We start from the raw sequence: 112,051 nt of genomic DNA, 5'->3' as shown, positions 1-112,051 counted from the left end.
CCGGATGCTGGCTCAGCGCGAGAAGCGAGCCCGACATGGTGTTGCGGGTGGTGTCGTTGCCGCCGACGATCAAAAGGATGAGATTGCCGAGGAAGTTCCGCGCGTCCATGTCGCGGGTCGCGGCGCCGTGCGCCATCATCGAGAGCAGGTCGCTCTTCGGCGGCTGCTCGATGCGCTCCTTCCACAGCCGCGCGAAATAGCCGGCACATTCCGCAAGCTCGGCCTGCCGTTCGTCTTCGGTGGCGACCAGGCCGTCGGGGCCGGGAATGGTGGTGGCGATATCCGACCAGCGCGTCAGCTTGCGGCGGTCTTCCCAGGGGAAGTCGAACAGCACCGCGAGCATCTGCGTGGTGAGCTCGATCGAGACCTGGTCGACCCAGTCGAACACTTCACCGCGCGGCAGATTGTCCAGGCATTCGGCCGAGCGTTTGCGGATGTTGAGCGCGAGATTGTCCAGATGCGTCGGCGTGAACATCGGCGCCACGGTCTTGCGTTGCGCGGCATGGCGCGGCGGATCCATCGAGATGAAGCTCTCGCGGCGCAGGTCGGGATCGATGTCGCGGATGGTGATGCCGCCGAGCGAGGAGGCCGAGGAGAACACCGAATGGTTGGTCTCGATCTCCATGATGTCGTTGTAGCGCGTCACCGACCAGTACGGTCCGAACATCGAGTCCTTGCAATAGTGCACCGGATCTTCGCGGCGCAGCCGGTCGAAATAGGCCCAGAACGTATCCGTCCTGAACAATTCGGGGTCGCCGGGATCGTATTGCTCCAGCGGAAGCGACGACGCGCGCTCGCGCAATGCGTCGATCTTTGTCGCGCTCTCCATGGTCCCGTGCATGACCGCTCTCCCTGGCATGAACCGCGCGATTTTATTGAATTCTGCGCTGCGGTATTTGGCCTGCAATTACAGCGCGTTGTCTGCGCCGGAGCAAGGGAGAGTTTTGCCGCATCCAACTTTTGCGAGAGCGCCGGGATGCCGTTACGTTCGTGCGTGAACGTGACCTCGCGCACGCCTCAGTCAGCGGAATCGTGCGAGAAATCGCCCGAAACGGAGGTAAATCGAACCCGCCCGTCTTGGGGATCGACCAACCTCTGATCTATAGTTTGCCCGGATCAGATCCGCATCCCGAGGTTGCTGCCGTGAACGACATGCAATGGACCCCCGTCGGTCCCTCCGAAGCGGTCCCGCCGCCGCTGCCGCCCTCGCGGGTCGACTTCACCGGCAATCGCACCGAGTTCCGCAAGATGGTCACCAAGGGTGCCATGCTGGAGCTCGTCACCTTCGGCTTCTACCGGTTCTGGCTCGTCACCGACATCCGCCGCCATTTGTGGTCGAACACCGCGATCGACGGCGACGCCGCCGAATATACCGGCCGCGCCAAGGAGCTCCTGGTCGGCTTCCTGTTCGCGCTCGCGATCCTGGTGCCGATCTATCTCGGCTATTTCCTCGTCGGTATCGAGTTCGAGCGCTGGCAGGGCTTTGCCTCGACACCGCTGTTCATTTCCTTCTATGCCTTCGGCCAGTTCGCGATTTTTCGCGCACGACGTTACCGTTTGACCCGCACGGTCTGGCGCGGTGTGCGCTTCTGGATGGACGGCTCCGGCTGGGCCTATTCGTTCCGCGCGATGCTATGGGGACTGCTGGTGTTCCTGACGCTCGGCCTGGCGCTTCCGTGGCGCGAGGCATCGCTGGAGCGCTACAAGATGCGGCACACGTATTTCGGCGATCTGCAGGGCGGCTTCGAAGGCGACGGCTGGACCTTTTTCAAGCGTGGCTGGTGGTTGTGGCTGCTCACGCCGATCGCGGTCATCATCTTTCCGCTCGCGCCGTTCCTCTATGCCGAGTTCAAGGCGCGCGAATGGCGCTGGTGGCTCAACGGCATCCGCATCGGCGGCGTCAGCCTGTCCTCGGATCTGCCGCACAATGCATTCTACGGCCTTTACTGGAAGATGGTCGGATGGTGGCTGCTGCTCTCGACCCTGTTCGGCCTCTACATCGGCGGTGCCACCCTGCTCGTCGTCAAGCTGAGCGGCGTGCCGGCTGAGCAGGTGTTCGGGCCGGACCACGCAGCCAAGAGCATCCCGATGCTTGTGATGATGGTGATCGGCTATTTCGCGCTTGCGCTTGCCATCAACATCATCATGCGCGTCTATCTCCAGCGCGATCTCTGGGCCAAGGTGCTGGAAACCGTCACTGTGCACGACATTGGAGCCGCAGCCGATGTCCGCGCCAGCGGCGAGCTGGCCAGCGCGCTCGGTGAGGGCTTCGCCGATGGGCTCGATGTCGCAGGATTCTAGATCGTGAGTGATGTGACCGCTGAACCCGGCGTCGAGACCAAGCCCGGACAACCGGCGATCTTCTTCGACGGACTATCGAGCCGCCGGCGGCAGGTCATGCTGACACTGGGTGACGCGCTTGACATCGCCGAACTGAGCGACATGCAGGCGGGCACGCCCGTCGTGCACTGGGACTATGACGAAATCCGTCGTGCCGACAGTCCGGCCGGCATCCTGCGCTTGACCGCGACGTCCGCGCCGCCGCTGGCGCGGCTCGAGATCCGTGATGCCGCTTTCTCGGCTGATCTCGTCGCCCGCTGCGTCCGTCTCGACGAGCACCAGACCACCAGCCGTGGTGTCGCAAAAATCGTCGGCTGGTCGGTTGCCGCCGCCGTCTCCATCGTCTGCGTCGTGCTGTTCGGCGTGCCGCTCGCCGCGGATCGCCTGGCGCCGCTGGTGCCGAAACCGATCGAGCGGCGGCTCGGCGATGCGTCCGAGGTTCAGGTGAAGACCATCTTCGGCCGCGAGTCCTGCAGCGATCCGGCTGGCCAGGCGGCCTTCGCCAAGCTCGTCAACCGCCTGCGCGACGCTGCCGGGCTCGACGACGACATGACGGCCGGCGTGCTGCCGAGCTCGGTGCCGAATGCGTTCGCGCTGCCGGGGGGCAAGGTCTTCGTGCTCAACGCCCTGCTCGACAAGGCCGATAGTCCGGACGAGATCGCCGGCATCCTCGCCCACGAGCTCGGCCATCTCAAGCATCACGACAACATGCGCGGCCTGATCTACAACGGCGGCACTTCGTTCCTGATCGGCCTGTTGTTCGGCGACGTTACCGGCTCGTCCGCCGTGATCTTCGCCTCGCGCAGCCTGGTCGAAGCCTCCTATTCGCGCGAGGCCGAGACCAATGCCGACACCTTCGCGATCGACATCATGCACAAGCTCGGCCGCTCGCCCAAGCCCGCGGCCGAGTTGATGTTCCGCATCACCGGCAAGGAAGGCGGATCGGGCTTCACCATCCTAGCGAGCCATCCGCTCACCGAGGACCGCCTCGCGCGCATGACAAAGGAAGACCGCCCCGCCAGCGGCCCGCCGCTGCTCACTGACAAGGAGTGGCAGGCGCTGAAAGGAATCTGCGGCAGCGGGAAGATTTGAGCGGGATGGGGTGAGATTCGAGGCGCGCCTCGACCGAAGTGCGTTCCCTCCCCCCTTGTGGGGGAGGGCTAGGGGGTAGCCCAGGAAAAGGTGCCAATTGTTGATGATGCACTGAGGACGAGTGCGCGAGGGGTAGAATCCCCGTGTGGCACCCCCCTCCCTGCCCCTCCCGCGCAAGGGGGGAGGGAACGGAGAGAGCGATGCGCTTGGCCTCGGCTCAACTTTATTGTGCTCTGGACTATCGCGTCCCATAGGCGCGGTCGCCGGCGTCGCCGAGGCCCGGCAGGATAAAGCCGTTCTCGTCGAGGCCTTCATCCACCGCGGCGGTCCAGATATGCACGTCTGGATGCAAGCCGCGCAGGCGCTCGAGGCCCTCCGGCGCTGCAATCAGGCAGGCGAGGCGAATGTCCTTGGCGCCGCGCTCTTTCAGCCGGTCGATCGCGGCCACGGCCGTGTTGGCGGTCGCGACGACAGGCGTCACCACGATCGCGAGGCGCTCGCTGAGATCGGATGGCGACTTGAAGAAGTACTCGACCGCGGCAAAGCTCTGGGGCTCGCGGTAGAGGCCGATATGGGCGACGCGCGCGGTCGGCACCAGGTCCATCATGCCGTCGACGAAGGTCGTGCCGGCGCGCAGCATCGGCACGAACACCAGCTTCTTGCCGGCGATCTTGGCCGAGTGCATCGTCGCCAGCGGCGTCTCGATCACGGTGTCGGCGAGCGGCAGGTCGCGCGTCACCTCGTAGCAGAGCAACATGCCGATCTCCTTGATCAGCTCGCGGAACGACTTTGTCGAGATCGATTTGTCGCGCACCAAGGTCAGCTTGTGCTGCACCAGCGGATGATCGACGATCGTGACGCCTTCCATGATCGGATGCTCTTGCTTCTTCCCTTCTCCCCCTGTGGGAGAAGGTGGCGCGAAGCGCCGGATGAGGGGTCGTCTCCGCGAACTCAAATGAGAGATGTGCCCGCGGAGACATACCCCTCGCCCGCCTCGCTTGCGCGAGGCACCCTCTCCCACAAGGGGAGAGGGTCTAGAAAACAGTGCCGTCGCTGATGACCTTGAGCGGCGGTGAACCATCGGGACGACGCGAAAACGCGATCTCGCGGCCGGCGGCCCAGGTGCCGCCTTCCAGGATGCTGGCGAGCGGCAGGGACTCCGGCGTGCGGCCGAGCTTGGCGCGAACAAGTTCGGCAACGCGATCCAGCAAGGCGACCGTCAGCGCGCGCCACTCCACCACGAGCAGCGAGTCGACCGCGTGCGCGCGATCGGCATCCGCGGCATCGCGCAGGCGCAGCACCTCGTGATCGACGAACAGGCCGCCATTGCGGTATTCGGCAAGCCCGGTCAGGCCGTCGATGTCGGTGACATCAAATCCGGCGCACTGGAGCGGTTCTATCAGCGAATAGCTCAGCCATTGCGACAGCTTGTGCAGCGGCACGAGGCCGCCGGTCGCATCATCCGCCTTGATCGCAGGATGACGCCAGCAATCGCCGAGCGGCACACCTGCGAGCTCGATCCGCGACGGCCAGATCGGCCCGAGCTGGTTCAGCACCGCGGAGAGGATCACGGGCGCAGGAATGGCGCCGTTCGTTGCCTGCGCGGCGATATGATCGAACAGGCCGCCCGGTCGTGGCGTGTCGTGCATGCCGAAGACATCGGCGCGCGCCGCAACCTGCTTGCCGAGGCGCCGCAGCAGATCGGTACGTCCCTCGAGGCCGAGCAGCGGATTGGCCTCGCCCGCCTGGAAGGCGGAATTGAGCGCAGCTAGCGGCAGTTTTTCGATCACGTCCGCATTGACCCTGAAGGGTGCGCGCGCGTCACGCGAAAAGAGGCCGCCGGCAAACATGTCGAGGCTCGCGATCGCAAGCCCCTCGGATCGGCCGATATCTCGCCCCGTCACAGCGTCGCGATAGCGCCACGCAGCGCCTGCGCCGGCATCGAGCAGCACGCTGACAATGGCGAGGTCGAACTCCGCGCGCGCCCGTGCCGTGCGATCAGGCCACGGCGCCGCGTCAGCCAGCTGCGCCCAGCGGTCGACGCCGCCGAACACAAAATGCCGCCACCGCGCATGGAACGGAATGTCGAGTGTCGGATAGGCTTTTCGCGTGACAGCCAGCACGGCGTCCGCGACGCCATCCATGCGATCGAGATCAATGGTGAAATGTGTGAGCCCGTTGCGCAGGCCGATCTCGAGCATTTGCCCGGCGCGCGCGCGAACCGCCTTTGCGGTGAGCAGCGCGCGTGCCTCTCGTTCCAAAACGTCCGCCATCAATCGATCAGTATTTTTCCAGCGAACGTCCGACCACGCCGTCGACGTCCTTCTCGGGTGCAATGTCGGTCGAGTAGTAGCCGGCGGCCTTCTTCGCGGCGATCTCGACATAGGCGTCGGCCGGGATTAGCTCCGGCGGGATCGGCACGCGCTCGACGATGTCGATGCCTTGCGAGGTCAGCGCGTCGTATTTCATGTCGCTCATCGACAGGAAGCGGTCGATGCGCTTCAGGCCGAGCCAGTGGATGGTGTCGGGCATCAGCTGCTGGAAGCGCGCGTCCTGCACGCCGGCGACGCATTCGGTGCGCTCGAAATAGGCCGCTGCCGCGTCGCCGTCCTCCTGGCGCTTGCGCGCATTGTAGACCAGGAATTTGGTGACCTCGCCGAGCGCGCGGCCTTCCTTGCGGTTGTAGACGACGAGCCCGAGCCCGCCCTCCTGCGCGCCGCGCGCGGATTCCTCGATGCCGTGAATCAGGTAGGGCCGGCAGGTGCAGATATCGGAGCCGAACACGTCGGAGCCGTTGCACTCGTCATGCACGCGGCATGTGATCTTGGTGCGATGGTCCGGCAGTTTTGTCACATCTCCGAACATGTAGACCGTGGTGCCGCCGATCGGCGGCAGGAACACCTTCAGGTCCGGCCGCGTCACGAGCTCGGGGAACATGCCGGCGGTCTGCTCGAACAGGGTGCGGCGCAGCTCGGTCTCGCCGGTCGCAAAGCGTTCGGCAAGGCCGGGCAGATACCAGACCGGATCGATCGCGATCTTCACCACCGAGACGCTGCCATTGGCGTGCACGACCTCGCCGTCGGCGCGCAATCGCTTGGCCGCGAGCGCCTCGCGGATTTCGGGCAGATCGAGCCGCGCGCGCGTCACCGCGATGCTCGGCCGGATATCGACACCCTCGGCGATGTCCTTGCCGAAATTCTCGGCGACCAGATGGCCCCAGGGGTCGAGCGCGACGATTTTGGCGGGATCGCGCCACTGCTCGAACGGTCCGATGGTCGCCGCCGGGAACGTGTTGGTGAGATCGGGACGCCGGATCGGATCGAGCGCGCCCGCGGAGACGGCGAGCGCGCGATACATCGCATAGGAGCCGCCATGGCTGCCGATCACGTTGCGGTCCTGCGCGCGCGACACCGTGCCGATGATCGGCCCGCGAGCGCGTGCATCGGCTGCGCCCCAGTGAATCGGAAAGGCCGCCTTGCGGCCCGGCTCCGGGTGCGAGGTGAGGCGGATGTGGTCGGTACGGTTCGCGCGGCTCATGGCCAAACTCCCAAAAAGCCAACGGCCCGCCGCTCGGACGGGCCTGGCTCTGCGGCGTTGCCGGCAGAGGCCGGCGACGCAATCCAACATATTGTAGCGGCCGGCCACGACAGACAAGTTAATCGTGCGGGTCGGGCAGGGCCGCTTTTCTGCTGATAATATGGGGATTGGCAGGCCCGATGGAAATGGCGGGGTCGCGGCGGTTCGGCGATTTGACGACGGTCGACTTCATTTAAGATATTGATATAATTATATATTTCGAATTAACGGCCGACCGGGCCCGCAAGCCTGCGTCGCGCGCAGGCCAATCGGGACATGACCTCGCCCGTCGGCAGCGACGTCACCTCGGCGATCTCCCGGTAGGACAGCGCGTCGATCTCGCGCAGCACCAGGATTTCGCGCAGGCGCCGCGGCAGGGTCTCGATCGCGCAGCGAATTGCGGTCGCATCGATATCGGCGGCTACCGAAATTTTGTCGGCACGGTCGTCCGTTCGGAGGACGGAAGCGGCGACCGCATCAGGTAACCGCTTGTGTGCGAATACCTCACTTTGCCGATCGCGTCGCCGCCGGGTGGTCAGCCATGTCCGATAGCAATTCCGCACGCCCTTCAACAATCGGGTCCGGCCTCTCCCGCCCGTGTCGACATCCGTTCGGAGAAACGCGGCCTGGACGATGTGCTCGGCGGCCTCCGCGTCGCCGCTCAGGAAGCGCGCAAAATTATAAGCCGAGTCGAGCATAGGCATGCCGTCCCGTCCCGGATTGACACCGTTCTGCATTGTTAGCCCCGTGCGATCCCGTGTTGTTGTGCGCAGCTCTCTTCGCCCGCACGGCAACCGGCCTCAATGGACGGCGCGTGGTCTTTCGCTGGAATCGCAATCCCCAGGGAAACCCTGTGAAATCATCGGCTTCCGATGCCACATCCCCAACGTTTCGAGACGGCCATGCTGCAAGAACCGGAATTGATCGAGAGACCCGCGGCGGCGCAATTCGCCAGGCGTGCGAGGTTCGGCGCGTTCGAGGCCGATCCGCGCAGTGGCGAGCTGGTCAAGAACGGCAGGCGGGTGCGTTTGCAGGAGCAGCCGTTTCAATTGCTCTCGGCGTTGCTGGAACGGCCGGGCGAATTGGTGACGCGCGAAGAGCTCCGCGCGCTGCTCTGGCCGCAGACGGTGGTCGACTACGATCACGGGCTCAACAAGGCCGTGAGCAAGATACGCGAGGCGCTGGGCGATTCCGCGGAGAGCCCGCGTTTCGTCGAAACGGTCGCCCGCCGCGGTTATCGTTTTCTCGCCGACGTTACCGTCATCGTCGATGCGAGCACCACGCGCGAACCCGATCCGTCTCCGCCCGCGCCAGAGGCTGTGCCTGAGACGCCCGTCGTCGGGCGCCGGCACGGCCTGTTCGCCTCGATCGGCCTGATCCTGCTGCTGGCCGCAACGCTTCTGGCCTGGCTCTCGCCCTGGCATCAGGGAGCGCAAGCGATCCATTCGCTCGCGGTGCTGCCGCTCGTCGACACCTCGGAAGATCCGTCGCAGGATTTTTTCGCGGACGGCATGACCGGCGAGCTGATCACAGAGCTCGGCAAGGTCGATGCGCTCAGGGTGATCTCGCGCACCTCGACGATGACGTACAAGGGCGCGCACAAATCGCTCGCGACCATCGCGCGCGAGCTCAATGTCGACGCCGTGATCGAAGGCAGCGTGATGCGCGCGGCCGGGCGCGTGCGGATCACGGCCCAGCTGATTCACGCGAGCGACGACAGCCGCGTCTGGGCCGACAGTTACGAGGGCGATGTCCGCGACGCGCTGACGCTTCAGGTCCGCGTCGCCCGCGCCGTGGCCGGGCAGGTGCGTGCCACGCTGAATCATGGCGAGCGCGCCGCTTTCGACAAGCCGCGCAGCATCGATCCGCTGGCTTACGAAAATTACCTGAAAGGCCGCTACTTCCTGAACAAGCGCACTGGCGACGGCCTCAGGGCCGCCATCAGATATTTCCGCCAGGCCATCGAGATCGACCGCACTTACGCCGAGGCCCATTCCGGCCTTGCGGATGCCTATGCGCTCGCCGGCGATTGGGAGTACGGCGTGCTCTCGACCACGGAAGCTTTCTCCAAGGCGACGGCGGCGGCCAGCAAGGCGCTCGAGCTCGACGGCACGCTGGGTGAGGCGCACACTTCGCTCGCCTTTGCGCTCGATCTGTACGGCTGGGACTGGGATGTCGCTGCTTCCGAATACGAGGCCGCGATCCGCCTCAACCCCAGCTATGCCACGGCGCATCATTGGTACGCCTGGCATCTGATGCTGATCGGCAAGACCAGCGAGGCGCTGCGAGAGTTCGGCCAGGCGCAAAGCCTCGATCCGCTCTCCCTCATCATCGGCGCCGACATCGCCGATGCCCTCTGCATCGTCAGCGATTTCGAAGCGGCGGTCGCGCAGAGCCGCAAGACGCTCGAGCTCGATCCCCGATTTGCTGTCGGCCATTACGAGCTCGGTCAGGCCCTGGTGCAGCTCGGCAGTTTCGACGAGGCGATCGCCGAGTTCCGCAAGGCGATCGAGATCTCCGGCCACAGCAGCGTGTTCGATTCCAATCTCGCCTACGCCTATGCCGTCTCCGGCCGCAAGGACGACGCGGTCAGGATCGCCGCCGACATGGCGGCGCATGGCGACGTTTATCCGTCGGCGCAAGCCAACATCGCGCTGATCTACGCAGGCCTCGGCGATCGCGACGCCGCGCTCGACTGGCTCGACAAGGCCTATGATGCCCGCTTCAATCCCTCGATCCTGCTGCGGCCTGGCTTCGATCCGCTGCGCAGCGATGCGCGGTTCGAGGGCCTCATGCACCGCATCGGACTAGGCAAAACCTAGGCAATCAGACATATCGTACCGCTCCGGCCTCGTTCTCGGAGTTCGCCATGTCTACCACCAGTATGTCTGCCACCAATATGTCTGCCGCCAGCTACATCGATCCCCGCAATGGAAAGCTCTATCCGTTTCATGAGCCGCGCTGGTGCTCTGACGAGCGCACGCCGCTGCTGGTGACGCCGGGCGCGGGAATTTCGCGCGACGACATTGACGGCCGTACGCGATCGCTGTGGCGCTACCGGGCGGCGCTGCCGGTGGAGATCAAGGATCCGATTTCGCTCGGCACCGGCTGCACGCCGCTGGTGCAGCAGGGGTGGGGCGATTTGCGTCCGTTCTTCAAGCTCGAATGGTTCAATCCGACCGGCAGCTTCAAGGACCGCGGCTCGGCGGTGATGCTGTCGTTCCTCCGGCAGATCGGCGTCGACGCCATTTTGGAGGATTCGTCCGGCAATGGTGGCTCATCGATGGCGGGTCTCGGTGCGGCCGGCGGCATGCGTGTGAAGATCTTGGCGCCGGCCTCGACCTCGCCCGCCAAGATCGCGCAGGTGCGCGCCTACGGCGCCGAGGTGCAGCTCGTCGAGGGCCCGCGCGAGGAGTCGGAGGCCGAGGCTATCAGGCAGTCGAGCCAGACTTTCTATGCCAGCCACAACTGGCAGCCCTTCTTCCTCGAGGGCACAAAATCGCTCGCCTATGAAATCTGGGAAGACCTCGGTTTTCGGACGCCCGATAACGTCATCGTTCCCGTCGGTGCCGGCAGCAGCCTGCTCGGCTGCGCCTTCGGCTTTCGCGAGTTGTTGAAAGCGGGGCAGATAGCAAGACTGCCGCGCCTGTTCGCGGCCCAGCCGCTCAACTGCTCGCCGATCGATGCCAGCTTCAAGGCCGGCGTCGATACGCCGGTCGCGCGCGAGGTCAACAAAACCATTGCCGAAGGCACCGCGATCAAAACGCCGCTGCGACTGCGCGAGATCATCGGCGCGTTGCGCGAAAGCGGCGGCGGCACCGTTGCGCTCACCGAGGACGAGATCGTCGCCGCGCTTCGTCGTCTGGCGCGGCAAGGCCTGTTCGCCGAACCCACCAGCGCCAGCGCGGCCGCGGCGCTGGAGAAACTCGCTGCCAGCGGAACCATCAAGGCGAGCGAGACCACGGTCGCGGTCCTCACCGGCACCGGGCTCAAGGCCGCGACCACCGTCGCCGATCTCGTGGGCCGCGACTAGCCTAAGGCTGCTGGTTCTCGGATCACTCTAATGACGGTGCATGCAGGCGTGGACGTAATCCTTAAATGCCGGGTCCTTCTTAGCTTTGGAGAAACCCATCGCACGGGCCTCGTCGCGACACGTCTCCTTTTTCTCGACTATTTCCGGATGTCTCGCCGCCTTGCACTGAAAGCGGAAAGGTCCTGGCGGATATTGCCCGCAGTTCTGCGCTTCGGCAGCGATTACAACGCCGACAAGAAGTATCGAAGCGCCTATCAGTATTCTAATCATGAGGCACCCGGACTGATGTCTCGCGGCATTCACAATTAGCATGATGCCCGGATCGTCGCGTACAGGCGGTAGAGATCTGGCGTCTGCCATTAAGAGGTACTCAAGCGGCGGCGCTTTCGATCCCCAAGGAGCCTCCTCAACGGGTGACCAACCGTTTGGCTGCCGCTAGGAGCGTCTCACTCCCTCAAATCATTCACCCGCTTCACCCACGTCCGCACGTCGGCGAGCACCTCCGGCAGCACCGACCTCACCTCCAGCACGGTCATGCCGGGCTTGATGCGGGGATCGTAGAGCAGGTTGAGGATGTACTGGTCGTAGACGTCGAAATAGCCCATCGACACATTGTCGTTGAACATCGTCCACGGCACGCTCGCGGTGTCGTTGATCGGGCCGAGCGACTGCAGCAGCTCCTCATAGGCGCAATCGAGGAAGGTGAAGTCACCATTGTCGACGGTGAGGATGACGTCGGAATGCTCGATCTCGAAATTGTCGTTCTTGCGGAAGCCGGACAGGCATTGCGGATCGAGCGAGGTGCGGATCTCGCGCGCCTTCTCCGCGCCGTAGAAGCTTGCAATGGTGCGGTAGAGGTCGCGGTCGCGCACCAGCTTGACCCGCACATTCGCCGCCTCGGCCGTGTCGGTCATGGCGATGTCGAGATGCTGCACGCGCGTGCCGATGTCGGCCACGACCTTCGCGAGCTGCGCCTTGCGGTCGGCGCGGTCGCTCTCGGCGAACACGCGCACCGGCCCGTCGAACTTGCGGATACGGTCGACACGGCCGGCGAGGTGATATTCGGCGCCGAAGGCGGTCTTCAGAAAGCCGTCGACGATCTCGGCGTCGGTAAAGCTCTTCTTCTCGGCGTGCTGGCGCGAGGCGATCGCGGGCAGCTCGCCGGCGATGGCCATGGGTGCGGTGTCAGGCGCACATGTGAGCGCGGCAAACGCCAGCAGGGCGAAGCGAAGGACAGCCGAGGGCGGGACCAATGCGCTCATCTCTGCGCAACGCTGCCGTATTCGCAAGCCGCGCACAAGTCCGCAAATTCACGCGCCCCGCGGGTTCCCGCCGCAGCTCCCTGTCGGCCTAGTTGTTGAGCACGACCACGGTGGTGCCGACCCCGACGCGGCCGTAGAGGTCGGTGACGTCGTCATTGGTCATGCGGAAGCAGCCGGAGGACACCGCCTGGCCGATCGTCTCCGGCTCGTTGGAGCCGTGGATGCGGTAGAGCGTCGATCCCAGATACATCGCGCGCGCGCCGAGGGGGTTCTCGATGCCGCCCTTCATATGGCGCGGCAAATCGGGCCGGCGGGCGATCATCTGCGACGGCGGCGTCCATTCCGGCCATTCCTTCTTGGCGGTGATCTTGTGCACGCCGCCCCAGCGGAAGCCGTCGCGGCCGACGCCAATGCCGTAGCGCAGCGCCTGGCCGTTCTGGAGCACCAGATAGAGCCGGCGCTCGGCGGTGTTCACCACGATCGTGCCGGGGGCATAATTGCCGTTGTACATGACCGTGGTGCGGGGGATCGGGCTCGCGCCGCCGCCGCCGAGATAGCCGGTGGAGCTGGTGCCTGTGAAGTCCATCATCCCCGCCGCGGATGCGTCGGCCGCGCCAGCCAGCAAGAGCGCCATTGCGGTCATCGGCACGGCAAAAAACCGGATCATTGTTTCCCCCAGCAAAAAAAATCGATTCAACGAAAACCAGAGGCCATATTTGCGGGCGTTTCGCAAGCCACGGCCCCGTGAGGGAGGCCATGCCGGCGATTGGCGTTACCAAATCGGCAACCACGCCAATTTGCCGGAAAACGTTAGAGCATTTTCAAGCGAAGTGGATGCCGGTTCGCATGAAGAAAACGCGTCAAAACAAGAATCTAATGCCCCGTCCGATTTCATTGGAACGGGGCGTTAGCCAAGCCGGCAGGTCGCCATGCGGGGCAGGGCCGCGATGCCGGCTATTGCTTTGACGGGGCCCGCGAACAATGATTGTTCACGCGGATCACTCGAAATGGCCGGTTGCGGGAGCAGACAGAATGAACGGTGCGGAAAGCCTGGTGCGGACGATGGTCAAGGGCGGGGTGGACGTCTGCTTCACCAACCCGGGCACTTCCGAGATGCATTTTGTCGCGGCGCTCGACCGCGTGCCGGGCATGCGCTGCGTGCTCGGCCTGTTCGAAGGCGTGGTGACGGGCGCGGCCGACGGCTATTTCCGTATGAAGGGCACGCCCGCCTCGACCCTGCTGCATCTCGGCCCCGGCCTCGCCAATGGCCTTGCCAATTTGCACAACGCCAAGAAGGCCAATTCCGGCATCGTCAACATCGTCGGCCAGCACGCCGTCTACCACATCGGCTATAACGCGCCCCTGACCTCCGACATCGAGGGCCTGGCCCGGCCGATGTCGTCCTGGGTCCGCACCTCGCCGGATTCCAAATCGGTCGCCGCTGACGGCGCCGCCGCCATCGCGGCCGCCAGGAGCGCGCCGCCGCAGATCGCGACCCTGATCCTGCCCGCCGACACCGCCTGGAACGAGGCCGACGGCGTCGCCGAGGTGCCGGTTGAGCAGCAGCGCGCCGGCTACTCGCCGCAGGCGGTCGAGCAGGCCGCAAAGATTTTACACGGCGACGGCGAGGGCACGCTGCTGCTGATGACCGGCAGCGCCTTGAGCGAGAAGGGGCTGGCGCTGGCCGAGCGTATCGCCGGCAAGACCGGCTGCACCGTGATGGGCCCGACCTTCCGTCCGAAGATGGCGCGCGGCCGCGGCCGCTTCTCGATCGACCGCATTCACTACGTCATCGAGAACGCGCTGCCGATGCTGGCGAAATTCCGTCACATCGTGCTGGTCGAGTCCGACGATCCGGTGGCGTTCTTCGCCTATCCGAACAAGCCGAGCATGCTCAAGCCCGCGGGCTGCGACGTGCATCGCATGACCTCCTGGGGCGAGAATTCGGTCGCAGCGCTCGAAGCGCTGGCCGGCGCCGTGAAGGCGAGCGCCAAGGACGTCAAGCCGCAGGCTTTGGCCGAGCTGGTCAAGCCGACCGGCGCGCTCACCTTCGCCTCGATCGCGCAGGCGATCGCATGTGCGATCCCCGAGAACGCGATCATGGTCGACGAATCCCTCACCACCGGCCGGGGCTTTTTCCCGCCGACCGCGGCCGCCGCGCCGCACGATTGGCTGCAGAACATGGGCGGCTCGATCGGCTTCTCGACGCCGCTGTCGATCGGTGCCGCGATCGCCTGCCCGGACCGCAAGGTCATCACCATGGTCGGCGACGGCAGCGCGATGTACACGATCCAGTCGCTGTGGACGCAGGCGCGCGAGAATCTCAACATCGTCACCATCGTGTTCGCCAACCGCATCTACCAGATCCTGCGCGGCGAGTTTGACAATGTCGGCGCCGGCGAGCCCGGCCAGCGCGCCAACGACATGCTCCGCCTCGACCGCCCGACGCTCGATTTCGTGGCGCTGGCGAAGGGCATGGGCGTGCCCGGCCGCGCCGTCACCAATGCCGACGAGTTCAACAAGGCGCTGGCCGAGGCCGTCGCCGAGCCGGGGCCGCGGCTGATCGAAGTGCAGATGTAAGGCGCACCATCAGGAGCGCCGACGGCCGGGGGCACGATGCAGACCGAGCTGAACAAGGTGATTGCGGCGCTCCGGGACTTCTACGCCCAGGAAGGATTTTTGTTCGAGAAGGACATCGGCGAGCGCGCGATCACGCACCGCTTCGCCGTCTATCTCGAGCGGCAGTTTTCGGGCTGGTCGGTCGATTGCAATTACGACCGGCTCGGCGAGCGCACGCTCCATCTGCCGCACGGCACCATCATCTCGACCGACGATCATCTCGGCAAGTCGATCTACCCCGATGTCGTCGTGCACCAGCGCGAGATTCCGAACAATCTGCTCACCGTCGAGATCCGCAAGGCGAGCAATCACACCGCGCTCGATCACGACCAGCACAAGCTGAAGGCGATGACCGATCCGCATGTCTGGTTCGCCTATTGGATCGGCGTGCTGCTGGTGCTGGACAAGCCCGGCGTCACGATGTCGGAGGTCTATGTCAGCGGCGTCGTCGATCAGCCGCTGTCGCTCTGGTTCGCGGCGCGGCTTGCGGAAAGTGGTCTCGCGGCGGCGCATTAGGGCGTGTACTTACAAGCGTCAGATTTCGGGTACCAAGCGGAAGGTGCTTCGCGGGCCAGTAACGACTGCTTGTGACCCCGAGCCGGCACCGAATGCACCAGGGTCCCGAGACTAATGGCTTACAATTTCCCGATCTCCGCCACGTCGCGAAATGCTAGACTAAGTGCGATCGCTGGGCAGGCTTATAGGGGGACGTGTGCGGCGGCGCGGTTTTATCAAGCTTCTCGTTGGCAGCGTGGCTTCGTGGCCAATTGTTGCGCGTTCGGAGCAGCCCGCGAAAATGAAGCGAATTGCGCTCGTATCGGCGGGCACCAAAGCCGCCGATATGAACAATGGCAATCGATATTTCCGTGCCTTTTTCGACGAGTTGGCCCGCCTAGGCTATGTTGAGGGCCAAAACCTCTCGGTAGAAAGATACTCGGGGGAAGGGCGTGTCGAGGATTTTTCTCAACTTGCACACGATGTCGTCAGCACCGGGCCCGATCTGATTTATGCGATGTCCGGTCCGCTGGCATCGATGTTTAAAATGTCGACCACAACGATTCCCATCATCGCAATATCCGCTGATCCAATCGCACTTGGACTTGTCCCGAGCATTGCTCGACCCGGAGGTAACATAACGGGCGTTAGTGTAGATGCTGGGATCCAAATCTGGGGAAAGCGTCTCGGACTTCTCGTGGAAGCAAAGCCGAAGCTTTCCAATGCTCGTTTCCTTGCGTCGCAGGCACTATGGGAGAGACCGTCAGGCTCGGGGGCGGCGATCCAGGATGCCGCGCGGCAGGTCGGAATTAAAGTGTCTGGCGCGCTGCTGACGACCATGAGCACGCAAGCATACCAGCCGACTTTTCGTTTGATGGAGCAAGAGCAAGTAGATTCGCTCCTCGTGTCCGACGAGCCCGAGCATCTCCCCTATCTTAAGTTGATTACAGAAATGGCAGCTAGAACGAGAATTTGCGCAGTTTATCCGTATCGAGCCTTTGCCGAGGTTGGCGGTTTAATGGCTTATTCGACCGACCTTCTGGATGTCCAGCAGCGCTGCGCCAACCTCATTTATCGGGTTCTCAAAGGTGACAATCCGGGCGACATCCCATTTTACCAGCAGACCCGCTTCGAATTGGTCATAAATCTCAAGACTGCAAAGGCACTGGACCTGCTAATGCCGGCGACGCTTCTCGCCCGTGCCGACGAGGTGATCGAATAACTGTTAATGTCTGCATTTGGCCGGGTGCTGCCTTAGGCGGTGTTTCCCAAGAGGTCAGCTGTTGAGGGTGAAGCGGGAATGATTTGCATCGGCGGTGACCGGCCCTTTTGACCCGAAGCGATCATTATCTGTCTCAAGTCGACATATCCAAGAGTGCCCTATAGAGCTTGCCTGTGCGAAAAAAATTGACGAGGGCGAATTGTCCGATCATCAGGCGAGTGGCGGCCAAGAACAATCGGCCCTTCCGATGATCCACTTGGATTACCCGGCCCAGTCCATGAAACCGATACATGTCTACTTTTTCAATGTCTGCCTGCGGTATAAGGAACTTTTCGTCAGCCCCTTTTACATTTAGGCCAAAACCATCAATCCACGCCTCGCCCTTCGAAGCGTGCGTTTTCAAGCTAAGTTCGGGCCCGACGTGGAAGAATATCTTACACCGAAACATACGCTCCTCGTTGGTCGCGACTAGCTCGATAGGTGATAGCGAAACCGTGCCACCTAAAGTAGTCGTGAGCAACGACGTTCTTCAGCTGTGGTGAAACGTCCGATATTGCCCCCAAGGCCGACATGATGAATGTCGTTTTCAACGTTGCCTTCGGAGGGCAAACCGGACGCAACGAATTTCTGAATCCACGCACTGAAGCGGAAAGCTTCTTGTTGAATCGATGCGCGCTAAGGACGCGGTTCGCCTCTTCCGTCGGGAAGAGGGGGACTACGGCCGCTCGCGTGGTGCGAGCGGCCTTAAGTGTTATCGGCTATCACCCGCTCAATGCAGCGGCGCGCCCTGGCCCAACGCATAGGCCACAAGATCCCTCAGCGTGAAGTTGGCACCCGTCACCGGCGCCCAGTTCGGGTCGAGCGACAGCAGGGAGGAGGCGTCGCCGAACATCATGCCGAGGAAGACTTCGGCGACGATACGACCGCCGACCGGGCCGAGTTGCGGCGTGTTGATTCCAGTCGCAGGCGCGCCTGTGGCCGGGACCGTGACCGAGGTCGAGAACTGGCGTGCTTCCGCGAGGATGTAGGTCCAGAGCGGGCAGTTGCCTTTGAACACGCCGTTTGCGATCGACGCGATCGGAACCTGCGGATCGCCTGCCGGGTCGGGATTGTCGACGGCCCGGCCGATGACGATCTGCTCGTCGGTCAGCGGCGTCAGGTGCATCGCCTTGGCGACCGCCTGGCCCGAGGGCAGCCCGAGCCGCCAGCCGCGCTCGAGGTTGCGCAGCGCCAGCGACGACGGATTGGAGGCGACCTCCGGCGGCAGCTTGCGCAACGGATCGACCAGCGAGGTGTCGATGCGATAGGCGAACTGGAGCCGCCGCTTGTTGTCCGGATTGCTGCTGTCGTCCTCGACGCCATACGCGCGCGTGTCGATGTCGATGAACCGCCCCCAGTCGATGGCGCGGCCGGGACCCATGGAGCGGAAGCCGGTCAGCGCGTTGTTGTCGGGGTTGTTGGGATCGGGGAAGATCTGCAGCAGCATGTTGTCGGCGTCGTTCAGCCGATAGCCTGGCCGGATCATCGAGTGGCCGAGCCGGTAGGCCGCGACCGAAAACTCGACCGGCATGAACGGGAAATTCTTCCAGTGATAATAGGCGATCCTGCTGCGATCGTATTCTCCGCCGGTTCTGAGATCGTTCAGCACGCCGGCATTGACGATGCGCGGCAGGAAGTCGTTCAGCACGACGTATTGATAGTGGAAGCGCACACGCTGCTGCACGGCCTCGAAGGACAGCCCTTCATTGTCGTCGACCATGCGGTTGTGGAAGCGCAGCATCAGCCCCTGAAACTGCGAGACGATGCTGTTCTCGTCGTTGCGGGGATCGCCGATCAAGGCGCGGCCCTTGAAGCGCGGCAGGTCGCTGGCGTTGGACACGCCGGTGCCGGTCAGGGGATCGCCGAGGAGGAACTTGCCGCTGCTGTCGTACATGTAGGGCTGGTCGTTCGGCCCGCGCCCGTAGACATTGTCCATGTCGAACGAGGGCGTACGGAAATCGACGAGCCCGTCCGGATCCTGCTGCTTGGTCAGCGAGCTGACGGGATCGAACGTGATGTCGTGATCGATGAACTGGCCGAAATATGTGTAGAGCGAGGGAATTCCGCTCTCCTCGGCATCGGGGCCGTCCTTGGGGGCATCGAAATCGCCAACCATGTTGTCGGCGAGCGCCGCGAGATTTGCGATGTTGTCGGCGTCGTTCGGGCCGAATTTCGCCGGCGTCAGATTGCGGAACATGCGGCCGAAGCGGCCTTGAGAAAGCGGCGAACGGGTGGCGTTGAGACCGCGCGGCGTAATGGCGTGACGACTGCTCATAAAGTACCTCCATGAAAAGTTACGACGGCAAGCAACTAAAGTTAAAGTTGTCTGGGAAATAATATGCAGGCGAAGCTAGATCGCGGAATTTGGCGTCGCAATGCGCCGCTTCACACATCGCGCGACGTCGATGCGGTTCCATGAGCTGTTGTTGCGGTCAAGCTGCGGATGCGCTTTGCGAATTTTTCCCGCATCGATGCCGAATAACATTCTCGTCATCGAAAATCCCGGCGCGAAGCCATGTCAGCTTCGCCGACCTATCAGGCCAAGCGATTTATCGCAGCAAACATTGTGCTCGCGTAAAAATTGCAAGCCGCGTGCGCATGCCGCCTCGTCAATCGTCGCGGGCTTGCGAGAAGGTGTCGTGCGGATCGATGTCGCGATAGGCCGGGTATCCGGGGCCGAGCCTCGCGCATGCCGGGACTCGCCTGACGCATTGTCGCGCGCATCCTGGTATCGGCGCGTGCGCCGCGTTCGGCTTGGGCCTATGATGCGCCAAGCCGTCGTGGAGAATGTGATCTCGGCCACAGCTGGCAGCCCGGGTCGCGCCTATCTTCGGCGGACTTGCACGCGTCAATCCCGTGGCACGACGCTTCCGTCATTGGGAATCAGGTATTTTGGAGGTTCTGATGCAAAAATCATACTTGCTGGCTGGGACTGCGGCACTGGCGCTTATCATGCAGACACCGCTCGCGCTGGCGCAGAGCGCGCCCGCCGCAGGTGGCACGCCGCCGGCCACCGCGGCAACCACGACAGCACCTGCTGCCACCGCCACGCCGGCCGCGACCACCGACACGCCGACCTCGCCGGCCGGTTCGAAGAAGCGTGCGGACAAGAAGCCGGCGAAAAAGCTGACGCGGCGGCAGGAGCTCGAACATTCGATCGACACCGGCACCGTGCCAGAGCGCTATCGCAGCTCGGTGCCGAAAGAGTACCAGCAATACGTCCCGTTCGAGAAGCACTGACCGATCGTCCGGCGGCGCGAGTACCCCCGTCTTGCGCCGCGGTGGAACCGGACGGGAGCCATGCAGGAGCATGGCGTGATCTGATCAGCTGACCCTGTGGCGGTCGAGGGTGCCGGTGTTACACTGGGCCAAGCCGGGGGGAAGCCGTGATGAGTGACGACGCGAAGGATGCTGGCCTTGTGGCCATGATCAGCAGCATTCTGGGAGGCAACAGGCGCGCAGAGGCCGCCAGCCCGCCGCCGCTCGCTGACTTCATGCCGGTCGCGCCGACGGCCGCACCGGCAGCAGACGTGGCGGCAGACTTGGCGGAAATCCCGGAAGCGGAGTCTCCGAAGCTCCAGGATGCATCCGATCAGGCGGTGGCGGCTCCGAAGCCGGTCGCGCCCGGTCCGCCCCTGACGCCCGACGGCAAGCGGCTTTTGCCGGCGGAAGTCATTGCCGATCTCGTGCTCGGCGAGTTGCGCAAGATCGAGGATTTTCCGGCGTCCGGCGTCTCGGTGACGGTCTACGGCTATCGGCACTGGAACGCGATGATCACCTTCGCGCCATTCTCGACCACGTTCCAGAACGCGACCCGGTTCCGTCAGGCCCTGCCCGACCTCGTGTTCAAGCTGCGCCGTTTCGTCGAACTTGAGATATAGTGAGGGACGATCGCCGGCGGCCCGGTGCGGTTCATTTCGGTGGGTCGCGGTGTGATGGCGCGGCGGTCGCTCCAAAACTGTTCGACAGGATACTTGAATTGAGCGTCGCCTTTACCAAAGAAGAGAGCGCCGAGACTGCCTCCGAGACATTGTTGCCGGATCGCCCGATCTCGCCGCATCCGAATCTCGTGACGGAAACAGGATTGCAGGCGCTGCAGACGCAGCTCCAGCAAGCGCGCGAGGCCTATGAAGCCGCGCAAGCGATCGATGATGTCAACGAGAAGCGCCGGCAGTCGGCAGTGCCGTTGCGCGACGCGCGCTATCTGACCGAACGGCTGCGCACGGCGCAACTCATCGCCGGTCCGGCGTCGAACGATGTTGTCGCCTTCGGAAGCACGGTGACCTTCAGCCGCGCCGACGGCCGCGTGCAGACATACCGTATCGTCGGGGAAGATGAAGCCGACCCGAAGGCGGGATCGATCTCGTTCGTGTCACCGGTCGCGAAGTCGCTGATGGGCAAGGCGGTCGGCGACGTCGTGGGGGCGGGTGCGCAGGAGATCGAGGTTTTGGCGATTGTGTAGGATGCGATGATTGGCAATCGCGCTCTGGAGCAGTTGTGACACGAGAGGCCACATTGCGAGAACGCCTCGCTGTTTTGCCGACGAGTCAATCTGACTTCGGAAATTTCGCAGCCCATTGATCCGACTGACGTCGGCTACTGTGCATCCGGCGACATGGCGGTCACGAACTTCGCGGCCCCGTCGTAGGTGGTTGGGAACCTGCCGACCCGCTTCTTCCTGGTTCTCGAACGTTCGGGTGCCCTTCGGCTTCTTCGGGGGTATACCCATGTGAAGCGATCCGATCTGGTGGTGTGGCTCGGACGTCGGCCAACCGCAGTACTAATTTCCATGCAAATCAGGACCGAATCGCAGGACAGCGGTCGGCTCAATCTTCTGCTACGAAATCCTTCAGGCGCAGGCGACTGCGGTGGTCCGCTCGCGGCTCTTCGCCCGAAGGATTGAGTCCGCGAAAATATGTCTTCTGCCACCGTTGCTGCGTCGCTTCCGAGCCCGGCTGCTGTAGGTCGGCGTTGAAGGCGCTGCGGCCTTCGGACCAGAGCTTGAACTCGCGTTCGAGGTCCGGCGCCTTCGACAGCGGCATAACTTCCGGCGTGATCTGCTCGAGCGCTCCGCGTTCAACCGGAAAGACATGACAATACGGTTCTCCCCGCTCAAACCGGACCTTTGTATTCTGGCGCGTAAATTGCCAATTCATCGTGAACGTGTACGGCGACCAATCCGTCTCGATCACCCCGCTGAGCGGAGCGATAGCATCCTTCGGCCTGTTGATGGGGCCCGTCACGAAGAGATCGAAACCGGGGTCGGTTCGGAACAGGCAGGGCACATGGAAGGTCAATATCCCATGTCCGAAGTGGCTCGATGCCGGCGCATGTGTGCCGAGATCCGGCTTGATCCGAACTGTTTCCTTGTGGTTGAGCCCGTCCCATCGTGCCGAGAAGCCCGACGGGCAGAGCAGCTCCCAGCCGTGAGCGTTCGCGATGTTAAGCGGCAGGCAGCGATAGGCGAACCGCTGGTCGCTGGCATCCATCCAGTCGCGTTCGAGCGGCGCAGGACGGATGTCTATCTCATGTCCGTCGAGCGTGTAGGCAACAAGCTTGGGCATCGGTCCAGCTACTGTCTCATTGCGAGAACCAGCCGGCAGTTCCATTTGGCGCGCCGGCGAATTTGTAGCTCAATCCTACGCGAATGATGTCCTCGGTCAATTTGGCCGAGTGTGTCCATGCGAACGGGCTTAGCGCACCGACATTCTGTGGTGCCGGGGCGCTGCGATCGCCGAGGTCGACGTGAAGATACTCGAACTTAGCCGTCCATGGGCCGCTCACAACGGTTTCCCAGCCGAGGCCCGCAGTCCAGCCGGGCTTAACGCGCGAATCGGCCCCCGCATATCGAAAACCGGAGAAGCCGGGGAAATCCGTCGCGGTGGCAAAGGCAAACTCCGCGTACGCCAAGCCTGCGGTCACGTAGAGCATGTTCGAGGGGTTGGCCAGGAACCCCAGGCGTCCACGCACGGTGCCGAGATAGTTCGATCGAAAGCTGTTCTCCCAGGTGTCGGCGACTCCCGGCGCCAGAGGAAACGGTCCGCGCAACTCCGATGATTGCAGATCGGTGTAGTTGAAATCCGTTTCGAGCCCGACGACCGTCTTGCCGTACTGCACATTGCAGGAGAGGCCTCCGCCGGCCGTAGCCCCGCCTTTGCGTTGCGCAGCGTTCGAGCTCGCTTGCTGGGCTGTAACTGCAGGGAGAATTCCGTTGTTCTGTGCGAACGCGAGGTTGGCAGCGTTCGGCGCCGAAGAGAATTCGGCTCTGACCGAATCATAGCCGGCATTTACGCCGATGCTACAGCCAGTCCAGCTATACGGTAGAATCGGCTTGGCCTTGACCGGCATGTAGGCAGCAAACGCGGAGCTCGCCTCGTCGAACCGCATGCGGAAATGCGCCTTCGCCTCCCACGCATCGATCCCGGGCGTGAAGAAGGACAGATAGCCGCCCGACAGCCACAACTCGGCCTGGGATCCGAGCCGAGCCCGGACGCCGCCGCGCAATTGTCCGTGCAAGCGCGTGAGTTCGACATCCGTGCCGTCGATCGTTGTGATGGTGTTGACCAGCTGTTGGGTGTCGTACCGCAACGTGGCCTGGACGAACGGCTGCAGCAGAAATCGGGAATCAAGAGCGAAATCCCGGTTGAGCTCCACCGAGCCTTCCACGTGGCCCCAGCTATAGGCCTGCCCGGGGATTGGAAATCCCTGACCGCTCGTGACACCCGAGACATCGTCGTGAGCATGAAAGACCGTGAACCGGGGCAGGACACGCATCCATGGCGTATCGATGATCTCAGTGATGCTCGAGGACAGGAAGGCACGGTTGACGGGCATATTGGCGCCGTGCCCGAACGCGTCGAAGGCACGATCAAGCCGCACGTAGCCGGCCCAGGCATCGAACAGCGTCGTCGGGCTGATGAGCCATCCCAGATAGGGCCCTCCGCCGATTCCCGATTCGTAGAGCGAGGCATTCAACCCGTCATACGTGACCTTGGTGCTTTCCGGATTGAACGCAAAACCCACAAGGAGGTCCGGGTTGACACGGTAGTCGAGGCCGTATGTCAACTCCGACAACGTGCCTTGCGACGTGAGCCCGACGGCGCGGTCGGTGAAGTTGACCTGGCGCGGCGTGACCCATGCGTGCCAGCCGTGCCCCATCGACGCCGAGGTCGGACTGGTGGCGATGCTTGCGTACTGGTTGAACCCGGCAAGAATCGCGTCTGATATGAAGTAGCTGCGCGCAAAGTCCGTTCCCAATGCGCGTGCGAGATTCGCATGCGGCACCGGCATGGGCGGTGGCGAAGGTGGGGGCGGTCCCGGCGGTGGAGGTGGCCCTGGCGGCCCTGGCGGCGGTGGCGACGGGGGCACCGGCGGCGGAGGCGGCCCCGGCGGTGGTGGTGGCCCCGGCGGTGGTGGTGGTGGCGGTGGTGGTGGTGATATGGAACACAACTGATTGGTGAATGCATTCACCTCGTCTGAGACCGACTTCTCGCCGAGCAGCGGCCCCAGGACGCTGCCATAGGCCCTGAACTTCTCGTGGTCGTCGAACGACGGCGGAAACACCTCGATGGCCGTGTCCGTTCGCAGGTCGAGGAAGGTTGGGCCGCCCGTGAGCGTTCCGCTCTTGCTGAAGCGCCACATGAAAGCAGTTTGCGGGTCGCCCTGGACGCTGCTCGCGTTGATGCAGTAGTCGTTGGTTGCAGAGCGATAGCCGTCGAAGCCAAGATGGATCGGATCCGCCGCAACCGCGACGTTCCCGCAGACGAACGTTGCCGCTGTTCCCAGCAGAAGCGAGCGGATCTGCCACAGCCCGGCAGGTGGGCAGGCGCGCTGCGGATCAGATGCGACCGGACTTCTGGTTGGCTTTGCTGATATCATCCAAGCCGGTTGACTTCGTGGCACGCGCATCCGCAACCTCTACAACCTGCCCCCACTTGATCTTATGGTTGTAGAGTAGAATTTTCAGTCACATAATTGCCTCGCGAGGGTTTGCTACTAGAAATAGTTTTTAGATGTTGTCGTAAAGCAACGTGCACTGCAATTGCTGATTGTGTTGCGCCTAGACGCAACGGACCCATCAGTTGCTGGAGGTCGGCTCCGACCCACCAGTTACCTACCGTCGAGCAAGAATTGGGACTCTCCTAGAGGTTGTATGATAAATCATGCGCTATCACAGAGAACGATGAGGAGATTGTCTTGCGTCGTTTTCCTCAGAGCATGCCCAGAACTTCGCGCACATTTTGCACACTACGGCACAGATGTTCGCGCTGTGTCCTGCCTACCGATGCATTAAGGCACCTTCTCTGGTATGCCAGCCTTAAGAAAAATTCTTAAGTAACTTCTGTGGGTTATCTGGTGGGCGCACAAGGGATCGAACCTTGGACCTCTCCCGTGTGAACCACAATCTGTAGACCGCAGCCAACCAAAATCCGCCACAGTAAAATTGCAAAAATCCCTGAAATATAGGGCTAATTGTCCATATGCGCCCATAGCTGGCCATAACAACACACCCCATATTTTGTATGCCCCGACTGTGCCCCTTCGTGAGATTTCCCTGTGGGCACAATGAGCCAGAACATGGGGCGAACGGGTTGCGCCCCGTTTCTCGGGTTTCCTCTGACAGTGTCGCGGGCGACAAGGAGAAAAGGACAGGGACGATGGAAGCAAGCGATAACGGCCTCAGCGCTGGAGTGCCAACGAACTACCTGAGGCTCACTGACGCGGTGATCCGTGCGGCCACGCTGCCGTCAGGCAAGTCGCAGCATTATCTGCACGACACAGAGCAGCCTGGGCTGGCGATCAGGATGCGCGCGACTGGGGGCCGGACCTGGGTCTACCTGTTCACCAAGCCTGGGGCGAGGGGCACGCAACGCAAGACGCTGGGCGCATGGCCCAAGTTCAACGAGAAGGCAGCGCGTCAGGCCGCCACCATCGCCGCTGGCGAGGTGATCAAGGGAGGCGATCCGAACGACGCCAAGCGCGAGGCCAAGCGGCAACAGCTGGCCGAGAGGGAGCGCACCACGCTGGCGAACCTGATCATTGAGGACGGCCCCTACGAAACGTCCCTGACTGGACGCCAAGTCGTCAACTGGAAGCCAGCTATGTCGGCGCTGCGGCGTGGTCTCAAAGTCCATGTGGATCTGGCCATCGGCGACCTGACGCGGCGGCAAATCATGGCGGCGGTGGATAAGATCGCCAAGACCGGCAAGCGCGGCGCAGCCAAGGACTTGCGCAAGCACGTCCACACGTTCCTCGAATGGTGTGTCGGCGAAGGCTATGTCGAGCACAACGTGCTCGCCGGCTATCGCGCGCCCAAGGAAACCCGTGCGCAGAGGGTCGGACGCCGATCCAAGGGCCGAGCGCTGACCGATGAGGAGATCATCAAGGTCTGGCACGCCTCCGGCAATTTCGGGGCCTTTGGTCTCCTGACACGCCTGTGCCTGCTCGGTGGTCCGCGTCGTAGCGAGCCAACAATGATCCAGTGGCAAAAACACATCACGGATGACCGCGTTACCTTCGATGAGGCATGGACCAAGATGGGGCTGCACCACGATGTGCCCCGCACGCACCTCGTCGACGAGGTGCTCGCGGCCGCAAAGCATTTCCAGCGCGCAACCTCCGACTATGTCTTCCCGTCACCGAAGACCGGAGGCCATATGTCCGGCTTCACCAAGATGGTCAGCCGCCTAATCAAGGAAGCGGGCGTCGCCAGATTCACCATGCATGACTTGAGGCGCACCTTGCGAACCATCATGTCACGCTGCGGCTACGACAACGAGATCCAGCGGCTATGTGTCGGGCAAAAGCCGCGGGGGATCGATCAGGTCTACAATCACGACGAACAGTGGATCATCCGCAAGATGGCGTTCGAGGCGGCTCACGACTACATCGCGCAGCTGGTCGGTGCGAAACGGGTCGGCAAGGTCGTGCGCCTGCAGCGGAGGAATCCGCTCGACACGATCAAGGCCGAACTGCTCGGTCGTCTCCGCGAGCACTATGCGGCCCAGGGCGATTAGCGGGCTTATCGCGCCCAGCCAGATAGTGGCGCACTGCATCGGCGCGATAGAGCGGGCGCCCGTCGACGTAACGCCATTTCAGCAGGTGGTTCGGATCGCGCCTCCACTGCTCCAGCGCTTCGGGCGTGCGCCGGATGACCGCGGCCACCTCCAATGCCGTCAAATTGGAGCTGCCCGGCAGCGTATCGCGTCCGGCCAACGCATGAACGACATCAGCTGGTTCGGAGCCAAGTGCTCGAATAGGCGGAAGAGGAGCCGCGGTCACGCCGGAAGAGAAAATTCATTCCCTTCGAAGAGCACGAAGATTTGCAGCGCATCATCAACGCTTGAGTTTACTGCGCAGCGCGCGGGAGACAGTTCGGGATCGAGCCGGTGGTCGGCTCGTCCAGCAGTAGGTTCCATCCTTAAGCCGCTCCTTAAAGATGGAAGGTTCCGTCGTTCGCGTTGTCCTACATCAAAGATCGCCTGGTCTATCGAGATAGAGTTATTCGTCGGGGCTGGTGAGGTGATGATGAGGCCCGACCTTGTACTGGGCCTCGGCTCCGAGAAGGAGGCCCGCATGCTCGCAAGCAACTTCGCTGATGATCTCGGTTCGGCCGTGCACTATGCGCTGGAGACGACGCACGCAATCGCAGTATGTCCCTTCCATCTTGATCTGACGATCCGCATCGGTGACGACGCGGCCGAAAGAGGCCAAGGAAGGCGAAGTGAACACCGATATCTTCGGTTTCCTGACCTGCGAGCCGAATGCGGAGGTGAAACGCGTCCACCCGAAAGCGATGCCCGTGATTCTGACGGCGGCGGAAGAATACGACATCTGGTTCCGAGCCCGCCGGGGACGAAGCCAAGGCGCTGCAAAGGCAGCTTCCTGACGGGGCGCTTAAAATTGTCGCCACTGGCGAGAAGGAAGACCCAGCGCCGGCCACATAGGTTCTGCACAGACCCACGGAACATGTGGACAAGCCCGTGCCCCAGCGATTCGAAATTCCTGCCACGCTAACCGCCGGGAACGACGATCGAACGCAGATAAAGGAAGGTCCGCGCAGCGTTCCGAATTAAACCCTGCCCAACAAGTTGTAGCGCGTTCTTGATCGCCGGGGCGAGTTTTAGTGAACAACGCTGGACGGTCGCCGCAATTTCTCGAATATCATCCGATGAGCCATCGCCCTTTGTGAATATCGAACTTCACCAACCCTTCGTCTCGCATCTTCAACAGGAGGGATTGGCAAGTTTCTTCATTCACGATGTTGGCGCGTCTCACGACTTCGTAGACTTTGAGTGGTTTTTCGCGGAGCGCGCTCAGGATATTTTCGCGATCGTTCAGCATGACTAGAATCCTACCGTCAAAAAGCGCGCCAGATCACTGAGAATAGGAAAGCTGATCTTCCGTAACGACTCGCTCGATCTTCTCCGATTTGCACTTGATGCGGTATCTAATACGTCCATCTGCCTCGATGGGCATATGTTGAACGATGGTGTAAATCATTGGACGCTCAGTAGCAGCACGTCCTTGTGGCCCTTGTGGCTGATGGCGAACGTCTTCATTCAGCTTGTAGGCGTATGACATGGATCTACCTCTAAACCTACAGCTGCTCTAACGCGCGCCTTACTGTGATGCAATGCAATACATCCTGTTGCCGTTCCGCTTCTGAGCCCTTCACGAACATCCGGGTAGCGCCGACGGATGCCGCTTTCTGGAAGCATGACTCTTCTATTTCGAGACCAGATGAGAGCCGCTCCGCCGTTCACGTTGCACCGATCATTTACTCATCCGCGGTTCTCACTTGGCCATTTGCAATCTCTGCTTTTGCAACAAAATATCGTTCATTCCATGGCGTTCATCAGACTGGCGATGTTGATCGTCGCGAAGTTTGAGAATGTATCCGAGACGGCATAGGGGAAAATGATCTTGTCGCGATGTCGCAACGCGCCGCATGTGTACACGACGTTTGGGACATATCCCTCACGTTCGGACGGGTCGGGTCGAAGCAAGGGTTCATGCAGGCGCGCAAGTACTTTCGAGGGATCGTTCTTGTCCAGCAACGCTGCCCCGATCGAATATTTCCGAACCGGCCCGACACCGTGGGTTAGCAGCAGCCAGCCCGCATCCAGTTCGATCGGCGATCCACAATTCCCGATCTGCACGAACTCCCACGGGAATTCGGGTTTCAAAACCGCGTTGCCGCCATCGTCCCATGTACGGAGGTCGTCGGAATAGATGAGATAGAGATTTTCATTGTCTTGCCGGGCGATCATGGCATACCGGCCGCCGATCTTCTTCGGAAACAGCGCCATGCCCTTGTTGCGCGCGGCGCTGCCCTTCAGGGTGGACAGCCTGAACGACACGAAATCGGACGTCTCAATCAGCTCCGATCTGATCGCCCTGCCGCTATAGGCAGTGTAGGTCGCGTAGTAGACCTGTCGTTCGCCATCGCTGAACTGCACGAAGCGTGCATCCTCAATGCCATTCGACTGAGATGCGGTAATGGGAAAGATGACCCGTTCGCTGATATCTTCGCCGCTTTGAAAAGCGACCTCGACATCGTCCCCGGCTGGCCCCTGCGTCTGCGCGAGAATGGTCGGGCTCGAGGCCAGGCGTGTCGTTGGATCGACGCTGACCGCTCCGTCTGCCGCGATCATTCCGGACCGAAAGGTTAGCGAAGAGATGTGGCCTTCTCCGACGGCACGAAGGCTCAGGATGAAGCGTAACGCACCGGGAGGCGCGCCGGACTGATCGGGATGCGCTACGATACTCGGGTTGAACAAGGCAGACGCTTCGAACGAATATTCATTGAGAAAATAGGCGCCGACCAATTGGCGTTGCGCTTGCGTGAACGAGGCGTGGACGGCCAGCGCATCTTCCATTTCGTCGGCACGTGCCTCGAACGCCCGCAGCAAATTGCGGTGCCGGCCGATGAAATTCTCAAGAACATCGTCGAGTTGGCGGGCTGCCGCATCGGGATCGAGTGCCAGAACCCGATCGACGATGTGGTTCGCACGGGTCTTGTCCGTGGGGTTGAGATCGCGCGGCTCGGTCGCCGGCTTGAAAGGGCGCACGATGACCCGCGTTGGATCGGGCCGCAGATAAAGCGCCTGACGGTTCAGGAATGGAGATTGCGACAAAGCGTCCTCGGATTGTTTTCAAGGAGAGGGAAAATCATCGAAGGCCGTCAGGCAACCAGCGGCGCAGGCTGCACGCGGCTTTCACTCAGGCGGGCGAGTTGCCTGATTTCGCAGAGGCCGAGCAGATACGACACGACCGATTCCCCGCCGCGGTTCTCATTCGGACGGTCGGGATGCAGGCCGTCCCGGCAACTCCCGGTTTCCAGATCGACCAGAGAAATCGAAAGGTCGTTGCTGCCGAGGAACCATGCGAACACACGCGCGGCTTCGGCTTTCCACTCGCTATCATGGTCGGCACGCCATGCGGCGAGACAGGCGGCGATGGTGGCCGTAGCCTCGAGCGGCTGTTGATCGAACGGCCTCGGCTTCCGGCGCGTGTCGCCAAAACCTGCGGTGCCGACGGGCCGGAATTGACCGCTCGCGGCAGTCTGCTGCTTCACCAGCCAGCGCAGCGATCTCAAGCCGGCGTCCAGATAGACGGCACACTTGGTCGCCATGCCGGTCAGGATGAGGGCTTGCGGCAAACGGGCGTTATCGTAGGCAAGGCCTTCTTCGAACCAAATCCAGTCCTGCGTCTCGACCGCATTGAAGATCGCGATCAATCGATCCGCCAGGCGAAGCCGGAGATCGGCCGCGCCCGCGTCGCCGGGGGCGGCGGCACAATAGGCGTCGAGCCCCAGCAGCACGAAAGCCCAGGTACGCGGCGAGTGAAAGACTTCCACACTCCGCGCAGCCTCGGCGAACAGCGCCGCAGCCCATTTCCGCCGTGACAGATTCGCGTCGGTCAACGCGCAGACGCCGAGAGCCCATAAGGTCCGGCCATGGCTGTCTTCCGAGCCGCTATCCTCGAGCCAGCAGCGGTTAAAGCCCATGAAATTGCGAAACCGCTTTGTGTCGGGATTCCACGCGTGCTGGACAAAGCCGGCAAACCGGGCCGTCAACACTTCCGGCAATCGCTCCTCGCCGGGAATGTTGAGCGCACACGCCAGCAGCAGCGCGCGAGCGTTGTCGTCGACACAATAGCCATGGGAGCGATCCGGCACGCAATGTACGGCGTGTTGAAACAGTCCGGTGTCGTCGCACATCGACAGGAAATGACCGATGCGCATTTCCGGTGGCGCGCGGCTATCGCGCAGCAGCGTGCTGGTGTCCGAGCGCACGATTGCCTTTAAACGATGCCTGCGACCGGCATTATCGAACGTCGACACATAACGTTCGGCTGTCCGCTCCCACGTCATGGGACGACTGCTGGAATAGGCCCGCTTACGCATGGCCTGCCGCAACACCGTGTTGGTCAGTAGCTTCGCGATTTCATTGCCAATTGCCGCGGTATCTCCAAACGGAACCAGGATACCACGGCCGTCGGCCAGCAGCTCGCACGCATGCCAGTATGGTGTGGAGACGACCGCCTTTCCCAAGCCAAAACTGTAAGCCAGCGTGCCCGACGTCATCTGAGCTTCGTTTAGATACGGCGTAACATAGACATCGCACATCGAAATGAAATCGAGCAGCGTCGGCTGGTCGACGAACTGGTCAAGAAACACGACGTGCCTGTCGATGCCGAGCTTGCGAACACGCGCCACGAGGCTGTCGCGATAGGCCTCGCCCTGGTCGCGTATCAGGTTCGGATGGGTCGCGCCGAGCACGACATAGACCGCATCCGGACGGCTTTTCAGGATCGCGGGCATGGCGTCGATCATGACTTCGATGCCCTTGTTGTGCGACAGAAGGCCGAAAGTAAGAATGACCGCCCGGCCGCTGAAACCTCGCCTGGCTTTGGCCTCGTCCGGTTCAACGAACGCAAATTCCGGAATTCCGTGCGCGATGACCTCGATCTTTTCGTCGACCACCTGATAAACGGTTCTCAGCAGTTCGCGGCCCTTTTCGGCCATCACCACGATCTTCGACGATATATCGGAAATCCGGACGATGACTTCGCGTTGCACCTTCGTCGGCTCGGCGAGCACGGTATGGAGCGTGGTCACCACTGGCATATTCAGGCGCAACAGCAGGGCCAGGATGTGACTGCCGCAGTCGCCGCCGAAAATGCCAAACTCATGCTGAAGCGAAACAACCTCGAACCGGCCGCGGTTCAAGAACTCTGCCGCACGAATATAGTCCTCCGGCCGATCGTCGTTGATCTGAAATCCAACGGTAGAAGGATAGTCATAGGCCTGGCCGTGGTCGGTCATCGCGACGACGACCGTCTCCAGATCAGGCCGCAAGGCAGCGACAGCATGCTGAAGATCGGTAGTGAACGTGGCTATGCCACACCGGCGAGGCAGTGAATTTCCGATAAATGCGACCCGATTTAGCGCGACCACGTTTGCACCTCCTCCGTTTTCGGACGGGAATTCCCGGGCATGTCTGGGTAATGTTCAACGAGTGCAACTGAATCTGCATGTGGGCCGGGATAGGCGAGGAGCGCCGTCAGGCCGTCGGGGCCGGCCTCGATCCTAAGCTGATCCGCCTCGACAAAGACCGCATGACCGGCGGACATTGTCGCTGCTGCGATCTGGCCTTGCCCTTTAATCAAGACAATCCACGCCTCGTTTTTGGCGTTGAGCGTCCAGACCGAGCCGGCGGCAAGATCGATCTTTTCAAGGAAAAAATGGGCACTGGTGACGAGGGCCGTTCGCGTCTCATTCAGTTTTCGCGAAGGCCATTGACGCGGTGCCGGCGCTGCCCTTGCAACGGCAACGGCATTGTCGGGATGCAGTTCACGCTGCCGTCCGTAGTCGAAAAGGCGAAATGTGGCGTCGCTGTGCTGCTGGATTTCGGCGAGAACGATACCCGCGCCGATCGCATGAATAGTGCCGGCGGGAACAAAAATAACATCACCGCAGCGAACCGGACGCCACTGCACGAGGCCACCGATCGAGCCATCAGAAATAGCGGTTCGCAGCTCCGTCGATGAGAGCAAACGCTTCAATCCGATCGCAACCCGGGCATCAGGTACGGCCGAAAGAATGTACCACGCCTCGGTCTTGCCATTGGCCAGACCGATTGATCGGGCGAACGTATCGTCGGGGTGAACTTGAATGGACAGCGGCTCGGTCGTGAAGAGAAGTTTGAGCAGCAGCGCGCTCCTCGGAGAATTCGCGTCCGCGCGCCGAAACCATAATTCGCCGATCGGATCGTCGCTGGCGGCGATGTCGCTCCAGGGAAGCAAATTGCGGCTTCCCCACGGCTTGTGTCGGGCCTCTACAATGGCGCGCTCGATCGACACTCGGTCTCCCTGGCCTCTGCGGCGCAAGCCGTACCACTCGCGATTCAGGCGACGCTCTCTCTTCGAGAGAGCGGCGTGGGCTTGGCCTCGGTGATGTGGTTGCGCGAATGGCGTTCGCTGCCAACACCGCTTACGGCGACACGCATGGCAGCGCAGTTCCGCAAGCCAGTTCTGCCAAGGATGACGTCCAGGTTGGCATCATCGTTCGACGGGCGACGAAATCGTCACCGACTGTGCGCTCTTTCCTGCTGGATAGATATGACTATCTTCGGTCATGCCGCGGTCGACGGTTCGGCATGTTCTGACTAAGAGGTGACCAATACCTTCACATCCATGCTCAGAAAGCTGTCAGTGCTGCCAAAGAAGCTCCCTGATACCGGCGTGCACTGGCTGATATCGCGAGCGACCGCAACGGGGATCAGATTGCGGCCTCCGACACTGCGGTTGGTCGGGTCGAAGGTGATCCAGCCCGCTCCGGGGACAAAAACCTCGGCCCAGGCGTGAGTCGAGCCCGCGTCGACCGAACCCAGCAGATCGTGGTTCGGATCGTGCAGATAACCCGACACAACGCGCGTACCGAAGCCGAGCTTGCGTGCGGCTTCTGCGAACAACACCGCGAAGTCGCGGCACGAGCCCCAGCCACGATCGAGCGTCTCGTTGGGCGATTGGGTGCCCTCGACTTCGCGGCTCTGATACTGGATGCGTTGCGCGACACCGGCATTCAGGTCCTTGAGCAGGGAAAGGGTATCGGTCGGACTGCTGCGGATGAAACCTCTTGCCCAGGTTTGCAATCGCTCGGCTGGATCAGGGTATTGCGCGATCGTCAGTGCTCCGAGGTCGGTCCATTCGTCGGTGGAATAATGGAACGGGTAGGAGATAGCCGAAGCGGCGATGGCAAAAACCGGCCAATTAGCCGCGTTCAGCGAGATATTCACCACGCTATCGATAATGAGCATATCGGTCATGGCCGTGAACGTGGCCACAGCGACTGCATTGCCGAAGACGTCGTGTGCCCATTCCGGCACCGCCACCGGCGTTATCGTCAGGTTCTGCGATGCGAGGCGAAGGTCGCGACTTTCGCGTGGACGAAGCATCAAGCGGTGTGGTGCAAGGCTCACCAACCCGCGGAAACGATAGGTAGTTTTGTGTTGAATTCGAAGCGCAACCAACAGGAGCTCCAATATCCACGCCTACGAGCAGTCCGAGACAGACTAGGCGATCTCGGCGCACGGCGCACTTGTAACTGCGGAACTCAGGCTCATATTGCTGTTATGGCCAAATCCCCAGTTCGCTTGCTTGACGTCGCCGTGTCGCAATCCGGTCAGGGACGTTGGAAGTGGAACGTTTCAGACGGTGCAACGGAGATCGCGTCGGGGTTCGAAATTACGCGGGAGGCTGCTCAGATTCAGGGAGATTCAGCCCTGTTCGCGCTGCTGTCCATCAACCGACGATAAAACGGGCTGAGTATGGCAAACAGCGGTCTCCTGCGCGCGAACTATTGCCTCCCGCCAACGGTCGCGCGGAGGTGCGGTAAGTCTTTCTACCTGCATTGATCGCGCGTAGAAGAAGCTAGCGGAGAGATTTCGGCCGGACCTCGACGGTGCTCCCGCCTCCGGATCGCGCGGCGCCGACGGCTTGGGCGCCGAAGCTCGAAGCCGATTCCGTTCATTAGCGACAATCTACTCTCAAGTTCCGGTGCGCCACGGCGGGCGCATCGATTTCGGAGACCAGCCGACGGCGGCCGCGTTTTAAAGCTCGCTAATCCCAATGGGGAAGCGTAGGGTCGCGGCATCACCGCCCTTCCCGCGGCTTCGACCGGTGACTGAGGGTGACGAGCGCTCCCGCCGAGAAGGAGGAGCGCGTATGTCGCGTTTTCGTCTGGCCGACTGGATCGTACCGCCGGTGATCGTTCCGCTCTTTCTTCTGCTCCTGGTATTCGCAGCGGCCATCCTGCATGGATAGGGCCACACAGCTGCAATTCCTGGTCAGCGGGGACCATCAATCGGGCCGCGTCAATTTTAGCCACGACACAACCGCTGCCGCCTTGAAGAAGGCGAATGAGCTCCTGGATAGGGGTTATTCGGACGTGCGGATTTGCACGCCGCGTGGCCGCATCCTGCTGTCCGACGAGTTCGATCAGCTCGAGGCATGAGGCCGCACGAGTCTCATGAGTGTTGTTCGGAGAGGCATATGATGAAGACGTTTCTTGTGGTGTTTGCGCTCTGCACTTGTGCGCAAGACGCTCTCGCCCGCGAGCTCGACTGCCGCACGATCGAGAACATCAGCGGACGTCTCGCTTGTTATGACGCCGCTTTTCCTCCGAAAATCAAGGTGCCTGTGACGGTCGAGAGCGACGGATCGCGAGCGGCATACAAGGACCCGTTCGCGGCGGAAGAGGCCCTAACTGCAGCGAAGCTGAAGAATATCTGTCGCGGCTGCTGAGATTTGCGACACCGCCGTAGTGGGAGTGCGAGACAGGGAGGGCGGCGAAGCGAGCCGTTGCGGTCGTTGGCATCATCCCGCGTTTGTCAGCAGTCAAAGGAGCCTTTGTGGCCCGCGAAACAATCTATATCGTGCAGGCATTCAACGCCGGCAAGGGCGGACATCTGAAGCCGGACTCTCCGATAGCCTGCAAAACGGAAAGTGCCGCGCTCCGAACGGCGGAGCGGCTCGCGTTGAGCAAGCTTGCTGTCGTTGCGTTCTCGTCGAGTGGCGATCCCGAAATGGGCGACTATGACGATGAGCCTACAGTCATCTTTCGCAAGGGTGAGCTACCGGCGGCCTTCAATTGAGGCTTCGGTTCGGATCAAAGCGACAAGAAGGCGAATATTGATGAGCGCTCGACTTGAGACACTGAAGACAGCCCGTAGTCGCATGATCGAGGATAGGGACGCGCATGCGACCGTACTGGCCGCTCCCTTCGATCGCGACAAGGCCGAGCGTGCACGCAACAAATTCGTCGAGCTACAAACACTCATCGACTCCTTGGACCGCGCGATAAGCGGAGAGATGTCCAGCCCGTCAGGAAGTTAAGCCACGCCCAGGTCTCGTCGCGGGCGTTCGACTCGTCCGCCCTAGAACTGATACCGCCGCAAACCGCCATTCACCGGGTCACCGTGCCCGTTATGTACCGCGCCACCGGTGACGCCAGACACATCGCAAGCGCGGCGAGATCTTCCGGCTCGCCCCAATGATGGGAATGGTTCGCGATCGGAAGTGAAGCGCGTCCATTGCGGTCATTGTCGGCTCATTGGCGCTCAGCCGAACTGACTACGAGGGGCCGCATAGGCCGCTCTCAGAGGAGAACCGGACCTGACAAACAGAACGGCCGGCTGCCGCTTGTGACCGCAAAGCGAACATTCTCGGAGCGGGCACCGATGTCCGCTATCGGAAGCAAGCCGATGGGTCGCCGCCTGCGTAGCCTTCCAGACAAACGAGGCGGCGGATTCACTTGCCGGCGTGGACGTGCCCGTGTGGTTCCCAATGAAAAACCGCGCGAGGCGTCAACGATTGAGTGTCAGGGTCGTGGCCATGGTTGCGGAATTGTCGTTTTGAAAGCCATTAAGCAGCACATAACCGCCGAATAGGATGACGGACAACAAGCCATATACAAGGTAGGAAGGCCGTCCGGACCCGAGAGCGCTCATTTCGCTGGACCCTTTTCTTGGCGAAGCGACCGCTCAGCTCTTTGTGGCCGTCTTTGAGAGTTCAGCTTCTACGCCGACTGCGCACGCCCTGGCGAATGAATAGTCCATACTCGTGGAGGCAACGGTCTTCACAAATTCGCCGATGACGTTGTCCCTTGAATAGGAGCTCGCCGCCTTGAACTTGGCGACGGCACCGTCGGCCGCTGTGAACTGAGCGACGCATATCGGGACCAGGACAGACATCCGACCGTTGGTCTCCGCCATTGTGGTCATGGTTTGGGCGGTACCGCCGGTGACCCAGCCGCCCCAGGAAAATCCGATCGCTATCGCCACAACAGCGCCGAAAGCGATTCCCTGGAGGAAGCGAGTCCGCGCCTCACCTTGCAAAATGTCGGGCATTCTCATGATGGTCTCCTTTTTTTGCGCACAAGCGGGTTCGCAGCCGCAGACGCCGCTTGCGTCCGCGCTTGGCAAAACATCTAGCTGTGTGAGATTGCGCCTTCCGATGGCACGCTAGCTGCCGCTACGACGACGAGCAGCGACTTCGGAAGTCACCGCTTCATGGACAGCTTCAAGGCGAACAACTGCCACCTTGCCATTCAACGATAGTCTGATGGCCTGATGCTGTACAGCACCTTCTTAGATCCAGTCCAAAGGTAGCAGTGCCGTCGTCTCTGAGCGCGGTCTCAAGCCGTGATTACAGCTATCAGCGGCTTGGTCCCGACGACGTTCATGACCGCCTCCAGATTATGGGCCAGGCAGAGAGCTGTATCGGCGATCACCATTGTGGCAGGGTCTTAAGGACTGACTCTGGCGGAGAATAGCTTGTCAGTGGAACGATCGAGCCGCTTATCGGAGCCTTGCGTCCCGTTCAGATGGCCGACCAACTCGCCGGAAAGTCGATAGATATTGATCCCTTTTAGATGATAAAGTTCTTGGCCGTTAAGGCTGAAGATGGTCGCGCCATCCACCACCCCAACGCGGGTGCCATTGCTATTAAAAATATTGCCACTCATGACTGACCTCCCAGAGGCCCCGGAACCAAGCTGCGCTTGTTGTAACCAGATAGCGAGACAATTCGGACACCACGCCGGAAAATCCAGACGACCATCGCCATAGCCAACGAAGGCAATTTAGCTCGGGATGCTAATTCGACGTAAGAAGCTGTGTGACCTCCGGCAATTTAAGGAGACCTGTTACATCGCAATCGACGCAGCGGAATTTTGCGTCCTCCCGTTTTCACGAGCACACATCGCATAGGCCTGCTGCACTTCGGGCAGATGGGAGGCGGGGTATCCTTGGGCACAGGATCTCCCTTTCACCAAGGCGGGAGCTCAACACTGTCAGTCACCGGCAACAGCCGAAAGCGCGAAACGGTGATAAATCACCCTGCGCCTTTTAACGGTCCAGTAACGAGTCAATTCCGAGCAATCGACACGGTATTCAAGCACTCCGCCATTTTTAGATCGGCGCAATCACGGTTTCGATCCGCAGGGTCAGAATTGCGCGGCTGGTGGCTTCTCACTCGAACGATCAACATTGATTGGCATCGACAGTAGCGCAGCGATATTCGATCTCATCTTTACCGATATCCATCATTGGCACCAAAGCGGACACGGCGGTTATGGTGATGCTGCTGATAGCGTTCGTCGAAGATTGGCATCTGTATCGGCTAACCACGCTTTACGGACCTTCTTGGCGCGCTCGGGCAACGTCCCTTGTCTCAAATAATAGCAAGAGGCGATCAACGGCCTTTCACTTCCCTGGCGCCGTTCAGCATAAAAAACAGCAGGCCCATCTGTTCGTCCTTCATATCACCGGATGTTGCCGCGCGCGAGCATCAAACCTTTCTCCCGAAACAGAGCGGACTTAGGTCTTCTTTTTCGCTGTCGGCGGATTGATTTCAGCGATCCTGCGCAAGCAGTCGGCTTCGGAAGAATGCGGGCCCGAGACGAAGGTTCCGCTGACTTTGGTCGAGTACCAGCCGGATTCCACACCGAGACGAAGCGATTCTTCTGTCATGACGTGACGAGGCGAGAGATTTTGCATCATGGTGCTTTCGGTTAGGCCGTTCCATCGTGGCACGAACGGGCAGGATGAAGTGTTCACTTGAGCCAAACACTGGTTTGATCAGGTCTCTTCCCCGAAAATCGGGTAAGGTCCGCAAGCACCGCGGACACCAGGTCGCGGTGATGGGTGTCGGCCGTCGGCAGGCCGGCGGAATACAGGTTGAGCACGTAACGCGCCTTGGCCACCGCCTCGGGCCACGAAGTGGCCGGTGCGGCGAGGATCTCGATTTGACAACGCCCTGCTTGTCACGCAGCAGCTTCGCATTGGCCTCGACTTCGGCGATTACGCGACGGATATCGGTGGCTTTCTGCGCCGCCATGCCGCGATGTTTGTCGAACTCGATCGGGGTCTCAGTCACGCGGCGCACTCGCATCGATGCGTTGCGCGTCGGACAGATCGATCGAACTGATCGAGATCATCTCCATCGCGGATCGTTGCGGCGGCGCGCCGGGCACCATGATCATGGTGGCGACCCGCCGGAAGCACGGAAACGAAAGGCCTTCGATCATCTCCTCGTCGGTGATGATTTCGTAAGCTCCCGATGCGAGTTCCCGGTCGATACCCTTTATGCGGAAGGGATGCCTGAAATGAACCGTTTCTCGTCGCGTGCGCGTGGTCATGCCGGCAGCCCGGCGAATCTGCGCGCGAAGTCATGAGGTTTTGCGGACATCGTCGCAGCGTGCGCGCTTTTGCGGCAATTAGCTATCGTTTTTTCCGCTGCCGGCCGCATTTGACCGAATAACCCGGCCGAAGCCTTGTACTGGTTCGTTTCGTAGCCATTTCAATTATAAGGAGGCTGAAAGGCATTTCGAATGAAGATTCGCGTCGGATTCGAAATGCTCTACGATTTTCCGCAACCGACGCCGATGATCGTGGTGCTGGGCACACACTTCACGCGCGCGTCCGATGTGATCGTGCCGGACTTCCTCACTACCGACCCCGCCATCGAAATCGGACCCTATCGCGACATGTTCGGCAATTGGTGCAGCCGCATGGTTGCGCCCGCCGGTCGTGTGCGTCTTGCGGCCGATGGCGTCGTTCGCGACAGCGGCCTGCCCGATCCGGTGTTTGCTTCCGCAGTTCAGCATGCGGTCGAGGACCTGCCCGCGGATACCCTGGTCTATCTGCTCGGCAGCCGCTATTGCGAGACCGAGCGGCTTTCGGAAATCGCCTGGCAATTGTTCGAGAAAACACCGCCGGGCTGGGCACGGGTCCAGGCGATCTGCGATTTCGTGCACCGTCACGTCGCGTTCGGATACGAGCATGCGCGCGCCAGCAAGACGGCGTGGGAGGCTTACGCGGAAGGCAAGGGCGTCTGCCGCGATTACGCCCATCTCGCCGTCGCGTTCTGCCGCTGCATGAACATTCCCGCGCGCTATTGCACGGGCTATCTCAGCGACATCGGCACGCCAAAGCCTTGGGCCGCGGGCGATTTCGCCGGCTGGTTCGAAGCCTATCTCGGCGGCCACTGGCGCACCTTCGATCCGCGCAACAACGTGCCGAGGATCGGCCGCATCCTGATCGCGCAGGGCCGCGACGCCTCCGATGTGCCGATCACCCAGACGTTCGGGCCAAACACACTGGTCAGCTTCAAGGTCTGGACCGAAGAGATCGTGTGACGAAGGATGATCTCAGTTCCGAGATTGGCCCATCAGCGAAGTGACGCCCCGTGTGGTCCAGGTCTGCTTATTGGGGCATCGCGGACCAGATTTGCTCACGCTGAGTTCTTCGCATTTTGACCCTAAACGGGAATCGGGCATCGCCTGATCGGAGTTACAAAATCCCGCTCAATGTGGTTTGCGACAAGGAGCATGGTTTGCTCCCTAAATCGCGCGGGCCGTTCGCCACATGGGGTCAAGCTGAAGAACCCGGTGTCGCCTTCGAAGGATGTGCAGAGGACTCAGTCGTTCAGAGATGAGCACGCGGCAATAGCCATCCCATGATCTTCTGATACGGATCGCGACGACTGCGGACGAATGCGTTCTCGTTCTGCTGAGCGGCGGTCCTGGCGAATTCAGAAATCCCCTCCATAGACTGCCGTTTATCCTTCGGAAGCTTCGCCCATTGGCGAATGATCTTCCGGCGGGCTTCGCGTTGCTTTTCCCTTACGTCAGGCATCGCGACGCTCCTTGAAGAGGATCATTCCGGTCGACCTGGTATTATTTGGGCCCACTAGAACTTCAACGTCCAATCAAGAACTCTTAGCCCCTCTTATCAAGAACAATTTTGATTGCTTCTCAAAGGCCGTATCCTGCGCAGACTAAACCTGAACCAAACCGATGATTAGGTGCCCAAACCAAGATTGGTACAGCTTGGTACACCCCAACTTGGTGTCCGCCTATACACGGGAGCGAGTCTCATATTGGCTTTGCAGGCCCGCCGCCCTAGAATTGCGTCGATCGCAGGACGGGCGAAATGCAGTATGTTTGCGACGCGCCGAAGGGCAAGACGTAGTTCCGTATCGAGACGGAAGGTGAAGCGGTGCATGAGTCGCGCCTGATGGGCCACACAGTTGAGAAATATTTCCGCCGCGAGCGGGAGAAGGCAGTCCAGTCCTGGCGTCCGGAGCGGCCCAACGCGATCGAGCGCGACATCGGCCTCGAGGCCCATGTACAGCGAGAGATGCCGCTTTTCCTCACGCTGCGCGACAGGGAGGGCAATGCACTGACTACAGCGATGCTGCCACCGGGTGGCAAGGATCGCGGCGGGTTCCGGATCATCATCGTTGCCGCATCCAATGCCGATCCTTATCCTCAGCAGGACGCGGCCATCGCTGCACTGGGAGCGTATTTCGGTCTCACACTCGATCGCAACCGCTGCTTCCCCTACGGCCGCTAAGGAGCCTGACAAGTATCGCCGCTTGATTGGAGCGATGTCGGCTCATGTGAAGGGTTTCGGATGCCGGCCTCATGAAGGTGGTGCCGCGCACGGCGGGGCCGGCGTCCGAAAGCCTCCAAGGGAGGAAACCGCGCTTAAGGGAACGGAAGGCCGTGCGGCAGGCGCTATGGGGATTTGAGCGCCGCGGGTGAGCACGTTGATTGAGATCGAGCTGGTGCAACGATTTGTGCGACGGCGAATCCGCTGACGAATGCGCGGCGGATGGCACCGAACTCCATAAGCTGTCCGACGATTTGCGACGGCTGGCGGATATCTGAGCGCACTCTGCCGTGGCCGGTCGAGAGCCGGCGATCACGACGAGCAGATTTGCAGGATTGTGACGCGGTCATGAGGTGTCGATCCTGATGCGGTTCGTTGGAGGCGTCGGCCGATGCCGTGGCGTTGCACCGCGCGCGAAGACCTCGATGATGATCATGTGACCGCCGCAGCATGGACAAGTGGGCCTGCTGGGATCGACGGCGGCAGCGGCAGGCTGATCTTCAGGTTTTGCCATGGCAAGCAGTTCACGGGCGTGAGCGACGTTGTTGGCGCAAGGGCCTTTAGCGAACAGGCCGTAGTGACGGATGCGGTGCAAGCCCTTGGGTAACACGTGGATGAGGAAGCGGCGGATGAATTCGAAGGTCCCGAGCGTCATGCACTTGTATCGATCGCGGCCCTCGATGCGGTAGTCCTTCCATTTGAAGGTGACGCCATGTTGATCGAAGGCGATCAAGCGGCTGTTGGCCATGGCGACGCGATGGGTATAGCGCGACAGATAGGCCAGCACCGCCTCGGGTCCGCCGAACGGGCGCTTGCTGTAGACCACCCATTCGCTTCTGCGCAGCGGCGCCAGATGGGCCGCGAAGGCTTGCGTGTCGGCAAGCAGGGCATGATTGCCGAAGAAGTTAAGGCGGCCGGCTGCGTGCGCCGCCATGAGCTTCTCCAGGAACAGCCGGCGGAACAGCCGCGAGAGCACGCGCACCGGGAGGAAAAAGCCGGGTCGACACGATACCCACTTGCTGCCATCAAGCGAGATGCCGCCGCCCGGCACGATCATGTGCACGTGCGGATGATGGGTGAGCGCCGAGCCCCAGGTGTGCAGCACGGAGGTAATGCCGACGCGAGCCCGGAGATGCTTGGGGTCAGCGGCGATGGTGATCAGGGTCTCGGCAGAAGGGCTGCAGGGGGAAGCGCCCGGTGCCAAGCAATGCTCAACATCGGCGCGGCCGTTGCTAAAGGCGGAGAAGGACGAAACATGGATGCGATGCTCTCGTTTCTGATATCGGCAGGAATAATGGCCTTTGGTGTTTGGATTGTCGTGGGCACCGTCATTGCTGGATCGCCATTGGCTTGGACGTTCACGGGGTTAGTGCCCATGGTCGTAGGCTCGATCAGCCTTTATCAGGTAGTCAGCGGCCTAAAATCTGCGTAGCGGGTTCGCTAATCGGTTCGCTTTATTGACACGATAGTGGTCCGCCGGTTCCATGCCGGCCGGATTTTCAGGCCTCAATCGAACGCGATGCCGAACCGACGTGCCTTTCGCCAGACACCGTGACAATGGTGATTGCTGCGCTCTGTGCCGATAACCAAGTCGAAAGAGTCGGGAATGCCGATTTGGCTTTCGACCTCGAGATTTGCGCCATAGCCTGACATTTTGCGGACCAGGCAGTCGATTCCAGAGCCATCAAACGAGATCGTTCCAGCCGTTAGGGTCTGCTGGCGCTGGGTGCCTCGCTTTTCGTCTAGACCGGGCATGCTTCTCTCCCGTGAAATTTTGTTCTTGAAGGCAGCATTTGCCCAATCGTGCAAGCTGGCAACTACTGTTCTCCTATCGAATCGTATCTGTGCCATGCAGTGCGAGCCGCTAGCAGCATCAAACATCTGGAAGGTTCGGGTCGCGTCATCAGACGCGGCCCTTGAGATGGCATTATTTCTCATGAGCCCTTGTGCGCCTGCAACGCACGCTTATGTGCGAAAGATGGTAGCACTCGCCAGTCCTGAGTGCCAATTTCAAACAAAAACCAAACCCAGGAGGACCGCCATGAAATTCCGTCCGCTTCACGACCGCGTTGTGGTCAAGCGTGTCGACGCCGAAGAGAGGACTACCGGCGGCATCATCATTCCGGACACTGCCAAGGAGAAGCCCTCGCAGGGCGAGATCACAGCGGTCGGCCCAGGCGGCCGCGACGAAGCCGGCAAGCTGATCCCGATCGATCTCAAGGTTGGCGACCGCGTGCTGTTCGGCAAGTGGTCCGGCACCGAGGTCAAGCTCGATGGTGAAGAGCTGCTGATCATGAAGGAGAGCGACATCATGGGTGTCCTCACCGATCTGCCCGCCGCCAAGAAAAAGGCCGCTTAAGCGCCAGCCAGATTTCCTTATCCTGAGGAGTCGGCGCAGCCGGCGTCTCGAAGGATAAGATCAGCAATTCAAATCTCATTCCTCAAGAAACTCGCCTAGTCGCGAGGCCTTTTGCGGTCTGACCAGTTGAAAACGGAGATGATTATGTCAGCTAAGGAAGTCAAATTCGGCGTCGATGCCCGCGACAGGATGCTACGCGGCGTCGACATACTCAACAATGCGGTCAAGGTGACGCTCGGCCCCAAGGGCCGCAACGTCGTGCTCGACAAGTCGTTCGGCGCGCCCCGCATCACCAAGGACGGCGTCACCGTCGCCAAGGAAATCGAGCTTGAGGACAAGTTCGAAAACATGGGCGCCCAGATGGTGCGCGAAGTCGCCTCCAAGGCCGCCGACGCTGCCGGCGACGGCACCACTACCGCGACCGTGCTCGCGGCCGCAATCGTCCGCGAAGGCGCCAAGTCAGTTGCCGCCGGCATGAACCCAATGGATCTGAAGCGCGGTATCGACCTGGCGGTGGACGCCGTGGTCGCCGACCTCGTCAAGAACTCCAAGAAGGTCACCTCGAACGACGAGATCGCCCAGGTCGGCACCATTTCCTCCAATGGAGACGCCGAGATCGGCAAGTTCCTCGCCGATGCCATGAAGAAGGTCGGCAACGAGGGCGTGATCACGGTCGAAGAAGCCAAGTCGCTCGAAACCGAGCTCGAGGTCGTCGAAGGTATGCAGTTCGACCGCGGCTATATCTCTCCCTACTTCGTCACCAACGCCGACAAGATGCGCGTCGAAATGGACGATGCCTATGTCCTGATCAACGAAAAGAAGCTTTCCCAGTTGAATGAACTGCTTCCGCTACTCGAAGCCGTAGTGCAGAGCGGCAAGCCGCTGGTCATCATCGCTGAAGACGTCGAAGGCGAGGCTCTCGCCACCCTCGTCGTCAACCGCCTGCGGGGCGGTCTCAAGGTCGCGGCCGTCAAGGCTCCGGGCTTCGGCGATCGCCGCAAGGCCATGCTGCAGGACATCGCGATCCTGACCGGCGGACAGGCGATCTCAGAAGATCTCGGCATCAAGATGGAGAATGTCACGCTCGCCATGCTCGGCCGCGCCAAGAAGGTGATGATCGACAAGGAGAACACCACCATCGTGAGCGGCGCCGGCAAGAAGGCCGACATCGAGGCGCGTGTCAACCAGATCAAGGCGCAGATCGAGGAGACCACCTCGGACTACGACCGTGAGAAGCTGCAGGAGCGTCTGGCCAAGCTCGCGGGCGGCGTCGCGGTGATCCGCGTCGGCGGCGCGACCGAAACCGAAGTGAAGGAGCGCAAGGATCGCGTGGATGACGCGATGCATGCGACCCGCGCTGCAGTCGAGGAAGGCATCGTACCGGGCGGCGGCGTCGCACTGTTGCGCGCCTCCGAACATCTCAAGGGGCTGCGCACCAAGAATGACGACCAGAAGACCGGCGTCGAGATCGTGCGCAAGGCGCTCTCCTGGCCCGCGCGTCAGATCGCGATCAATGCGGGCGAGGACGGCTCCGTCATCGTCGGCAAGATACTGGAGAAGGACCAGTACTCCTACGGCTTCGACAGCCAGACCGGCGAATACGTCAACCTGATCTCCAAGGGCATCATCGATCCTACCAAGGTCGTTCGTGTGGCGATCCAGAACGCGGCTTCTGTGGCAGCGCTGCTGATCACCACCGAAGCGATGGTGGCAGAAGTGCCGAAGAAGAACGCTGGGGGCGGCGGCATGCCTCCGGGTGGCGGAATGGGCGGCATGGGCGGTATGGACTTCTAAGTCCCAGCTTTGAGGCGATCAAAACGAGAAAGGCCTGGCAACAATGCCGGGCCTTTGCGTTGCGTTCTGGGACCTCGATCCGCTACTGTTGATATGCTTTCATCCAATGGTGCTTGCTGACCTTTTCCGCCAAAAGTAGGCGAGGCACTGCGTCCCGTCCGCGAGCGTGACACCAGAGCAGGTCTGAACTAGCTCCGCGCCAGGGACAAGCAAGGAAAGCCAATGCCTCGACCAAGTCGCTCCGTCGGTGGTTTCTCAGAAGGCGACTTTGCCAGTGGTTTTCTCGGCGACTGATGCCGCTAATAACTAACAAGGTGATCGCTATCTGCGCGGCCTGTTCGTCGCCGGCGCGTTCGCCGTCATCCGCTATGCCAAGATCCATGTCGATCATGACGCGCTCGATGTAGCCGACCTTTTTCCCCGCCGGTCCCGTACACGTTCGTGCCCTCGACATTGTCGCTTCCGATCAGACTGAATGTCTCGCGATCTCCCATGGCCATGTTGACCTCCTGGATGTTGTCTTCTGGAGTCAACGGGACCACGATGGCTCCGTTCCTGGTTCGAGGACGAGGATGGAGCTGACCGTTTTGGAGCGCGATTTTCTGAGGAGGCTCGTCGGCGAATCCTGGGTCAGCCCGCCGATGTTCGACCATGAGATCATAACCCTGCTCGTGGACCTGGGTCTGGTCGAAACCGAACCGCTTCCATCCGGAGGAGTAGAATACCGCATAACTGACGCGGGTGACGGGCGGCGGCTACTGCGTAACAGGTCGGCCGGTCCAGCGGGATGGTGGGGAGGGCCGAGCGGGAAGCGGGGCCCGGCTGCGATGGCCGGAGTGCCCACAAGGCACCTTGTTCCGGGCACAGTAGTCCACCGCTCAAATTGATAAATGGCTTAACTCGCCCGGTTTGATGCCGCCAGAATAAGGCTTAAGATTCGGGTGATTTGCAAACAACGTGAGGTGTAGCTTGACAGCCGACCTCGTTTTCAAGATCGCCATTGCCGGACTGTTCATCTTCTCGACGGTTCTCGCCTCTGTGCTCGTCCTGAATTTATGAACGAGTCGCCTCGGTGGGCGCGGCGGCCGGCATCGCCGGTCCAGACGCCTGATGGGGGCGACGAGGATGCAGAAAAATGTTGTAACAAATGACGCCGGCCGGGTTGCAATCTTGGCCACGTATCCGAGGCGCCGCCGGTCAACCTAATAGAGAATCCTTGGGAGCGGCAATTCGATCATGCAGACGATTCCCGCAGGGCCGAATTCACGTCGGACCGTAGCGTTCGGTATTGCCTTTTCAATGAGCGTGCTTCCAAAGCCGGTGGACGTCGGTGGCGTGACAGGCGGACCGCCCCTTTCGCGCCAGACCACCGTCAGAAACCGTTGAGCACTCTGGGTGCGCACGGTCCAACTCAGATCCACGGTCCCGGTTTGCTGTGAGAACGAGCCGTACTTGGCAGCATTGGTGGCCAGTTCATGGAAGACGAGCCCGAACGGCGTTGCCAGATCGGCAGGCAGGATGACCGGTTCGGCTGCGATCTTGGCCCGGCCAGGATTGCCGGAAACATAGGGGTCGAGCTGCCTGCGCGCCAACGTCCCGAGATCGGCCCCCTTCCAGTCGGAGTCGACCAGCAGCGAATGAGCCTCGGCCAGCGCGGAGAGGCGGCCATCCAGGCGGTCGGTGAAATCGTCGTACGATTTGCTGAAGCGCCGGGTCTGATGCGCGATCGACTGCACAACCGCCAGCGTATTCTTGACGCGATGTGTCAGTTCGCCAAGCAATAATTTTTGTTGCTCCTCCCACGCCTTGCGTTCAGTCACGTCCCGGGTGCTTTCAAGGGCGAGCTGCCGACCTTCGATGGTTTCCAAGATGATGCGGCTTTCGATGGTCAATTGCCGGCCATCCTTGGTCTTGTGCTTCAACTCGCCGTTCCAGCTACCTTCGTCCAACAATTTCATCCGTAACCTGGCGAACGATCCTCCGGGTACGATCGTGTCCAACAACTTGTCTTTCCTCTTTCCAACCGCCTCATCGCGGCTGTAGCCATACAGTTCTTCGCTGCCGCGATTCCATTCAACGATTGTGCCGTCAATATCCCAGATGAATATGGGATCGCGCGAGAGCTCGACGAGTTGGATCTGCTGGCGAAGCCTGCGCTCGCTTAACCTGAGCGCATCTTCCGCATGACGCCGGTCTGTCATATCGACGAAAGTGAGAACGACGCCGTCGATCCTGTTTTCGACGGTGCGGTATGGGCGCAGACGAACGTCGTACCAGCGATCCTCGCGGCTGCGAATTTCGTGCCGGATGGGGGCGAGGTTGGCGAGCACCGCTTGCGCGTCCTTGACCAGGCCCTCGTATTCTAGCTTGTGTGCGAAATCCGAGATCGGCCGGCCTTCGTCACTCGGCGTGATGCTGAAAAGCTCGGTCACCTGCTGCGTAAAACGTTTAATGCGTAAGCTCGAATCGAGAAACAAGGTCCCGAAATCGGTCGCTGCCATCAGGTTTTGGAGGTCGCTGTGTGCGCGCGACACAGCCTCCAGCTTCAGCTTGAGCTCGCTGTTTACGGTCTGCAACTCTTCGTTGATGGATTGCAGCTCTTCCTTGCTGGTTTCCAGCTCTTCGGAAGTGGAACGATATTCCTCGTTGATGGATTGCAGCTCTTCATTGGCCGCGCGCAATTCCTCGTTGGCGCTGTCCGACTCCTCCCGCGTCGTTCGCAGCCGTGCCTGCGTCTGCAAAAGCTCTTCCCGCAGCCGGGTGACGAGTTCGGCGGCGGCCTCACTCTGCGAGAAGACTCCTTCGGCGCCGAGCTCGACCACCCCACCTTCAACGAACAGCACCAATGCCTTGCGGTCCCCGCTATCATTGTGATCGTCCGCCGGTTTCACGTGCATTAGGACACGGTGCGGCGAGCCGTTGAACTGAACAGGGATAGGCAGACTTAGCCAGGATTGCGAGGTTTCAAAAACCCGGTGCAGAGCTGTGCGCAACTCGAACCGGAGTTCCGGCCGCACCAAATCGACCACGTCGCCGGTCAAGGGGCCGCCGGCCGGCTGCAAAAAGCGGCCGGCGTGATCGGACATGTGCAAGACCCGATGCGATTGATCGACCAGAATGCTGGGCGGAGCCAGCTTTTCGAGTGCTTGGCGGTGCAAGGCAACCTCGCTGAGCAGTGCGGTCCGGCTCGGCGGCCTTATCAGATGTGCAGGATGCTCGTGCAGCATCCCCACGTTCCCGAGCAAGCGCGGCATCAGACGCAGTTCGCCAGGGGCGGCCGACGACTGATAAATGCGAGCCTTCCGGTCGAAAGTACGGAACAGTCCACCCGGATTGTCGGCAGTCTCGGACGTGCCCAGCATCAGAAATCCGTCTGGGTTGAGCGCATAATGGAAAGTGTTACACGCCAGCTCTTGCAGTTCGCGATCCAGATAAATCAGGAGGTTGCGGCACGCGATCAGATCGATGCGCGAAAACGGCGGATCCTTGAGAACGCTGTGACTGGCGAACAGCACCACGTCGCGCAGTTCCTGGCGAACACGATAACCATCCGCTTCTCGCACGAAAAAGCGCTGCAAACGATCCTCGCTGACGTCAGCTTCGATGGCCAGGGGATACCGGCCTTCTCGCGCGATGGCGAGCGCCTGGGGGTCTATGTCCGAGCCAAAGACCTGAATTGTCGGCCTGATGTCCTCTCGCGAGGCCTGCTCCAGCAGCAGCATCGAGACCGAATAGGCTTCCTCGCCGGTGGCACAGCCAGGGATCCAGACACGAATCGGACGATCGGGCAGCTTCCCGTGAAACACTTGTGGAATGACCTGAAGTTCAAGTGTCTGGAACGCTTCCTTGTCGCGGAAAAAAGAAGTTACCGAAATGAGCAGGTCGCCCAACAGGGCCTGCGCTTCGTCGGTGTTGTCACGCAACACGCCGTAATAGTCGTTCAGATTTTCAGCTCTCGTGACCTGCATCCTGCGCGCGATCCTGCGCAGAATAGTCGCTCGCTTGTATTTGGAAAAATCATGCCCCGTTCGATTCCGCACATGCGCGAGGACGCGCCGCAGCAGTTCGTCGTTGAAATTATGCAGCTGCGGCCTGCCATCACGCTTCTCGCGCACCAGCTCAGTCAGGCGTTGAGCTAAATCGCGCACCGGCAGTACAAAATCCGCAATCCCGGTCGCAATCGCGCTGCGCGGCATCGACGGGAATTCGGCCTCGTTAGGGTCCTGCACGAGGATGATGCCACCGGACTCCTTGACGGCCCTCACGCCGACTGCGCCATCGGACCCGGCGCCGGTCAAGATAACAGCGCAACCGTCCCCGTGCTGTTCCGCCAGAGATCGAAAGAACAAGTCGATCGGCGCTCGTTTGCCGCGGGGCTCCTCGAACTCGGCAGTCGCTATTTCGTGGTCGGTGATGTGCAGTCGGCGGTCGGGTGGAATGACGTAAACGTGGTCGGCTTGCAGCGGGACGCGATCTCCGACCTGGGAGACTGGCATATGTGTACGCGCAGCCAGGATGTTTGGCAATTCGCTGCGAAAATCCGGATCGAGATGCACCACCACGACAAAGGCAGCACCGGTTTTCGCGGGCAGCGCACCGAACAGAAGCTGTAACGCGTTGACGCCGCCGGCGGAGGCGCCAATGCCGACTATGACCGGCGTGGTGGCACTCCGTGCCGGTACTTCGTTCGCATCCTGGTCACTAATGTCAGCCATCCCGCGGTCCCCAGCACTGCGTCCGGTCGAGACCAGTATTTGGCTAACCTTATCACGGGTTCGGTCAGAAAAGTTTGATTTCGCAGGGATTTAAGCAAAGCCCCAAGCGTGGGTTCCACGTTTATGCGTTCTATGGCCATCGCGATATCCTGGCCATTGGGCATTTCCGCCGGCGGTCCGAGGCGCTGCTACCTCACCGATGAATTCGCGCATGAATTCATTGCTTCCGATCTCGCAAGGTGCGGCAGTCCGGTAGCGTTACATTGGCCGGAAATATCGACCAGCCAAATGCTTCAGTTTGGCAGTCTCGACGATTCATCCTTGAGCCGCAAACTGAGCTTTGGCTGTCCAGCGGCTATTCTTGGGATTCCGCAAACCCAGGCGCCGGATTCCTAGATACCGGCGTGGCGTCGGGTCCCAAAGCTGCATCGCCTGAAGCTGCAGATGGATCATATCGAGCATTTTACCTGCTCAGCCGTCCAAATCGACCAAATACACTGGCAATCCGGCATCCGCTGATCGTGCCGAGGTCTGCTCCCGGTACCGCTTCTTTTCATCTTGACTGGACAGTCGAACGCGCAAGGTTGCGAGCTCGTCGCAAAGAGGTTTGCCGCCCGATCGCGCCGAACGGGCGGGGCTGAAGAAGGCCTAATGTTTGAGGAGTTCATCCCCGATATTGGACGAGGTTGTGGACAGAGACTCAACGGGAGGCTTGCCAATCCTTGCCGGAAACGAGGACTTGGCTAATTAAGAGGAGCGGCGAACGAAACCGGGGCGATCCTCAGCAAGTGAAATGACAATCTCGGCGGCACGTTCTCCGACATAGGTCTCACTCTCAGGCGTCATCCGCCTTCCTGTGACGCCAGGGTAAACGCGCAGCAGTCCGGCCCCGATGGGACCTGCTTGCCGGCCGTGGCCACGCATAGTCTCATACGCCATACGCATGCGCCGAAGATAAGAATTTCGCGGGCGGGGTCAAATCGCTAAAGTTCAATGAACGTCATCGGGCGTTCATGAACCTTTATCAGCTGCGGCGAGTTCTTATCGATGAGTCAGGTTCACGGATGGGGATCGATCAATGAAGCGCCTCCGGTTCAAACCAAAGACCTCGCTGAAGGTACGGCTTGCTATAGAAGCCCGGCAGTTGAGCGACGAAGCCGAGACCTTCCCACCCGGGCACAAACGAGACAGTCTGCTTAGGAAGTCCCGACAGACCAAAGTTGCGTCCGACATAGTCGAGTGGCTCATATCACCATCGGGTAGGTGATCCTGCCGCTCGCCGCGGTGACCGCAAAGACTGGACGACAGAGGATGATCTCCGGATCAGGCCAGGCGAGCGTTGGCGGCCTTCCGGTGGGCCGTTTCAATCGATAACGCGGCCCACTCGGCACCGCGTCTAATTCGGCCCGACGACCCTTCCGTCATCGATTGAGGCTGCAGGGCGATCAGCTCTCGATTTGCTTCACCGTCGAGATCGGCCACCGACCCTCATGCCCCGCGATCGAGATGCGGAGCCCATGCTCATCATCGAGGAAGACGCCATCGATTGTGCCAGCCTTGCCGTCAGTCAAGACGACGGCCTTGCCGACTAACTCTTTCTCGGCCTCTTGCAATTCGCGCAGGATGTTCATGGCTCGTTTGTCGCCTGTGCTTGAGGCGTTCATGGTGCCAACTCCACACGGGCCGCCGATCGGGGCGTCAAACGCGGGCGATCTCAACCACCTCGCTGAGCTTGTTTTCGGCGTCGTAGATCTTGACCTGAAGCCGAGGGAATCGGTTCTTCATCTGTGTGCCAGCTTCCAGGGCGCTCGCTTTTGCCGCGAAGGTCGCCTTGACATGACCGTCGACGATTAAGGCATAACCGGTCCTCAGGGGAGCAATCGATGCCTTGGTGGTGCGGGCGAACGCTGCTGGCGCTGCCAGCCTGCGCTTCTCGCGCATGGGAAAAACTCCGCTTGTCGGGAATGGCTGATCAACTGCCCGCGGTCCCCAAGGTTCCTGTCACTAAATACGCGCCAACGCACAGACGGCGCGCTCCAGCGGTCCCCGAATGCAAACGGTCCGCCCGATGGCTGCCGGCGAGGCGAAGCGCTGCCCAGTGTCGCAAAGCGAACCGAGCGGAAATCGAGACTCGATTAGGCTGCCGGCGCTTGGCCATACATAGGAACGGCTATTGCCATATGAGACCTACGCACTCGTAGTTGACGCCATGGGGATCATCGTCATCGCGGTGTTGATCGTCGGACAGCGATCACATCGGCGCGCCCGAGGCCGATGGCCGTCCGGATAAACGCAAAAAGGGCCGCTATGGGGCGGCCCGTCGATTGATGTTGTAAGGTCCGTGTCAGGGAACCCTATGCAAGCTAATCGTGGCCGGCGAGTCCCCTCCCAGGGGAATGGACGGCTGCGAGGTCCGGTTGGGTTAGCCTCCAATGCCGGGCCTCGTTTCCTACGGCGCCTCAGTTGGCGGCCCCTGTCTTCAAGAGTCGGACATAGGTCCCGCTCTCGTGCAGCTCGAGCCGACGAAGGCCGCCCGAGTGCTTTTGGGGTCAAACAGGGAAGCGGACCCTTTTCCGCGGCATCCCGAGACGTATCAGCGTCGAGATCGTGATGCTAGATTTCCTGAATGGGAGGACGACATGTCCGATAGCGTCTACAAGGTCATTGAACTGGTCGGTACCAGCACCGACTCATGGGAGAAGGCGGCCGCCAATGCGGTCGAGCAAGCTGCAAAATCGCTCCGAGATCTTCGCGTTGCAGAGGTCGTCAAGCTCGATATGCAACTGGATGACAAGGGAAAAGTCGAAGCCTATCGCGCCAAGCTCAACGTATCGTTCAAGTTCGAGGGCTCCTGAGCCTCAGCACCTCGCCCCACTTGCGGGGCGAGGATGGCTCATTGGGAAAGGCGCGTTGCGCGGTCCGCCCAACCGGACGCTGTGGCCCACCTCGCGAGCTGGCCCTAGTCCGACAGGCACCGATATGCTTTGATGCGAGGGGGCGTATGGCGCGTGGTGGCCCCATGTACATGGTCATTCGCAAGTACACCAAGGTTCGTTCGGTAGCGGACGCCGCTCGTCGCGCCAAGAGCGGCGTCGGTGAGATCCTAAGGCAATCGCAGGGATTCAGATCTTACCATGTGCTGGATGCGGGTGACGGCGTTGGTATCGCCGTGATGATATTTGACGACCGCGAAAGCGCCAACGCAGCGAACGCCAAGATACTGGCGTTTGTTCAGGCAAGTCTACATGACCTCGATCTTGGAGTTCCCGAAGTCACCACCGGCGAGGTTTTAGTGAACATAGAGCCTAATGGGTCTTCGGGCATGAAGTAGCCGCAAACGTCATCAGATGCGTGGCTGGTGCCGGCCCTTTGCTCACGTAATCGACCTGATGTCCCCCTCGCGTTTGCATGATCGCGCCGTGGACATGCGCGCCCCGCCCGTCAGGAATATTCGACTGCGCGTGCTTTTCGAGGAGCAGCAACGACATGAAGCAACACACCTGCGAAGCATTTTCCACCACAGCGATCGGCTGGACACCGCTCACGCTTATGGGCATCGCGATGCCGCCCCGGGATCCCGATGAAGACGAGACGGACGAAGACGAGGATGAGGAAGATGATGCTGACGAACCAGCGGTCGTGCGCGAGCCGGACGAAGACTAGACTAGCCCGTGTCTGGCAGTCGGCGCTATAATATCTGCGATGGGTTGGGGTGCGAAAGACATAGCGCTTCTCAAAAAGCTCTGGTCCGCAGGACAGAGCGCGGCGCAGATTGCACGCCGTCTCGGGTGCAGTCGTAACGCCGTCTGCGGCATGCTAACCCGTCTGAGCCTCAAGCGCGGCCACAAGCCGCCCACAGCACGGCCCAAGATAAGGCCGCCCCCGAAGCTGAGGCCGACGTCGTCGGCAGCCTGGGCCCGTCCAGTCGCACAGAAGGCGTCGTTGAGTACAGCAGAGAGGCAGCAGCCCAAGGAATTCAGCAAGCAGGAGCTTTACGCCATTCTGACTGAGGCGGTCAGAAACACTGGCTAAGAGCTCACCACGAACGTCGTTGCGCTCCCGTCAGTGCCTGGCCCAGCTCGACGGGTTCGGCTGTCGTATACCTTCCCAGCCGTCTACTTCGGGTCACGAGCCGTAATACTCGGCAAGCAAAACACGTCGGCTCTGCTTCCGAAAACAGACCTCAGCGAGGACTGCTAGATTTGTCGCGATGGGTCCAGCAGCACGTTGCCGGAGCGGCAGCGCTCGGCGCAAAGCGGACGTTCCCCACCCGACGTGCGCACACTCTCTCTCGCAGCCCCAGGGAAGCCGTGAACGATGAACAAAGGTCGCCTCGTGTGGCGACCTTTTCGTAGCAGCAGTTTGTCGATCAACACTCCCTCCAAGACTTCTCCTCTTACGCGGGCAGAAGATCTCCGAAATGAGCTTCGAACACGTGGAACGCACCGTGCTAGCTGCGGGATTCGTTGCCCGCCGTTTCAGCGAGTCCGGTTTCAAAGTTTTGTATCGCCGCGGCGGCTAGGAGCTGTTGTTCGGCTGGGGGAAGCGCCGTCTGCTGATATTCACTTTCACCAGGCGCCGTTTCAACCTTGCCGAGAATGCCCAAGGTCGCAAACCCCCCATAGAGGAGTGCTTCGGGATCGTTGGTGAACAGCGCAGGTTCTGACTGCGTTGGCGCATACATGCCCTCTAGCAGCTTCGCGTCTGCATCAAACGTTAGTTTCCGGACACGCCGGTTCGAGGCCGATGATGCCCGGAAGTATTTGCTGTCGCAGGCCAGTTCGCGAGCCTCGCGTTAACCTTGTCTCTGATCTTCTCCCGTGACCGCGCCAGCGGGTCCATTTCTGCCGCCAAGGCGCCGTATTGCGCGTTCGCAATCGTTCTCCGATCTTCGGGACCTCATTTCCGGCAGGCTTTGAGCGAGGCTTCCCGTTCGGAGAGCGTGAAATCAAATGAGAGTGGCTCTCGTCCTTGTTGGCCTCGGTACGCTCGCGGTGATGGAGTTCAAGACACCGCCGCGCACGACAAAGCCTGTGCCCGAGCCGCCCGCTCAGGCGACCGTCGGGTTAGGCACCTCAAACGATACGCTGACGACAGCCGACCGGCTCGAAATCCCGCACATCCAATTCGAAGCGTCGCCGCCGCCGGTTTCCTCGAGCGAACCGATGCCTCCGCCGGACCAAACAGCGATTGCTGCACAAGAGCCATCGACGATCATCGAGGAACACAAGCGCAGCGATAACTCCGCGGTCATGCTGCCCAGGCCTCGGCCCAGGATGGGAACTTCTAAGGCAACTGCGAATGCCAACCGCGCCAAAACGGTCGTGGAGGTCAAGCCCTGCCGGCCAGGTGCCTTCGATGGCCTCCTCAAAGCATTGAACCTGACAACGGGATGCCAGACCTAGCCCAACGATTGCTCGCTATCGGCGAGATGGCCGCCGGCGACCCGCGGCTCCTCGCGCATGGGTTAGAGCAAACAGGCCGCGCCGACGAAATCCGGCCACCTCGCCCGGACGAACGAGGGTCCGTTGTCGCCGCGCGGGGCTGGCTGTCGGCGGAATCCATCACGCTCGTTCTTGGAGTGGCGTTCGGCCTAGCTTTTGTCGCAAGTTTTGTCTTGTTTCGCGACGCTCATTTGAACAGGAAACCGATCGACACGACGGTCGCCGAGGCGTTGGTCGAGCGTATTATCATAGCCGAGTCCAATGGTGACCCGAATGCAAGAAATAAGCGGTCGAGCGCGGCTGGCGCCGCCCAGTTTCTCGATGATACGTGGCTCGAAGCCGTCCGAAGGAATCGACGCGATCTGATCCAGGGCCGCAGCGACAAGGAGGTGTTGGACTTGCGGCGAGATGCCGAGCTTGCGCGAGAGATCACCGCACGGCTGGTCGAGGAATATGCCGCGATGCTGAACAAGCGCGGTCTGCCGATTACGCCCGGTTCTCTCTACCTTGCCCATTTCGCGGGACCGGCAGGCGCCGTGGCGCTATTGTCCGGTGCAGAAACTGTCGATGCTGCTTCCCTCATGGCCGCCGCTGACGTGACAGGTCGGACCACGCGCGAAAAGTTGGTCAACGCCAATCCGTTCCTCAAGGTGATGACGGTCGGCGATATCAAGAGCTGGGCCGATCGCAAGATGGCAGTAGGCAAATCGGCGGGGCGCTCGTGAAGCGAGACGTCCCCTGCGCTCGCGAATGCCGTGGACAAACCAACAACGCCACAGTAACTGGAATAAATTCCCGTCGTTTCACTCAATCCTCATCTCAGCTTGAAGAGATAGGTGCAGATTATCAGGTTTCGCCAATCGGACCACCATGTCCCCTAGCTCCAACACCAGTATCGCCAAGAGAGCTCGCACGAAGGCCGAGGCGGATTTTGCCACTTGGCTCATGATGGCCAAGCTCGGTGGTTTCGATGACCTTCCGTCAAACGCACAGATCTTTCTGACGAACTATCGAACCCGACTTGAGACGATGAGCGAGGCCGAGTCCACGGCCCTGGCCGTTCGCGAGGTCTACAGCGCCTATTACAGCGAGATGGGAGGCGTGGGCGCGGCGCCGGAACTAAAGGCTCGCACACCAACGACAGGGGACAAACGCGTGCGGTCCCAGAGAGGGCCTAAACCTCAGCCCGGTCTATCGGCTTCGCACCATTCGACGAGGCCAATGATCGGAAAATCGCTTACGGCACTGCTGATTTTCGCGAGCATGGTGGCACTGATTGTCGCATATAGATTTCTGACGCAGTAACATCGCCCGCGGATTGTGTGCGAGCAGCAATTTCGAGCAGTAACCACGTTCAGTTACGGACCGTGAGGAATTACGGCGTTTGCTCTTCAGGTTACTGTGGCGGAGAGGATTATGCCTATCGGACGGTACTTAGCCTGGGTCGGGACATCGCTTCTTGTGTTGCTGTTCGTGGCAAACTGGTTCCTTCCGCAATCTTTGGCAGAGCCAACCGGTGATGAGATCAACCGCCCCGTTATTCGGATAGCCTCATTGCAACAGCCGCCCGAACGAACCGTCATCGACACGAATCTGCCAACGATAGTGCCACCGCCAAGTCTCTCACCGACTCCAATCTTAGTAGAGGAAGCACGCCCAAGCGAGCCGGCATCCCCGCAATCCCGTGCGGTACCGGCTCCAAGTATTCCAAGTGGAGTTGATCAAGGTAAGCGGAAGATCGCTAAGCGCCATGGAGCAAAGATAGCGGCTAACCAGCCACCATTGGTGCTAACCCCGCCGGTCGCAAGTAATACAGCGCCAGTTGCGCCACTGACCAGATTGTCTTTCACGGACGTAGTGTCCGGCCAGCTTGTAAGAAGCCTTTTCAACCTGCGCTGATGTAGCGATTGATCACAGGATAACGATCGTTCGCATCCGTTCCCTTGAAGGTGGCGGTGCTCATGATATCAAGCGCTCTTCGAATCACAGGAGAGCGCAAGTGGCAAAGAAGACGAAGAACCGGCCAGCTCGTAAGCCATATACCGCACCAGACATCAAGGTGCTGAAGGCGTATTCGAAATCACGCACGCCGGTATCAAAGGTGTCGAAAGCAATGAAGAACGGTAGGCTCCTTGCGCCAGAAGGCATTGTCGCTCGGGATCGGTCTCGGACATCAGCGATAGCGACATCAAGGGTTACAGGGTGGTGACAGGTTGAGCTTGCGCAAAAGTGGGTCTAGCCCCTCGTAGCGGCAGCTTCTCACCTCGGCAACAACGTGATCCGGTTTGGCGCGCCCGGCGAGCGCTTATTTGCCTGTTTTGTGCGGCTAGGTTTTACCGCCTTGGCCTTCAGATCATGGGGATCATGCCAGTGCCGAGGAATGAATTCTGGCTGCGCTGGCCTAGTTGCTTCGCGTGCTGGTGCCTGAACCTCGAGTTGGGGCTCGGCTGGACGCGTGTCAACGACCTCTACCCTATCGGTGTTTGCTAGCGTTTCTTCGGGTCGGCCTATCTGAAGCCGATCGGACTTATTTGTCGCTACTGTAGGAAAAACAAGCTCTGGCAGAGGCGGCGGACTCGGCCTCTTTGCGAACGCCGCAATACCGGCGAGCCCCACCAGGCAAACCACTCCAAGTGCGACAGTCCTAATCACGTTGCCGCCCGATCCAGAGGAGGTCAACGAGCCTCGTGGGCGAATGAGCCCGGAGTAAGGCGGCGTTGATTGCTTGGTTAATGAGCTAAATGCTCATTGTCCGAATCCATTTGAGACCGACTTTGCCGAGGGAGCCGCGGTGTTGTGTTGAGAGTTAGCCTTATGAAGACTGACGCGCGCGCTTGCGCGTTTGATCCGATGCGGGACGATGAAAGATCAAACGCGGCCTCCGGCCAGGAAACGTCCTGAAACCGGTCCGCGGAGGCGATAGTAGGTCTCGGGCTGTCGACGACGCGGCGGCATGGATCAGGCAGCAGATCGAGCAGGCGCCATCGTATGCAGAGGGACCGCCTTGGTCGCTCGGTGCGCTTGGGCAGGCGTCGTGACAAATCGGAGCGTACTGCAGCGGATCCGCAATACTGGTCGCGGTGACCAGCACGCGGCGATAGGTGCGAGGATCTGCATCGCCAACGCGATCACAACGATCGGAAGAACCCTATGCAGAGTCCGGCCCATTATCTGGAGGTCCGCCCACCATCTGCATGCCAAACTACCATTCGCCCAAAGTAACTGGAGTGACTTCCGCGGAGATTTCGCAGGTGTCGTAGCCGCGCTGGCGGACGCAGCGCCAAGCATCGTCATACGTTACTTCAGTCATCGAACATCGGGCGGTAAGGAACGCGCGGTCGCTGTACTGATCCTGCGGGCTGTAGCTGATGAAGCCCGGCGACTCTTTCGGCACGTCCGGTATCTTCCAGTCCTGTATCCCTCGATAGAAGCCGACTTCTATTGGCAGGCCTTTGGCGGCGCCCGCATCGGAAATGATCAGATTGGTCGTGTGCCCGAGAATGCCTTTCATGCGGAATAGCGCGCCGCCTTCCGCTCGAAGGGTTTGAACCCAAACGTCGGGCACGACCATGAGCGAGGTAAAGTTGGCGTCCATCGGTGTGCGACTACTCTGCGAGCGATGATCCGCTGCACGTTCTTGCTCTCATACTAGAGACAAATAGTGCTCCGTTGTGTCGGTGATTTCCCTCGCTACGATTTTGTACGCTGGTCTAACCAGTCGCGCCATCAGCACCGAGGTACTAGATATTGATTCTCTCATTTTTTGGGCACATCGGAGGGAATTAGTTTCACTAAGTCATTGAAATGGTGGGCGCACAAGGGATCGAACCTTGGACCTCTCCCGTGTGAACCACAACATATAGGCCCTAGCCGACCTGAGTCAGCCATAGTAAAAATCAGATAAGCCACTGAGAGACAGTAGCTTTAGTCACAGTTGACCACAATAGGCCATACCTAACAAACTACATTTTGTATGCCCCCGCTGTGCCCCCGCGTCATCTTCCCCTAGGGCACACAAACGGGGAGGATCTATGCCCCTCTGTTCACAAAGGGCCGTCCTTCCATGCTGGTGTGCCCGAGGCGGAAAAAGCGAAGGAAAGTCAATGATCACTTTCTCTTCGCTTGGATGATCCGGGCAGCTACGGGGCACACGTCGACAGGGAGTGCAGGCATCATGCCGGAGCGAACCAACGAGCTGACACTCACCGATGCGGTGATCCGCAACGCAACGCTGCCGCCGGGTAAGGCTCAGCATTATCTCCACGACGACAAGCTGCCGGGTCTCGCCTTGCGCATGCGCGCCACCGGCGGCCGGACCTGGGTCTACCTCTTCACCAAGCCAGGGGTGAGGGGGACCCAGCGCAAGACCCTCGGCGCTTGGCCCAAATATAATGAGAAGGCCGCGCGAAAGGCAGCCACCATCGCCGCAGGCGAGGTCGTCAAGGGGTTCGACCCGAACGACGCGAAGCGCGAGGCGAGGCGGCAACAGGCAGCCGAGAAACAGCGGACCACGCTCGCCACGCTCATTGTTGAAGATGGTCCTTACCAGACGTCCTTGACCGAACGTCAAGTCGTCAACTGGAAGCCAGCACTGTCGGCGCTGCGGCGCGGGCTAAGGGATCATGCCGAGGGCGGGGTGGGGGACCTTACGCGACGGCAGATCATGGCCGCGGTGGACAAGATTGCCAAGACCGGCAAGCGGGGTGCAGCCAAGGACTTGCGCAAGCACGTGCATACCTTCCTCGAATGGTGCGTCGGCGAGGGCTATCTCGAGCACAACGTGCTCGCGGGCTATCGCGCGCCCAAGGAAACCCGCGCGCAAAGGGTCGGACGACGAACGAAGGGCCGCGCGCTGACCGACGAGGAAATCATCAAGGTCTGGGATGCATCCGGCAAGCTGGGTGCTTTCGGTCTCCTGGTACGCATGTGCCTGCTCGGGGGCCCGCGCCGCAGCGAGCCTACGATGATCGAGTGGCGAAAGCACATCATGGATGACCGCATCACCTTCGATGCGGCGTGGACCAAGATGGGGCTGCACCACGATGTGCCGCGCACTCACCTGGTTGACGAGGTGCTCACGGCTGCGAAACATTTCGAGCGGGCAACCTCCGACTATGTCTTCCCGTCACCAAAGACCGGCGGCCAGATGTCCGGGTTCACCAAGATGGTCAATCGCCTGGTCAAGGAAGCGACCGTCGCTAAGTTCACCATGCATGACTTAAGGCGCAGCTTGCGCACCATCATGTCGCGTTGTGGCTACGACAACGAAATCCAGCGGCTGTGTGTTGGGCAAAAGCCAAACGGAATTGATCAGGTCTACAATCACGACGAACAGTGGATCATCCGCAAGATGGCGTTCGAAGCGGCCCACGACTACATTGCCGAATTGGTCGGCGCGAAACGGGTCGGCAAAATCGTGCGCCTTCAGCGGACGAATCCGCTTGACCCGATCAAGGCCGAGCTCCTCGGCCGTCTCCGTGAGCATTATGCGGCTGAGGCGTCTTAGAAATTTTGCCACACCTGGTCAGGTATTCACGCACCGCATCAACACGATAGAGCGGCCGGCCATCGACGTAGCGCCATTTCAACGGGTGGTTCGGATCGCGCCGCCACTGCTCCAGCGCTCCGGGTGTGCGGCGGATGACCGCGGCCGCCTCTATTGCGGTCAGATTAGAGCTACCCGGCAGCGTATCGATATCGAATGTCGCCGGTGGCGGCATGCCACGGTTCTTACGACGGCGCTTCGTGGCAGACGGCATTTTCTGACTGCTCGGCGACCCTAAGGCCTCGATCGGAGTCTTTTCGTGCTTGCCGCTCATTCCTCGGTTCCGAACCACGGTCGGTCTGAGGCGATAAGATCGTAGGCTGCTCCAGCAAGAAAGAAATCGAGTGCGCAGATATGGCTGCTGGGTTGCTGCGGCGTAGAAAAAGGAAGGGCCGTTTCGATTTGATCTGGACTATGCCCGGCGCCGTTCTTGCCCGTCCGCTGATTCAAATCGGTTCCTTTAACCACTCCGAACGTCGGATCGCCTTTGGAAAGCCACTCCTGGCGGTTTACAATATCGACCGTTTGTCTAGTGTGGCTTGTCTTAAAGGGTGTTTTTCAAACCGGAACTTGGTTTGAAAATGTGCTATAATGTCAAATATGGCTGGACAAAATGAGCGATTCTTGAACCGTCTCGAAAGAGAGCTTCCCGAGGGAGTTCTTGTCGATGCTGCATGGTTCAGAACCCGCGGCTATTCCCGGCAATTGCTCAGTCATTATGTGAGTGCGGGCTGGCTTAAGCAGCCGACGCGTGGAGTCTACTGCCGGCCTCGTGGTGCTCTTTCCTGGCAACAAGTGGTCATCTCACTCCAGGCAATACTCTCTTATCCCTTGCTTGTCGGCGGACGTACGGCGCTCGAAGGACAAGGATACGCCCATTATCTGGTTCAGAACATCAGACAGGTTCATCTCTACGGCCCCAAACGACCGCCGCAGTGGCTGAACAAGCTTAGTCTCGATGTTCAATTTCTCTACCACAACGATCGCAAGCTCTTTCGCCACGGTTTACCGCTCGAACCTCTTACGAATCTCGGCCAGGCCAAAAACGAACCCGCAAGCGGCCCCAATGAAAACTGGATAGTCCAACAATGGGGCCAGTGGGATTGGCCACTTGCAGTATCGACGCCGGAGCGAGCCATTCTCGAACTACTCGACGAGCTCCCAAATCACGAGAGCTTCCATCAGGCCGATATGCTGATGCAGAGCCTTGTCAATCTCAGCCCGCGACGTTTGCAGACATTGCTTACCGAATGCCGGAGCGTGAAGGTCAAGCGGCTATTCTTCTTCTTTGCGGATCGCCATCAACATGCCTGGCTCAAGCGGCTCGACCGGAAGGCCTTTGATCTCGGGGAAGGCAAGCGCATGCTGATTAAAGGCGGCAAGCTCGACAAGACTTATCGTATCACCGTGCCCGAGGATCTTGATAGCATTCGCTGAAAGCTATCGCCGGCAGGTAGCTCTGCTCCTCCGCGTTTTGCCGATCGTCGCGGAAGAAAAATGCTTTGCGCTCAAGGGTGGTACGGCGATCAATCTCTTCCTGCGCAATATGCCGCGCCTGTCGGTTGACATCGATCTCACCTATCTTCCGATACAGCCTTACCTGGAATCACTTGCTGCAATCGACGCCGCGATGGGTCGCATCGCTGAGCGCGCGAAGAATACCATCGAAGGCTCGACCATTGCAGAAGGCCAAAAAGGCTCACGAACGCATCTATTGGTTCGCGCTGACGGCGCGACAACCAAGATCGACGTGACTCCGGTTTTGCGCGGTAGCATCCACAATCCCGAAACCAAAAGCGTGACCGAAAGGTTGAGGAAACGTTCGGCTTCGCCGAAATGCCGGTTCTTTCGTTCGCTGATCTCTACGCCGGCAAAATAGTCGCAGCACTCGACCGCCAGCATCCGCGTGACTTCTTCGACACACGCGACCTTTACGAAAATGAAGGGGTGGATGATGCCTTGCGCCGGGCGTTCATTGTTTACCTCGAATGCCATACACGACCGGTGCATGAAGTGCTAACGGCGCGCCGTAAAGATATGACCTTCGACTTTAACCGTGGTTTCGTCGGCATGACCGATGAAGCGGTGACGCTCAAGGAGCTCATTCAGGAACGGGAAGTCCTGATCACCGACGTCGTTGGCAGCATGCCCGACCCGCACAAGCAGTTTCTCTTGTCCTTCGAGCGTGGTGAGCCCGACTGGAAGCTGATCGAACTCCCGAGCGCGGCTGGCCTGCCTGCTATTAAATGGCGACAGGAAAACCTTAACAAGCTGACGAAGGAGCGCCGCGCCGAACTTGTGGCAGCCCTGGAGAAGGTGCTTTCCACCTAAGGCTTGTTCGATGGTTGATGCCATTTGTGGATTGATTTCATTGCGCTTCGCTCCGACAGCTCCGCAGCTGCACCCTATCTGCTTTGGTCCGCCATTTCTTCCGTCACTCTAGAGCCACTTAAACAACCATTGATCGCTCTAGGCGTGTCTCCACGTGTCCCAGTCGCGACGAAGCTCCGCGACCATATCCGAACCCCGAGGTTAAGCTTCCCCGCAAAACGCGACGCTCAAGGGTCTCAGTCCTCAATCGACCTCTTCGCTGCAGAGCGACGAGGGGCCCCCTCAGAGCGCTAGAAAACTGCATCTAATCGCAGCAAACCGCAGGAATAGTGCACTCGATTCAAATAATAATCTACCTGTGTTGGCTGGCTAAGCGTTGACGCAGAGACTGCTGCTCTCGTTTGATGTCATCGAGAGCGTTGCATGCCCAATCACGAGCCTGGAACCGACTGCGGCCGGATCGCGCTGCTTTGCTCGATCCCGCTTGCCTTGATCTAAGACAAGACACCTCCTGTCTTCACGCTGCAGGAAACGCTTGGCGCTGGACCCTGCAGAAGAACCTCAAGCGCACAGGCAGATCGTCTGGGAAAGCAAAAGTTGTTCGTTGCGATGAAGAGATACTATTTTGATATCCGCGACGGCAGTCAATTCATCCGTGACGATGAAGGTGTAGAGCTGCCGGACATCGAGTCTGCGCGACAGGAGGCCACTGCTGCGCTCTCGGAGATATTGCGAGAATGCGGCAGAGGCGGGCCACAGCATCGCATGGCAGTTGAAGTTCGCGATGATCGGGGCCCAGTATTGGAGACAATAGTTAACTTCGTGATCGAACAGCGCCTCGGTTGGGATCGAAATGCAATTCCGGAGGCCGATTTATAGCCGGAGATGAATCGGAACAGGCATATTTCGGCTGCGGAAGAATTTTTTGCCAGATTTACCATAGAAAAACCTTCGCATCGCGCACTTGGTGGAATCCATGCTTGTCCCCAATCGTCCACTCAGGGCTTCTACTTCTGCTTGGTAAACTCTGCTATAATCATTCCCACGAAAATCCGCCGCCGTTCACAGACGTTCGCTGTCATTCGCAATCTGTGCTGTGAAACTCCGAAATCTGCCGCAGGCAGGCGAACGGACTCGCGCTCGTGGAGAGGTCATGGCAAGCTTGTTCTTCTCGTATTCCCATGCTGACGAGGTCTTGCGCGATCAGCTCGAGAAGCAGCTTTCCGTTCTCAAACGTCAAGGAGTTATCGAAGTATGGCATGACCGACGCATCGGCGCCGGCCAGGACTTCGCCGCAGAAATCGATCGACATATCGAGACCGACGATATCATCCTGCTCCTCGTCAGCTCGGATTTCCTTGCTTCCGACTATTGTTACGAAAGCGAAATGAAGCGGGCGATGGATCGGCACGACGCCGGAGAGGCCATCGTCATTCCCGTCATCCTTCGCGCTTGCGATTGGCGCGGCGCGCCGTTCGGGAAGCTGAACGCCACGCCACCCGACGGCAAGCCGATTACACAGTATCCCGACCGAGACCATGCCCTGCTTGAGGTCGCGAAGGCCGTTCGCGCAGCCGCAAATCGCGTTGAACCCCGACATTCGGCCCCCGAGCCGGTGCCGCTGCACGCGAGTTCGCAGGCGAGAAGGGCATCCACCCCCCGGTCCAGCAACCTACGGCTTGCAAAGGAGTTCACCGACCGCGACCGGGATCGGTTCAAGCACGAGAGTTTCGATTATATAGCGAAGTTTTTCGAGAATTCGCTTGAGGAGCTGGAACGTCGCAACCCGGGCATCGAAACGGGCTTCCGCCGCGTCGATGCAAACCGATTCACTGCCGCTGTCTACAAGAACGGCCGAGCGATCTCCCGCTGCACCGTTTTCATTGGTGGTCTCGGCGCAGACGGCATCGCTTATCTCGCAAGCGAAAGCACGGAAAGCAACGCGATGAACGAATCGCTATCCATTCGAAGCGACGAACACGATCTCTATCTCAAAAGCCTCGGAATGCAGCGGAGCACTGAAAGCCATCTGTCGCAAGAGGGAGCGGCCGAATACTACTGGTCCATGTTAATTGAACGATTGCAGGGAAAATGAGATGCTCTCACCAGATGAATTCAGCGTGGGGCATATTGCCTCCGCCAGAGGGCTAACCCTCGTTTTGCCTGTCGATCAATACGATCACTTAATTCTGGTCACGATGGTCGACACCGAGCCAACGGCGATCCTGTTGGATGACCGCGACCAATTCGAGGCCTTTGGTTGTCAGGCGAACACCAACTACAAGGGAATTCTCATCCCGGATGTCCGGATCGAAGTCGATGAAACGCGCGTTTTTGACGCGGCAGGGCGCTGGGCTGTGCCCGGTATGATCGTCCGCCGCGATGACTCGCTTTTCATTTGCGCGCGAGCGAACCGTCAGCCTGGTAGCAATCGGCTTGTCGCGCTTCAAAGAGGGCTTGTTGCCTGCGAACCGAGTTTGGCGATTGGGTTCAGTCGGTGGCAGATCGTAGTCGGAGACGGGCACAATAAGCGAACGCTGAAATTCATTGATCTCGAGTCGAGGCCGAACTGAAATCATTGCCCTAGGTGGGGATCATTGACCGAAGGTGCTCTCCGTGCGCCCGCTCGGCTGCCTCGAGACATTCGGCGATAATGAATGCTACCCGTCCTGTCGGGATTGATCGTTGGCCTTGCCGCGTCGTGTTCGACTGAGCATCCCAGAGGCAAATTGATCCCGCACCGTTTCCGGTGCTGGGATCCATCGAGATATGCTGTCTGAGCTGGATCAAGCGCATTCTGCGATTGCAGAATCAGTGAGATCAAGCTGCTTCCACAGCTTTCTTGATAGAATCGAAGTTGAACGAGAGTGCCCAACTCGCGCCGTTGTTCAGCAGTGCTTTTGGACTGTCGAACGCCTTCTCGAGTTTTACGCCAATCAACTTCTTCTTGAGATCGGCGCCCGTTTGGACCTCCCAATTGATCCAATCACTCTTTGCAGCACTCTTGCCCACGATACACAAAACGTGCGTGGCCTTTGAAATGAGGGGCTTGATCTTTGATTTGATATAGGTGGCGTTTGTACTATTGATGGCTTCCTTCAGCGAACCGTTATATAGCTCAAAATCGAACTCCCGGCTCTTATCCCAAGCCAACAATAGATTCTTATAGTGAGAATCGTTATCGTAGTCGAAGCTAATAAATACAACCTTCTTTGGCATCATCATCTCCACTAGAGCCCATCACTAACTGATCAAGCCGATCGCAAGATCCTCTGTCAGAAATCAGACTTTACCAATCTCTTGCTTGTTTTCAATCAAAGGTTGGTATGGCTGACGAGTGCTGATCAGAATGCTTTTGCGAACTCAATGGGCGGAAGGCTAAGATGGACGTCCCGATGGCAGGTAAGGATCGCCGCCGATACAAATACGACTTCTTTTTGAGTCGTCGAGGGGCGGTCGCAGAAATTGCGCGTGAAGTATCCGATGTTCTGACCGAGCATGGATATCGTGTCGTCGTTCAAGACTACGATTTCCGGCTCGGTGACAGCGTAATCGAAAGGATGCATGAGAGCGTCAGGGATGCACGCGACCTTATAGTTCTATTCTCGAGCGACTACGAGCGCTCGCCCTATTGCCGGAAGGAATTTACAAGTTTCGAGGCACAGCGGCTGAGCGAGCCAGGGGAACGAAGTATTGTGGTGCTTCGTTGCGATGACGCCCCGATGAAAGGGCTTCTCGCTGACGTTGCCTATCAGGATCTTGTGGGGATCGAGGACCGCGACGAGCGTAAGCGCCGCATTATTGCCGCCGCCGAACGCCAATCTCAGTCAGCACCACCTCCTCCACGTCCATTTATTGCGCTTCCTCCACGCGTTCCAAGTTTCACTGGCCGTGACGACGAGCTTGATCGTCTCGACGCGATTTTGATCCATGGTAAGCCCGCGGTTGTCACGCAAAGTATTGGTCGGGTTGCGCTGCAGGGTATGGGTGGTGTCGGAAAAACATCGCTTGCCGTTGAGTATGCGTATCGCTACCGAGAACTCTATGCTGGCGTTTGCTGGTGTCCTGCCGAGACGCGGGCAGATCTGTTGGCAGCGCTTGCAAGTCTAGCGGTCACGCTAGGACTCGCGGAGGCAGAGGCAGCCGATACGGAAAAGGCGGCAAAAGCCGCGCTCCAGCGGCTTGCCGAGCACCGCGCGAATTGGCTGCTGGTTTACGACAACGTGGCGAGCCCGAACGAAATTGTGGGACTGTTGCCGTCTGCCGGCGCCCGCGTCCTGATCACGTCGCGATTCTCGGACTGGACCGGCCACGCTGATGAAGTGGCGCTGACGGTCCTGTCCCCTGACGAAGCCGTAACTTTCCTTCAGAGCCGCGCAGCCCGTGAAGATGCGGCTGGTGCGCGATTACTTGCGGAGGCGCTGGGGTATCTTCCACTGGCTCTTGACCACGCCGGAGCCTATTGCAAACGTACGCAAATGGGCTTTGCCGAATATGCGTCGAGCGCCTGGACACTTATAGCCAGTGCGCCGCGAGACGTCATGTATCCACGCAGCGTCGCTGTTACATTCGACTTGGCCATTGGTGAGGCGGAGGATCGCTGCAGCGCCGCCGGACAGGTTATGGCGTTCCTAGGCTATTGCGCGCCAGTGCGCATTCCAATCTACTTCCTTCAAGCGTTTGACAAGCGAGACGAAGCGATCGCGGTCCTAGCCGAGCTGTCGCTCGTCAAACATGAGCCGTTCGACGATGGCGTCCAGGCGGTGACCGTGCATCGGTTGGTTCAGGCAATCGCGCGTCGCAGGGCGGAAGCCAAGGACATTGCGCGGGCCACGATGGAGCGCGTCGAGGAGGGACTATCAATGGCTCCCCCACCAAGCCCACAAAGGAGTGGCCTTGGAATACTCCGGCAACTCATCCCTCAACTGCGACCGCTCGTCCATCGACAGCACCTCTGGCGCTATCAACTCGAGCATTGGGCCTTGGAATTCAGTTACTTAGCCAGCAGGTGTGATCAAGCTGCCGACAAGCTGGCCGCCACTGGACTTGCCGACAAATCGGAAAAGGCGCGCGAACGAGCTACAAAGCTGCGCGAACACGCGCGCCGTTTGGAGGCAATTAGGCGGGCTCGCCGGCAGTAGAGCTTAGCTCAATTTCCTTTGAATGGACCCGAAGCTTTCTCGATGGGTTCATTTCGGCTCGAAGCCGGCCGCTGACAATCTCGCTTGCAGTTTTGTCTGCCACTTAGGGTCTTCAAAGGTGTCAAAGACGACGCCGTCCAGATCGGAGGGGCGTTCGAAATTCGGGAAAACAGCGTCCGGATGTTTATAGACGACGAAGACGTTCTCCCAGCCCAGTCTTCCATAAAAGAAGCCAAGCTCCAAAAGTACATTTTGTCGTGCCCGAAATTGAAGTGCCCGGTCGCCAACGCCCGATGTATCATACTGGCGACGCGACGCTCCGTAGTCGTCTGCGCCGAGGAGAACGATCGCAAATCGCGCGCGGCCCGCAACCGTCATGAACTTCTGGAATAAGGACTGAGGCGATTCGTCTCGCCTGGACAAAACAATCGCTTCCACGCTGACCGAACGGAGAAAGTCTTCCAATAGTGTCAGCGGCCCTAAATCGTGCCCGTGTACGACAAACACGGCTTTAGGGGAGCCTTGTGGCGGCTGCACTTCCGCCGAAGAGCGCACGTCACCTGCAAGCTTCGCTGCAATGACCGGCGCCTCAGCCTTACTCACAACAGGCGATGGCGTTGGACTTGCGCGCAGATACCTTTCAGCAGCCTCCGCGATCTCGGTGGCGGCCTTGATTGTATCCTCTTTGCTTGGTCGTCCGACGAACCGTAGCCACTGCCGTGATGCCAGGGCGGGGGGCAAAGGCAAAGGCTCGTGCAGAATAACGGGAATGATCAATCGACCGGGTACGCTCGCGGCAATCTCGACCTCCCGTCGAACCCAATCGGAGCGCAACGAGCGCGGCGACAGAAAGAATAAAAAACCAATTGCGGCCGTGAGCGCCTCTGAGATCGAGGCGTTCCATTCTTCGCCCGGCTTAAGATCAGCGATATCCATCCACAACTGAATTGGCAAGGAACGGAAATCAAGTTCCTCTCTGACCGCATCCACGAGCGGGCGTGCGAGCGCTAGATCCTCCCTGGCGTATGCGACGAACAGATAAGGCTTGATAGGCATGCGAATTCACTCCGCTTGCTCTGATACGTTTCGGTTCAACGAAGCTCAACTCCACGCGTCTCGGGTCTCACTCATTGCATGGCAGCTTTTTTCCGCGCTCCGGTCATCGGCAAGCTTCCAGGCGCCGGACCCCGATAGTTCTACCAGAGAGCGTCGCGCCCCTCCACCGCCATGCGGATGTCTCCCTTGGAGTCGTCCCAGCCGTGGCGCTCTTCACATCTCGCCTCGCATGTTGACCCCACCGGCACTTGGCTTACAATTGCCGGGTGCGCCGGGGTGGCGGGGTTCAAATGGTTGAGGTGACGCGATGTCCACATCAGAACCCGGCAGACCTCCGAGAACGGTCGCGCTTTTCAGCGGCCATATGATCGACGCGCCTGATCGAAAGACACCACGGTTTCCTTCAAACAAAGAGCCCTTCGCAGCCGCGGCAATCGCTACCGCCCTTTCGGAGGTTGGTGTTCAGCGAGGGGACCTTGCGATCTGTGGGGGCGCTTGCGGAGGCGATCTGATATTTGCCGAGGCCTGCCTCGCGCGAGGCATGCGGCTTGAACTTTATATTCCGTTCGAGGAGACAACCTTTCTTGCGAACTCAGTGGATTTCGCTGAAGGCAATTGGCACGAGCGGTATCTCGCGGTTAAATCGAGAGCACAACTCCACATCATGCCGGATGAGCTGGGCCCATTGCCGGCAGATGAGAATGCTTACGAGCGCAACAATCAATGGATGCTCAAGCAAGCGAGCCGGTTCGGTAATGAAAAGATTGCCTTCATCTGTCTATGGAATGGAGAGGGGGGCGACGGACCGGGCGGCGCGCATCACCTCATGGAGGAGGCGCAGCGCAAAACTTCGCGGATTTATTGGCTGGATACGAGGACACTCTGGGGGTAGAGGGGAAGAATGCCATCGTGTTTCATGATCATGCCCTATGGCCGCAAAGCGACTCAGGCTGAGCCTGGACGCGGTCCGGCCGAGATCGATTTTAATGCGCTTTGGGATCGCGCCTACGTCCCGACAATAAAGGCCCTGGGCTACGAGCCGGTACGGGCCGATCAAGACACGGGCGCGTTGATTGTGAGCCAAATGCTCGAACGGCTCTATTTTGCCGATCTCGTGCTAGCCGACATGACGATTCCCAATGGAAACGTATACTATGAGGTTGGCATTCGCCACGCCTCGCAGAAGACGGGTTGTGTCCTGCTCGCGGCCGAGTGGTCCAAGCAATTGTTCGACGTTGTTCAGATGCGGACCATCCGATATCCGCTAGCCGACGGCGATATCACAGACGCGACGGCGGCCGCAATCCAGGCTGCAATTAAGGACGATATTAGATCGCTGTGTGCTGGAATTTCGCCTATGCATCAGTCGATCCCCGGATATCCGATGAATGTCGATCCGCGGAAGGCATTGACGATGCGCGATCAACTCGCAGAACTTGCGGCTTTTCAGACCAAAGTGCGTGCGGTTCGTGCCGCGCCGGCCGCTGATCGCATGAGACAGGCATTGGATCTGATCGCCACGGAAGGCCGGACGCCTGCGACCTACTCGATTGCGCTAGCCCTGTTGCTCCTGCTTCGAGACTGCGTCATTACCGTTTCCGATTGGAGCCTCGTAGTCGAGTATGCGCGAGGGCTCCCCGAGCATTTCGCGAACGAGCCAGAAGTATTGGAAATTCGCGCATTTGCAGCTGCCCAGGGAGGCAACAGCGAGCAGTCAATCGCCGAGCTTGAGACGCTGATCGATTTGACTGGGCCGACGCCCGAACGCCTGGGCTTAATGGGTGGCCGCTATAAGCGCCTCGCCAAGGTCGAGGCCGCAACCGAGTCCCAAAGACGTCAAGCTCTTGCCAAAGCGATCGAATGTTACGAACGAGGCATGGAGCTTGATCTCAACGCTTATTATTGCTCCAGCAACCTGCCCCGAATGTATCGCGCCCGCGCAAGAGCCGGCGACGAAGAGCGTGCGCAGACAGCGTTGAGGTTGGCAATCGCCGCATGCGAACGGGCCAAACGTTTGAACGTCGCCGACGAGTGGCTTCGTCCAACCTTGCTTGCCGCAGCCTTCGATCTCGGTGATCCGGACAAGGCGGAGGAGCTAGCCGATGAGGTGATCGCCGAAGGGCAAGCTGCCTGGAAGGTGCAAAGCGTGCTTCTCGACCTCGAGACGAGCGTTTTGCATGTGGACGATATCGCAAAGCGTTCTCGGCTCTGTGCAATCATTGAAAGGATCAGGATAGCCTAGCGTCCATTCCGACAGCTGGGGCAATGTACAGGCCGCCACGAATCCAAGCAACACGCAAAGGTCGGATCACGACCTTGATTACCTTCAATTGTCTCGGTGCGCTATTGGCCATATCATCTCATAAGAGTTCAAGCTGGCTATTGGGCGAACGTGCCGGAGACAATCTTCTGTCAAGGAGCATGCCTTAGCATGAACGATATCAACGCTTGCTTCGTGAGTTACCGACACACCAAAGATCCGGATGCCCATGTGTTTGTGAAGGCGTTCGTTCGCCAGCTGAAAAGGCAGTTGATGTGGTTGCTCCCAAACGCGCCAATTTTTTTCGACGAGGAGGGCCTGAAAGTCGGCGACAGCTTCAATGCAGAGTTAGCATATCAACTTTGCCGCAGTGCCTGCATGGTGATGTTCTTTTCACCACTCCACTTTGACCTGCGGCATCCCTACTGCGCGCTAGAGTATCGAGCCATGCTTCGCCTTGAGAAGCAACGTCTTGGTGCAGCGGTTGTCGACCTCCGGAATAAAGGGCTAATCTTTCCAGTCGTGTTTCGCGGAGTTGAATGTCTCCCGTCAGAGATCGTCAGCACCCGCCACTATGAGAACTTCAATCATGTTGTGTGCGAGTCCGATTTCAAGAAACGCGACTGCCAAGCGCGAATCAAGGAATTAGCCAACCAGATCTATTTGCGATACGTCGCCCTGAACAACGCTGGCGTTTTTGCGAACATGAACTGCCGTCAGTTCAGCTTCGAAGACGAGGTGGAGATCAGCGCTTGGTTAACGCAGGTCTCTCAAATTCGGTCATTTGATATGCCTTTGCGTGGAACGCCATGACCGGGCGCCCCCTTGGCCAAATCATCACATTTTACTCATACAAGGGCGGTACTGGCCGAACCATGGCACTCGCCAATCTTGCCTGTCTGCTCGCCAGACCCGACGCGCCGAGCGGGGCGGAAGGAGCGCCGCGAGTGCTGGCCATCGACTGGGATTTCGAGGCACCTGGTCTGCATCGATATTTTCAAAGGTACTTAAAACCAGAGTCAGCGGAAAGCTTCAACGAGACTCGAGGCTGCCTCGAGCTTTTCGAGCAGCTTCGCCAACAGCGTTCGAGCGAGGACCCTTATGATCCAGGTGACTTTGTCGCCAATCGCCTAACAGCCAAACTGTGGTTCGAGGCACAGGATCTCGATCAGTATGTGATTTCGACGAGCTTCCCCGGTTTGTCTCTGATGAAAGCCGGTCGTTTCGACTCAACCTACCCCCGGCGGGTTTCTGAATTTCGCTGGGACAAACTCTTTCATGAAACAGTTGGGCTATTTACCGGGTTCGCAGATTTCCTGCGCTCACGATTTGATTATATTCTCATCGATTCCCGAACCGGCACGACCGACACGAGCGGCATCTGCACGATGCTCCTTCCTGACAAGCTCGTTGTCGTCTTCACGCCAAATCAGCAGAGTCTCACAGGAATCGAAACTCTTGCGGCCGAGGCGGTCGCCTATCGCAAGCGTTCTCCTGATGGGAGGCCGCTTACAATATTTCCTTTACCTTCTCGGGTGGAGATGGCGCGGCCTCAACTGCTCGAGGCTTGGCGCAATGGGGGCAGCAGTGCGGATCCTTCGATAGGGACATTGCTCCCTCCGAACATGTCGGGCTATCAGACGATGTTCGAGCGACTATTTGAAAATCTGTATGCGCGCTCAGCAGTGCACCTTGAGGAATATTTCAATGAGGTGATGCTGCAGCACATTCCCGACTACGCGTACGGGGAACCAATTGCCGTTGCGTTGGAAACCGGCGACTCCCGCATTTCGCTGTCGCGCAGCTATTCGGCATTCCGGGACCGATTGATCGAGCTGGACGTGCCATGGAACTCGCTAACTGGCATCCGTCAAGAACGTGACGTTGTCCGGCGTTGTGAGGCGATCGACCACGAGTTGACGAAAAAGTCGATTGAGGAAGCGATCAAACTGAGCTTTGCGCTCATTGAGCGTATGCCCCCTGAGCACCTGTTTGAGCGTTGGTCAGACGCTATCTTCGAAGTGGCGCGAGCCGCAAAGCGAGAAAATGGGTCCGCAGCATCTGCGCTCATTCGGGAATGGGCTAGGTCAGCGCTTTCTGAGAACGAAATTGACCCATCGACTTTGGGCGAGGCATTGCGAGTAGCTGGCACGCTGAGCCAGGAGCTCGGCGAGGGGGCGTTGGCAGTAGACCTTTTAAGTGCAGGCCTTGCGTGTTTCACTAACAGCTTCGGAAATGAGCATCCGGCAACACTTAAGGTATCGGACCAGCTGGCATCGGTCGCTTTCAGCTCGCGTGACTACAGCAAAGCTCGCGAGCTCTATGAAAATGCGCTGCAGACCAGGCGTAGGATGTTTGGTCCTGCAGATCCGTCGACCCTCGAAACGATGAACAACCTCGCTCTTACGCTTTTCGAGCAAGGCGAAATCGTAGGCGCGAAATCGATTCTCGAAGAGGCGCTGGCAAGGCGGCGTGAGGCAACGGACGATAGCCGTTTGGCGGCGATAGAAACCTTAAACCACCTCGTCCTTGGTCAGATCGACCAGCGCGAGCTTAGAGCAGCGCGGGAATCGCTTGCGCAATTGCAGACGGCTTATCGCCAAGCCCGCGAGCACGAACAACCGGACGCCGTCACTGCCAAACTCGATGCGACGGAAACGGCCGATGGAACAGCATCAAGTGTCGTCCCTATCTCAAGCCAGCCAATTGCCGCGCTTGACATCGTTAAACCGTCCGACTTTATGGAGGCAACCGAGCACGACTTCTTCTATCTTGCGCCGGGCTACCAACACGTTGATAAAATGGTTGCTCAACCTGTTGCCGTCGGCGAAAAGCGCCTTGACTTCCTCGCACTTCAGACCTGCAGATTGGACGGTGTGACATTGATTTGGCAGGGCGCCAAGAGTGGTCGCGCCTGGATGAGCTTTGGTAGTGGTGCGATCGAGCTTCCCCGTGGGGAAATGCTGCGCCTCTATCTCAATTGGCTGAACTGGTGAGAAGGATAGGGGTCGTGTAGTTGCGACGCTGGCGATAGTTCATCGTGCTCATCCAGGCTCGGCTGCGCTATACGGTTGAGCGGGGGACTAGTCGCATCTTAGGAGGCCAAGATCCGACGGACCATCTGTCTCTTACTTGTCGTCGGGCCTCTCGATCTTCTCCGCGTACAGCAACTCGTTGCACAGCAGATCTACGAAGCGTCCATTAATCTGATATAGATTTGCAAAATTCGTGATCACTGTCGTCGCAGCTTCCGACCAACTCAATGTTTTTGTCGAGTCCCGTGCATCCCCTATCGTACTGAAGATTCTCAGCCTGGTCGTGGACCACTTAATAATTTCCTCGCGCATAAATTCCTTGTCCGGCCCATCCCTGAAACTGCTGAGCAGCGGCGGTTCATCATGCTCGTCTTTCGGCGGACTAAGGCCGAACTCCATTGCTTCGGCCTCGACCATCACGATTTCGTTCTGAATCTTTTGCAGTAGCTCTGCCTTCTTCGGCTCAGGGGCCTGCCCGGCTTTCTTCAAATCATCGGCCAGCGGCAGCACACGCTGCCGGAACCGGATCGAAAGAATAAGGGCGCTCAGAAGAAGCGACGTCTTGAAGGTCAGATTGAACCGGCGATCGCGGGACGGTATAAAGGCGACATAGCATTTTTTGGCCCCGCTTCGGAATTTCTCATATCGCGCAATGATTGGGCGATAATATCTTCCATCAGTTCCAAGACAAAGGAAATCGGTTTGACGCGGCACGTCTCCCCGACCAACCTCTCGCGCCGCAGCTTCGAGATCGTTGATCCACAGGGGAATCATTCCGTTATCAATTCGCTTGGTCGATTTGGCCTTGATGTCGGACCACACCGCGTCAGTGCTTGCGATGGAAAAAATATCCTGTAGCGCGCGGTATTCACCGGTGACAATGGTGTCTGCGCTCAGTCCAACTCCTTCCGGAAGAACTGGCGGCGGGATTCGGAAGCTGATCCGTGGCTGAAAGACTTCTTCTCCTACAATGTCATTGATCCTGTTTAACCAAAACGCCAAAGTGACTTTGCGGACACCGGCCCTCATGAGCTTACGAACGACGGGATCCTGTAAATCTCGCAGCGGTTTGGCTTCTGATTTTGTTAGAACAAGTTCCAAGAAGTCGAACAGCTCGGTATTCTCGTAACCTAGAGAATCATCGCTTTCGAGGGTGATATTCAGGGGATTCCTGGCTCGATCGGTCGTCGATATAAAAGACCCCTGGTAGCGGGACAGCTGACTCGGGCGCTCACCGTCGTAGAGGTAGCAAATGCGCTCGCGAATCGATTTGACCTGATCTGCAGCTTCCAACTTTGCGCGAAACTGTCCTGCCTCGTAAAAGCACCAGCTCATGTCCTTATCGGGCTTAGCGCCACCACTGTAAATAATAACGAACCATTGAGACGCTCGAATGGAGCTCGAGATCTTTGCCTCGTAGTCATCGCTCGCTTCCAAACCGGCATGATCAATGAAGACGTCGAGGTCGGGCGATAGCGAGGTCAATGTTTCCACGAGGGCGTCGGCGATCTTCGTCTCGCTATGATTGTAGGAAACGAAAACACCGACTCTGTTCGTCTCACCATTCGGACTTAGAAGAGGTTGGGGCGCAGTTGACGGAGACGGTTTGAACCAGCGATCGATCAGGCTCATTTCCGGCCCTCCATATGCTCAATTTACCTCATTGACTACGAAGAAGAGCTTCGCTCGGGGATTTGCCGAGCACTTAAGGTTTGAAAACGGACAAGTTGAAGTGTTCGGCTTTCACGTTCTGCGCGGCGGAGGCTTGTCCGATCCGTTGCAGGCCATCGAGCGCGTTTATGGAATCGAGCTTCTGCACACTTGTCGGCTCAATATCGGCGCAACCCAGCGCTGCCAGCCCCTCGCGGGTGAGTTCAGCATTGTAGCGCGCATAGCGGAAGAGCTTCCGCTCCAGCGGACCACGCGAGCCAAGCATGCTGTCGACCTCTCGGTCTAGGAGCGGTCCGGAGACACAGTCCCCGAATACACGGCAGAGAAAATCCTGTTCATTAAGCGCTGCATACATCAGGGCTGACGGTACTGTGGTTGCATTGAAAATCAGATTCATTTCCTCGGGGCGAAGGCTATAGTTCTCTCCTGCGCTTGTGCCCGTACCGACCGATATGATGAGCATGTCGTCGATGCCTGTCCGCCAACCACGGCTATCGACCGCTGCATGAGGCCAATAGCGATCGACTGTCGCCATCAGAAACATTTGAAAGGTCGGATTGTTGTACATAGTCACGCCGCCGTCGACAAAGACGAAAGGCTTTCCGCCGCAATCGATCACCTCAGGAGGGAAGTAAGTCGGAGCAGCCGTGCTGGCGCGCACCAATTGCCAGAGTGGAATGCGAAGATTGCAAGCAACATGGCCGTTGCGATTATACTTTGCGTATGGATTGTTTGAGATGGGCCACGGCGAATCCGTGGTTGCGTTGCGCATGACAAGGAGCAACAGACTTTCAATTTCGGGCGCGCCGAGCGTCGTTGCGGCACCAAAGACGTTCTGAAGCTGCAGCGCAAGCGGCTCTTTATTGTATTGGTATTGGAGACGACGGAGGATGCTTGCCTTGTCGAACATCGCAGCACCGTTATTGAGGTAGAAATCCAAGATCTCCTGGACGGACATTCCGATGGCTATGCCGGCAGCAATAATGCCACCGGTAGACGTGCCGGCCACGTAGTCGAAATAATCGGCGAGCCGATAGTCATGGCGTCCGCTTTCTTTGATTAGCAGCTTCTCGATCGATTGGAGAATCTGCAAAGAAAGCACACCTCGAATTCCACCGCCGTCGATTGCGAGCAGCTTGCGCGGGCCTTTGCGGGCGAGGCGCTCATTTAGATTTACTCGACGCTCCGGCGCGCGACCAGCCATTGTCCTCTCCCTCAGCCACGATTGTCCCGATGTTCGTGTGTAGGCCCATCATCGATGGTTGCCTGAATCTGAAATGGTCAATTTAAATGGGTGCCATTGCTACTTCCGAAGTTAAACACGCTGTAGTAGTATGATCAAGGATTAGTTGGTTGGTGTGATCCAGGCGATGATGGGATCGACCGGGTGGAGGCGGTGCTGTCCCGTCAGCCAAGCCTGCCGATGGGTTTTCCATTCGACGACATCAATTGATCTGCATTGGACTAGCATTCGAGCTTCGACTAACCGATGATGTAAGACGTGACTAAAGCCCCATTGCGCATCGTATTCTTCTGGCTTTTGCGCCTCTTCTCAGCATTGGCTGGAATCGCGTGCTTCTTAGTTGGTGCCGCGACCTTCCATTCGGAAAGATATTGGACGTTCGCTCTCAGTTGGTTTTGCAGCGGTCTACTCAGCGGCTTGTTCACCTACGCGGACGATCAGTTGACCCGCGCCCGAGTGACGTGGTCTGCCGAGATATCTGCGGCTGATCTGGCTCGAAAAATATCTTCAGAAAGTGAGTTCGGCTATGGCCTCGTTCTCCGGCCGTTTGAGATGGACGCGCAAATACGAATGCAAAATACTTTCAATCCTTTTCCGGCGGTAGGAATCGGTTTTGGTATGCCGATCATCGATGTTCAGGAATGGATCATTCGCTCTTCGCCGCGGAATTGGCGTTGGTTTTCGTGGGGCGGGAACGTTGGCCCAATTCGGCCGATCAAAGTCATTTCAGGCGACAATTGGTTCGACGAACTGAAGCCCATCATCATGTTGGCCGATGTTACCATCATTATCCCCGGAGCGTCTGATTCAATGCGCCAGGAGTATGTCTTTCTGCTTGAGAAAAAGGCCAATCAAGCAGTGATACTGTTTCCTCCTCGATTGCAAAACGATCGATTCTATCACGGGATTGAGAGATCAACGTGATTTTCCAAATTTCTGACCGGCGTTCCGGACCAAGGATGTTTTCTTCTTCCGCGTGAGGGGCCGGCGGGCGTACGGTTCGAAAAAGAATACCTCACTTCTCGGAAACTGAAGCGCATTCTGGAAGCCAGAAGACACGCAGCCAAGGCTTAGGTGTAGCGTGGCATAGACGACCGAGGTAGTAGCGTTACCGGTCGACGCACTTGCACCTCAGAACGAGGTGAAGACGCAGGAATCGTGCGCAGATAGTTCAAAAAAGGCGAATTACGACCTCTGGCTTTCGGTGTATTGTCGAAGGATGGGAAGGGCGCAGAGTGCATCTTCGGCCGCGAAATGTCTCTCGACTAGAAATTCCAACATTTCTATCTCCGATAGCACATGCTCGATCGGAGGTTTCATCTCGAGCGCACGGCGATAGGCTGCGAGCGCAGCTTCCTGTTGACCTAGAGCTGTAGCTGCTTCGCCGAGGCAAAGAAACGTCCAATGATCGGCGTGCTTTTGTTCGATAAGACGTTCACAAGTGGTTTGTAGCTTTCCGTACCATTCCTTAGCTTCTGCCAGTTTTCCCAAGGCGCCGCACATGGCCCCGACAGTGACGATCGGATATAGATCGTGTGGCTGAAGCTCGTGGGCCCGCCTGTAGTGGATCAAAGCTCCCTCGTAATCGCCGCGCCGCCTCAAGAGGCCGCCCAGCATGCCATGCAGCTCGGAATCCCGGTCATTGAGCTCCAGCGCTCGCAGCATGTAAGTTTCTGCCTGAGCATGAAAAAGCGGTCCTTTCTTGCGACAAACAAATCCAATTTCTCGCAGGAGCTCTGGATCGTCTGGGGCTATCTCCAAAGCCCGATCGAGTGTCCGAATCGCTTCATCGAAGTAGCTGGCGTCCCGCAGACTGATTGCGAGCTGCTCGAGAAGGCGAGTTGATTTAATGTCTCGCGTGGAGACCAGCTGATAGAGACTTAATACGCGCGAGGGAGTCGCTGCTGCGCGGATCTTGTCGAGGAGGCGGTCTTCCGTATCTTGCGAGCGCTGATCTCTAAGGGCATCTTCGAGAGCACGTATCTTTAGCGATAATTCCTGCACCTTAGCTTCGGGTGATTTCTCGCCCAAGTACCGGCCTATAGATAAGCCCGGGAGAAAGACATGGACCGGACTGTCCATCTCCAGAGTGGAGGCATTCTCGATGGCTTGGCGCAGATCGGCCTGGAAAGCTCGAAGAGCTGGCGCGGCAAAGTAGTCGTAGTTGATGACATATTGGTTTCGGACGTCAAACGGTAGCTTCGAGCCCTTGCAGGCGACAAGAACTGTGCCCTTCTTAGATAGAGCTTGGCGGATCCCAAGCTCGTAGTAGACGTTTGGATTTCCGAACGTCAGATCGGCGAGGACGATATCTGCGTCGAAAAGCCACTCGTTGTACATGCGGTCGATCAACCCCGGTTGTCTCAGCTCATCGGCCCTCTTGGTTTGATATCCGGGCGGGATTGCAGGCTGAAGTATGCCCGTCCACACCGCATCGAAGTCGATGACACAAGTTTTGTCCGGCTCCTCATAGTCCAATGGCGCCTTGCGTTCTCCGTAGGGCATTGCGACGAACAGGCGCTTCATCTGATTGGGTCCTGCCGCGAATAGGGTTTAATATGCCGGGGCATCCTAGCGGGGGAGTCGCGCGAACATCAAGTTTGGCCCTGCCTGAGGCTTAGAATGTGGATCAGTAGGTGTCTGCCACGCTTTGCACTTTTGTTTTGGTCTACTTCTGGTTTTATAAGGGGCAGGGCCGAGTTGCGATCCTGGGCGATTGAGCGGACATTGGTTGCATTGCAAAATTTCTTGCACACAGCTTCGAGGGAGACGGAGCGAGAATGATTGTTGTGGGGGGCTGTTATCGAGAGCTTTGCGAGCAGCCATATTGGGATAGCACATTTGGATCGGGCGGTCGGGCTGCGGCCGTGCTGGGTGCCTGTTCTTCAGAGGTCAAGCTTCAAACCTACTTCCGACAGGACCGTTTAGCGGACCTTTATGGTATCGAAACGTGTGGCGTAACAATCGATGCCGCCCCACGGGAAGAGGATATCCTGTTTTCGTACCTGCATCCATTGGCAAACCCACATCTCATTCCCACGAGGCCTAAAGTAAATCCGCCAATCAAGGTCGACGGGTCGGCTGTCCTCCGCTTCGGATTTGTGGAGGGCGACTCAGTTGTGACCGCCGAACGAGCCGTATACGACCCCCAGAGTTTGCGCCCAATACATTTTGCTGCCAATGGCTCGCACGCCGGGCGCCTTGCGGTCGTGCTGAATCAGGCAGAGCTCGCGATCATGGGTGAGTCGGCCGACATGGGACAGGCGGTTCAACGTGTCGTGGAGCATAATCGAGCCGAGGTCGTCGTGGTCAAATGCGGAGCGGCCGGAGCGTGGGTTTTCACATCAGATGAAGAGCTTCCTGTTTTTGTTCCCGCCTTTCGCAGTCAAGCCGTCTTTAAAATTGGAACGGGCGACGTTTTTAGCGCGATCTTTGCTCATTATTGGTGCGAAAAGGGTGAGCCTCCCGCGGCTGCAGCGATCGCCGCCTCCAAAGCTGTCGCGTCGTACGCGCAGACCCGAAGCTTGCGCATTTCGCCAATCAAACCTGATCCGGTCATAGCTAGGGACGTCAATGTCGCGGTCGTTGGCTTTGGGAATACCCTGGCCGATATTTGGCTGCGCGAGGAGACCTGCTCAGCTCTGCTTGACCTGGGAGTTCGCATCACACAGGTGCCGAGCCGCGAGATTCCGAGCTTAGACTTCGTAGGGAGCCTTCTCATACTCGCTGACGGGAATCTACGATCTTCCTCGGCCCTCACAAGAAGGGCGAGTCGCGCCAACATCCCAACGATTGTGTTTCAGCAGAGCAGGGCTCCTCTGCCACCCCCAGCGGGAAACCTGCGGTTTACAGACGACTTCTGTACCGCTGTGTACTGGGCAATCTGGATGGCAGCGCCCTCGCAGCAAAACATCTCGCAATCAGTCCATCCCTCTCGCCGCAAACGAGGATAATGTGGCCGACGTTTGTATCCTCTACGCCAGGAAGGACGCACGCCAACAAGCAAAGAAGCTCGTCGAACTTCTTGAGCCAAACTGGTCTGTTTGGTGGGATCACAAGATCGACAGCGGTGACTATCGGCAAGAAATTCATAATCAGCTCAAGCTGGCCGGTTGCGTAGTTCCAATCTGGTCTGGGGCGGCGCAGTTCAGCCCGGTGCTGCATGACGAATTAGCAATTGCAACCAAGGGCAGTGTGCCAATTCTTCCCCTACGGATTCACGACGTCGATGCTCCTCTTGGATTTGGGGCACAACAGACGACGGACGCGATTGATTGGAAGGGTGATGAGCCGACCGCGAACGTCATAGCGCTCGTCGATCGGATCGCTAGAGTGCTGGAAAACAGCAGGAGCGTCGTCAAACGCCCTGCCGCAGTTCCACTTTGCTCCGGCATGCAGCTTCCAACTCTCTTCTTCTCGGTATCTTCCCACGAAACGCAACTCACTCCAGGGGCAGCCATAGATGCCTTGAATGTGTTCCGTGCATCGACGGCGTTGATTTCAGCATATGATCTGCATTCCAGCCGAAAGCCTCCCAGGGGACTTGTCCCGGCCATCAGGGAGTTGCGTTCTCGCGGCGCAACCATATTGCTCGATTCAGGTTTTTACGAAAAGGCTCGTCGATCCGATAAGGGCTGGACGGTTCGGAAATATCACGACGTGCTGGAGCGCGTCCCGCATGACGCTGCTTTCTGCTTTGATGACGTGGACCCTCCTTCCAAGACTTCTGTGGCACTTCGATCATTGATGAAGGGAATCCGGCGGGAACAAAAGCACACCAAAAAACCTCTCATTCCAGTCATCCACCTTCCTCGCGATCGGACCGGCAACTACAAGGTCGATCCGGCTCTCCAGCTGATGAAAGAGTTGGCGCGGGAAACAAGGCCAATTCTGCTTGCGATCCCTGAACGGGAGCTGGGTTCCGGTATAATTGAGCGCGCACGGACTATGCGACGGATTCGAGAAACCCTCAACGAACTACACTACTATCAGCCCGTCCACGTTCTGGGGACCGGAACTCCGGTGAGCGTTGCGCTGCTCGCCGCCGCAGGAGCAGACAGTTTTGACGGCCTTGAATGGTGTCGGTTTGTAGCGGATAACGAAACGAAAACGTTGCATCACTTCCAGCACTATGACTTGTTCAAGTGGCAGGACGACTTCGCTCTTTCCGCCGTGACTCTGGAAGCAAGAAAGGACCCCGCTGTTCGCTATGCCGGTCGCACCATTTTTCACAATCTAGATTTCTTCACCAACTGGATGGACGACCTACGCTCGGCCTTGGGCGATGATAAGCGGCTGGTCGAATTCATGACCACCCTGCTGCCCAAGCGAACCATGACTCTCGCGCGCGACGCGCTACCGGGAGTCTTGTGATGGACTTGGTTTGCGACCGCATACAAGGAGCGATAGCGGCTATCTATCCCGATATTGAGCAAAGCGCCACAGACTCGAACACGCTTCTACCTGAGGAGGATCTCTGGTTTGAGCTCTCCTGTTGCGTCTTGAGTAGCCAAGTCCCGTACTCGCTAGCGTGTGCAGCCGCAGATGAGGTCCGCAAAGCGCGCGCGCTCGCGCCCGATTTCAAGCTTCGTGGAAAATCGTGTGAGCGCCTACTGCTCTCCGCTCTGAGCGGGCCGCTGTCGATAGGCGGCAAGACGCGTCACTATCGATTTCCGAAGTCGAAGGCCCGGCAGCTTTCGCTGGCAAAGTCGGCTGTCCTGCAAGAGTTCGACTCACTCTCTGCGGCGCTCGCCTCGCTGGACGATGCCGAACTCGCAAGGCAATGGCTGGTTCAAAAAGTACCCGGCCTGGGGCCCAAGCAGGCGAGCATGTTTTTGCGCAATTGCCGTGGCGAGTATGATCTCGCGATCATCGATCGACACGTATTGGGTTACATGCATATTGCTGGACTCGAAAAGATCGGCAGCCGACCTCCGGTTGGATACTCTGGATATCTCCGAAGCGAGAATATTCTCAGAGATCACGCGCGCGCGATGGGATATCGTCTCGGGTTGTTTGATTACGCCGTCTGGATCACCATGCGAGTTCTCGACCCAAGCATGACATCAAGAGACCAGGTCATATGAGTATCGTTACCCTCGTTTCGGGAGGATTAGACTCCACTCTCGTCGCCTTCTTGGCGAAGGAGGCGGGCAACCCGCAACATCCGCTCTTTATCGATTATGGGCAGCGGTCAAAACAGAAAGAACTGGATGCTTGTCGTCGTGCTATGGCGTTAATAGGCCTTGGCACACCAGAAGTGGCCGAACTGTCCGGATTTGGTAAGCTCATTCGCTCAGGTCTGACCGATAGAAGCTTGCGGGTGCTGGAGGACGCATACACCCCCGGCCGAAACATGTTGTTTCTCCTGACTGGTGCAGCGTATGCTGAACGTCTGGGTGCCGAAGCGATCGCCATCGGACTACTGCACGATCAGACCTGCATCTTTGAGGATCAGAGATTGGACTTCTTGAATGCCGCTGAAGCCTTGCTGAAGATGGCGATCGGGCGACCGATTCAGATCCTTGCCCCTCTCAAGGAGTTCTATAAGCGGGATGTCGTCGAGCTTGCCAAGGAGAAGGGACTGACGGGGACCTACTCCTGCCATCTTGGTGAAGAGGTGGCATGTGGTAAATGTATCGCATGCTTGGAATATCGCTTCGGAGATTGACGGCGATGGGCGGAAACAGCGGTGGCGGCGGCGCGAGTCGGAGCACTCTCGGTGATCTCCGAAGTCTTGAAGAGAAAGCTAAGCGCGCGTTGGATCCTGGACGTAAGAACGTGTTTATCAGCTTTGCTCACGAAGACCTGGACGCAGTGAATTTGTTGCGCGGGCAAGCAAAAAACGACAGGTTGGACCTTGAGTTCAACGACAGGTCCGTGCAGGAACCGTATGACAGCGAAAGAGCTGAGTATATTCGAAGCCGCCTTGCCGAGCGGATAAATCAATCCTCGGTTACGATCGTCTACCTAACTGCCAGTTCGGCCGCCAGCCCGTGGGTGAAATGGGAGGTCGAGAAAAGCTTGGAGTTGGGCAAGCGCGTGATCGCAACGCATTCCAAGAACGATGCGCCGAAGCAATTGCCCAGCTGGATAGCGGATAACAAGGTTCCAGTTGTCACTTGGAGCAAATTAGCCGGAGAGCTTTGAGCACAACGATGCTGGGTACTATTGGTCCTCGCTGCTGGTACGCACGACTTAGCAATGCGCTGCGCAGCGGCGTCGCGTACGTCTCCACGCCTGCTAAGCCCGCCTGGTTGCCACCAGGATTGCCAGCGCTTCTAAGAGCAGTATTTACTGATCTATATCGGATCGGCTCTCGAGTTCTTTGCGTATCGTGGTGACAATCCGCTTTCGCGAGCGGGCTCGGCGCATCACCTCGTCGGCTTCTCCGGAACGGCCAAGCCAATCAAACAGCCGCTGCACGGCAAAACGAGTTGACGTCTCGTCCCGGCAATTGGCGAGCAAAATAAACTGAATCTGCTGGATGCGGTCAACCAGGTACACGCCGAACATTGTGGTAACGACTGTCGCGTCGGCAAAGCCGAGCAGATCGGTTGCTTGTTTTTCGGTGGTAGACTTTTGACACGCGATAATATGGACAGGACCATAGACACGATCATCATCCGCGACGTGCAGATGGTCCATCAGAAATGGCTTTCCGACGAGTTCGCGAGCGGCTGCGACCGAGGCTGCTGCCGGAATTGCATGTGCGAAGAATAGTACTTCTGATCTATCGATTTTCACGCGAACGGCGCTGCCATCCAGCTTCTTATCGCGCGTCCGGCCTTGGCGCTCAGCCAGCGCATCCAGGCAGGCCGACTCCATAGCGTGCTTGCGAGAAGCGTAATCCATTTTGCTCCACTCGAGAGCTTGGCCTAACGCGTAGCTCTCCTTGCGCAACAACGTTGCCCCGCTCCGAGCAAGTCTGGTGACTACCTCAACTAAAGTGTTGACGACATTTTCGATGACGTCAGTCTCATTTTGGGCGGGAGTGCCGGAAAATGTCAATTCGCGTTGCACCAGCTCCTGGAAGCGCTTGTCCCTTTGCGAGCAAGCCTTCGACGGCGGAAGTTGAATCAGATGTGTTCGATCGCGACCCGAGAGAAGCGAAGCTTCGAGCTCCGCATGACAAATGCCGATGTCATTGGCTTCCCGGGCCCACCCAGCATCGCCGTTGTACAATACGATCACGACATGGGCACGCCGGACTTCACGTAAGCACTCATCCCAAACGTCGCGGGTCGCTGCCTTCGAAGGTTCAATCTCATTGATCCAACAATCGAAGAGCTGTTTGCCGAACAATTCAGCCGCGCCGATTTTGGATTGGAGGTCCCTGCGCAAGCTCGCCAAAGAAAAATCATTATTGTCGCCGGTGGTATAGTCCTTACACCGTCCGGAAATCATGACTCGAATGCGGTCAACGGCCATGGGGCGCCTTACTCCAATTCGACTTGCAGCGGATTCCGTGGCTCACGGCTGCTCAGCCGGCTCCGCTGGAATTAGGCCAACTGAGATACGATCATCGCGACTTTGCGGCTCAGTTCCCCTGAGTCAATGACCTTCAGGTTTGTACCTAGAGAGTCAATTTCGCGAGCACCGTCGACGGTGGAATCCAGATCGGATGCGGCTCCCCCGACGCATTTGATGGAAAGGATCGGAATGTTGGCGCGCACGGCATTCTCGTATTCCTTCCGGACACGCCCCCTCGCTCTGCTCCCTCCTATTGCGATCGCGAGGTTGGGGATTTGTCCGATTGTCTCAAGGAAAAGTTTGTCGGCGGAGACATTTCTGAGACTGCCCTCCATCACCACGGGATTTGGGATGAAGTGCTCGGTGGCAGCCATCGCAGCACGAAATGCGACCGCAATCTGGCGCAACATCGGAGAATCACCTACGACGATGCGACACCCGACAGAGACCAGACGGCTGCACAATTCGGGGATAAATTTCTTGAGAAACGCTACCGATTCATCATCAAGTTCGGTCGCCGATCCTAAAAACCAAACCGTTCTTCTAATCCGGGATGGATCTCCGAGGGCGTAAGTCCCGGTTTGGGCGTGAGCAAGAAGTCCGCGAGATACCGGCCCTAACCGCTCGATCGAAGCTCTTATCAGGTGGCAAGCTTCATCTACCGCCGCAACAAGATTGCCGTCAGAGCGATGACCTCTATACTGAGCCACGGTAATGCCCGCCAAATCCGAGGGTATCTTGATGGGCGTGTCTGCGTCGAACACAATAAACGCGCGCTTTCTGCCGAGAACCCCGATAAACAGGCCGGCCTCAAAGATGACGTTGTCCCGAGGCGACTGACTTTCGCTTGCGCGACTGGTTGTCACGTCATCTGGAGTAAGCACCAGCGTTGCGAAATCGAATGTCGGTGCCGCCTCAAGCAAACTCTCGAGCGTTCCATCACCGAGACCGAACAGCCCGCTTGACCACGTCGTAATCTCGAGCTGGTCTTGGAGCTGCTGAGCGATGGCGCGCGCGACCTTAAAACCTTCGCTGGACGATCCAATGAACATTCGCGGCCGTATCTTGCTCACACTTTTTGGCTCCTCAGTCCTTAACTGCGCTCAGTTCGTAAGGCAGGTGGCTAATTTGATTAACATGGCTGCCCTGGGCCAAGCCAGTTAGATTTGGAGCAAGAGGACTTCTCCTTATCGCCAACTCGGAACTCACGAGAGCTGCGGTATCGCGCGCCTATCCTTCTGATCGCCTTGATGCTCGCGTCTCGCTGGCGTTTCACCTTCTTTGAGCGATGGCATGACACTTTGAAAAAGTTGACGCCAGCCGTTCGGACGCAGAATTTTGGATGAATGCAGGCAGCTGGAATACAACATGGAGAGGATCGAGAACGAAGGCTTCGAGCTTGGTGCAGACGTTGTGCGGGCGATGGTGCAAGCCTTCGGCAGCGAACACAAAGCCAGGGTCGACCGCTTCTATACCGATTTCTATGAAGCCAAGGAGAAAACGGAACGGCGGCTGCCGCCAAGGCTTGAAAGTTTAACGCAAGAGGTGCGCTTTGAAGTTCAGTCGGCGATCGTCGAATTTCTGACCACAATCAAGAGCAGAATGCCGAGTTTCTCAAGCTCTGCATGCGGACTTATGCCCATAGTGTTGGCGCCGACACCGATTGACCTTAAGCATAGACGACACGGTTGCCGCCATAGTTTTACTGCCAGCCTCGGGGCTACGCGCTTTAAGGGGATCGCCGACTGAAAGCCGAATCTGCAACCAGAAACGGCGTTAGGGTAGGTGGAGAAGAACTAAGTAGGTGTTTTCTCATGCGTCAGATAGGATCTCCGCGGAAATGTGACAATCGCGCGACGTGAAGATAGCTCTGCTCTCGAAAGTGGGCGCCTTCCCCCTGACCTAGGCCGGGGTAGCAGGGTCTTCAACCTATCAGCCCTGGAAAAATCTCGCGCTCGCGGCGCAGTAGGTAGTTGCAATCGCGCCAATCTCAGACTTATGGTAGATGCATCGGAAGGTTGTGGGGGAGGCTATGAGAGCTCTGTGGCTCGCGTGGCTGCTGGTCGTAGGGTTCGTCTCGCAGGCCGGGGCCTGGGGACAGGAAGGTCACGCCATTGTGGCGGAGATCGCCCAGCGACGGCTCGATCCCGCTACCCTTGGCAAGATCGAGGCCCTGCTCGCGCTTGAAGTACCTGCTCTAGATCGTCCCACGATAGCCCTAGCATCGATTGCCAGTTGGGCGGACGACTACCGGGCCGACCATAAGGATACGGGCAACTGGCATTTCGTGGACATACCCGATGATCGCTCCACCTATGATCCGGATGCCGACTGCAAGGACGGCAAATGCGTCGTCGCGGCAATCGCTCGCTTCAGAGGGGTCTTGTCGGACTGTTCGAAGTCTCCTGCCGAGCGCCTCCAGGCCCTAAAATTCATTGTTCATTTCGTCGGCGATATTCACCAGCCTCTGCACGCTTCGGACCGGTGGGATTCCTACACTGGGAAGGACGACCAGGGCGGAAATCTCGTACCTGTCACTTTCTTTGGCCAGTCGACCAATTTGCATGCCCTTTGGGACACCGGGCTCATCATGCACACCGTCTACGACTGGGGCGCCTACGCCGTTCGGCTTGAGACGACCTGGTTTCCCGGCCGCGATCTGACCGGCCTCAAAGGAGGCTCTCCCGTCGACTGGGCCGTCGACGCGCACAGGTTGGCGCACGAAATTGCTTATGACATTCCTGATGATGGAGTTTTAGGCGTGAAATACTTTTCGAAAGCATCGCCCGTGGTCGATCGCCAATTAGCTCTCGCCGGCATACGGCTCGCGCAGTTGCTCAAGGACACGCTGTCGGGCACTGCCTGCCAGTAACAAACTTCAGGTGCGACCATGAAGGTGCGGACATCCCTGCTGGTCCTAACCGGCTCGCTGCTTGTCATGGCGGCCCAACCGTCATCCGCGGCGACAACGTCGTGCTCCAAGAATGGGTTCTGCTACTGCATCCATGAGACCCTTACCGATGCGATCACTCAGAGGGTCAGCGAGATACGCAATCTGATCGCAACGCAGCGCGCTCAAGGCAAGGCGATCGGCTATCTGAGCATTCCGCTTTCCACGCTCGGCGGAGGCTACTTTGCTGTCAATGCGCTGGTTGCAACCGAAACCAAGGATCACATCGAGCAGCAGCTTAGTCCGCGCGATGTCTGGATTCTCAACCCAGGCGCTGCCGACTTTGTGCTGCCGGCGGACGCCGATGGAGCGGATTACATGTGGATGTGGACCCAGGTGCTCGAAGGGACCGACGGTCTTGGGGCCTTCGACTTCGTCTATTTCACCGGCCCATCCGATTTCGCGCGACACTTTGGACTCGACGGGCGCGCGAACCTCGAGAAGCTCGATACGGCCTATGACAATCTCATAAAGACCAAGCCCGAGATGGCAAGCAAAGTCGATAAGCGGGCGTTCCGCGACTACTACGGCCTGCGCGCCTCCGTCTCCTTCAGCGTGGGCTCCCATGACGAATGGAACATCCTCCGCGCCATCAATGCCAACCGGCGCGACGGAGATAAGGTATCCGGCATCGCGAAACAGATGGGCGTCTTCTTTGACGGCAAGCCCGCGGCGCCTGGGTTGTTTGAGGCGCCCATCGGCGCCGGCAATGCTCTCGGCTGCGACAAGAATTGACGAATATTTTAAGGGAGGGATTTCCATGACCACCAAGCAAGCTGCGGCCAGCGCGATCAAGAAAGTCAAAGCCAATAAAGCCAAAGCCAATAAAGCAGAATCCGGCGACGCGAAGGTCGTCGTCAAGGCTTACACGTCACCGACCCTTGTGCTGCTCGCCTATGACTGGCCAGCCGGAGACGACCACGAAGATTTCCTTGGCTTCGCCATCGAGCGAACACCGGGATTCGACGGCCAGGCGAAGAGCTGGCTGCCGAACCGCATCGGCTTCCAAGGTCCCAAGCCGGATCACAGCGATTTTCCGAGCAACGAGGCGCCGATCCAGAAGTTCTACTGGTGGGACGCACGGATCGATACCAAGGATCGCGGTCATTCGTTTAATTATCGGATTGTCCCCGTCACCGGAAAACCCGGTGCGCTGAAGCTGCTCGACTCATCGGAGATAGCGGCAGCAATCGATGTGCAGGTGCCTTTAACTGAGGAGCAGGGCATCACCACGCACTTCAACCGTGCTGTCGTCAGCTCGCAGGCGTTCTCGAAACAGTTTCCGGAAATCAAGACCGCGGCCCAGCAAAAGGCTGCCCGCGCATGGCTCGGCAACGGCATGGAGCAGGCCGTGCCGCAATTTCTGGATCGTGGCGCCGGCAAGGACATTGAGGGCGCCATCTACCATCTGACGGACCAGACCTGGATCATTCCTGCCCTCAAGAATTATGGGGGGCCGATCTCGCTCGCTTATAACCACACCAGCAAGGATCACGCATCCGACGATGCGATCCAACAGCTTGAGGATTCGGGGCGCCAAGCCGACCTGTTTGCTGCCCGCACACACGCCAGTATCATGCACAACAAGTTTCTGGTGCGGGTCGGCGCCGCCGACCACGCTGAGGCTGTGTTGGCAGGTTCAGCGAACTTCACCAGCGAGGGACTGTCGGCCCAGGCGAACGTGCTGCATGCTTTCGAATCTCCCATGCTAGCAAAGCTGTATCTTGACCGGAAGCGCCTCCTCGACGGCGATCCCGGCCTTTCCGAAACGCAAAAGGATCAGGAAGGATGGTCGGATGAGGTCGTGGTCGGCGACGCGACCATCCGCGTGTTCTTCCCGCCCGAGGGTAACAAGACGCGGGTTTCGATTGACACCATCATCGACGCCATCAAGGCGGCCAAGCACTCCGTTCTGCTGTGCGCGTTCGATCCGACCGATATGAACCTTCTGAACGCCATCTTTGAGGCCTCCGACGCGGGCAAGATGATGCTGGCGCTCATCAATCGCGTGCCGTCGAAGGATCCGACGGGCGACCCGTCGCGCGGCGACGTCGCCGCCAAGATTGCGATCCTGGATCGGGCGCAGAAGAGCGATGAAATCGTCGGATTCGGCGCGTTCAGCTCCAAGGACACGCCGACCGACTTTATGCCCGAGCGCGTCCTCTGGCCTGGCGAAGATCCCAAGATCATGGTCCGCGTCCACCACAAATTTGTGGTCATCGATGCCGAAGGTGACAACCCCGTCGTCTTCACCGGCTCGGCGAACTTCAGTGGCAATTCGTTGCATCACAACGACGAAAACCTGCTGGAGATCACCAAATGTCCGCGCATTGCTGGCATGTACATGGCGGAATTTTTGCGCCTCTATGAACATTACCGTGCGCGCGTCAAATCGGAGGATATCAAGACCTTCAAGCTGACGCCGGACTACGCCTGGAGCCGCAAGTATTTCACAAAAGGGTTGCCGGAGACCAAAGCACGCATCGCCATGGCGGGGACCAACACATAAACGGTTCTCTAGAAGTCCAGGCAAATCCGCGATCCGGTAGGGAGGTGTCGAATGCTGTTGAATGTGACTGACTATCACGGCAATCAGATTGCCATTGATCCGAAGCGGGTCATCAAGCTGCGCGCCGCCTCGCTTTCCGACGAACCTGCCGAAACGGTCTTCATTGACTACGCATCGAACGGGACTTTCGCGCGGGGCACGCTGGACCAAATCAGCCGCCTGTTTGGCACGTACGTCAAGCTTGCTGCATTCCATGCTCCGAATGGTCAGGACATCTATGTCAACAAGGACGGCGTAGCCTCCGTAGCGGTCGACAATCGCTACGCCGGCAACGCCGTTCTAGTTGTGACCGTCGAGTTCGAAAACATGCGGGTCCCGGCTCGAAACAAGATCCCGGTTCATGAGAGCGTCGGCGAGGCAGAGGCTATCCTGGGCGCCGCCACCCTCGTCTGAGCTATCGACGGGCTAGAGTTTCGTCGCCTCCCCGATCGGGCGGCTTCGGATCGCGCTGTTGAACAAGGAGGTCCCCATGCAATCCGGCCGAATTCTCATTATGCGCCACGCAGAGAAGTCCGACGACGCGCGCGATCCCAATCTATCAGACGTAGGCCGCCTGAGAGCTCAAGAACTGGTTGCCTACATCCCGAGGACGTTTGGCGAGCCTACGTTCCTCTTTGCCTCGTCGGAATCGAAACACAGTCGCCGGCCGATCGAGACGCTGGAGCCGCTATCCGACGATCTCGGCCTCTCTATCGATGTTGACTTTGCCGACCAGGATTACGGCGCGCTCGCACACGAGCTACTAAACAACGGCCGATACGAAAATAAACTCAACATAGTCTGCTGGCACCACGGCAACATTCCCTCTCTCGCGCATGCGCTGGGTCTACCAGACAACACATACCCCGATCCGTGGGATCGTTCGGTCTTCAATCTGATCCTGGCTGTGATGTTCGCAAATGGCGTGCCTTCAGTTCAAGAAGTAACGGAGCCTTTCTGAACGGCGAGGCGAGCATCGTTATGCTTCTGGACGATAGCGTATGGCTGACGCCCAAAAAGGTTGTCAAACGCGGATGCCGAATCCATCGAAGGTAATCGGGAATTGATTTTCGCCTTCAGCTTCGGGATCACCAAATCCTGAAACGGAGATACCGAGCAGCCGCATCGTCTTCATTGAAGGCATCAGCTTCTTCAATAGTTCAAGTGCCAGGCCGGAGAGGTGGAGCGGTCGTCCAGATCGTCGGCAGGCGCTTTTCCACGCGTTCCGCCCTTTGCAAAAGCCGCCTACGCAGCGACCTTGTCTTCCTTGTCTGCGCCGCGCATGACGATTTTAAGTGTGTCGTCGGGGAGCGGGCGCTGCAGCGCCTTCGCTTCATCCCAGGGAGCGCGCATCCACACGTCACGCTCCTCCTCAGTGGTCAGCATCACCGGCATCGCCTTCGGATGGATTGGCTGGACGACCGCATTGGGTGACGTCGTCAGGAAGCCGTAGACGAGGTGGGGGCCGGGGATCGGCTTCGACTTGGTGCCGCGGTCGCCCCTGAATTCGGTCCAGATCCCCGCAAAACAGAACAGCGGCCGGCTTTCTTCGAGCGCATAGCCAAGCGGAATCGATCAGGTCTACAATCACGACGAGCAGTGGATCATTCGCAAGATGGCGTTCGAGGCGGCTCACGATTACATTGCGGAATTTGGTCGGCGCGAAACGGGTCGGCAAAATCGTGCGCCTGCAGCGAACGAATCCGCTGGACCCGATCAAGGCCGAGCTCCTCGGCCGTCTCCGTGAGCATTATGCGGCTGAGGCGTCCTAGTCGTCTTATCGCACTTGGCTAGATAGTCGCGCACCGCATCGACACGATAGAGGGGGCGACCATCGACATAGCGCCATTTCAGGGGATGGTTCGGATCGCGCCGCCACTGCTCCAGCGCTCCGGGCGTGCGCCGGATGATCGCGGCCGCTTCTAATACCGTCAAATTGGAGCTGCCCGGTAGCGCATCGATATCGAACATCGCCGGCGGCGGCACCCCACGGTTCTTGCGATGGCGCTTCGCGGCAGGCGGCCTTTCCTTGCTGTCTGGCGACCCAGATATCCCGATCCGCATCTCTTCGTCCTTGCGGCCCATGCGCCCGTCCAAAACCGTGATCGGTCGGAGGCAATAAGATCGCAGGGCTCTCGCGCAAGAAATCCCGAGCGCGGGTAGGGCCGCCGGGTAGCTGGGGCGTACAAATAGGACTGATTGCAATCAACTAGGGTGGCTTGCATAAGATATTGCCTTGGCTGTGGCTCCCAGCAGTTCTCCAACAAAGAAGCTTACTGCCGTCGATCCGCTCAAAGGGATTGTGGTCATGATCAATGGAGGTCGGCTCGGGCTTCTTGCCGTTGGTCGACTAAGTGTTGGACGGGCAAAGGGAAGGCCGACGATAAGAAGGCTCTAGTCCAATCTTTTTCATTGCTTGGCTTCTCAACGCCGACGGATTTCTACGCTGGTATAACGGAGCAGAGCTTCAAGGACGGTTTCATTGCCCTTTTGACAATTATCGACGTCAAGAACGCGCCGCAGCAAAGTCGCAAGGAAATCCATGCGCCGCCTACATTCCTTACAAATGAGGATAGGTGGATTGTCCCACGTCATGCCAAGGCCCGGCAACATAGAAGCAGCAAGTGCAGTGCTGCATCACCGGTCCACTACCGCTCACTATCGAAATTCGGCAGGTGCATTTGTCCGTGCGCGATTGCGAAGGATTTGTTCATATGAATGACGACGTCGGCGCCAACGCGTGTACAGTCGGTGCAGTCCAGTCCTCACCAGCCCCGGGATTGGATGCAAAAACGCCGCCCGCTTCAATGTCTCGCGGGCGGCGGCTTTCCAGCCCCGGGAGGGTGTGATGCAAAACCCCGGTGAGGATTAGTCTGCACAAGTTGTGCCAAGGTTTTGTGTCGTAGAAACCAATGCCGTCGCCCCGCGTAATGTCACCATGGGCGAGGAGTCGGCGAGATACTTGGCGTTCGCGGAAGAATGCAGAAGGCACGCCACCAATGCGCGCAATCGTGCAGATGAGGAGGCTTGGTTGGCGCTCGCTGACGAATGGCTGAAGCTCGCGCGCGATGCTACCGGTGATGCATCCGACCAACCGCCGCAATGAGATCTGGCCGCTCAAGAACTTCCACCAGTTGGTCGAGAATAGCGCGCTCATTGTTGCGCGGCTGAGGCTTTAAGTACTCTTCCAGAATGCGCTGCGCATCGCTGACGGCTTGAAGGGCCTTTTCTGCGTCATGCATGGAGCCGGACTCCGCTGAAATCAGCTTACAATGCAGCATTGACTAAATCGGTTCCGTCTAATTAAATCCGGGGTTTATTGCTGCGATAGAAACGGGCCGTAGTCGGCGGCGTCCGACGTCAGCCGCTCGTTGAGACGATGATGCAAACACTCCCCCAGTTTGAACCGGAAATAATGAAGGGTGGACGTTGGTTTGTGGCCGTCAAAACAGGGTATGGGCCCGATTCCCATATTGGAGATTTTGAGACCGAGGCGGACGCCAAGGAATGGATATCGACCAAGTCCAGGTATTGGCCGGGCAAACCGCCAGCGTAGCGCCAATGCCCCACCATCCTAGCTAGTTAAGCCGGTTCGCCCGGACAGAATTGAATCGGGATCGCAATCTCGATTTCAGATTTCGGATCCGTTCCAGAGCTTCGGCGAGCACTCGGCGAGACGTACGCCAAGCCGACGTGGACTCCAGAAAATCCATCATTCGCCGCCAGTATCCGTAACCCCAGGCGAACAGAGGTATCGACAGCAGCTTCTTCTTGTTCAGCTGAAACAGTCTTTCGATAACGGTCAGTTTCAGGACTTCCGCGGCAATGAAGACAATCGCCCCAGGAAGGAAATGACCGGTGCCGAGAAGATAGGCGCTCACGGGCTTGGCGGGCTCCAATATGATGACGGGCACCGCGAAAAGGGCGAAGGACTGGTAGGGCCCCAACGACGTTACCCATCGCCGAATCCGTTCAAGCCACCCCTTCTTGCTGAGCCATGCCGTTATCGGTCCAGTGACGGTCGAAAACAGGGCGTCGATCGTGAAATAGACCGTTGCGACAAGGAAGACGGGGGTATCCCAAACGCGTGCCATTCAAGCCTCCGACGGGAGAAGGCACACGGAGCAAAGACGTTCCGCCTGACGGTACTTCGGACGGATGGCGGTCCGAATTCCGTCGGTTTTTGGGCGCCTCGGCAATCGAGCCTGGATGGTGGAACTCGCGGGCGCTGCGACCGTTGCTTGGCCTGCGGCAGCAGTAGCGAGTAGGAGAGCACGTGAATCGACGCCAGCTTGTTCAAGGGTCGGCGGTGCTGTCGGCGCTTCTGGTCGCTCCGCGGAGCGGTTTTGCTGCCGCAGCCCCGTCGGACGACGTGTTCGCCTCGTCCACCGTAAGGGACTTGGCACGGGCTTTGGCGGCCAAACCGTACGAGGCTCCGGACGAGAAGCTGCCGGGCGGCTTGAAAGACCTTGACTACGATCAGTATCGTTCGATCCGCTTTCTGCCGGAGCGCGCGCTGTGGCGCGGCAAGAATCTTCCTTTCGAAGCGCAGTTCTTCCACCGCGGCTTCTTCTACAAGAACAGGGTGAACATTTTCGAGGTCGCGGAGGGAAAGGCCAACGAACTCAAGTATCGCAAGGCGGACTTTTCCTTCGGCGAGAAGGTCCCGGCGTTCGAGGACGCCGATCTCGGCTTCGCGGGCTTCCGCATACACGCGCCGATGAACCGCGCCGACTACTATGACGAGGTCTGCGTCTTCCTGGGCGCGAGCTACTTCCGCGCCGTCGCCAAGGGGCAGACGTACGGGCTTTCCGCCCGGGGGCTCTCGATCGATACGGGCGAAGCCAAGGGCGAGGAATTTCCGCTCTTCAAGTCCTTCTGGCTCGAGCGGCCCGCGCCGGGTGCGACCTCGCTGGTGATCCACGCCCTGCTCGACAGCAAAAGCTGCGCGGCGAGCTACCGGTTCACCGTACGCCCCGGAGACACGACGGTGTTCGACGTCGAAATGTCGGTATACCCGCGCGTCGAAATGCAGCGAGCCGGCCTCGCGCCGATGACCAGCATGTTCTTCTACGGTCCGAACGACCGCAACGACATCGACGATTTCCGCCCGTCCGTCCACGATTCCGACGGACTTGCGATCTTCAACGGCAAGGGCGAAAGCCTGTGGCGGCCGCTCAGCAATCCCCGCGACCTCCAGATCAGCACCTTTCAGGATCTCAATCCGCGCGGCTTCGGCTTGATGCAGCGGGAGAGAAACTTCTTCGCCTATCAGGACATCGAATCGAGCTTCGAAAAGCGCCCCAGTCTCTGGATGGAGCCGATCGGGGACTGGGGCGAGGGCGCCGTGGTGCTGTTCGAGATTCCGACCAAGGAGGAGGTTCACGACAACATCGCCGCTTTCTGGCGACCCAAAAGCCCGCTGCAGGCCAAAGGCGAACACAACTTCACCTATCGCCTGCATTGGGGCCCGGATGCTTCCAAACCGTCCTCGCTCGCCAGGTTCACGCGAACCGGAATAGGGGCGAGGGGCGAAGACGCGCGTCTCTTCGTCCTCGATCTGTTCGGCGAGAACCTCAAAGGAGTCGACGCTGCGGGCGTCAAAGGCGTTGTGACGGTGGAGAAGTCCGAGGTGAAGAACATCGTCACACAGCCCAATCCCTATACCGGGGGGTGGCGTCTCAGCTTCCAATGCCAGCTGAAGGGTGAGCCGATCGAGCTGCGGGCGTTTCTCGCCGAAGGCGACAAGCCCTTGTCCGAAGTCTGGGTCTATCGATGGGCACCTTGAGCACGGCACCGCGGTCCGCGGCCGGTGATATCGCGACCCAACCCCTGCTGCCGCGCGAGTCGCCTCTTCCCATGGCTCCTGGCGATTTGGGGCAGAAGCGGGTGTCGGACCGTGTTCCTGCGCCCATCGCAACCACGATGGTATGGAGACGCGGTCTCATCCTCCTCGCGACGGCTCTGCTCACGGGAGCAGGCGGCTACGAGATGTATCGCGTGCTGGAGGTCGGCGGCGTTACCGTCCTCGAAGCCATGGTGCTGACCCTTTTCCTGGTCCTGCTCGCCTGGGTCGCCTTTTCGTTCGCGTCGGCGGTGGCAGGCTTCTTTGTCCTGCTGGCTCATCATCCGGACGGGGACGCGGCGGCGCCCGGCGTGGAACTACAGCCTATCGCAAGCCGCACGGCCATGCTGCTTCCGACATACAACGAAGACCCGCATCGGCTTACGGCACGGCTGCGCGCGATCATCGAATCCTTGGAGGCGACTTCGCACGGAAAGCTGTTCGACTGGTTCATTCTGAGCGACAGCACCGATCCGGATATCTGGGTGGCGGAGGAAAAGGCACTTCTCGCGTTGCGACAGGACGTCGGAACGCCACGGCTGTACTATCGCCATCGTGCAGACAACACGGCGCGGAAATCCGGCAACATCTCCGAGTGGATCACGCGTTTCGGCGGCGTTTACGACTTCATGATCGTACTCGACGCCGACAGTCTCATGAGCGGACAGACCATCGTTCGATTGGTCCATGCCATCGAGACCAATCCGACCGCCGGGCTCATTCAGACTCTTCCGATGATTGTCAACGCAAGAAGTCTCTTCAGCCGCGTTCAGCAATTCGCGGGGCGCCTATACGGACCGGTGATCGCCGCCGGTGTCGCCTGGTGGCACGGCTCTGAAGGCAACTATTGGGGCCACAACGCGATCATCCGTGTGAGGGCCTTTGCCGAAACGGCCGCGCTGCCGCAGCTGCGCGGGCGCAAGCCGTTCGGTGGGCACATCCTCAGCCACGATTTCGTTGAAGCTGCGCTGATGCGACGGGCCGGCTGGGGCATCTACATGCTGCCCACGCTCGGCGGAAGCTACGAGGAGGTGCCGCCTTCGCTGCTCGATTTCGCCGCGCGCGACCGACGCTGGTGCCAGGGCAATCTCCAGCATCTCGCGGTCGTTCCCGCGCGCGGACTGCATTGGGTGTCGCGTCTGCACTTCATGGTGGGCATCGGAGCATACCTCACGGCCCCGCTCTGGCTCCTGTTCCTGCTGCTGGGAATGTTGATCTCGCTGCAGGCCCGCTTCGTGCGTCCCGAATATTTCCCGAAAGGCTTCTCCTTGTTTCCGACGTGGCCGGCCCAGGATCCGGTACTCGCCATCTGGGTATTCGGCGCCACGATGGGTATGCTTCTGTTGCCGAAACTGCTCAGCCTGATCCTCGTCTGGACACGCAGGTCGGCGAGACAGCAATTCGGCGGCGCATTTCGTGCCTCGGCCGGGGTTTTCGCGGAGATCGTCCTCTCGGCGTTGTTGGCTCCCGTGATGATGATCTTTCAGTCGATCGCGGTCATCGAGATCCTGGCCGGCCGCGATGCGGGGTGGCAGACGCAGAGGCGCGATGACGGCACGGTAGAGCGCCGCGAGCTCTACCGGAAATACGGCATTCCAACCTTGTGCGGCGTCGCGATGGCAGCAAGCGCGTATGCCGTCTCGCTTCCGCTTCTGCTCTGGATGTCCCCCGTAATCATCGGCCTGCTGTTCGCTGTTCCCTTGGGCGCTCTGACCTCCTTGCCCGCGTTCGGCGGGCAATTCGCCACCCCCGAAGAAAGAGCGGCGCCACCGGTCCTGCGTCGGGCGAACGAACTGAGCACGTCGGCGAATGCGGATATCAGGCCCGCCATGCTGGAGCTGCGCGAAGATCCCGCGCTGTTGGCCTTTCACATTGCCCAGTTGCCGCCTGCTCGGGCCGTTCGGCCTGACATGATCGACGCGAACCTGGTCGTCGGTCGTGCCAAGGTCGAAGCGAGCGATACCTTCGAGCAGGCCGCTGCGCATCTCTCGTCCAGGGAGGTTTTTTCGATTTTGGGCAACGGTGTCGCGCTGTCGGCGGTGTTGCAAAAGCGATGAACTCGCGGTTCGTCATGCGACGTTCGAGAACAGCCTGACAGCAGCGGCCAACTCAGGGCCGAGAATGCGTCTATGGCGCCGGCGATAGCGTTGAACAAGGCCTCGATTGATCTGGCCGGCCTTTCGAAGGGCGTTCTTTGAGCTTGGCGAAGGCCATTTCGATCGGATTGAGGTCTGGCGAATAAGGCGCCAGATAGAGGAGCCTATTCGTTTCGGCACAGCCTCAAAGATCGCCTAAAGGCCGTGGAGTGCCCAGAGGAGTTAACCGACGAGTTTACGGGCTGCAGCTTAGGGCAAAATATCTCAAGGCAATCGCTCTGACGCCGGCCTAGGCCGAGACGCCGCCCGAACGCGGGAGACCCTGAAAATAGAACGGCCGTTGGCCCGGAACCTTGCGCCTCCCCCATGTTTTAATCTTCGTTTTTGGGCAGGTATCACATGAGGGAACGAGCAGCATGGGATTAAAAAGGCGCCGCATCAAACACACCCGATCCCTTGAAGAACGTCTGGACGAAGAGGCAAAGATCTTGCGCGAGGAAGCGAAGAAGCTTCCGCCGGGCAAGAGGCAAGAGAGCCTGTTGGAGAAGGCCCGCCAAGCCGAAACTGGCTCCCATATTAGCGAGTGGCTCCGCTTTCCGGGCCTAAAGCCGCCAGACTGAGACCCAAGCTCCCTTTCGTGTTCGGGGCCGGAGTGGACAACATGGGCGAGTCTTTCGGGGGGGCATTTACCGTTGTTGAAGTGACGATCGACGACAACAAGACGCAGATTTGGGTTGCCGTTGCAAAGCCCAGCCAGGCTCTGACATTGGTCCTCGCTGCCGCACCGGAGGGTTCGACTGCGGAATTAATGAATGTCCCGCTGACGCCCGAGCGGCAGCGCCTCTTCGAGGAACTTAGTCTGGAGCCTGGGGATGTCCACAGGTTGGACAAGTGAGCCCTCTCACGCCTAAGTCGATCTGCGCCGCTCGCGCTCAGCACTGTTCGCTGCCTTGAGCCGTTCTCTAATATAGTCAGAGATTTCGCCGATCTCAGCCTGCAAGTCGGCTTCCGAAATGTCCTGTCCCTTGGCAGCCCCGACAAGACGTCGGCGGAGATCCGCCACATCCTGCGACGCACCGGCAGTCCGATACTGCTCGACGGCGTGAATGCTGTTCTCCGTCCAGAAGTCGATAAACTCGCGAACCTTGCTCACTGTAGTCCCCTGAGGCAGCCAAGAGTTCAGTGTTAAAGCTAGGGGGTAAGTAGAGCAAGCAAAACACCCCGCCATTTCTGACGGGGTGCCTTCAGCGGCGCGGGCTCGTTGGTTACGAAATCTAATGCGATCGGCGCTGAAGGACGCCAAACCCTAATTCCCCACCGCCTTTGTGAACTGTTCAAGGCTCGCGAACTTCACTAGCGCGCCCTGCATGATGGCGTGGATCGATCCATCGTCGATTACACGATAAGGTACGCCCCCAAGCACGCCGTCAGGCTCGAACGGTTTTGGAGAGCGGTCCACGGTCACGCGCGAAGAGTGGCCGCCAATTCTCCTTAGAGGGCGCTCGGGCTCTCGGTTGGCCAGCTTGGATAGTAATTCTTCATGCCTCAGGTTTGGCAGCCCGAATACAAAAAGAACCGCGATCAACGGCGACGTAATGACTGCGATTACAAACCACCAAGCGCCGTTTCGACCGCGCGATGATGCCGCGACCGAGACAACGGCCGATAGTATCAGCCATCCTATTATGATTGACATTTAACGCTCCCCCAGCGCTTCGCATCAGAACCCAACCGGTCGGACCGATCAAGGGCACCTTGCAGCGGTCGGAAGCTCGCCCTATGGTGGCGATGGGCTGGGGAGGCTCATCATGAAAGGCTGGTTGCAGGTAGCCGGCGTGTCAGTTGCAGCAGTCTTCGCAACGCAATTCGTTACGATTTTTGCCATTCAGCCTATTGGCGCAATACCTGACGGCCGAACAATTTTCATCACTCGGCTTATGAACGTAAATTTCATCGATAGTGCCGACGCAATCTGTGCTCGCAAAATGGGAGGTGTAAACCTGCCATGCCGCGTAGCTGTGTTTGGTCAGGTGGGAAAAGAGGCCACTATAATCGCTCGCTTGCCCTATTCGAGTATGCTCTATGAGTTTAGCACCGGCGGGAAGACGTACGATAGATAATCCTCAAATGGTCCGGACAGAACTCATCTCCTGCCACGACTGCGGCAATAGCGTCTCGTTCGGCGCTGTCAGCAGATTAGACATTGCTGTTTTTCGGAACTCTCACTGGCATGGATTCTTATTTTGGTGCTCGGGTGCCCAACCGAGTTATGGAAGATGGGAATGACTGGTCCCGGCCTCATCCCCTCCGTTGGGGCCGGGGGCCTCTTTGGACGGAGGAGCCAGGTTTGGGCATTTTCGACCCGCAACCGTTCGTTGACCCATGCCGACGGCCGGGGCTTGCGCCGGGAGCGCGCCTAGGTAGGCTCTGGCAGGGTTTGAGGAGAACCTATGGCCAGGAAGCCTATTTCCGGAACTGATTTGAGCTGGATTATTCTTGAAGAGTTGAGACAGGACGGCATGAGCCCAGTTGGCATTGCGATCGTTTCCGGTCGCAAGAGAACTGACTGGCGTGTCGTCGTGGAGGCTAGAAGCAGGCACTACATGCAAGGGGATGGCACGCGGCGGCTGGCGGCGATTGAGAAAAGGCTTCAATCCGTTTACAGCTTGGCGGACTAGGATCGATCTGCCCCAGATAACGACCAGACCGGAACGCCAGTCGTTCTGCGCCTTCATGCTCAGCGCGCAAGCGCGGCCTTACTTGGTGCCGTTCTTCCGCTCTTGCATAGCCATCTCAACCTGATCGGCCAGACTCGTTAGGTGGCTGGCGAGCCGGTCGAATAGCGCGCGCTTAGCCGGATCAGTTGCAAGATCGCGGATCAGGGCGCACTCAGCTGCGTCGGTGCGCAACTTTTCAAGCCGGGCCAACATGTCCTGCATCGTAGTCCCCTCTCTGCAGTTTCAACTAGGAAACCTACGGGCGTCAATTCAACTTAGGGGCGCCCGAACGCGAACCGGGACTACCCTTTAGGTGGTGGGGCCGTACCGGGGAATACTGAGCTAACAGGCGTCTGCGCGATTTGTTCACTAGTGAACAGAACACGCGGTAGACTGGCGAATGATATAGGGCACGCCGTTTCTCCAACAAAACCAGCGCCGGGCCTCTTATTTGCACGCGTGTTGGTTACCGAATTCCGCCGCACGCGCGTGAGCAAAGAGCCGCATGTCCGAACACATCCGCTGCGACCACTGCAGAGAAGAGTTTGCGCCAGAAGTGCTAGTCGTTCTTGCGCCACCGTCCGGTCATGGCGAATTGATTTGCGCTCGGTGCATCGAAATCACGCTTCGTCAAGCCATCGCCGAACTGCCGCGTTGATAGCTGATGCCGAATTCAAACCGATCTAAACCGACGGTTCTCCACATCCCCTATCCGGTGCCTGCGATCTGCCCATGCTGCGGCGACAACCGATTGCGCAAGATCGGCGAGGACGTGACCGAGATGCTGGAGCTCATTCCGCGCCAGTGGAAGGTGATCCAGCACGTGCGCGAGAAGTTCGTCTGCCGGGCCTGCGAAGCGATCACCCAACCCCTCGCACCCGATCGCGCGTGGACGTTCTCCTTCCCCATGTCTTGTTCGCCAAGTACGGCCTGCACCTGCCGCTCAATCGTCAGAGCGACGTCTATCCGCGCGAAGGCATCGACCTCGATGTGTCGACGCTCGCAGACTGGGTGGGCGCAGCAGCGGCAACCCTGATGCCGCTGGTCGACGCAATCCGGAGCCATGTCTTCGCTGCCGATCCATGCCAAAGGTGTTTGGCTCTGATCTTGATCGCGTCGGCTCGATTTAAGGCAACGCGCCTGTTCCGCATTTAACCTTTCGCGGAGACATCAAGCTTAACCAGCGTCTTCGATTGCATCGGAACCGGCGCGCGATAGGCTCCTCGCCACCGGACATTGCCCTTAGTCCGGGTCCCCAGTGGCGAAGCCGCTGCGCCATCATATTCGACGCGGCGGCTTCGTTTAATTGTAGGCTTCTCGCGCGAGTTCAATTTGAAGAGCCAATCAGACCGCGAAACTGTCGATCTCATTGAGATGCGTCGGCAACTCACGACCTTGCGTTCTCAATGCTCGGACGATCTTCGGATCGCGTCGCTATTGAACCACTTCCTCGTCAAGATTGCGTTCCTCTCAGAGCCGCACGATGCTGAGCACGAACAACGTCTACGATCTCAGTTTCTTGAGACGCTGAAGAAGGTCGAAGCGATCACCTCGCGCAAGCCGGCAGCCAAGTGAGCTGTCTCTAAGCAAACCAAGTAACGCTAACGATCATAATTCATTGCGCTCGCGGACTGTGGAGCCGAAGCTGGATGCAGTCGCGAAGTCGTCTTTGTTTCGCGTACCGGCGCCTTCGCGGCGAGGGGTCGCCGCCCTCTCGGTCGGCGGCCCCGCCCTGTCATGCTGGCAACCTCGGAGGCCGAAGGTGTCTGAATGGGCGAGTGTTGAGCGGCGACGCGTCACACGCAAGACGGTCGACCAGATAGTCATGCTTTCGCTCTCAGGCGGTGCAACAGTCACGCCCTGCGCAATGAGAGACCTTTCAGTTTTCGGCGCCGGAATACTGCTAGAAGATGCGCCGATCCCGTCGACTGACTTCGACCTATCCTTCGACGAATTTCGAACGAGCTTCGCTTGCCGCTTGGTGTGGCGTCGCAATACTTTCGCCGGGGTGGCGTTCCTCTTCTAGCTTCACCCGATGGTCCAGCGATCAGATGACGCGCGGCAAACGGCGAGGACGTTAGCGCGCAGGCCGACGCGCTTGATATCGAGGCAAAACGCCGGCTCGTGGATGAATACGATGCGGCGCAGGCGCGGGGCGAGGTGACAGGTCAGACCGATGGTCATCGCAATTGCAGCGGGTCAATAAACGCGACCCGACGACGCGCCATACGCTCCGACGAGCAAGTTTCAGCCGGGTAAGGACAGAGAACATCCTGCCGTTTCGAGGTACGCCGCTCGCTGTATCGCGCACAAGGCTGTCTTAGTGCATGCTGACGTACTGAGTCAGGGTAAGCCTAGCTGGTCCAGTAACTTGGCCTCAACTCCACCAAACCCCGAGTTGGGGTCTTTTATTATCGTCTTCCGCACCGCAGAGGCGGATTAGTATACTCCGGCTGGCCTGTGTCCGAGCGCGGTGGTCACCATGGAGCCGCTGCGCGGCGTCCGGCGTGACCTTGTTCTGGATCGTGAAGTGAGGCCGCCATGTCTGGCTGTCCTGGCGGGAGAATTCGCCGCGCATGACGTCCCGCGCTGCCACCTGCAGTTGCTCGAACCTGGTAGACCCGATCCGGACGGCGACCCCGAACCCGAGCAGGAGGAGGCTATGGATGGGCACGGGATCACCCGGGACGGCCAAATCGCTCAGACGGGCCGTCTGCGCCGACGACAGGCGGTGGAATAGCGTGAGGTGGGCCGGTAGAAGATTGCGCTCCCGTGGAAAGTGGTCGCGACGGAGCCCGTCCAGCTAAGCGAAGGTCGCGGCATCCAGCTCGGCGGTCAGGATGAAGATCTCGCTCAGAGGAGAGCGGCCCAGACGTTCGGGCCGAAGACCATGGCCACCCCCAGGGACAGCAGCAGTCCGGCGCCGCAGAAGATCGCGACGGCCTTGATTTCTTCCACGTCCACGTCCGCACCGGTCGCCCACGCCAGCGCCTTAGCCGCCCATTCCATGTCCGATCTCATTCACAGGGACGACACTGAACTTAGCGGACTATCGCATCGGGAGGTGTGACCTGGCTCTCAAAATAGGATCGACCCGGGTCAGGTAAGCCCGGTATCGGGCCGGAGATAGAGGCCCCGCCGGGGCTCGGATCGGGGATCGGCAAGCCGCGTCATATGGAACCTGATCAACAAAGTACTGTTTTACCGTAGACGGTCCCGCTCCCGGCTGGGACCGGGATAGGATTCGCATGAAAACCTCTGATCGGTTCGAAGCCTCGCAGTCTGGCGAGGGGCGATACCGCCTCCTTGTCGAGGCGATCACCGACTATGCGATCTATATGCTCGATCGCGAGGGCCACGTAACCAGCTGGAATCCGGGTGCCAGGCGTTTCAAAGGCTATGAAGCGGAAGAGATCATCGGCCGGCATTTTTCGACCTTCTACACGGACGCCGAGCGGGAGCAAAAAATCCCAGCGTTGGCTCTGGAAGAGGCCGAGCGCACCGGCCGTTTCGATCGCGAGGGATGGCGCGTGCGCAAGGACGGCACGCAGTTCTGGGCTCACGTCGTCATCGACGCGATCCGCTCACCCGAAGGGGAGCTCGTCGGGTTCGCCAAGATCACACGCGATCTGACCGAACGAAGAGCGGCCGAGGCAAAATTACGCGAGAGCGAAGAGCAGTTTCGCCTGCTGGTGCAGAGCGTGACCGATTATGCCATCTACATGTTAGATGTTGACGGCAACGTCGCCAGCTGGAACGCCGGCGCGCAGCACATCAAGGGGTACACCCCGGAAGAGATCATCGGTCGCCATTTTTCCAATTTCTATACGGAAGCGGATCGCGCCGCGGGTCTTCCACGAACTGGCCTGGAGACCGCGGCACGGAAAGGTCGGTGGGAGCACGAAGGTCAAAGGGTTCGAAAGGATGGCACACCATTCTGGGCGCATGTCGTCATCGACGCGATCCGGGACGACAACGGCAAGCTGGTCGGATTCGCCAAGGTAACGCGGGATATTACTGAGCGGCGTGAGGCCGAAGTTGCCCTCCGCGCAGCGCAAGCGACGATGCTCCGCTCTCAGAAGCTCGAGGCCATTGGGCAACTCACCGGCGGCATCGCCCACGATTTTAATAACTTGCTGCAGGTCATCAGCGGGAATCTGCAGCTGCTTAGCAAAGACATCGCGGGCAATGCGCGAGCCGAGACGCGGGTGCAAAGCGCATTGGCTGGTGTCACCCGCGGTTCAAAACTTGCGTCTCAATTGCTTGCCTTCGCGAGACGGCAGCCGCTGGAGCCGCGCGTGGTCAACGTCGGCCGTATGATCAAAGGCATGGACGATCTGCTGCGTCGTGCGCTGGGAGGAGAGATCGAAGTGGAAACGGTGGTCGGCGGCGGGCTGTGGAACAGCCTAGTCGATCCGGATCAGCTCGAAAATGCGATTCTGAACCTGGCGATCAATGCGCGAGATGCGATGGATGGCGAGGGTCGGTTGACGATCGAAACGAGCAACGCGTTTCTCGACGACGAATACGTGCGCCAGTACGACGATCTGGCTGCCGGACAGTATGTGATGATCGCGGTTACCGACACGGGCGCCGGCATCCCGCCAGACATTCTGGAGCGGGTCTATGAGCCCTTCTTTACCACCAAAGCGGAGGACAAGGGGACAGGCTTGGGGCTCGCCATGGTCTACGGTTTTCTCAAACAATCGGGCGGCCACGTCAAAATATACAGCGAGGTCGGCGCTGGAACGACAGTGAAGCTTTACCTTCCGCGAGAGATGGCGATTGAGGACAAGCTCGTTAGCGCCACCTCCGGCGAAATCAAAGGCGGCGAAGAAACCGTGCTTGTCGTCGAGGATGATGACGAAGTACGTGAGGTCGCGGTCTCCATGCTTACCGAGCTTGGTTACCGCGTCGTCAAGGCGAGAGATGCGGTTGCCGCGCTCGCGATCGTCGATAGCGGTATACCGATCGATTTGATCTTCACCGACGTGATGATGCCAGGCACGCTGCGCAGCCCGGAGTTGGCGCGCAAAGCCAAGGAACGGCTTCCCAACGTTGCTGTCCTCTTCACGTCCGGTTACACGCAGAACGCCATCGTGCACGGTGGCCGGCTCGATCCAGGAGTAGAACTTTTGGCAAAGCCTTACACGCGGGAGGCGCTTGCCCGAAAGGTCAGGCATGTGCTGGCCAATCACGCTCAACGGCGCGTCGCGGCTCCAAAATCACCTCCGCCAGCCGACGAAGACGCGGTGAAAGGGGCGACCGTGCTGCTCGTCGAAGACGACGAACTGATCCGCTTGACGACAACAGAGATGCTGAGCGACCTCGGGTGCCATGTTCGAGAAGCCGGCACGGCGCATGAGGCTTTGAAGGTTCTGGACGAAGTTGCGGTGACGATCCTTCTCACGGACGTCGGCCTTCCCGGCGTGTCTGGCCTGCAACTGGCAAAGGACGCGCGCGCACAGCGGCCGGATCTTTGTCTTGTTCTGGCGACCGGAGACAGCGGCGTCCGATCTGAGGCGGCACTATTGGGCGCAGTGCTTGTCGTGAAGCCGTATACCCCGGACTCCCTGCGACAAGGATTAGAGAGCGCCTTGAAGGTGAAAAAGTCGGCCTAGAGGGCAAGCGCGGCAGGAACGTAGCGGAGCGATGGGGGTTCGATCCGCTCCATGCCGCGCTGGCCAGGTCATCGTGAGGACCATCCCGAGGCACGACACATGACTCTCTCGCGCCCGCGTTCGTCATCGCTTTTGCTCGATTTCACGTCCGTGCTCCGGCATCGGCCCGCCATCGCGGCGGTTGCCGGGGGAGCCGCCTTGCTGGCGGCGACGGCGCTGGTGAACCGGCAACTGGCGCGGAAGACGGAACGCGAGAATCCGCCTCGGGGTAAGTTTATCGATGTCGACGGTGTTCGGCTCCACTACGTGGAGCTGGACCGGTGGTTCGGGTAGCAAGGCGGATGCGAATTGGGAAAGTTCCTGGTTTCAACAGTTTTGCCTCATACGAGGTGGAACTGTTGAAGCCTTTGATTTAGAATGATAAATATGGTTTTAACAGAACGACCCTAAAACTGATCGAGGTGTTGAAACCATGGATTTTCAAGAGCTTAACAATGATCAGCGCCGCGAGGTGGTCAATAGCCAGCAGCGCTTCCAAGCCTTGCGAGACGCCAAGGAGGCATATGACGCTCATCGCGGTTCCCTGACCTGGGTAGCGTCAAAAGGCCACGAATACCTCATCCGGAGCTACTACGATAAAGCGGGCCTCCGAAAGCAAAGCTCGCTGGGCCCGCGTTCCGCCGACACCGAAAAGATGAAGGCCGACTTCGAGGCTAAGCGAGCAGCGGCGGAAAACCGACTGAAGAACTTGCGCGAGACCATGGACCGTCAAGCCGCGGTCAATCGCGCCCTCGGCTTGGGTCGCGTGCCTCTGATCGGTGCCCGCATCATGCGCGCTCTCGACGGCTTCGGGATGTTAGGTTCCGGCATTCGGATTCTCGGAACGAACGCGATCTATGCCTATGAGGCTTCCTCCGGCGTCAGAATCGATCCTGGCTTGACCACGACGGAAGACATCGATCTTCTGTTCGACGCGCGCGGCGGCCTTATGTTTGTGGCGGACGAGGACGTTTCCGAGTCTTCGCTGCTAAAGATACTCCAACGTGTCGATACCAGCTTTGAGCGCACGAAGCAGACGTTCCGCGCCGTAAACCGGGACGGCTATCTCGTCGATCTGATCAAGCCTATGCAGAGCCCTCCCTGGAGGAAGGCGCCGGATAAAATTGGCTCCGACCCCGAAGACCTGACTGCCGTTCAAATCGAAGCGCTCGATTGGCTGCAGAATTCGCCAGCTTTCGAGGCAACCGCGATCGACGAGAAGGGCGAACCTGTCCGCATCGTCGCTCCAGACCCGCGGGTCTGGGCCGCACATAAGCTTTGGCTATCCCGGCGTGCGGACAGGGAGCCGCTTAAGCGACAACGCGATGCAGCGCAGGCGGAAGCTGTCGGGGCTCTGGTCGCGAACTATCTCACTCACCTGGCGTTCGACGCAGAACAGCTAAGGATGCTTCCGAAAGAAGTGGTAGACAGCGCGGAGCCGCTTTTCGTTAGGAAAGACACCGCGGCCCGGGCGTAATAGTCAGGCTCAAAAGACCAGGGTCGGCATATCCAGCGCCGATCATCAGCGGACCATGATGATGATCAGCATGATGCTGCTGCTCATCGGCATGCCGACCATCATTGTGGCGGCATCATCACCGTCATCATCACCCTCAGCACCAGCATCGGCATCGCGATGGACCACCGGCATTGTTGGCAGCCCAGCGGCTGCTGGCGCCGGAGAACGATCAAAATCGATTGCGATCACCGCAAAACCGTTTACGCTACCTACGGCGAAATCTTCGCGGCGTTAATGTTTGGCTGCCGACTTGGCCGCTGATTTCCGATGACCGGGCATCGACTTACAAAATCGAGTCGTTCTTAAAGCCCGGAATCGAGTCGCTCTTAAAGCCCGAGCGAGTCGTTCTTATAGTGGACGTATACATCTTCTTCTTTTTCTTCTTCTTCTTGTTGGTGGGCCATATTGGACGCATATCGAACTTTATGCTTGGCGCCACCGCCAGCCTTCCGCCAAATGTGCGAAGAAAGCCGGACTATCGCTTCCTTCGCCTGAAAAAGGCCACGTCACGCTCGACCCTACCATAATACGGTCGATGGTTGGGCCTCGATAATGTTCGAAAAGCAATTTTCAACGGCGGCGACACTTAGGGGTGCGCTCGATCCTCCTCGGCAGTGGACACTGCCGCTAGACCGCGATTAGCGACTACCGTTGATCCCCAGGGACCGGCTAAGCTTATGTCGGATTCCAGCATGAAACACCTTCGTGAAAAGCTTAGTCGGTCATTCAAGCGGCGTTTGGCAAAAGCCCTTTTGCCTATGTCCGTGCTCCCGACGAAACTCGTTCTGCGGAAGAAGTCTCCCCTCCGGATCCTCGTGGATAGCTCCGTCTTGGCCCACGGAATTACACATGAGGGTGGTTGGATTTCGACAGGGTCAGTGATGTGGGGCGGCAAGGTCGAGGTCCCAACCGGCTATTTGGCCAAGATACCTATTCATGCCCCCAGCAACGATACGCAACTCTATAACGAGGTTCAGTACCTCGCTGGGATAGCCCACTTGGCCCGCAAGGGTTATCTAAAGCTCTGTACGTCGGCCGAGCTTAAGGCAGAACAATTCCGGCAACCAATCGGTCGGTTTCAAGGATATGGCTATGCCGATCACAATGTTTTTGCCGGCATCAGGTTCGAAAGCATCGATGGTTTTAAGCTCGATCTAAGCAACCCTAAGCAAGCTCAACTTGACCGCATCGCGTCCTGTAACGATCCCGTTTATCAAACCTTGCTTGCACAATTCGGTCAAAAGCAAAGCCTGGACGCCTACCACATCTACACCGCAGAAAAGTTCGGACTGTTTGCGTTCTTGCATATTGATTTCAAGCTCGATGGCTCCTTGCGGCGAAAGTCGAAGGCCACGCCTTTCGAAGATTTGAAAACCCGCGTCCTCCTGCCTTCGCAGTTTGCAAAGATGATCAATCTTCTACCCGTCCACACTAATCTGCTGACCTTGGGGGATGACGATACGTTTTTTACTACTAGAGCCGACTTGCATGCTCAGGATCAGAAGCGACACCGCCCAAAGAGCCAGCCCTAATGCCAGTTGCGAGCTAATTGGTCTTGGCCGCGCCTAACCGTTTCGCGGCTGGCTTGGTTGTCGTTGTAGCGACGGCGGGGCGCTTTGCTTTCTCGGCAACGTAATGATCGATTGCCGCCTCGATGCGTCGAAGCAGAGGCTGAAAGCCATCGAAATTGATCGTCGCAGCACCTTGGCGAACCACGCGTTCGGCAAAGATCATTTTTCCATACTCGGTCGAAGTATCGAGTTGTTTCTCTAGACTGAATCTCTTCCCATCAACGACTGTCTTCAGCACGGCTGGTTCGAACAAATCCTCGATACAGGATTTTCCATCCGCGCCCATTGCTGGCGTCTTCACGAGGTATGCGCATCAGCGAGGTGCTTAGCATCGTCCCTCTTTCTTTTCAGGTTGAGGCTTGCATCGTTGCAGTTCTGACCTTGAAGCGTCGTTCTATTGTCTGGCGTGAAATTCCTATTCCGAGCTGGCTTATGTATT

108 protein-coding genes and 8 pseudogenes (1 of these 116 cut by a window edge) are annotated in these 112,051 nt (G+C 59.1%); 65 read left to right on the top strand and 51 right to left on the bottom strand.

What is annotated here, in order from left to right; translation table 11 throughout:
* Positions 1 to 841 carry the 5' portion of a cytochrome P450 gene (locus K3F49_RS24875; RefSeq protein WP_234683576.1) on the bottom strand. Its footprint begins 425 nt before the window's first position, so 841 of the gene's 1,266 nt are visible here — the first part of the coding sequence; it begins with the start codon at positions 839 to 841; its stop codon lies beyond the left edge, outside the window.
* A 302-nt stretch (positions 842 to 1,143) separates the two neighbouring features.
* On the opposite strand from K3F49_RS24875, the gene K3F49_RS24870 reads away from it, so the two are divergent.
* On the top strand, positions 1,144 to 2,301 hold the full coding sequence (locus K3F49_RS24870; RefSeq protein ID WP_234683575.1) for a YjgN family protein: 1,158 nt from the start codon (positions 1,144 to 1,146) through the stop codon (positions 2,299 to 2,301).
* A gap of 3 nt (positions 2,302 to 2,304) precedes the next feature.
* Positions 2,305 to 3,432 (top strand): M48 family metallopeptidase, encoded by a 1,128-nt coding sequence (locus K3F49_RS24865; RefSeq protein WP_234683574.1) that lies wholly within the window; start codon positions 2,305 to 2,307, stop codon positions 3,430 to 3,432.
* Positions 3,433 to 3,670: 238 nt separating this feature from the next.
* On the opposite strand, the gene upp is transcribed toward K3F49_RS24865, so the two are convergent.
* From upp to K3F49_RS24845, 4 genes are all read right to left on the bottom strand, one after another.
* Positions 3,671 to 4,300: a uracil phosphoribosyltransferase gene (upp, locus tag K3F49_RS24860; protein WP_234683573.1), complete on the bottom strand. Its 630-nt coding sequence runs from the start codon at positions 4,298 to 4,300 to the stop codon at positions 3,671 to 3,673.
* Positions 4,301 to 4,466: 166 nt separating this feature from the next.
* Positions 4,467 to 5,705 carry a URC4/urg3 family protein gene (locus tag K3F49_RS24855; protein ID WP_234683572.1) on the bottom strand — a complete coding sequence of 413 codons (1,239 nt, stop codon included), beginning with the start codon at positions 5,703 to 5,705 and terminating at the stop codon, positions 4,467 to 4,469.
* A 7-nt stretch (positions 5,706 to 5,712) separates the two neighbouring features.
* Positions 5,713 to 6,969, bottom strand: coding sequence for a GTP cyclohydrolase II (locus K3F49_RS24850; RefSeq protein ID WP_234683571.1), 1,257 nt, complete (start codon positions 6,967 to 6,969; stop codon positions 5,713 to 5,715).
* Positions 6,970 to 7,232: 263 nt separating this feature from the next.
* A complete protein-coding gene (locus K3F49_RS24845; RefSeq protein WP_234683570.1) occupies positions 7,233 to 7,745 on the bottom strand; it encodes a sigma-70 family RNA polymerase sigma factor in 513 nt (170 codons plus the stop codon).
* 165 nt (positions 7,746 to 7,910) lie between these two features.
* On the opposite strand from K3F49_RS24845, the gene K3F49_RS24840 reads away from it, so the two are divergent.
* The 3 genes from K3F49_RS24840 to K3F49_RS24830 all read left to right on the top strand — a co-directional run bounded on the left by K3F49_RS24840 (position 7,911) and on the right by K3F49_RS24830 (position 11,350).
* Complete coding sequence (locus K3F49_RS24840; protein WP_234683569.1) at positions 7,911 to 9,830, top strand: tetratricopeptide repeat protein; 1,920 nt, start codon at positions 7,911 to 7,913, stop codon at positions 9,828 to 9,830.
* 77 nt (positions 9,831 to 9,907) lie between these two features.
* Positions 9,908 to 11,041, top strand: coding sequence for a threonine synthase (locus K3F49_RS24835; protein WP_234683781.1), 1,134 nt, complete (start codon positions 9,908 to 9,910; stop codon positions 11,039 to 11,041).
* A 30-nt stretch (positions 11,042 to 11,071) separates the two neighbouring features.
* Entirely contained in the window at positions 11,072 to 11,350 is a 279-nt protein-coding gene (locus tag K3F49_RS24830; protein WP_234683568.1) for a hypothetical protein, read from the top strand.
* A gap of 137 nt (positions 11,351 to 11,487) precedes the next feature.
* Here the strand turns inward: K3F49_RS24830 and K3F49_RS24825 are convergent, their stop codons facing one another.
* Entirely contained in the window at positions 11,488 to 12,303 is an 816-nt protein-coding gene (locus K3F49_RS24825; protein WP_234683567.1) for a DUF2927 domain-containing protein, read from the bottom strand.
* An 88-nt stretch (positions 12,304 to 12,391) separates the two neighbouring features.
* A complete protein-coding gene (locus K3F49_RS24820; protein WP_234683566.1) occupies positions 12,392 to 12,970 on the bottom strand; it encodes a L,D-transpeptidase in 579 nt (192 codons plus the stop codon).
* Here K3F49_RS24820 and K3F49_RS24815 point away from each other — a divergent pair.
* The 4 genes from K3F49_RS24815 (at position 12,879) to K3F49_RS24800 (ending at position 16,639) form a co-directional block, all read left to right on the top strand.
* Positions 12,879 to 13,214, top strand: coding sequence for a hypothetical protein (locus K3F49_RS24815; RefSeq protein ID WP_234683800.1), 336 nt, complete (start codon positions 12,879 to 12,881; stop codon positions 13,212 to 13,214). The genes K3F49_RS24820 and K3F49_RS24815 overlap by 92 nt on opposite strands.
* A 121-nt stretch (positions 13,215 to 13,335) precedes the next feature.
* Positions 13,336 to 14,883 (top strand): acetolactate synthase large subunit, encoded by a 1,548-nt coding sequence (locus K3F49_RS24810; protein ID WP_234683565.1) that lies wholly within the window; start codon positions 13,336 to 13,338, stop codon positions 14,881 to 14,883.
* A gap of 36 nt (positions 14,884 to 14,919) precedes the next feature.
* Positions 14,920 to 15,438 carry a hypothetical protein gene (locus tag K3F49_RS24805; protein WP_234683564.1) on the top strand — a complete coding sequence of 173 codons (519 nt, stop codon included), beginning with the start codon at positions 14,920 to 14,922 and terminating at the stop codon, positions 15,436 to 15,438.
* 280 nt (positions 15,439 to 15,718) lie between these two features.
* Positions 15,719 to 16,639 carry an ABC transporter substrate-binding protein gene (locus K3F49_RS24800; RefSeq protein WP_234683563.1) on the top strand — a complete coding sequence of 307 codons (921 nt, stop codon included), beginning with the start codon at positions 15,719 to 15,721 and terminating at the stop codon, positions 16,637 to 16,639.
* 769 nt (positions 16,640 to 17,408) lie between these two features.
* Here the strand turns inward: K3F49_RS24800 and K3F49_RS24795 are convergent.
* Entirely contained in the window at positions 17,409 to 18,953 is a 1,545-nt protein-coding gene (locus K3F49_RS24795) for a peroxidase family protein (protein ID WP_234683562.1), read from the bottom strand.
* A gap of 629 nt (positions 18,954 to 19,582) precedes the next feature.
* On the opposite strand from K3F49_RS24795, the gene K3F49_RS24790 reads away from it, so the two are divergent.
* From K3F49_RS24790 to greA, 3 genes are all read left to right on the top strand, one after another.
* Positions 19,583 to 19,918 carry a hypothetical protein gene (locus tag K3F49_RS24790; protein WP_234683561.1) on the top strand — a complete coding sequence of 112 codons (336 nt, stop codon included), beginning with the start codon at positions 19,583 to 19,585 and terminating at the stop codon, positions 19,916 to 19,918.
* Positions 19,919 to 20,067: 149 nt separating this feature from the next.
* Complete coding sequence (locus K3F49_RS24785) at positions 20,068 to 20,559, top strand: hypothetical protein (protein WP_234683560.1); 492 nt, start codon at positions 20,068 to 20,070, stop codon at positions 20,557 to 20,559.
* Positions 20,560 to 20,657: 98 nt separating this feature from the next.
* Positions 20,658 to 21,140 carry a transcription elongation factor GreA gene (gene greA / locus K3F49_RS24780; RefSeq protein ID WP_234683559.1) on the top strand — a complete coding sequence of 161 codons (483 nt, stop codon included), beginning with the start codon at positions 20,658 to 20,660 and terminating at the stop codon, positions 21,138 to 21,140.
* A 364-nt stretch (positions 21,141 to 21,504) separates the two neighbouring features.
* Here the strand turns inward: greA and K3F49_RS24775 are convergent, their stop codons facing one another.
* Positions 21,505 to 22,242, bottom strand: coding sequence for a DUF6065 family protein (locus tag K3F49_RS24775; protein ID WP_234683558.1), 738 nt, complete (start codon positions 22,240 to 22,242; stop codon positions 21,505 to 21,507).
* Between the two features lie 16 nt (positions 22,243 to 22,258).
* Entirely contained in the window at positions 22,259 to 24,556 is a 2,298-nt protein-coding gene (locus K3F49_RS24770) for an outer membrane beta-barrel protein (protein WP_234683557.1), read from the bottom strand.
* A 779-nt stretch (positions 24,557 to 25,335) separates the two neighbouring features.
* Between K3F49_RS24770 and K3F49_RS24765 the strand changes: the two genes are divergently transcribed.
* A complete protein-coding gene (locus K3F49_RS24765; protein ID WP_234683780.1) occupies positions 25,336 to 26,694 on the top strand; it encodes a tyrosine-type recombinase/integrase in 1,359 nt (452 codons plus the stop codon).
* 677 nt (positions 26,695 to 27,371) lie between these two features.
* A pseudogene (locus K3F49_RS24760) lies at positions 27,372 to 27,624 on the top strand (SOS response-associated peptidase); the annotation flags it as partial.
* 217 nt (positions 27,625 to 27,841) lie between these two features.
* Here the strand turns inward: K3F49_RS24760 and K3F49_RS24755 are convergent.
* The 6 genes from K3F49_RS24755 to K3F49_RS24730 form a co-directional block, all read right to left on the bottom strand.
* Positions 27,842 to 28,021, bottom strand: a complete 180-nt coding sequence (locus K3F49_RS24755) for a hypothetical protein (RefSeq protein ID WP_234683556.1) — start codon at positions 28,019 to 28,021, stop codon at positions 27,842 to 27,844.
* Positions 28,022 to 28,054: 33 nt separating this feature from the next.
* Positions 28,055 to 28,261 (bottom strand): hypothetical protein, encoded by a 207-nt coding sequence (locus K3F49_RS24750; RefSeq protein ID WP_234683555.1) that lies wholly within the window; start codon positions 28,259 to 28,261, stop codon positions 28,055 to 28,057.
* 257 nt (positions 28,262 to 28,518) lie between these two features.
* Entirely contained in the window at positions 28,519 to 29,817 is a 1,299-nt protein-coding gene (locus tag K3F49_RS24745; protein WP_234683554.1) for a glycoside hydrolase family 130 protein, read from the bottom strand.
* Between the two features lie 47 nt (positions 29,818 to 29,864).
* Positions 29,865 to 32,141: a glycosyltransferase family 4 protein gene (locus tag K3F49_RS24740; RefSeq protein WP_234683553.1), complete on the bottom strand. Its 2,277-nt coding sequence runs from the start codon at positions 32,139 to 32,141 to the stop codon at positions 29,865 to 29,867.
* Entirely contained in the window at positions 32,129 to 33,046 is a 918-nt protein-coding gene (locus tag K3F49_RS24735; RefSeq protein WP_234683552.1) for a class I mannose-6-phosphate isomerase, read from the bottom strand. Before K3F49_RS24735 ends, K3F49_RS24740 begins: the two co-directional genes overlap by 13 nt.
* Positions 33,047 to 33,351: 305 nt before the next feature.
* Entirely contained in the window at positions 33,352 to 34,215 is an 864-nt protein-coding gene (locus K3F49_RS24730; RefSeq protein WP_234683779.1) for a transglutaminase family protein, read from the bottom strand.
* 785 nt (positions 34,216 to 35,000) lie between these two features.
* Between K3F49_RS24730 and K3F49_RS24725 the strand changes: the two genes are divergently transcribed.
* The 3 genes from K3F49_RS24725 to K3F49_RS24715 all read left to right on the top strand — a co-directional run bounded on the left by K3F49_RS24725 (position 35,001) and on the right by K3F49_RS24715 (position 35,838).
* Positions 35,001 to 35,198, top strand: coding sequence for a hypothetical protein (locus tag K3F49_RS24725; protein ID WP_234683551.1), 198 nt, complete (start codon positions 35,001 to 35,003; stop codon positions 35,196 to 35,198).
* A 38-nt stretch (positions 35,199 to 35,236) separates the two neighbouring features.
* The gene (locus tag K3F49_RS24720; RefSeq protein ID WP_234683550.1) at positions 35,237 to 35,488 is read left to right on the top strand and encodes a hypothetical protein; all 252 of its coding nucleotides are present in this window, start codon (positions 35,237 to 35,239) and stop codon (positions 35,486 to 35,488) included.
* Between the two features lie 83 nt (positions 35,489 to 35,571).
* Positions 35,572 to 35,838 carry a hypothetical protein gene (locus K3F49_RS24715; protein WP_234683549.1) on the top strand — a complete coding sequence of 89 codons (267 nt, stop codon included), beginning with the start codon at positions 35,572 to 35,574 and terminating at the stop codon, positions 35,836 to 35,838.
* Positions 35,839 to 36,726: 888 nt separating this feature from the next.
* On the opposite strand, the gene K3F49_RS24710 is transcribed toward K3F49_RS24715, so the two are convergent.
* From K3F49_RS24710 to K3F49_RS24690, 4 genes are all read right to left on the bottom strand, one after another.
* Entirely contained in the window at positions 36,727 to 37,098 is a 372-nt protein-coding gene (locus K3F49_RS24710) for a hypothetical protein (protein WP_234683548.1), read from the bottom strand.
* A gap of 392 nt (positions 37,099 to 37,490) precedes the next feature.
* Entirely contained in the window at positions 37,491 to 37,709 is a 219-nt protein-coding gene (locus K3F49_RS24705; RefSeq protein WP_195785838.1) for a 4-fold beta flower protein, read from the bottom strand.
* Positions 37,710 to 38,562: 853 nt separating this feature from the next.
* On the bottom strand, positions 38,563 to 38,742 hold the full coding sequence (locus K3F49_RS24700) for a hypothetical protein (protein WP_195790363.1): 180 nt from the start codon (positions 38,740 to 38,742) through the stop codon (positions 38,563 to 38,565).
* 371 nt (positions 38,743 to 39,113) lie between these two features.
* Positions 39,114 to 39,383, bottom strand: coding sequence for a hypothetical protein (locus K3F49_RS24690; protein ID WP_234683547.1), 270 nt, complete (start codon positions 39,381 to 39,383; stop codon positions 39,114 to 39,116).
* 192 nt (positions 39,384 to 39,575) lie between these two features.
* On the opposite strand from K3F49_RS24690, the gene K3F49_RS24685 reads away from it, so the two are divergent.
* Positions 39,576 to 40,382, top strand: a complete 807-nt coding sequence (locus K3F49_RS24685) for a transglutaminase-like domain-containing protein (protein ID WP_234683546.1) — start codon at positions 39,576 to 39,578, stop codon at positions 40,380 to 40,382.
* Positions 40,383 to 40,671: 289 nt separating this feature from the next.
* Here K3F49_RS24685 and K3F49_RS24680 read toward each other — a convergent pair whose 3' ends face one another.
* Positions 40,672 to 40,881 (bottom strand): hypothetical protein, encoded by a 210-nt coding sequence (locus K3F49_RS24680; RefSeq protein ID WP_063707793.1) that lies wholly within the window; start codon positions 40,879 to 40,881, stop codon positions 40,672 to 40,674.
* A 381-nt stretch (positions 40,882 to 41,262) separates the two neighbouring features.
* Between K3F49_RS24680 and K3F49_RS24675 the strand changes: the two genes are divergently transcribed.
* Positions 41,263 to 41,601 (top strand): hypothetical protein, encoded by a 339-nt coding sequence (locus tag K3F49_RS24675; protein WP_234683545.1) that lies wholly within the window; start codon positions 41,263 to 41,265, stop codon positions 41,599 to 41,601.
* 385 nt (positions 41,602 to 41,986) lie between these two features.
* Here K3F49_RS24675 and K3F49_RS24670 read toward each other — a convergent pair.
* Positions 41,987 to 42,814: pseudogene (locus K3F49_RS24670) on the bottom strand (IS91 family transposase); the annotation flags it as partial.
* 33 nt (positions 42,815 to 42,847) lie between these two features.
* Between K3F49_RS24670 and K3F49_RS24665 the strand changes: the two are divergent.
* Positions 42,848 to 43,072, top strand: a complete 225-nt coding sequence (locus K3F49_RS24665) for a hypothetical protein (RefSeq protein ID WP_234683544.1) — start codon at positions 42,848 to 42,850, stop codon at positions 43,070 to 43,072.
* A gap of 74 nt (positions 43,073 to 43,146) precedes the next feature.
* On the opposite strand, the gene K3F49_RS24660 is transcribed toward K3F49_RS24665, so the two are convergent.
* Entirely contained in the window at positions 43,147 to 43,395 is a 249-nt protein-coding gene (locus K3F49_RS24660) for a PilZ domain-containing protein (protein ID WP_234683543.1), read from the bottom strand.
* A 286-nt stretch (positions 43,396 to 43,681) separates the two neighbouring features.
* Here K3F49_RS24660 and K3F49_RS24655 point away from each other — a divergent pair, with 286 nt between their 5' ends.
* Entirely contained in the window at positions 43,682 to 43,999 is a 318-nt protein-coding gene (locus K3F49_RS24655; protein ID WP_234683542.1) for a co-chaperone GroES, read from the top strand.
* A gap of 144 nt (positions 44,000 to 44,143) precedes the next feature.
* The gene (gene groL, locus K3F49_RS24650; protein ID WP_234683541.1) at positions 44,144 to 45,793 is read left to right on the top strand and encodes a chaperonin GroEL; all 1,650 of its coding nucleotides are present in this window, start codon (positions 44,144 to 44,146) and stop codon (positions 45,791 to 45,793) included.
* An 82-nt stretch (positions 45,794 to 45,875) separates the two neighbouring features.
* Here groL and K3F49_RS24645 read toward each other — a convergent pair whose 3' ends face one another.
* The 4 genes from K3F49_RS24645 to K3F49_RS24625 form a co-directional block, all read right to left on the bottom strand.
* Positions 45,876 to 46,184: a hypothetical protein gene (locus tag K3F49_RS24645; protein ID WP_234683540.1), complete on the bottom strand. Its 309-nt coding sequence runs from the start codon at positions 46,182 to 46,184 to the stop codon at positions 45,876 to 45,878.
* 811 nt (positions 46,185 to 46,995) lie between these two features.
* Positions 46,996 to 50,508 (bottom strand): chemotaxis protein CheB, encoded by a 3,513-nt coding sequence (locus K3F49_RS24640; protein WP_234683539.1) that lies wholly within the window; start codon positions 50,506 to 50,508, stop codon positions 46,996 to 46,998.
* A 1,445-nt stretch (positions 50,509 to 51,953) separates the two neighbouring features.
* Positions 51,954 to 52,139, bottom strand: a complete 186-nt coding sequence (locus tag K3F49_RS24630) for a PRC-barrel domain containing protein (RefSeq protein ID WP_234683537.1) — start codon at positions 52,137 to 52,139, stop codon at positions 51,954 to 51,956.
* A gap of 67 nt (positions 52,140 to 52,206) precedes the next feature.
* Positions 52,207 to 52,449 carry a hypothetical protein gene (locus K3F49_RS24625; RefSeq protein WP_234683536.1) on the bottom strand — a complete coding sequence of 81 codons (243 nt, stop codon included), beginning with the start codon at positions 52,447 to 52,449 and terminating at the stop codon, positions 52,207 to 52,209.
* A gap of 698 nt (positions 52,450 to 53,147) precedes the next feature.
* Between K3F49_RS24625 and K3F49_RS24620 the strand changes: the two genes are divergently transcribed.
* The 4 genes from K3F49_RS24620 (at position 53,148) to K3F49_RS24605 (ending at position 54,540) form a co-directional block, all read left to right on the top strand.
* Positions 53,148 to 53,363 (top strand): dodecin family protein, encoded by a 216-nt coding sequence (locus K3F49_RS24620; RefSeq protein ID WP_234683535.1) that lies wholly within the window; start codon positions 53,148 to 53,150, stop codon positions 53,361 to 53,363.
* A gap of 164 nt (positions 53,364 to 53,527) precedes the next feature.
* Positions 53,528 to 53,839 (top strand): hypothetical protein, encoded by a 312-nt coding sequence (locus K3F49_RS24615; protein ID WP_234683534.1) that lies wholly within the window; start codon positions 53,528 to 53,530, stop codon positions 53,837 to 53,839.
* A gap of 155 nt (positions 53,840 to 53,994) precedes the next feature.
* Complete coding sequence (locus K3F49_RS24610) at positions 53,995 to 54,171, top strand: hypothetical protein (RefSeq protein ID WP_234683533.1); 177 nt, start codon at positions 53,995 to 53,997, stop codon at positions 54,169 to 54,171.
* 39 nt (positions 54,172 to 54,210) lie between these two features.
* Positions 54,211 to 54,540 carry a GcrA family cell cycle regulator gene (locus K3F49_RS24605; protein WP_234683532.1) on the top strand — a complete coding sequence of 110 codons (330 nt, stop codon included), beginning with the start codon at positions 54,211 to 54,213 and terminating at the stop codon, positions 54,538 to 54,540.
* Between the two features lie 418 nt (positions 54,541 to 54,958).
* Here the strand turns inward: K3F49_RS24605 and K3F49_RS24600 are convergent, their stop codons facing one another.
* Entirely contained in the window at positions 54,959 to 55,192 is a 234-nt protein-coding gene (locus tag K3F49_RS24600; RefSeq protein ID WP_234683531.1) for a hypothetical protein, read from the bottom strand.
* A 268-nt stretch (positions 55,193 to 55,460) separates the two neighbouring features.
* Here K3F49_RS24600 and K3F49_RS24595 point away from each other — a divergent pair, with 268 nt between their 5' ends.
* The 4 genes and pseudogenes from K3F49_RS24595 (at position 55,461) to K3F49_RS39450 (ending at position 58,135) form a co-directional block, all read left to right on the top strand.
* Positions 55,461 to 55,913 (top strand): hypothetical protein, encoded by a 453-nt coding sequence (locus tag K3F49_RS24595; protein WP_234683530.1) that lies wholly within the window; start codon positions 55,461 to 55,463, stop codon positions 55,911 to 55,913.
* Positions 55,901 to 56,677 (top strand): lysozyme family protein, encoded by a 777-nt coding sequence (locus K3F49_RS24590; RefSeq protein ID WP_234683529.1) that lies wholly within the window; start codon positions 55,901 to 55,903, stop codon positions 56,675 to 56,677. Before K3F49_RS24595 ends, K3F49_RS24590 begins: the two co-directional genes overlap by 13 nt.
* A 145-nt stretch (positions 56,678 to 56,822) precedes the next feature.
* A complete protein-coding gene (locus K3F49_RS24585) occupies positions 56,823 to 57,257 on the top strand; it encodes a hypothetical protein (RefSeq protein WP_234683528.1) in 435 nt (144 codons plus the stop codon).
* 694 nt (positions 57,258 to 57,951) lie between these two features.
* Positions 57,952 to 58,135 (top strand): annotated as a pseudogene (locus K3F49_RS39450) (hypothetical protein).
* A gap of 1,019 nt (positions 58,136 to 59,154) precedes the next feature.
* Here K3F49_RS39450 and K3F49_RS24575 read toward each other — a convergent pair.
* On the bottom strand, positions 59,155 to 59,547 hold the full coding sequence (locus K3F49_RS24575; RefSeq protein WP_234683527.1) for a hypothetical protein: 393 nt from the start codon (positions 59,545 to 59,547) through the stop codon (positions 59,155 to 59,157).
* Between the two features lie 579 nt (positions 59,548 to 60,126).
* Between K3F49_RS24575 and K3F49_RS24570 the strand changes: the two genes are divergently transcribed.
* The gene (locus K3F49_RS24570) at positions 60,127 to 61,458 is read left to right on the top strand and encodes a tyrosine-type recombinase/integrase (protein ID WP_234683526.1); all 1,332 of its coding nucleotides are present in this window, start codon (positions 60,127 to 60,129) and stop codon (positions 61,456 to 61,458) included.
* Here K3F49_RS24570 and K3F49_RS24565 read toward each other — a convergent pair.
* The gene (locus K3F49_RS24565; protein ID WP_234683525.1) at positions 61,403 to 61,771 is read right to left on the bottom strand and encodes a hypothetical protein; all 369 of its coding nucleotides are present in this window, start codon (positions 61,769 to 61,771) and stop codon (positions 61,403 to 61,405) included. The two genes, K3F49_RS24570 and K3F49_RS24565, sit on opposite strands and share 56 nt — an antisense overlap.
* A 326-nt stretch (positions 61,772 to 62,097) precedes the next feature.
* Between K3F49_RS24565 and K3F49_RS24560 the strand changes: the two genes are divergently transcribed.
* From K3F49_RS24560 to K3F49_RS24540, 5 genes and pseudogenes are all read left to right on the top strand, one after another.
* Positions 62,098 to 62,934 carry a type IV toxin-antitoxin system AbiEi family antitoxin gene (locus K3F49_RS24560; protein WP_234683524.1) on the top strand — a complete coding sequence of 279 codons (837 nt, stop codon included), beginning with the start codon at positions 62,098 to 62,100 and terminating at the stop codon, positions 62,932 to 62,934.
* Positions 62,918 to 63,828, top strand: a pseudogene (locus K3F49_RS39670) (nucleotidyl transferase AbiEii/AbiGii toxin family protein). Before K3F49_RS24560 ends, K3F49_RS39670 begins: the two are co-directional and overlap by 17 nt.
* Before the next feature lie 597 nt (positions 63,829 to 64,425).
* On the top strand, positions 64,426 to 64,707 hold the full coding sequence (locus K3F49_RS24550; RefSeq protein ID WP_234683523.1) for a DUF6894 family protein: 282 nt from the start codon (positions 64,426 to 64,428) through the stop codon (positions 64,705 to 64,707).
* 274 nt (positions 64,708 to 64,981) lie between these two features.
* The gene (locus tag K3F49_RS24545; RefSeq protein WP_234683522.1) at positions 64,982 to 65,923 is read left to right on the top strand and encodes a toll/interleukin-1 receptor domain-containing protein; all 942 of its coding nucleotides are present in this window, start codon (positions 64,982 to 64,984) and stop codon (positions 65,921 to 65,923) included.
* 1 nt (position 65,924) lies between these two features.
* Entirely contained in the window at positions 65,925 to 66,401 is a 477-nt protein-coding gene (locus K3F49_RS24540) for a hypothetical protein (protein WP_234683521.1), read from the top strand.
* Between the two features lie 247 nt (positions 66,402 to 66,648).
* On the opposite strand, the gene K3F49_RS24535 is transcribed toward K3F49_RS24540, so the two are convergent.
* Entirely contained in the window at positions 66,649 to 67,047 is a 399-nt protein-coding gene (locus K3F49_RS24535; protein ID WP_234683520.1) for a TIR domain-containing protein, read from the bottom strand.
* 164 nt (positions 67,048 to 67,211) lie between these two features.
* On the opposite strand from K3F49_RS24535, the gene K3F49_RS24530 reads away from it, so the two are divergent.
* On the top strand, positions 67,212 to 68,969 hold the full coding sequence (locus K3F49_RS24530; RefSeq protein ID WP_234683519.1) for a tetratricopeptide repeat protein: 1,758 nt from the start codon (positions 67,212 to 67,214) through the stop codon (positions 68,967 to 68,969).
* 48 nt (positions 68,970 to 69,017) lie between these two features.
* Here the strand turns inward: K3F49_RS24530 and K3F49_RS24525 are convergent, their stop codons facing one another.
* Complete coding sequence (locus K3F49_RS24525) at positions 69,018 to 70,025, bottom strand: TIR domain-containing protein (protein WP_234683518.1); 1,008 nt, start codon at positions 70,023 to 70,025, stop codon at positions 69,018 to 69,020.
* A 307-nt stretch (positions 70,026 to 70,332) separates the two neighbouring features.
* Here K3F49_RS24525 and K3F49_RS24520 point away from each other — a divergent pair, with 307 nt between their 5' ends.
* From K3F49_RS24520 to K3F49_RS24505, 4 genes are all read left to right on the top strand, one after another.
* A complete protein-coding gene (locus K3F49_RS24520; protein WP_234683517.1) occupies positions 70,333 to 70,917 on the top strand; it encodes a hypothetical protein in 585 nt (194 codons plus the stop codon).
* 24 nt (positions 70,918 to 70,941) lie between these two features.
* A complete protein-coding gene (locus tag K3F49_RS24515; RefSeq protein WP_234683516.1) occupies positions 70,942 to 72,267 on the top strand; it encodes a TRAFs-binding domain-containing protein in 1,326 nt (441 codons plus the stop codon).
* A gap of 189 nt (positions 72,268 to 72,456) precedes the next feature.
* A complete protein-coding gene (locus K3F49_RS24510; protein ID WP_234683515.1) occupies positions 72,457 to 73,098 on the top strand; it encodes a toll/interleukin-1 receptor domain-containing protein in 642 nt (213 codons plus the stop codon).
* Positions 73,095 to 75,281 carry a KGGVGR-motif variant AAA ATPase gene (locus tag K3F49_RS24505; RefSeq protein ID WP_452101116.1) on the top strand — a complete coding sequence of 729 codons (2,187 nt, stop codon included), beginning with the start codon at positions 73,095 to 73,097 and terminating at the stop codon, positions 75,279 to 75,281. The genes K3F49_RS24510 and K3F49_RS24505 overlap by 4 nt, the downstream gene beginning before the upstream one ends.
* 132 nt (positions 75,282 to 75,413) lie before the next feature.
* Here K3F49_RS24505 and K3F49_RS24500 read toward each other — a convergent pair whose 3' ends face one another.
* Positions 75,414 to 76,952, bottom strand: coding sequence for a toll/interleukin-1 receptor domain-containing protein (locus K3F49_RS24500; protein WP_234683513.1), 1,539 nt, complete (start codon positions 76,950 to 76,952; stop codon positions 75,414 to 75,416).
* 73 nt (positions 76,953 to 77,025) lie between these two features.
* A complete protein-coding gene (locus K3F49_RS24495; protein ID WP_234683512.1) occupies positions 77,026 to 78,195 on the bottom strand; it encodes a patatin-like phospholipase family protein in 1,170 nt (389 codons plus the stop codon).
* A gap of 297 nt (positions 78,196 to 78,492) precedes the next feature.
* Between K3F49_RS24495 and K3F49_RS24490 the strand changes: the two genes are divergently transcribed.
* Positions 78,493 to 79,158: a hypothetical protein gene (locus K3F49_RS24490; protein WP_234683511.1), complete on the top strand. Its 666-nt coding sequence runs from the start codon at positions 78,493 to 78,495 to the stop codon at positions 79,156 to 79,158.
* Between the two features lie 261 nt (positions 79,159 to 79,419).
* Here K3F49_RS24490 and K3F49_RS24485 read toward each other — a convergent pair whose 3' ends face one another.
* Entirely contained in the window at positions 79,420 to 80,760 is a 1,341-nt protein-coding gene (locus tag K3F49_RS24485; protein ID WP_234683510.1) for a tetratricopeptide repeat protein, read from the bottom strand.
* Between the two features lie 254 nt (positions 80,761 to 81,014).
* Here K3F49_RS24485 and K3F49_RS24480 point away from each other — a divergent pair, with 254 nt between their 5' ends.
* From K3F49_RS24480 to K3F49_RS24460, 5 genes are read left to right on the top strand one after another with little or no spacing between them, the layout of a single operon-like run.
* Positions 81,015 to 82,187: a PfkB family carbohydrate kinase gene (locus K3F49_RS24480; protein WP_234683509.1), complete on the top strand. Its 1,173-nt coding sequence runs from the start codon at positions 81,015 to 81,017 to the stop codon at positions 82,185 to 82,187.
* 1 nt (position 82,188) lies between these two features.
* Entirely contained in the window at positions 82,189 to 83,607 is a 1,419-nt protein-coding gene (locus tag K3F49_RS24475; RefSeq protein WP_234683508.1) for a toll/interleukin-1 receptor domain-containing protein, read from the top strand.
* A complete protein-coding gene (locus K3F49_RS24470) occupies positions 83,607 to 84,320 on the top strand; it encodes an 8-oxoguanine DNA glycosylase (RefSeq protein WP_234683507.1) in 714 nt (237 codons plus the stop codon). The genes K3F49_RS24475 and K3F49_RS24470 overlap by 1 nt, the downstream gene beginning before the upstream one ends.
* A complete protein-coding gene (locus tag K3F49_RS24465) occupies positions 84,317 to 84,904 on the top strand; it encodes a 7-cyano-7-deazaguanine synthase (protein ID WP_234683506.1) in 588 nt (195 codons plus the stop codon). The genes K3F49_RS24470 and K3F49_RS24465 overlap by 4 nt, the downstream gene beginning before the upstream one ends.
* A gap of 5 nt (positions 84,905 to 84,909) precedes the next feature.
* Complete coding sequence (locus tag K3F49_RS24460; protein ID WP_234683505.1) at positions 84,910 to 85,383, top strand: TIR domain-containing protein; 474 nt, start codon at positions 84,910 to 84,912, stop codon at positions 85,381 to 85,383.
* Between the two features lie 144 nt (positions 85,384 to 85,527).
* Here the strand turns inward: K3F49_RS24460 and K3F49_RS24455 are convergent, their stop codons facing one another.
* Entirely contained in the window at positions 85,528 to 86,664 is a 1,137-nt protein-coding gene (locus K3F49_RS24455; protein ID WP_234683504.1) for a hypothetical protein, read from the bottom strand.
* 71 nt (positions 86,665 to 86,735) lie between these two features.
* Positions 86,736 to 87,758: a nucleotide-binding protein gene (locus K3F49_RS24450; protein ID WP_234683503.1), complete on the bottom strand. Its 1,023-nt coding sequence runs from the start codon at positions 87,756 to 87,758 to the stop codon at positions 86,736 to 86,738.
* Positions 87,759 to 88,074: 316 nt separating this feature from the next.
* Between K3F49_RS24450 and K3F49_RS24445 the strand changes: the two genes are divergently transcribed.
* From K3F49_RS24445 to K3F49_RS24420, 6 genes are all read left to right on the top strand, one after another.
* Positions 88,075 to 88,455, top strand: coding sequence for a hypothetical protein (locus tag K3F49_RS24445; protein WP_234683502.1), 381 nt, complete (start codon positions 88,075 to 88,077; stop codon positions 88,453 to 88,455).
* Between the two features lie 283 nt (positions 88,456 to 88,738).
* The gene (locus K3F49_RS24440; protein WP_234683501.1) at positions 88,739 to 89,578 is read left to right on the top strand and encodes a S1/P1 nuclease; all 840 of its coding nucleotides are present in this window, start codon (positions 88,739 to 88,741) and stop codon (positions 89,576 to 89,578) included.
* Positions 89,579 to 89,596: 18 nt separating this feature from the next.
* Positions 89,597 to 90,391 (top strand): hypothetical protein, encoded by a 795-nt coding sequence (locus tag K3F49_RS24435; protein WP_234683500.1) that lies wholly within the window; start codon positions 89,597 to 89,599, stop codon positions 90,389 to 90,391.
* 25 nt (positions 90,392 to 90,416) lie between these two features.
* Complete coding sequence (locus K3F49_RS24430; protein WP_234683499.1) at positions 90,417 to 92,165, top strand: phospholipase D-like domain-containing protein; 1,749 nt, start codon at positions 90,417 to 90,419, stop codon at positions 92,163 to 92,165.
* Between the two features lie 51 nt (positions 92,166 to 92,216).
* Positions 92,217 to 92,618 carry a hypothetical protein gene (locus K3F49_RS24425; RefSeq protein ID WP_234683498.1) on the top strand — a complete coding sequence of 134 codons (402 nt, stop codon included), beginning with the start codon at positions 92,217 to 92,219 and terminating at the stop codon, positions 92,616 to 92,618.
* Positions 92,619 to 92,694: 76 nt separating this feature from the next.
* Positions 92,695 to 93,165 (top strand): phosphoglycerate mutase family protein, encoded by a 471-nt coding sequence (locus tag K3F49_RS24420; protein WP_234683497.1) that lies wholly within the window; start codon positions 92,695 to 92,697, stop codon positions 93,163 to 93,165.
* A 63-nt stretch (positions 93,166 to 93,228) separates the two neighbouring features.
* On the opposite strand, the gene K3F49_RS39240 is transcribed toward K3F49_RS24420, so the two are convergent.
* Positions 93,229 to 93,360 (bottom strand): hypothetical protein, encoded by a 132-nt coding sequence (locus K3F49_RS39240; RefSeq protein ID WP_276575421.1) that lies wholly within the window; start codon positions 93,358 to 93,360, stop codon positions 93,229 to 93,231.
* Positions 93,361 to 93,449: 89 nt separating this feature from the next.
* A pseudogene (locus K3F49_RS24415) lies at positions 93,450 to 93,764 on the bottom strand (SOS response-associated peptidase family protein); the annotation flags it as partial.
* A 1-nt stretch (position 93,765) separates the two neighbouring features.
* On the opposite strand from K3F49_RS24415, the pseudogene K3F49_RS24410 reads away from it, so the two are divergent.
* Positions 93,766 to 93,976 (top strand): annotated as a pseudogene (locus K3F49_RS24410) (tyrosine-type recombinase/integrase); the annotation flags it as partial.
* Here the strand turns inward: K3F49_RS24410 and K3F49_RS24405 are convergent.
* From K3F49_RS24405 to K3F49_RS24395, 3 genes are all read right to left on the bottom strand, one after another.
* The gene (locus K3F49_RS24405) at positions 93,921 to 94,289 is read right to left on the bottom strand and encodes a hypothetical protein (RefSeq protein ID WP_234683496.1); all 369 of its coding nucleotides are present in this window, start codon (positions 94,287 to 94,289) and stop codon (positions 93,921 to 93,923) included. The pseudogene K3F49_RS24410 and the gene K3F49_RS24405 sit on opposite strands and share 56 nt — an antisense overlap.
* Before the next feature lie 986 nt (positions 94,290 to 95,275).
* A complete protein-coding gene (locus tag K3F49_RS24400; RefSeq protein ID WP_234683495.1) occupies positions 95,276 to 95,446 on the bottom strand; it encodes a hypothetical protein in 171 nt (56 codons plus the stop codon).
* A 336-nt stretch (positions 95,447 to 95,782) separates the two neighbouring features.
* Complete coding sequence (locus K3F49_RS24395) at positions 95,783 to 96,298, bottom strand: hypothetical protein (protein ID WP_234683494.1); 516 nt, start codon at positions 96,296 to 96,298, stop codon at positions 95,783 to 95,785.
* Between the two features lie 215 nt (positions 96,299 to 96,513).
* On the opposite strand from K3F49_RS24395, the gene K3F49_RS24390 reads away from it, so the two are divergent.
* Entirely contained in the window at positions 96,514 to 97,992 is a 1,479-nt protein-coding gene (locus tag K3F49_RS24390) for a glucan biosynthesis protein G (RefSeq protein WP_234683778.1), read from the top strand.
* Positions 97,980 to 100,106, top strand: a complete 2,127-nt coding sequence (gene mdoH, locus K3F49_RS24385) for a glucans biosynthesis glucosyltransferase MdoH (protein ID WP_234683493.1) — start codon at positions 97,980 to 97,982, stop codon at positions 100,104 to 100,106. Before K3F49_RS24390 ends, mdoH begins: the two co-directional genes overlap by 13 nt.
* A gap of 62 nt (positions 100,107 to 100,168) precedes the next feature.
* On the opposite strand, the pseudogene K3F49_RS24380 reads toward mdoH, so the two are convergent.
* Positions 100,169 to 100,311 (bottom strand): annotated as a pseudogene (locus K3F49_RS24380) (IS630 family transposase); the annotation flags it as partial.
* 495 nt (positions 100,312 to 100,806) lie between these two features.
* On the opposite strand from K3F49_RS24380, the gene K3F49_RS24370 reads away from it, so the two are divergent.
* Complete coding sequence (locus K3F49_RS24370) at positions 100,807 to 101,040, top strand: hypothetical protein (protein WP_234683491.1); 234 nt, start codon at positions 100,807 to 100,809, stop codon at positions 101,038 to 101,040.
* A 12-nt stretch (positions 101,041 to 101,052) separates the two neighbouring features.
* On the opposite strand, the gene K3F49_RS24365 is transcribed toward K3F49_RS24370, so the two are convergent.
* Complete coding sequence (locus K3F49_RS24365) at positions 101,053 to 101,298, bottom strand: hypothetical protein (RefSeq protein WP_234683490.1); 246 nt, start codon at positions 101,296 to 101,298, stop codon at positions 101,053 to 101,055.
* Positions 101,299 to 101,451: 153 nt separating this feature from the next.
* A complete protein-coding gene (locus K3F49_RS24360) occupies positions 101,452 to 101,841 on the bottom strand; it encodes a hypothetical protein (RefSeq protein ID WP_234683489.1) in 390 nt (129 codons plus the stop codon).
* A gap of 754 nt (positions 101,842 to 102,595) precedes the next feature.
* On the opposite strand from K3F49_RS24360, the gene K3F49_RS24355 reads away from it, so the two are divergent.
* Positions 102,596 to 102,823, top strand: a complete 228-nt coding sequence (locus K3F49_RS24355) for a hypothetical protein (RefSeq protein ID WP_234683488.1) — start codon at positions 102,596 to 102,598, stop codon at positions 102,821 to 102,823.
* Positions 102,824 to 102,901: 78 nt separating this feature from the next.
* Here the strand turns inward: K3F49_RS24355 and K3F49_RS24350 are convergent, their stop codons facing one another.
* On the bottom strand, positions 102,902 to 103,084 hold the full coding sequence (locus K3F49_RS24350) for a hypothetical protein (protein WP_234683487.1): 183 nt from the start codon (positions 103,082 to 103,084) through the stop codon (positions 102,902 to 102,904).
* A 496-nt stretch (positions 103,085 to 103,580) separates the two neighbouring features.
* Here K3F49_RS24350 and K3F49_RS24345 point away from each other — a divergent pair.
* Both K3F49_RS24345 and K3F49_RS24340 read left to right on the top strand, forming a co-directional pair.
* Positions 103,581 to 103,942, top strand: a pseudogene (locus K3F49_RS24345) (IS66 family transposase zinc-finger binding domain-containing protein); the annotation flags it as partial.
* A gap of 252 nt (positions 103,943 to 104,194) precedes the next feature.
* Positions 104,195 to 104,437 (top strand): hypothetical protein, encoded by a 243-nt coding sequence (locus K3F49_RS24340; RefSeq protein WP_234683486.1) that lies wholly within the window; start codon positions 104,195 to 104,197, stop codon positions 104,435 to 104,437.
* Positions 104,438 to 104,890: 453 nt separating this feature from the next.
* Here K3F49_RS24340 and K3F49_RS24335 read toward each other — a convergent pair whose 3' ends face one another.
* From K3F49_RS24335 to K3F49_RS24330, 3 genes are all read right to left on the bottom strand, one after another.
* Positions 104,891 to 105,046: a hypothetical protein gene (locus K3F49_RS24335; protein ID WP_234683485.1), complete on the bottom strand. Its 156-nt coding sequence runs from the start codon at positions 105,044 to 105,046 to the stop codon at positions 104,891 to 104,893.
* A 193-nt stretch (positions 105,047 to 105,239) separates the two neighbouring features.
* Entirely contained in the window at positions 105,240 to 105,665 is a 426-nt protein-coding gene (locus K3F49_RS39665; protein WP_452101122.1) for a 2'-5' RNA ligase family protein, read from the bottom strand.
* Between the two features lie 50 nt (positions 105,666 to 105,715).
* The gene (locus tag K3F49_RS24330) at positions 105,716 to 105,871 is read right to left on the bottom strand and encodes a hypothetical protein (RefSeq protein WP_234683484.1); all 156 of its coding nucleotides are present in this window, start codon (positions 105,869 to 105,871) and stop codon (positions 105,716 to 105,718) included.
* Positions 105,872 to 106,110: 239 nt separating this feature from the next.
* Between K3F49_RS24330 and K3F49_RS24325 the strand changes: the two genes are divergently transcribed.
* From K3F49_RS24325 to K3F49_RS24315, 3 genes are all read left to right on the top strand, one after another.
* On the top strand, positions 106,111 to 108,483 hold the full coding sequence (locus tag K3F49_RS24325; RefSeq protein WP_234683483.1) for a hybrid sensor histidine kinase/response regulator: 2,373 nt from the start codon (positions 106,111 to 106,113) through the stop codon (positions 108,481 to 108,483).
* Positions 108,484 to 108,582: 99 nt separating this feature from the next.
* Positions 108,583 to 108,816, top strand: coding sequence for a hypothetical protein (locus tag K3F49_RS24320; RefSeq protein WP_234683482.1), 234 nt, complete (start codon positions 108,583 to 108,585; stop codon positions 108,814 to 108,816).
* 139 nt (positions 108,817 to 108,955) lie between these two features.
* Positions 108,956 to 109,999: a GSU2403 family nucleotidyltransferase fold protein gene (locus K3F49_RS24315; RefSeq protein ID WP_234683481.1), complete on the top strand. Its 1,044-nt coding sequence runs from the start codon at positions 108,956 to 108,958 to the stop codon at positions 109,997 to 109,999.
* A gap of 45 nt (positions 110,000 to 110,044) precedes the next feature.
* Here K3F49_RS24315 and K3F49_RS39235 read toward each other — a convergent pair whose 3' ends face one another.
* Entirely contained in the window at positions 110,045 to 110,173 is a 129-nt protein-coding gene (locus K3F49_RS39235; protein ID WP_276575420.1) for a hypothetical protein, read from the bottom strand.
* On the opposite strand from K3F49_RS39235, the gene K3F49_RS24310 reads away from it, so the two are divergent.
* Entirely contained in the window at positions 110,173 to 110,568 is a 396-nt protein-coding gene (locus K3F49_RS24310) for a hypothetical protein (RefSeq protein WP_234683480.1), read from the top strand. The genes K3F49_RS39235 and K3F49_RS24310 overlap by 1 nt on opposite strands.
* A gap of 165 nt (positions 110,569 to 110,733) precedes the next feature.
* Positions 110,734 to 111,573 (top strand): hypothetical protein, encoded by an 840-nt coding sequence (locus K3F49_RS24305; RefSeq protein WP_234683479.1) that lies wholly within the window; start codon positions 110,734 to 110,736, stop codon positions 111,571 to 111,573.
* A 13-nt stretch (positions 111,574 to 111,586) separates the two neighbouring features.
* Here K3F49_RS24305 and K3F49_RS24300 read toward each other — a convergent pair whose 3' ends face one another.
* Positions 111,587 to 111,913, bottom strand: a complete 327-nt coding sequence (locus tag K3F49_RS24300) for a hypothetical protein (RefSeq protein ID WP_234683478.1) — start codon at positions 111,911 to 111,913, stop codon at positions 111,587 to 111,589.
* Positions 111,914 to 112,051 lie beyond the last annotated feature (138 nt).

The sequence above is a fragment of the Bradyrhizobium monzae genome (genome assembly GCF_021458635.1).
Classification (GTDB): Bacteria; Pseudomonadota; Alphaproteobacteria; order Rhizobiales; family Xanthobacteraceae; genus Bradyrhizobium.
Note: the sequence above shows the minus strand (reverse complement) of the source record. Positions and strands in the feature narration are given on the sequence as shown.

What these genes read in the sequence shown, in the direction of transcription:
- upp (WP_234683573.1), bottom strand. Translation starts at nt 4,300, where the DNA reads ATGGAAGGCGTCACGATCGTCGATCATCCGCTGGTGCAGCACAAGCTG.
- K3F49_RS24855 (WP_234683572.1), bottom strand. Translation starts at nt 5,705, where the DNA reads ATGGCGGACGTTTTGGAACGAGAGGCACGCGCGCTGCTCACCGCAAAG.
- K3F49_RS24850 (WP_234683571.1), bottom strand. Translation starts at nt 6,969, where the DNA reads ATGAGCCGCGCGAACCGTACCGACCACATCCGCCTCACCTCGCACCCG.
- K3F49_RS24845 (WP_234683570.1), bottom strand. Translation starts at nt 7,745, where the DNA reads ATGCAGAACGGTGTCAATCCGGGACGGGACGGCATGCCTATGCTCGAC.
- K3F49_RS24840 (WP_234683569.1), top strand. Translation starts at nt 7,911, where the DNA reads ATGCTGCAAGAACCGGAATTGATCGAGAGACCCGCGGCGGCGCAATTC.
- K3F49_RS24835 (WP_234683781.1), top strand. Translation starts at nt 9,908, where the DNA reads ATGTCTGCCGCCAGCTACATCGATCCCCGCAATGGAAAGCTCTATCCG.
- K3F49_RS24830 (WP_234683568.1), top strand. Translation starts at nt 11,072, where the DNA reads ATGACGGTGCATGCAGGCGTGGACGTAATCCTTAAATGCCGGGTCCTT.
- K3F49_RS24825 (WP_234683567.1), bottom strand. Translation starts at nt 12,303, where the DNA reads ATGAGCGCATTGGTCCCGCCCTCGGCTGTCCTTCGCTTCGCCCTGCTG.
- K3F49_RS24820 (WP_234683566.1), bottom strand. Translation starts at nt 12,970, where the DNA reads ATGATCCGGTTTTTTGCCGTGCCGATGACCGCAATGGCGCTCTTGCTG.
- K3F49_RS24810 (WP_234683565.1), top strand. Translation starts at nt 13,336, where the DNA reads ATGAACGGTGCGGAAAGCCTGGTGCGGACGATGGTCAAGGGCGGGGTG.
- K3F49_RS24805 (WP_234683564.1), top strand. Translation starts at nt 14,920, where the DNA reads ATGCAGACCGAGCTGAACAAGGTGATTGCGGCGCTCCGGGACTTCTAC.
- K3F49_RS24800 (WP_234683563.1), top strand. Translation starts at nt 15,719, where the DNA reads ATGAAGCGAATTGCGCTCGTATCGGCGGGCACCAAAGCCGCCGATATG.
- K3F49_RS24795 (WP_234683562.1), bottom strand. Translation starts at nt 18,953, where the DNA reads ATGAGCAGTCGTCACGCCATTACGCCGCGCGGTCTCAACGCCACCCGT.
- K3F49_RS24790 (WP_234683561.1), top strand. Translation starts at nt 19,583, where the DNA reads ATGCAAAAATCATACTTGCTGGCTGGGACTGCGGCACTGGCGCTTATC.
- K3F49_RS24785 (WP_234683560.1), top strand. Translation starts at nt 20,068, where the DNA reads ATGAGTGACGACGCGAAGGATGCTGGCCTTGTGGCCATGATCAGCAGC.
- K3F49_RS24775 (WP_234683558.1), bottom strand. Translation starts at nt 22,242, where the DNA reads ATGCCCAAGCTTGTTGCCTACACGCTCGACGGACATGAGATAGACATC.
- K3F49_RS24770 (WP_234683557.1), bottom strand. Translation starts at nt 24,556, where the DNA reads ATGATATCAGCAAAGCCAACCAGAAGTCCGGTCGCATCTGATCCGCAG.
- K3F49_RS24765 (WP_234683780.1), top strand. Translation starts at nt 25,336, where the DNA reads ATGGAAGCAAGCGATAACGGCCTCAGCGCTGGAGTGCCAACGAACTAC.
- K3F49_RS24755 (WP_234683556.1), bottom strand. Translation starts at nt 28,021, where the DNA reads ATGCTGAACGATCGCGAAAATATCCTGAGCGCGCTCCGCGAAAAACCA.
- K3F49_RS24750 (WP_234683555.1), bottom strand. Translation starts at nt 28,261, where the DNA reads ATGTCATACGCCTACAAGCTGAATGAAGACGTTCGCCATCAGCCACAA.
- K3F49_RS24725 (WP_234683551.1), top strand. Translation starts at nt 35,001, where the DNA reads ATGGATAGGGCCACACAGCTGCAATTCCTGGTCAGCGGGGACCATCAA.
- K3F49_RS24720 (WP_234683550.1), top strand. Translation starts at nt 35,237, where the DNA reads ATGATGAAGACGTTTCTTGTGGTGTTTGCGCTCTGCACTTGTGCGCAA.
- K3F49_RS24710 (WP_234683548.1), bottom strand. Translation starts at nt 37,098, where the DNA reads ATGAGAATGCCCGACATTTTGCAAGGTGAGGCGCGGACTCGCTTCCTC.
- K3F49_RS24705 (WP_195785838.1), bottom strand. Translation starts at nt 37,709, where the DNA reads ATGAGTGGCAATATTTTTAATAGCAATGGCACCCGCGTTGGGGTGGTG.
- K3F49_RS24700 (WP_195790363.1), bottom strand. Translation starts at nt 38,742, where the DNA reads ATGCAAAATCTCTCGCCTCGTCACGTCATGACAGAAGAATCGCTTCGT.
- K3F49_RS24690 (WP_234683547.1), bottom strand. Translation starts at nt 39,383, where the DNA reads ATGACCACGCGCACGCGACGAGAAACGGTTCATTTCAGGCATCCCTTC.
- K3F49_RS24685 (WP_234683546.1), top strand. Translation starts at nt 39,576, where the DNA reads ATGAAGATTCGCGTCGGATTCGAAATGCTCTACGATTTTCCGCAACCG.
- K3F49_RS24680 (WP_063707793.1), bottom strand. Translation starts at nt 40,881, where the DNA reads ATGCCTGACGTAAGGGAAAAGCAACGCGAAGCCCGCCGGAAGATCATT.
- K3F49_RS24675 (WP_234683545.1), top strand. Translation starts at nt 41,263, where the DNA reads ATGGGCCACACAGTTGAGAAATATTTCCGCCGCGAGCGGGAGAAGGCA.
- K3F49_RS24665 (WP_234683544.1), top strand. Translation starts at nt 42,848, where the DNA reads ATGCTCAACATCGGCGCGGCCGTTGCTAAAGGCGGAGAAGGACGAAAC.
- K3F49_RS24660 (WP_234683543.1), bottom strand. Translation starts at nt 43,395, where the DNA reads ATGCCCGGTCTAGACGAAAAGCGAGGCACCCAGCGCCAGCAGACCCTA.
- K3F49_RS24655 (WP_234683542.1), top strand. Translation starts at nt 43,682, where the DNA reads ATGAAATTCCGTCCGCTTCACGACCGCGTTGTGGTCAAGCGTGTCGAC.
- groL (WP_234683541.1), top strand. Translation starts at nt 44,144, where the DNA reads ATGTCAGCTAAGGAAGTCAAATTCGGCGTCGATGCCCGCGACAGGATG.
- K3F49_RS24645 (WP_234683540.1), bottom strand. Translation starts at nt 46,184, where the DNA reads ATGATCGACATGGATCTTGGCATAGCGGATGACGGCGAACGCGCCGGC.
- K3F49_RS24640 (WP_234683539.1), bottom strand. Translation starts at nt 50,508, where the DNA reads ATGGCTGACATTAGTGACCAGGATGCGAACGAAGTACCGGCACGGAGT.
- K3F49_RS24630 (WP_234683537.1), bottom strand. Translation starts at nt 52,139, where the DNA reads ATGAACATCCTGCGCGAATTGCAAGAGGCCGAGAAAGAGTTAGTCGGC.
- K3F49_RS24625 (WP_234683536.1), bottom strand. Translation starts at nt 52,449, where the DNA reads ATGCGCGAGAAGCGCAGGCTGGCAGCGCCAGCAGCGTTCGCCCGCACC.
- K3F49_RS24620 (WP_234683535.1), top strand. Translation starts at nt 53,148, where the DNA reads ATGTCCGATAGCGTCTACAAGGTCATTGAACTGGTCGGTACCAGCACC.
- K3F49_RS24615 (WP_234683534.1), top strand. Translation starts at nt 53,528, where the DNA reads ATGTACATGGTCATTCGCAAGTACACCAAGGTTCGTTCGGTAGCGGAC.
- K3F49_RS24610 (WP_234683533.1), top strand. Translation starts at nt 53,995, where the DNA reads ATGAAGCAACACACCTGCGAAGCATTTTCCACCACAGCGATCGGCTGG.
- K3F49_RS24605 (WP_234683532.1), top strand. Translation starts at nt 54,211, where the DNA reads ATGGGTTGGGGTGCGAAAGACATAGCGCTTCTCAAAAAGCTCTGGTCC.
- K3F49_RS24600 (WP_234683531.1), bottom strand. Translation starts at nt 55,192, where the DNA reads ATGTATGCGCCAACGCAGTCAGAACCTGCGCTGTTCACCAACGATCCC.
- K3F49_RS24595 (WP_234683530.1), top strand. Translation starts at nt 55,461, where the DNA reads ATGAGAGTGGCTCTCGTCCTTGTTGGCCTCGGTACGCTCGCGGTGATG.
- K3F49_RS24590 (WP_234683529.1), top strand. Translation starts at nt 55,901, where the DNA reads ATGCCAGACCTAGCCCAACGATTGCTCGCTATCGGCGAGATGGCCGCC.
- K3F49_RS24585 (WP_234683528.1), top strand. Translation starts at nt 56,823, where the DNA reads ATGTCCCCTAGCTCCAACACCAGTATCGCCAAGAGAGCTCGCACGAAG.
- K3F49_RS24575 (WP_234683527.1), bottom strand. Translation starts at nt 59,547, where the DNA reads ATGGACGCCAACTTTACCTCGCTCATGGTCGTGCCCGACGTTTGGGTT.
- K3F49_RS24570 (WP_234683526.1), top strand. Translation starts at nt 60,127, where the DNA reads ATGCCGGAGCGAACCAACGAGCTGACACTCACCGATGCGGTGATCCGC.
- K3F49_RS24565 (WP_234683525.1), bottom strand. Translation starts at nt 61,771, where the DNA reads ATGAGCGGCAAGCACGAAAAGACTCCGATCGAGGCCTTAGGGTCGCCG.
- K3F49_RS24560 (WP_234683524.1), top strand. Translation starts at nt 62,098, where the DNA reads ATGGCTGGACAAAATGAGCGATTCTTGAACCGTCTCGAAAGAGAGCTT.
- K3F49_RS24545 (WP_234683522.1), top strand. Translation starts at nt 64,982, where the DNA reads ATGGCAAGCTTGTTCTTCTCGTATTCCCATGCTGACGAGGTCTTGCGC.
- K3F49_RS24540 (WP_234683521.1), top strand. Translation starts at nt 65,925, where the DNA reads ATGCTCTCACCAGATGAATTCAGCGTGGGGCATATTGCCTCCGCCAGA.
- K3F49_RS24535 (WP_234683520.1), bottom strand. Translation starts at nt 67,047, where the DNA reads ATGCCAAAGAAGGTTGTATTTATTAGCTTCGACTACGATAACGATTCT.
- K3F49_RS24530 (WP_234683519.1), top strand. Translation starts at nt 67,212, where the DNA reads ATGGACGTCCCGATGGCAGGTAAGGATCGCCGCCGATACAAATACGAC.
- K3F49_RS24525 (WP_234683518.1), bottom strand. Translation starts at nt 70,025, where the DNA reads ATGCCTATCAAGCCTTATCTGTTCGTCGCATACGCCAGGGAGGATCTA.
- K3F49_RS24520 (WP_234683517.1), top strand. Translation starts at nt 70,333, where the DNA reads ATGTCCACATCAGAACCCGGCAGACCTCCGAGAACGGTCGCGCTTTTC.
- K3F49_RS24515 (WP_234683516.1), top strand. Translation starts at nt 70,942, where the DNA reads ATGATCATGCCCTATGGCCGCAAAGCGACTCAGGCTGAGCCTGGACGC.
- K3F49_RS24510 (WP_234683515.1), top strand. Translation starts at nt 72,457, where the DNA reads ATGAACGATATCAACGCTTGCTTCGTGAGTTACCGACACACCAAAGAT.
- K3F49_RS24505 (WP_452101116.1), top strand. Translation starts at nt 73,095, where the DNA reads ATGACCGGGCGCCCCCTTGGCCAAATCATCACATTTTACTCATACAAG.
- K3F49_RS24500 (WP_234683513.1), bottom strand. Translation starts at nt 76,952, where the DNA reads ATGAGCCTGATCGATCGCTGGTTCAAACCGTCTCCGTCAACTGCGCCC.
- K3F49_RS24495 (WP_234683512.1), bottom strand. Translation starts at nt 78,195, where the DNA reads ATGGCTGGTCGCGCGCCGGAGCGTCGAGTAAATCTAAATGAGCGCCTC.
- K3F49_RS24485 (WP_234683510.1), bottom strand. Translation starts at nt 80,760, where the DNA reads ATGAAGCGCCTGTTCGTCGCAATGCCCTACGGAGAACGCAAGGCGCCA.
- K3F49_RS24480 (WP_234683509.1), top strand. Translation starts at nt 81,015, where the DNA reads ATGATTGTTGTGGGGGGCTGTTATCGAGAGCTTTGCGAGCAGCCATAT.
- K3F49_RS24470 (WP_234683507.1), top strand. Translation starts at nt 83,607, where the DNA reads ATGGACTTGGTTTGCGACCGCATACAAGGAGCGATAGCGGCTATCTAT.
- K3F49_RS24465 (WP_234683506.1), top strand. Translation starts at nt 84,317, where the DNA reads ATGAGTATCGTTACCCTCGTTTCGGGAGGATTAGACTCCACTCTCGTC.
- K3F49_RS24460 (WP_234683505.1), top strand. Translation starts at nt 84,910, where the DNA reads ATGGGCGGAAACAGCGGTGGCGGCGGCGCGAGTCGGAGCACTCTCGGT.
- K3F49_RS24455 (WP_234683504.1), bottom strand. Translation starts at nt 86,664, where the DNA reads ATGGCCGTTGACCGCATTCGAGTCATGATTTCCGGACGGTGTAAGGAC.
- K3F49_RS24450 (WP_234683503.1), bottom strand. Translation starts at nt 87,758, where the DNA reads ATGTTCATTGGATCGTCCAGCGAAGGTTTTAAGGTCGCGCGCGCCATC.
- K3F49_RS24445 (WP_234683502.1), top strand. Translation starts at nt 88,075, where the DNA reads ATGGAGAGGATCGAGAACGAAGGCTTCGAGCTTGGTGCAGACGTTGTG.
- K3F49_RS24440 (WP_234683501.1), top strand. Translation starts at nt 88,739, where the DNA reads ATGAGAGCTCTGTGGCTCGCGTGGCTGCTGGTCGTAGGGTTCGTCTCG.
- K3F49_RS24435 (WP_234683500.1), top strand. Translation starts at nt 89,597, where the DNA reads ATGAAGGTGCGGACATCCCTGCTGGTCCTAACCGGCTCGCTGCTTGTC.
- K3F49_RS24430 (WP_234683499.1), top strand. Translation starts at nt 90,417, where the DNA reads ATGACCACCAAGCAAGCTGCGGCCAGCGCGATCAAGAAAGTCAAAGCC.
- K3F49_RS24425 (WP_234683498.1), top strand. Translation starts at nt 92,217, where the DNA reads ATGCTGTTGAATGTGACTGACTATCACGGCAATCAGATTGCCATTGAT.
- K3F49_RS24420 (WP_234683497.1), top strand. Translation starts at nt 92,695, where the DNA reads ATGCAATCCGGCCGAATTCTCATTATGCGCCACGCAGAGAAGTCCGAC.
- K3F49_RS24405 (WP_234683496.1), bottom strand. Translation starts at nt 94,289, where the DNA reads ATGGGCCGCAAGGACGAAGAGATGCGGATCGGGATATCTGGGTCGCCA.
- K3F49_RS24400 (WP_234683495.1), bottom strand. Translation starts at nt 95,446, where the DNA reads ATGCATGACGCAGAAAAGGCCCTTCAAGCCGTCAGCGATGCGCAGCGC.
- K3F49_RS24395 (WP_234683494.1), bottom strand. Translation starts at nt 96,298, where the DNA reads ATGGCACGCGTTTGGGATACCCCCGTCTTCCTTGTCGCAACGGTCTAT.
- mdoH (WP_234683493.1), top strand. Translation starts at nt 97,980, where the DNA reads ATGGGCACCTTGAGCACGGCACCGCGGTCCGCGGCCGGTGATATCGCG.
- K3F49_RS24370 (WP_234683491.1), top strand. Translation starts at nt 100,807, where the DNA reads ATGGGCGAGTCTTTCGGGGGGGCATTTACCGTTGTTGAAGTGACGATC.
- K3F49_RS24360 (WP_234683489.1), bottom strand. Translation starts at nt 101,841, where the DNA reads ATGTCAATCATAATAGGATGGCTGATACTATCGGCCGTTGTCTCGGTC.
- K3F49_RS24355 (WP_234683488.1), top strand. Translation starts at nt 102,596, where the DNA reads ATGGCCAGGAAGCCTATTTCCGGAACTGATTTGAGCTGGATTATTCTT.
- K3F49_RS24350 (WP_234683487.1), bottom strand. Translation starts at nt 103,084, where the DNA reads ATGCAGGACATGTTGGCCCGGCTTGAAAAGTTGCGCACCGACGCAGCT.
- K3F49_RS24335 (WP_234683485.1), bottom strand. Translation starts at nt 105,046, where the DNA reads ATGACCATCGGTCTGACCTGTCACCTCGCCCCGCGCCTGCGCCGCATC.
- K3F49_RS24330 (WP_234683484.1), bottom strand. Translation starts at nt 105,871, where the DNA reads ATGGAATGGGCGGCTAAGGCGCTGGCGTGGGCGACCGGTGCGGACGTG.
- K3F49_RS24325 (WP_234683483.1), top strand. Translation starts at nt 106,111, where the DNA reads ATGAAAACCTCTGATCGGTTCGAAGCCTCGCAGTCTGGCGAGGGGCGA.
- K3F49_RS24320 (WP_234683482.1), top strand. Translation starts at nt 108,583, where the DNA reads ATGACTCTCTCGCGCCCGCGTTCGTCATCGCTTTTGCTCGATTTCACG.
- K3F49_RS24315 (WP_234683481.1), top strand. Translation starts at nt 108,956, where the DNA reads ATGGATTTTCAAGAGCTTAACAATGATCAGCGCCGCGAGGTGGTCAAT.
- K3F49_RS39235 (WP_276575420.1), bottom strand. Translation starts at nt 110,173, where the DNA reads ATGCCGGTGGTCCATCGCGATGCCGATGCTGGTGCTGAGGGTGATGAT.
- K3F49_RS24305 (WP_234683479.1), top strand. Translation starts at nt 110,734, where the DNA reads ATGAAACACCTTCGTGAAAAGCTTAGTCGGTCATTCAAGCGGCGTTTG.